The following is a 115,343-nucleotide window of genomic DNA, read 5'->3' on the forward strand; positions in this document are numbered from 1 at the left end:
GCTGCCGCACCTGAAGGACGCGATCATCCTCTCCACGCTGCTGCGCGCCGTGTGGGAGTTCAACAACGTCGACCTGCTCTACACCCTGACCGGCGGCGGGCCCGCGGGCGTCACCACCACGCTCCCGCTGTACGTCGCCAACACGGGCATCGAGGGCCACGACTTCGGGTACGCCTCCGCGCTGACCACCGTGGCCTTCGTGATCCTCCTGTTCTGCTCCATCCTCTACCTGCGTCTGAGCAAGTTCGGAGGCGACTCCCGGTGACCGCCGCACTCGCCGAGACGGGCGACCGCCGCACGGCGCCCCCGGCCGGCACCCCCGTGACCCCGCAGGCCCCGCGCCGCCGCCGGCGCACCCGCGCCTTCGACGAGGTGCCGCGCTGGCAGATCTACCTGCCGCTCGGGCTCTACCTGCTCTTCACCCTGGTGCCGTTCTACTGGATGCTGCTCTTCGCGCTGCGGCCCGCCGGATCGACCTCGCTGGTGCCCTGGCCGGTCACCTTCGAGCACTTCGAGAAGGTCTGGAACGAGCGCAGCTTCGGCGTCTTCTTCCAGAACAGCATGCTGGTCGGCCTGGCCACCCTGGTCACCACCACCGTGATCGCCCTCTCCGGCGGCTACGCGCTGGCCCGGTTCGACTTCCGGGTGAAGAACGCCTTCATGCTCGCGCTGCTGTGCTCGCAGTTCATCCCGGGCGCGCTCATGCTGGTCCCGCTCTTCGAGATCTTCCGCAACCTCCGGATGATCAACTCGCTGGAGAGCGTGATCATCGCCGAGACGGTCTTCCAGCTCCCGCTGTCGATCATCCTGATCAGCGGCTTCATCAAGAACGTGCCGGTCTCCCTGGAGGAGGCCGCCTGGGTCGACGGCTGCTCACGGCTGCGGGCCTTCCGCGCCGTCGTCCTGCCGCTGCTGAGGCCGGGGCTGATCGCGGTCGGGTCCTTCGCCTTCGTGCACAGCTGGAACCACTTCCTGTTCGCGCTGATGTTCCTGAGCGAGCAGGACAAGCAGACGATCCCGGTCGGCCTCAACACCCTGATCGGCGCCGACAGCGTGGACCTCGGCGCACTCGCCGCCGGCGGAGTGATCGCCGCCGTCCCCGTCGTCATCGTCTTCGCCTTCATCCAGAAATGGCTGATCACCGGCTTCAGCGCGGGCGCGGTCAAGGGCTGACCCGCCGCCACCCCGCGCCGCCCCGCCCCCCTTCACCGTCCGTGCGTACGCCCGAGGAGGCCCGCACCATGAGCGCCCCGCACCCGACCCCGCCGCCCCTTCCCCTGGTGCTCGCCGGGGCGCGCGGCCACGGCCGCCGGCACCTGGACAACATCCGCCGCCTGGAGGGCGCCGGACGGGTGCGGCTGGCCGGAATCTGCGACCTCACCCCGCTCACCGGCGCCGAGCTGGCCGGCTTCGCGTCGCCGCCCGAGCAGTCGGCCGACTTCGCGGCCCTGCTGGAGGCCACCGGCGCCCGCGCCGCCGTCGTCTGCACCCCGCTGCAGACGCACGCCGACCTCGCCACCGCCGCCGCCGCGCGCGGGGTGCACCTGCTTCTGGAGAAGCCGCCCGCCGCCTCCTGGGCCGCCCACCGGCGGGTCGAGGACGCGGTGCGCGAGGCGGGCACCGTCTGCCAGATCGGCTTCCAGACCCTCGGCTCGCACGCCGTGCCCGCCGTCCGTGAGCTGATCTCCTCCGGCGCGATCGGCCGGGTCAAGGGCGTCGCCGCGGCCGGTGCCTGGGTACGCGACAGCGCCTACTGGGCCCGCGCCCCCTGGGCCGGCCGGCGCCGCCTCGGCTCCGTCGACGTCGTCGACGGCGTGCTCACCAACCCGCTGGCCCACGCCGTCTCCACCGCCCTCGCCCTCGCGGACGCCGAACGCGCCGAGGACGTCACCGGCATCGAGACGGAACTGCTGCGCGCCAACGACATCGAGGCCGACGACACCTCCTGCGTCCGCGTCACCACCACGCGCGGGACGGACGTCGTCGTCGCCGCGACGCTGTGCGCGGAGCGGGCCGGCGAACCGTACGTCCTTGTGCACGGCGAGAGCGGCCGGATCACCTTCTGGTACAAGGAGGACCGGGTGCTCCTGCAGCGCGCCGGACACGGTCCCGAGGAGCACGTCCACGGCCGCACGGACCTGCTGGAGAACCTCCTCGACCACCTCGCGGACGGCACGGAGGTGCTCGCCCCGCCCGCCCGCTCCGGCGCCTTCATGCGCGTCCTCGAAGCGGTCCGCACCGCCCCCGAGCCCCTCCCGCTGCCGCCGGACGCCTGGCGCACCGCGCACGACACCCCCGCACCGCGACGCGTGGTCCCCGGCGTCGACGGCCTGGTCGCCGCCTGCGCCGACACCCTGCGCCTGTTCTCCGAGACCGGCGCCGAACCCTGGGCGGCACCGGCCGCCTCCGCCGGAACGAGGACCTCATGACCGCGCCCCGGGACGTCCCCGCCGTGGAGGTCCTCGCCGACCTCCGCTGCGCCGGGCGGAGGGTCGCCCGCTACCTGGTCCGCCCGGACCTGGACCCGCGGCTGTCGCCCCGCCCCTACCTCCACCCGGTGACCACCCTCGCCGGCGTCGTGGTCACCGAGGAACTGCCCCCCGACCACCTGCACCACCTCGGCGCGGGCGTGGCCGTGCCCGACGTCGACGGCCGCAGCTTCTGGGGCGGACGCACCTTCGTCCGCGACCGCGGTCCGGTGCTGCTCGACAACCACGGCGTCCAGCGGCACACGGGCTGGCGCCGCAAGGACGACGGCCGCATCGAGGAGGACCTGGTCTGGGAGGCCGGCGGCGCCGTGCTGCTGCGTGAGCGGCGCACGGTCACGGCCACCGCGCTCGCCGACCGCGCCTGGGCGCTGGGCCTGACCTTCGCGCTCACCCCCGCGGGCGGGCCCGTCACCATCGGCAGCCCCGCCACCAACGGCCGCCCCGGCGCGGGCTACGGAGGCTTCTTCTGGCGCGCCCCCAAGGAGGCCGGCGCCCCCGCCGCCTTCACCGCGGACGCCGACGGCGAGGAGGCCGTGCACGGCCGGTGCGCCGACTGGCTCGCCCTCGCCGGTGACGGCTGGACCCTCATCCTCGCCGGTGCGGACGAGGCCACCCGCCGTGACCCCTGGTTCGTGCGGACCGCCGAGTACCCGGGCGTCGGCTCGTCCCTGGCCTGGTCGCACCCGGTCGCCCTCTCGGCCGGGCAGACCCTCGCCCGCAGGGTGGTCACCGTCGTCGCCGACGGCCGCCTCGACCGGGGCGCGGCCGGCGACCTCGCGGAGCTCGCGAAGGAGGCGACGGCGGAGTGAACGCCCCCGCACCGAACCGGCCGTGGACCGCCGACCTCGGCGACGGCTCCTACCGCAACCCGGTCCTGAACGCGGACTGGTCCGACCCCGACGTGATCCGCGTGGGCGACGACTACTACCTCACCGCCTCCAGCTTCGGCCGCGTCCCCGGCCTTCCCCTGCTGCACTCCCGCGACCTGGTCAACTGGACCCTCGTCGGCCACGCACTCGAAAGGCTCACGCCGCACGAGGACTTCGCCGTGCCCCGCCCGGACCGCGGCGTGTGGGCCCCGGCGCTGCGGCACCACGCGGGCCGCTTCTGGATCTTCTGGGGCGACCCCGACCAGGGCGTCTTCCAGGTCAACGCGCCAGACATCGACGGCCCTTGGAGCGCCCCGCACCTGCTGAAGCCGGGCAAGGGGCTGATCGACGCCTGCCCGCTGTGGGACGAGGAGACCGGCGAGGCCTACCTGGTGCACGGCTGGGCCAGGTCCCGCGCCGGGGTGAAGAACCGTCTCACCGGCCACCGGATGAGCCCCGACGGCCTCACCCTCCTCGACGAGGGCGCGCTCCTGGTCGACGGAGACCTGCTGCCCGGCTGGTTCACCCTGGAGGGCCCCAAGCTCTACCGGCACGACGGCTGGTTCTGGATCCTCGCCCCCGCCGGATCGGTCGGGACCGGCTGGCAGGGCGCCTTCCGCGCGCGGTCCTTCCTCGGACCGTACGAGGAGAAGGTCGTCCTGGAGCAGGGCGGCACCGACGTCAACGGCCCCCACCAGGGCGGCTGGGTGCGTACCCCGCAGGGCGAGGACTGGTTCCTGCACTTCCAGTCCCGCGGCGCGCACGGCCGGGTCGTCCACCTGCAGCCGATGCGCTGGACCACCGACGAACAGGGGCTGCCCTGGCCCGTGCTGGGCGACGACGGCACGCCCGTCGCCGTGCACCGCAAGCCGCAGGGGCCGCCGCAGCCGACGGCCGCGCCCGCCACCGACGACGACTTCGCGGGCGGCCGGTTCGGCCTCCAGTGGCAGTGGGCGGCCAACCCGGGACAGGGGTGGACGACCGCGCACGACGGCGACGGGCTGCGGCTGACCTGCGTCCGCACCGGCCACGTCGACGACCTGCGCTCGCTGGCCCACCTGCTGACCCAGCGGATGCCCGCCGAGACCTTCACCGCCGAGGTGGACCTCCGCCTCGACGCGGCCGCGGCGGGCGCCCGGGCCGGCCTCGCGGTCGTCGGCGAGGCGTACGCCTGGATCGGTCTGGAGCGGGACGGCGACGGCCGCGTCCGCCTCGTCCACCGGTTCGCCGAGGACACCGCCACCCCGGAGCGCGACGCCGCGCACGCGAGGGACGCGCCCGGTGGACGGGCCCGGCTGCGCGTCGAGGTGTCCCCGGGCGCCCGGTGCCGTTTCCTCGCAGACACCGGCGACGGGACCGGGCTTTGGCCCTCCGGCCAGGTGTTCGCCGCGGCGCCCTGGGGCTGGACCGGGGCCCTGCTCGGCCTGTTCGCCGCCGCCCCGCCCGGGACGGACGCCGCGGGGACCGGCGTCTTCACCCGTTACCGCACGACCGCCTGACGCACCCACGGCACGACCCGGCCCCGCCCGGCGGACCAGGCACCCCCGCCTCCGCCACCACCGCACCGGGCACCACCCGCACCACCCGCGTCACCCGCACCACCCGCACCACCAAGGAACCCCTTCCACGAGAGAAGAGCCGACCATGAGAGCGACGATCCACCGGAACCGCAGAACGACGGCAGCCGTGGCGCTGGCCGCGGTGTTCGCCCTGACCGCCACCGCCTGCGGCGACGACGGCAGCGCGGGCGGCGGCGACGAGGGCTCCGGCAAGGGCGAGATCACCTTCTGGGACAACAACGGCGGTGTCCGCACCCCGGTCTGGGAGAAGATCATCGCCGAGTTCGAGAAGAAGAACCCGGACATCGACGTCACGTACGTGCCGATCCCGATCACCGACGTGCAGTCGAAGTACGACACGGCCATCGCCGGCGGCGGCCTCCCCGACGTGGGCGGCGTCGGCACCGCGTACCTGGCGAACATGGTCGCGCAGGACGCCCTGGAGCCGGTCGGCGACCGGATCGAGGGCAGCGCGCTCAAGGGCAAGCTCTCCGAGCAGATGGCGGAGAGCGTCAGGTCGGCGGGCGGGCGCGGCGACGAGATGTACTCCGTGCCGACCAGCGCCAACCAGGGCACCCTCTGGTACCGCACCGACCTGTTCGAGGCGGCCGGCGCCGAACCGCCCACCAGCTGGGACCGGTTCTACGAGGCCGCCGAGAAGCTCACCGACGCGAAGAAGAACGAGTTCGGCTTCACCATCCGCGGCGGCGCCGGCTCGGTCGCCCAGGCGCTCGACATGATGTACGCCCAGTCCGGCATCGACACCTTCTGGAAGGGCGACCGGACCACCGTCAACGACCCGAAGAACGTCGAGGCGCTCGAGAAGTACGTCGGCCTCTACAAGAAGGCCACGCCCGAGGCCGACCTGAACAACGACTTCGCCAAGATGGTCGCCCAGTTCACCCAGGGCGACATCGGCATGCTGCAGCACAACCTGGGCTCCTACACCGACCACGTGAAGGCGTTCGGCAAGGACAAGGTCGAGGGCATCCCGCTGCCCCCGTCCGCCGAGGGCAGCCCGCGCACCATCGTCTCCAACCCGGTCGACGGGCTCGGCCTGTTCAAGAGCAGCAAGAACAAGACGGCCGCCTGGAAGTTCATCGAGTTCGCCGCGTCCCACGAGATGAACAGCCTCTGGAACCAGGAGGCCGGCTCCATCCCCGCCAACACCGAGGCGTCCGGCGACGCCTGGATCAGCGAGGTCGAGCCGGTCAAGGCGGCCATGGAGTCCCTCAACGACCCCGGCACCAAGGTCGTCCAGCTGCCGTACTACCTGCCCGACTGGAACAACATCAGCAAGGCCGACAGCGAGCCGGACTTCCAGAAGCTGCTGCTCGGCGAGATCAGCGCGAAGCAGTTCGCGGACAAGCTCGCCGGAGCGCTCAACGACGCCCAGGCGGAGTGGAAGCAGCAGCAGTGACACCGCGGCGGGCGGGGGCATGACCGCACCCCCGCCCCGCCGCCGCTCCTGCCCCCACCTGCCGAACGGACCACCACGCCTCGCACCACTCCCCAACACCCCGCCTCAGGAGCCGCAATGCGCAGTCAGTCACGTCCCGCACGTCCCGCACGCCTCGCCAGAGCGGCCGTCGTCGGCTGCACCGCGCTGACCCTGGCGGTGACGTCGGCCGGGACCGCCGGCGCCGCCCCGGGCGACCCCGCCCGCCAGGTCCTCCCGCACAACGACGGCTGGGCCGCCGCCGACGGCGGCACCACCGGCGGCGCCGCAGCCGACCGCGCGCACGTGTACACCGTCGACACCTGGGCCGAGCTCAAGGCCGCCGTCGGCAACGGGGACGGCACCCCCAGGATCATCCGGGTCGTCGGCACCCTCGACGCCAACAGCGACGCCTCGGGCAGGCCGCTGAGCTGCGCCGACTACGCGACGGACGGCTACTCCCTGGAGGGCTACCTCGCCGCCTACGACCCCGCCACCTGGGGGAAGGCCGACCCCTCGGGCCCGCAGGAGGAGGCGCGCCTGGCCTCCGCCGCGCGCCAGGCGTCGCAGATCCGGCTGAACGTCGGGTCGAACACCACCCTGGTGGGCGTCGGCGACCACGCCAGGCTGCTGGGCGCCAACGTCCAGGTGCGCGGCGTGGACAACGTCATCGTCCGCAACCTCACCTTCGAGGACACCTTCGACTGCTTCCCGCAGTGGGACCCCACCGACGGGGCCGAGGGCGCCTGGAACTCCGAGTACGACAGCCTGGTGGTGTACGGCTCCACCCACGTGTGGGCCGACCACAACACCTTCACCGACGGCCGCCGCCCCGACGCGGCGCAACCCCGGTACTACGGGCGCGAGTTCCAGCAGCACGACGGGCAGCTCGACGTGGTGCGGGGCGCCGACCTCGTCACCGTCTCCTGGAACGTCTTCGCCGACCACAGCAAGACCATCCTGATCGGCAACAGCGACAGCGCGACCGCCACCGACCGCGGCAGGCTGCGCGTCACCCTGCACCACAACCTGTTCCGGGACACCGGGGAGCGCACCCCGCGCGTGCGGTTCGGGCAGGTCGACGTCTACGACAACCACCACCTGGTCAAGGACCCCGCGTCCTTCGGCTACGCCTACGGCGTCGGCAAGGAGTCGGCGATCCACGCGGAGAAGAACCACTTCACCCTCCCCGCGTCCGTCCCGGCCGGCGACGTCCTGCACAAGTGGAGCGAGGCGCCGATCACGGCGGAGGACAACTTCGTCAACGGCGCGGAGGTCGACCTGATCGCGCGGTACAACGCCGAGCACCCGGACGCCGTCCTGCGGCGCGACGCGGGCTGGAGCCCGGAACTGCGGGCCCGGGTGGACGAGACCGGTGACGTGCCGGGGTTCGTCGCCCGGTGGGCCGGGGCGGGGCAGCTCGACGAGTGCGAGCCGCACGAACTCTGACCGCGCGCGGGCCCGGTGCACCCCGCGGTCGCCGGGCGGCCCGCCCCGCGCGCGTCGGTCCCGATCCCGGCCCCCACCGGACCCCGGCGCCCACCGGACCCCGGCCCGCCACCCCGGCGGGCCGGGCCCCCGGTCGGCCCGACGGCACGAGACCCCCGCGGCTCCGCGTCACGCCGACGGGCGCGCCGTGCGCGATGCCCTTGCGGGGCCCGGCTCCGGCCGGACGGGAGGGCCGGTCCCGCGCCGACCCCCGCGCGCAACCGCAACCGCGACCGTGGACGGGCCCGTGCGCATGCCGCCTGCGGACCCGACCCGACACGACCCCGGTCCCGCCGCAGCGGCGGACCGGGGTCCGACACCTCAGGAGGCACCCCTTGACCGCACCGGACGTTCCCGCTCGCCGTACTCCCGCCGCTCCCCGCACTCCCGGCGTCGCCCGCCGCAGCGCCCTGCTCGCCGGGGTCGGCGCGGGCGTCGCCTCGGTGCTCGGGGCCGCCGCTCCGCCCGCCCGCGCCGCCGCCGGGCACGGGCCGGGCCGCGCCCGCACCCTGCGCGTCGCGCCGGACGGCACCGGTGACCTCACCACCGTCCAGGCCGCCGTCGACGCCACCCCCGACCACCCGGACCGGCCCTGGACGGTGCTCCTCGCCCCCGGCACGTACCGCGAGACCGTCACCGTGCCGGAGGCCAAGACGGGCCTCACCCTGCTGGGCGGCACGGGCGACCCCCGCGACACCGTGATCGTGTACGACAACGCCTCCGGCACGTCGAAACCCGACGGCTCCGGCACGTACGGCACCTCGGGCAGCGCCACCTTCACCGCCGCGCCCGACGGGTTCACCGCCCGCCGCCTCACCTTCGCCAACGACTTCCTGCGCGCGGACCACCCGGAGATCACCGCCCAGCAGGCCGTCGCGCTGCGGGTGCTCGGCGACCGCAGCCTCTTCGACCGCTGCCGGTTCCTCGGTCACCAGGACACCCTGCTGACCGACACCCGCCACCGCACCCTCGCCGCCCGGCAGTACTTCCACCACTGCCGCACCGAGGGCGACGTGGACTTCGTCTTCGGGCGCGCCACCGCCGTGCACGCCGGCGGCGAGTTCCGCATGCTCGACCGTCCCGTGGACTTCACGCCCTACGGCTTCGTCTTCGCGCCCAGCACCGCGGCCGGGACGGCGCACGGTTTCCTCGCCGTGCGCTGCCGCTTCACCAGCTCGGCACCGGTCGGCGCCTACAAGCTCGCCCGGCCCTGGGTGCCGAGCAGCGACCCCACCGCGTGGCCCCGCCTCGTCGTGCGCGACAGCTTCCTGGACGCCGGGATCGACACCGCCCAGCCGTACGCGAACATGCGCGAGCAGTACCCCTGGCAGAGCTTCCTGTTCCGCGAGCACGCCAACCGCGGCCCCGGCGCCAGGATCCCCGACCCCGCGACGCGGCCGCAGCTGGACGCCGCCGAGGCCCTGGCGCACACCGCCGCGGCGTACCTGGGCGACTGGGACGTGCGCACCGCCCTCCGGGGAGCCGTCTGAGGCACCCCGCCTCCGTCCAGGGCGGGCGGCCGGGCTCAGAGCCGGCGGGTGGCCAGGGTGAGCCGGTCGCGGGCGTCGAACAGGGCGTCCACGATGGCCTGTTCGTGGGTGCCGGTGAGCCGGGCCACCGGCACCGAGCAGCTGATCGCGTCGCGGGCCGGGGTGCGCTGGGGGACCGCCACGCCGAAGCAGCGCAGCCCCAGCGTGTTCTCCTCCCGGTCCACCGCGAACCCGCGCTCGCGCACTTGGTGCAGCTCCTCGATGAGCTGCTCCCGGTCGGTGATGGTGTGCTCGGTCAGCGCGGGCAGGGTCTGCGGCAGCAGCTCGCGCACCTGCTCGTCGGTGCGGGTGGCCAGCAGCGCCTTGCCGAGCGAGGTGGAGTGCGCCGGCAGACGACGGCCGACCCGGGTGAACGGCCGGAGGTAGTGCTGTGACTGACGGGTGGCCAGGTAGACCACGTTGGTGCCGTCCAGACGGGCGAGGTGGATGGTCTCGGTGGTGTCGTCGGAGAGCCGGTCCAGGGTCGGCCGGGCCGCCGCCACCACCTCGTCCCCGTCGATGTACGAGGTGCCGACCAGCAGCGCCCGCACGCCGATGCCGTACCGCGTGCCGGTGGCGTCCGTCTCCACCCAGCCGAGCTCCACCAGGGTGCGCAGCAGCATGTACAGGCTGGACTTCGGATACCCGACCGCCTCCTGCACGGCGGCCAGGCTGTGCATGCCGGGGAGCTGGGCGAAGTACTCCAGCAACTCCACGGTCCGCACAGCGGACTTGACCTGTGCGCCACCCGTCTCGGCAGTCGACATGCCTCTTGACCCCTTCGAACGCCCGCAAATAGAGTTCCTGCATTCACACACAGGAATGGTGTTCAGAATACCGAACGCACACCGGTCGGCCCCGGCCGTCGCGGCGGACCGGGGCACCGGCAGGAACCGGAGGACCCCCACCGTGACCGCAGCACCAGTCTGGAGCGTCGATCCCCGAACCGGGAAGCGCCGGGAGCAGGTCGCCCAGGAAGCCTCGCCCGAGGACGTGGACCGCGCCGTACGCGCCGCCCACGGCACCCGCGCGGCGCTGGCCGAACGCCCCGCACGGGCCTCCCTGCTGCGCACCGCCGCCCGCCTCCTCGACGAGGCCCGCGAGGAGGTGGTCGAGACCGCCGACGCCGAGACCGCCCTCGGCGCTCCCCGCCTCACCGGCGAACTGGCACGCACGACAGCGCAGTTGCGCGCCTTCGCCGACATCGTCGAGGAGGGCGGCTTCCTCGACGTGCACATCGACCACGCGGACGCCACCCGCACCCCTCCGTGGCCCGACCTGCGGCGCTGGAAGGTGCCGCTCGGCGTCGTCGCCGTCTACAGCGCGAGCAACTTCCCGCTCGCCTTCTCGGTGCCCGGCGGCGACACCGCCAGCGCCCTCGCCGCGGGCTGCCCCGTCGTCGTCAAGGCCCACCCGGACCACCCGGCGACCTCCGAACTGTGCGCCTCGCTGCTGCGCCGGGCCGCCGCGGAGGAAGGGCTGCCGGAGGACGTCGTCGTCCTCGTCCACGGCTTCGACGCCGGCGTCGCGCTCGTCGGGCATCCGCTGGTGGCCGCCGCCGGGTTCACCGGTTCGGTGCGCGGCGGCCGGGCGCTGTACGACGCCGCGGCCGCCCGCGCGACCCCCATCCCCTTCCACGGCGAGCTCGGCAGTCTCAACCCGGTCCTGGTCACCGAGGCGGCCGCGGCCGAGCGGGGCGAGGAGATCGGGGCCGGGCTCGCCGCGTCGATGACCCTGGGGACGGGCCAGTTCTGCACCAAGCCGGGCTTCGCCCTGGTCCCCGAGGGGGCGGCAGGCGACGGCCTGGTCAAGGCGCTCACCGAGGCGGTGGCCGGCGCTCCGGGCGGCGTGATGCTCGACCACCGGATGCGCGAGGCGTTCCTCGCGGGGGCCGCCGAGCGCGCCGCGCTGCCCGGCGTCGAGGCGCCGGTGGCACCCGGCCCGGACGGCGACCACGCGGTCGCGGCGGGCTTCCTGACCGTCCCCGCGAGCCGGCTGGCCTCGGGGAACACCCACGAGGCGCTCCTCGAGGAGTGCTTCGGCCCGGTCACCGTCGTCGCCCGCTACGGAAGCGAGGACGAGGCGGTCACCGTCCTGCGCGGCCTGCCCGGGAACCTCACCGCGACCCTCCACCTCGGCGCCGACGAGGCCACCGGCGCGGACGGCCGGGGCGCCGCCCTGCTCGCGCTGCTGACGCCGCTGGCCGGCCGCGTGCTGGTCGACGGCTGGCCCACCGGCGTCGCCGTCGCCCCCGCCCAGCACCACGGCGGCCCCTACCCGGCCACCACCTCCACCTCCACCTCGGTCGGCGCCACGGCGGTCGAGCGCTGGCTGCGGCCGGTCACCTACCAGTCCACGCCGCAGGCGCTGCTTCCGCCGGAGCTCCACGACGACAACCCCCTCGGCCTGCCGCGCCGGGTGGACGGCCGCCCGGAGACCGGCGGTTCGCGCCCCGCGCCCGGTGCCGACACGGGCCCCGGCGCCGACGCGACCGTCGACGGCGCCGCGGGCGCCTGACGGCCACCCGGGCGCCTGACGGCCACCCGGGCCCGCGCCCCGACGCCGCCATGGTCCGGCTCCGCACCGGAGCCGGACCACGGCGGCGTTCCGGTGCCCGCTTCGCCCCGGGCTCCGCCTCCCGGCCGGTCCCCGGTCCTGCACGCGGTGTGCCGCCGGCCGCCCCCGCGAGGGGACGGCCGGCGGCACGGGCGGGCGGGTCAGCGGGTGACGACCGTGCCCGCGACCGCGTCGCCGTCGGACGCGGGCGGCTCGCCGTCGAGCTTCGCCTCCAGCGCCAGACGTTCGGCCTCGGTCGGGTCGCTGTCCAGGGAGTCGATCAGCGCGTCGCGCGCCGCGCTGCCCTGCGGGTGGACGAACCCGACGACCACGTACAGGGTCAGCGAGGTGAGCACCGGCAGGCCGACGTTCATGGTCTGCGTGGCGTCCTCCACGCCCCAGTACAGGAACGCCCAGACCGCCAGGCCGCCCGCCCAGGAGGAGATCGCGGCGACCGGACCGTGCCGGCGAAACCACGGCAGCAGACCGAGCATCAGCGGGATGGAGATCGGCCCCATCGTGGCGGCGACGATGCTGACCACCACCGTCATGATGAAGCCCTTCGGGTCGGCGAAGAGCGCGAAGGTCATGCTGACCGTCACGAAGGCGACCGTGGTGATCCGGGCGAACGTCAGCTGCCCCGCCTGGGTGAGGCGCCGCACCCGCGGGACCAGCACCGGCGCGAGGTCGCGGGTGATCACGGCCGTGATGACGTTGGAGTCGGAGGCCACCATGGCCATCGTGTGCGAGAAGAACCCGGCCAGCAGCAGCCCGATGACGCCCGTCGGCAGCAGCGCCTGGGCGAGCATGATGTAGGACTGCTCGCCGTTCTCGATGCCGGGCACCACCAGCGGCGCCGCGATCATCGGCACGAAGAGGATGAACGGCCACACGATCCACAGCGCGCTCGAGAGCAGGGCCGAGCGCCTCGCCCGCGAGCCCGAGGGGGCCGCCATGTAGCGCTGCGCCAGGTTCCACATGCCGCCGTTGTACTCGAAGGTCTTGACCAGCAGGAACGCCATGATCAGCCCGGAGGTGACCGGCCCGGCCACCGGGTCGCCGTGCCCCTTCGGCAGGTCGCCCCACATCGTCCAGAGGGTCGCCACGCCGTCCAGGTGCGCGAAGAGCGCGAACAGCATCGCGAACCCGGCCACGGCCTGGATGACGAACTGGCCGAAGTCGGTGAGGACGTCGGCCCACAGCCCGCCGAAGGCCATGTAGAACATGGTGCAGACGCCCGTCAGCGTGATGCCCCAGCCCAGCGGGATGTCCGCGAACCCCTGCAGCAGCACGGCGATGGCGACCCACTTGGCGGCGATGTCGACCACCTTCAGGGCGGCGCCGCTGTAGGCGAGGACCTGCTGGGTGGGGAGGTTGTAGCGGACGGCGAGGTAGGCCAGCGGCGAGTTGACGCCGTGCTTGGCCCGCAGCCGGTTCCAGCGCGCGGCGAAGACGAAGGCGCCGATGCCGATGCCCACGCCGATGGTGAGCGGCCACCAGAAGTAGACGGTGACGCCGTGGTCGTACGCGACCGCCGCGAAGGTGACGAACATGATCGCGCTGTAGCCGGACATGTGGTGCGAGATTCCGGAGAGCCACCACGGAATGCGGCCACGGGCCGTGAAGAAGTCGGCGATCGTGTGGATGCGTTTCCTCGACCACAGGCCGATGCCGACCATCACGAAGAAGTACGCGCCCAGTACGACCCAGTCCAGTGCGGCCATCTCGGCTCCTCGCGTTCATGGACATGAATAAGGGACATGCTCTTGAATGGGTGTCGTCACCGTAGGAGCGTCGTGATGGAGCGTCAATACGATGAGCAGAGCGACTTTTCCGCGAGTGCCGAGGGTGGTCGACGGGCGGAGCGTTCAGCTGCCTGAACGCTCCGCCCGGGGGTGAGCCCGGGGGCCGGGCCGGGTGGCTGGGCACGCCTGCCGGAGGCGCCTGCCGCGTTCGGCGCCGTCGCCGTCGGGTTACGAGGCCTCGCGGTAGACGTGCGGCGCCATGCCCGTCACCTTGCGGAAGACCCGGCTGAAGTACGCGCGGTCCTGGAAGCCGACCGCGCGGGCCACCGCCTGCACGCTCTCGTCCCCGCTCCGGAGCCGCTCCTTCGCGTGGTTGACGCGGACCCGGATCAGGTAGTCCCACAGGGTCAGCCCGAGTTTGCGGTGGAACAGCCGCCCGAGGTGGTGCTCGCTGACCCCGGCGGCCCGCGCGATCTGCCGCCGTGACAGCGGCTGCCGGTAGTGCTGCTCGATGAACGCGACCGCGCTGCGCACCGGGAGGTGGCCGCGCAGGGCGCCGGGTTCCGGGCGCCGCGCCGCCGACGACGCGAGCAGGGCGGTCAGTTCACCGTCGGTCAGGACGTCGCGCCCGAGCAGCGTCAGCGCCGGATGGGGCTCGGCCCGGCGCAGGTCGTCCCGGGTGAAGCCCCGGGCGCCGAGCATCAGCACCGGCACCGGCGGCTGCCCCGCGCCGCCCGCCTCGCACATGCGGTCCACCACGTCGAAGCCGCTCACGTCCGGCAGGTCCCGCGCCACGACGAGCAGGCACGGCGGCCCCGCGGCCAGCAGCGCGGCGGCCGACGCCCCGTCCGCGGCGCCCCGCACCGCCCGGCCCGGCAGGGCCCCGGCCAGCAGCCGGCGCAGTCTGCGCCGCTGGGCGGGGTCGGCGTCGGCGACGACCACCGGATGCTCGAGGGCGGCGGGCCGCAGCGCGTCCAGGGCCTGATCCAGGTCCCGCCCGGAGACGGGGCCGTACAGCAGGAACGGCGTGCGGCGGCACGCGGGGTGGTCGTGCAGCGCCCGGACGCTCGCCCACGCGTGCGGATGACCGTCGGCGGTGTCCCAGGCGACGGCGGCCGGGGGCCGCGCGGTCGCCAGCGCGGCGAGGTCCTCGTCGGGGTGCGGCCGGTGGACGCGCCAACCGTGCCGTCGCGCCAGGCCGTCGGCCTCCGGGGGGCCCGGGGGGCCTGGAGGGCCTGGAGGGCCCGGGGAGGGCGGGTGGGCCCGGGGCTCGCCGGCCTCGCGGGGACGGGCGCCGGCGCCGGCGCCGGCGCCGGGGGCGCGGGCGCTGCGGGTGCCGGGGTCGCCAGGGTCGGGGTCGGGGTCGGGGTCGCGGGCGCTGCGAGCACTGCGGGTGCCGGGGGTGCCGGGGGTGCCAGAGTGGCCGAGGTTGCCGGGGTCGCCAGGGCCGTCGGGGTCGCCCAGGGGGTCGGTGTCGTGCAGCGCGGCGGAGGAGGCGACGTACAGGGTGCGCCGGGGCGGGCCGTCCGCGAGACCGGGCACCGGGCAGGGGGCGTCCGCCGGGGTCGGCAGCGGGAGTTCCAGCCGGAACCCGCTCCGCCCGGACGCCTCGCACAACGACACCGACCCGCCGTGCAGCACCGCCAGCCGGCGTGCGACGGCGGGCCCCAGCCGGGTGCCCGGGGCGGCGGAGGCGAAGGGCTCCAGCAGCCGTTCCGCGTCCTCCCGCGACACCGCGAGACCGGGTCCCTCGACGCGGACGCGGAGCACCGGCGGCCGCACCTGGGCCGACAGCGCGACACCGGCCGCGCCGCCCGGAGGCCCGGCCGCCGCCGTCAGCAGGGCGACCAGGATCTGCCGCAGCCGTGCCGGGTCGGCGCAGATCGCCGGCAGCCGCCGGGGCAGGCGCAGCCCGGCCGGCGGCGGGACGGCGGTGCGGGCCGCGTGGGCGGTGCGGACCGGCGTCCGTGAGGGTCCCGGGCCCCCGCCCGCGACCTCCGCGAACGCCTCGGCGAGCAGCGGCCGGGGGTCGAGGAGTTGCCGGGAGAGGTCCAGCGCGTCGATCTCCGAGCGGGACAGGTCGAGCAGGTCGTCGACGATGCCCAGCAGACGGTCCGCGTCCGCGTGCACCGTCCGCAGGACCTCCGACGGATCCGCCCCCGCCGGAGCGCCGGCGGCCGTGCGGCGGAGTATCTCCTCGACCGGGGTGCGCAGTTCGTCCGTCGCGTTGTCCAGCAGCCGCGTCTTCAGACGGCTGGCCCGCTCGGCGGCGTCCCGGGCGCGCTGCACCTCGTCGAGCAGCCGGATGCCCTTCAGCGCCGCGCTCACCTGGTCGCCGAGGGCCCGGTAGAGGGCGCCGCGGGTCGCCGCGCCCTCCCGCGACCCGGCGTCGAACAGGGCGAAGCCGAGGCGTTCCGCCCCGAGGTGCAGGGGTTCCGCGACGAGGGTGAAGCGCCGGTCCTCCCCGGGTGGGGGCACGGGCGCGTACCGGAGGGCGCCCGCGGCGGGTCCGGGCGCCGCGACCGCCACCTCGTCGCCCTGCCCGCCCCCGCCGCACGGCTCCCCGGAGCGGGCCTCCCCGGTGCCAGGACCCGCCCCGTACCGCTCCCCGGCCTGCGGCACACCGGTGGCGCCCTCCCGGGTGCGGGTGTCCCCGGCGGGCGGTTCCTCGCTGCGCTGTCCGCGGCCCGACCGCCCCCCGGTGCCGGGCTCCCCGGCGGGCGGTCCCCCGCGACGGGGCTCCGCGGCAGGCGCGTTCGCGGTGTGCGGGACCTGAGCGTGTGGCTCCCCGACGCCTGCCTGCGCGGTGTGGTCCTCCGCGGTGCGCGGGGCCCTGGTGAATGCCTGCGCGGTGTCCGGCTCCGTGACGGAGGGCTCTCCGGCGTTCCGCTCCCCGGGGGGTGTGGCCCCCGAACGGGGCTGCTCGGCGTGCGCCCGCGCCCTCTGGGAGGCCTCGGTGCGGGGCCTCGCGGCGTGCGAGGCCCCGGCGTAGGGCGCCCCGGTGTGCGGCCCCGCGGTGCGCGAGGTCCCGACGGGCGTCCCAGTGTGCGGCCCTCCGGTGTCCGAGGCCGCGGTGCGCGGCTCCGCGGTGTCCGAGGCCGCGGTGTGTGGCTCCGCGGCGTGCGAGGAGGTCCCGGTGTGGGGCGGCCCGGTGTGCGGCTCCGCGGTGTGCGAGGCTCCGGCGTGGGACGCCCGGGTGCGTGGCTCCGCGGTGCCCGAGGCCCCGGTGTGTGGCTCCGCGGCGTGCGAGGCCCCGGTGTGTGAGGCGGCGCCGGTGGGCGGCTCGCCGGGGTGCGGGCCCGTGCTCGGTGGGCGTCCGGTGACGGTCGCCGCGCGTTCCTCCCGGGTCGGGACGGGCCGCACCGCCCCCGTCCCGTCGCCGTTCTCGTACAGCACCAGCCGGCAGCCGCGCACCCCCATCGCCGGCAGGCGTTCGGCGAGGACACCGGTGAGCGCGTCGGTGTCCGTGGCCGTGGTGAGCGCCGTGCCGAGCTCCCGCAGCCGCCGGGCCTCCTGCTCGTCCGCCCAGCGCGCGTACTCCAGCAGGCGGCGGGACTTGTCGGCGACCATCAGCCGCGCCTGCCCCAGCAGCCGCTCCCCGCACCCGCGGGCGTCGTCCGGGAGCCGCGGGAGGGCCAGCCGCCGGGCCCGCAGCAGCGCCGCGTCCCAGGCACGTGCGTCGTCGGCGTCCCCGACCGCCCGGGCGAGGACGGCCTCCAGCAGCGGCAGGAAGGCGCCCGGGGCCTCGAAGCCGGGCGTCGCCGCCACGTCCGCGTGGAACGCGGCGTCCAGTTCCGCCGCGTTCCCGGGGCAGTCTCCGAACGGATCCCCTGACACCCCGGCACCGGGAGGACCCTCCGCGGCCGCCGCGGCCGCCGTGGCCGCCGCGTCCACCGCGCCCTGCACCACCAGCGGTGAGTGGCAGCCGCAGGACCGCCGGGTGACGAGCGCGCCCGGCACGGCGGTGCGCACCGGCGGGGGAGTGCCGCGCAGCCGGGCCAGCAGCGTCTCCACGGCGAGCGACCCCAGTTCGGTGAACGGCAGCGACACCGAGGTCAGCGGCGGATCGGTGAGCCGCGCCTCGACGGAGTCGTTGAAACCGACCACCGCCACGTCCTCCGGCACGCGGATCCCCCGCCCGGTCAGGCACCGCAGCACGTCCGCCGCCAGCACGTCGCTGCAGGCGACCACCGCGTCGAAGTCCCGGCCCGGCCGCAGCCGCCGGATGTCGAGCAGCACCCGCATCGCCCGCGCCCCCGCACCGCCGCCGAAGTCGGCGGCCTCGGTGACCAGGGCGTGGTCGAGCGGGATGCGGTGCCGGGCGAGGGCATGGGTGTAGGCGCGGTACCGGTCGAACGAGACGGGATTGGTGAGCGGCCCGCGCACGCAGGCGGGCCGGCGGCGCCCGTGGTCCTCGACGAGGTGGCCGACGGCCTCACGCATCCCCGCGTCCCCGTCGAGCAGCAGGGCCTCGTGGCCCTCCAGGCCCTGGTTGAGGCTGACGACGGGCAGCGGCCGCAGGCGCCGCAGCAGCCACCGGGCGCCCTCGCCCACGGCGGGCAGATTGAGGGTCGAGGTCCAGCAGACCACGCCGTCCAGCCGGTCCGGTGCGATCAGGTCGTAGAGGGCGTTGCGCGGGGACCCGGGCCGCAGCGCACCGCCGGGCAGGGCGACCAGGTTGGCGTCGCCCCGCTCGGCCGCCGCCACCGCCCCGGCCCACAGGGTGGCGCCGACCCCCAGGTGGATGTTGTCGGTGACCAGCGCCAGCGTGGGGCGGCGCGCCCGCTCCCGTCGGGGCGGCCCGTCCGGACCGGAGCGGCCCCGCGGTCTTGTCGCGGCGTCGGAGGGCGCCGGCGTGCGCGCAGGGCCGGGCGCGATTAAGGGTCCGGGTTCCGCCATGAGCAGCCTCGCTCGTCGTCCGGGGGCGCGGTCCGGGCCTCGGCCGACCGCCGGGCCCCGGAGGATAGTGGCGGGTGCGCACCCGGACAAGACATGTGACCGCCGGGCCGGGCGGGACGGAACGCGAGGGCGGGGTGCCGGGGCCCGGTGGGGACCCCGGCACCCCGCCGGGTCACGCGGTGCTCGCCGTCGCCGGAGGACCGGCGGGCGTCAGATCTTCCCCACGCCCGCCCCCGCGGTCACGATCGACTTGACGCTCGAGGCGCTGTCCGCGGAGTAGGAGTACGGGATGCCCGCCACGCTTCCGCCGGCCTCGCCGCTGCCGGAGTTGACGAAGTGGTTGTTGCGCGCGACCAGGGCGCCGTCGCCGGAGTCGCCCTCCCCGCGGTGGTACGGGTCGTCGGTGTCCTCGAAGTAGTTGCCCTCGACGAGCACGCCCGCGTTCTGGGTGGACGCGACGCCGTAGGAACCGATGTCGCTGAAGTAGTTGTTCAGCACGTGCACCGGGTTGCCGAAGCGGACCCGCGGGTTGCGCTGGTTGGTGCCGTCGAACCAGTTGTGCACGTACGTCACGCGCAGCTTGCCGATGTCCTCCGAGCCGTTGTCGTCGTCGTGCCCGAGCAGCATGTTCTTGTTCTGGTTGTGGGTGCGGTTCCACGACACGGTGACCTTGTCGGAGGCCCGCTTGATGTCGACGGCGCCGTCGTAGGCGTTCGAGATGTCGTTGTGGTCGATCCACACGTTCGTCGAGTACTGGACGTTGATCGCGTCGTCCTTCGACCCGGTGAACGTCAGGTTCTGCACGATGACGTTGTTGGCGTTGCTGATGTTCAGGCCGTAGCCGGTGATCCGGCCGGCCGTGCCGACGCCGACGATCGTCTTGTTCGACGCCACCTTGGTCATCGAGCTCAGCGCGATGGACCCGTTGACCCGCACGATCGTCGGTGCGCTGCTCTGCACGGCGGCGACGAAGGCCGAGGTGGTGGTGACGGTGACGGTGGTGCCGCCCGCGCCGCCCGTGGTGGCGGCGCCGAACCCGACGGGACCGGCGGCGGCCGCGGCGGCGGCGCCCTCCGTCCCGGCGTTCTCGGCCGCGCCGCTGCTGGTGGCCGTCGTCGCGGCGAACAGCATCGCCGTGGCCGCCGCGGCGGCTATGCCCGCAGAGCTGTACCGCGCGCTCGTCCTGCGCATGGGAGTTCTCCGTTCGGTGGGGGATCCGGGGGATCTGGACTGGAACAGGAACAGGGGCGCTCCCCACCCGCAGAGTGAGCTGCGGGACGGGAGCACCGGTGCCGCGCGGCCGGCTCGTGGACGATGCTAGGGCGGACGCCGTGGACGATCGGGAGCCCCGTGTGGACTATCGCGCGCGGGCCGCCACGGCCGGACCGCCTTGCGGCCGCCCCTCGCGAGGACGCACGCAGCGCCCCCGGGCGGCGCGGGCCGAGGGCGCGTGGTGCGGGAGCCGCCGACCGGCGTGCGGTTGTGGCGGGTCACGGTTGTAGGTCCGACGGCCGAGTCGGTCCCCGTCCTCGGTACGGCGCGTGCCCCGGCGTCGGGCGTCTAGCGTGCCGGGCATGACGACCGGTGAGCCGCCCCGCGGCACGGAGCGACGCACGCGTGACGTCCTCGCGCGGTTCGCGGAGGAGACGGACGTGTGGGTGGCGACCGCGGACGCCCACGGGACGCCGTACCTGGTGCCGCTGTGGTTCGTCCGGCACGACGATTCCTTCTGGCTCGCCACCCGGCCCGCCACGCCGACCGCACGCAATGTCGGTGCCGTCCGCCGCGCGAGGATGGCGCTGGGGGACACGCTGGACGTGGTCCTGGTGGACGGGGACGCCGAGGTGCTCACGTCCTCGCAGGCACCCGAGGCTGCGGCGGACGCGTTCACCGCCAAGACCGGCTGGGACCCGCGGAAGGACGCCAGGGAGTACGTGTGGATCCGGGTGCGGCCCCTTTCGATCGAGGCCCGCAACGGTGAGCACGAGATGCGCGGGCGCTGGGTGATGCGGGACGGCGTGTGGGCGGTGACCTCGGGGAGGACCGATGCACGGGAGGCGGGGCCGCCCGTACCGCGACCGGCATGAGGCCGGAGCGGCTGCACCCCGCGGCTCGACGACCGGACCCCCGCCGACCGCACCCTCGACGGGATCCGTCATCCGGTGTGGGACAACGGCAGCAACCGTGACGGCTGGGCCCCTACCTGGACGCGAAGCCCGGCCGCCCCCGAGACCCCGCGCTACGCGGTGCCCGCCCGGCGGGAGGACCTCACCGGGCTGCCTCCGGCCTGGACCGGTGCCGGGGACGCCGACCTCTTCCACGAACCCGTGACTACGCCGCACGCCTGCGGGCAGCCGGTGTCGACACGGTCAGCCGGCGAAGGACTCCGCGTAGGCGGCGAAGGCGTACGTCGCCTCGAGGGAACCCGGCCGCGGCGGGTCGGCCGGGTTCCAGCCGCGCCCGCGGTCCTCCCTCACCTGGGTGAGCAACGGCCGCCACCGGGGCGCCAGTTCGGCCGCGCCCCAGGCCAGCGCGCCCGGCTTCGACGCCACCTCGCCGGTCCTCAGCGAGTACAGCACCCGGCAGTACGTCGTCACCGTGTACCGCTGGGTCCAGGCCAGTTCGAAGGACGCCCAGGTGCGGACGGAGTCGAGCAGCCCCGGCAGCTCGGCCCGTGCCTCGGCGCGCACCGCCTCGGGCGGGACCACGTCGACCACCTCGGTGACCGGAGGGCCGGCCAGGGTGATGCCGTGGTGGCGCAGGATCCACCGGGCGTGCGCGCTGTTGCAGTGGGTGTCCCAGGTCAGCTCCCGGTGGCCGTGGTCGTTGAACAGCCACGGCGTGCCGAGGCCCGTGACGTCGCCCAGGGAGGCGGTGTCGGCGTAGGAGCCCTCCAGGTGCCGCGCCCAGTGGCCGGGGCGCAGCGGAATGCCGTCGTGGAGCCGGCGCAGCGTCGCCTCCGTGGCGCCGGACGGCAGGCGGGTGGCGGCGACGACGAAGTCGCAGTCGCTGTGCCGGTCCCCGGCGCCGAGGGCGAAGGAGCCCTGCAGGTAGGCGCCGACGAAGGTGTCGCCGAGGATGTCGCGGACCGAGCGGGTCAGGTCGCCGAGGAGCGCGTCGAGCTCCTCGAAGGGGGTGAAGCGGGGGGAACGCATGCGGAATCTCCGTGCCCGTGAGGGTGCCGATGGTCGGTTCGCGGGCGCGGCGAAGGAGAAGACGTCACCCGGTCCGGGTGACCGGCCGGGGCGGGATCGCCGCGCTCAGAGGGCGCGGCGGGTGCGGTACGCGGCGAAGCAGCAGGAGGCCATGGGGGAAGGATAGCTCCGCGCGCCCTCTCAGCGGCGCCGCCGTCCGGGGCCGGGACCGTCCGGCGACGGACGGGGCGGCGTGCGCTCCGTCTGTACCCGTACCTCTTGGTGGGCCTCGTGGGAGGTGATCCGGAACGCCTCCTCCCAGGACGCGAGCGCGGCCGAGGCCGCGGCGGTGCCCCGGCGACGCACCCGGCGGGCCAGGCGGGCGAACGCGGCGACGGCGGCGGCCAGGCCGCCGAGCACCATCAGGGGCGGAAGGAGAACGTCCATGCGCGGGTGAGCGTAGCCGGGTGCCGGGGCCGGGCAGTAGCCCTAGGGTGGAGGCGGACGACCGATCCGGACGACCGATCCCGGACGACCGATCCCGGACGACGGGGGAGCGATGGGGACGCAGGTCATCGAGCACACCGAACACACCACGGCGGCCCCCGGCGTGGTGCACGCGCTGCTGCGGGACGGGGCCGGGTGGCCCGTGTGGTCGCCGCTGGACTCCTTCACCCTCGAGTCGCCGGCGCCGGGCGGCGGCGAGGGCGTCGGCGCGGTGCGGGTCTTCCGCACCGGGCGGCACGTCTCCCGGGAGCGGATCGTGGCGAGCGTGCCGGACCGGCACTTCGCCTACGTGCTGCTCTCGGGGCTCCCGCTGAGGGACTACCGGGCGGACGTGGTGCTGACGCCGGGGGGCGGGGGCACGGAGATCCGGTGGCGCTCGGTCTTCCGGGCGAAGGTGCCGGGGACCGGGTGGGTCTATCGGTGGGCGCTGGGACGCTTCGTGCGGGATGTCGTCCGCGGGCTGGCCCGCTACGCGGCGCAGAACGGCTGACCGACGCGGGCCGGCTGACCGCCGTAGACCCGCTGGCCGCCGTGGACCCGCTGGCCGCCGCGGACCGGCTGGCCGCCGCAGCCCCGCCGGCCGCCGTGGACCCGCTGGCCGCCGTGGACCGGCTGACCGCCGCGGCGACGGGCGGGCCGCGTCGCGGGACTCCTGTGCGATCATCCGCCGATGACCTCCCTGCCACCGCACCCCGTCGTCACCGCCGAGGCGTCCGGCACCTGGACCCTCGGCGACCTGCCCGTGCGCCGGATCGGCTTCGGCGCGATGCGGCTGCCCCAGACCGGGACCGCCCTGATACCCGACGCCGTGCCCCGCGACCGCGGCGAGGCGATCACCGTGCTGCGCCGCGCGATCGACCTCGGCGTCAACCACATCGACACCGCCGACTTCTACTTCTCCCCGCTCCGCTCCGCCAACGAGCTCGTCAACAGCGCGCTCGGCGGCCCGTATCCCAGTGACCTGGTGATCGCGACCAAGGTCGGCCCGCGGCGCGCCGCCGACGGCTCCTGGGCGGCCGCCGCCACGCCGTCGGAACTGCGGGGCCAGGTCGAGGAGAACCTGCGCCAACTCGGGCGCGACCACCTGGACCTGGTGTACCTGCGGATGATGGGCCAGGACTCGGCCGCCGAACACTTCGGGGCGCTCGCGCAGTTGCGCGAGGCGGGCCTGATCCGCCACCTCGGACTCTCCAACGTCCGGCCGCGGCACCTCGACGAGGCCCGCGACATCGCGCCCGTGGTGAGCGTCCAGAACCCCTACGGGCTCGGATTCAACACCCGCCAGGCGGAGTTGGCGGCCCGCTGCGGTGAACTGGGCATCGCCTTCGTGCCGTTCTACAGCCTCGCCGGCGCGGCCAGGGAGGACGGGCGCGGCGACGGCGAACTGCCGGAGGTCTCCGCGGTCGCCCGCGCGCACGGGGCCACCCCCGCCCAGGTCCGCATCGCCTGGACCCTGGCGCAGGGACCGCAGATGCTGACCATCGCCGGCACCGGCGACCCGGACCACCTGGCGGACAACGTGGCGGCGGGGGCGCTCCGCCTGTCGGACGAGGAGCTCGCCTCCCTCGACGAGGCGCACCGCCGCGGTGACGGGCCGTCGGCGGAACGCGGCTGACGGCCCACGGCACCGCTTGCCCTCCGGCCGCACGGGCGCGGAACGGGACGGCGCCGGACGGCACCGGACGGCGCCCGGCGCTGGCGGGGCGGTGGCCGGGCGAGGGCCGGGCACCATGGGGGAATGAGCGAAACCGAACCCTTCCCGCCCGAGCCGTGGGACCTGCGGGGCCGGATGCACGTCGGTCTCCGGCAGGTCCGTCCGAGCCGGCTGCCGAGGTGGCCGCTGCCCGACGGGGTCCGCCCGCTGGCCGTGGGCGGGCGCCGCCTCCTGCTGACCTTCTGCGTCGACTACTCGTCCGAAGGGACCCTCGCCTACCGGGAGTTGCTGGTGGCGCTCGCCGTCCGGCAGGGGCGGCGGATCGGGTGCACGGCGGTGGCGGTCTGGGTGGACAGCGAGCAGTCCAAGGCCGGCGGCCGCACCCTGTGGGGCATCCCCAAGGAGATCGGGGAGTTCGCCTGGGAGCCCGGGGCGGGGCCGCCGGGGACGGAGCACGTGAGGCTCCGGGCCCCGGGGACGGGCGAGGTCCGTGCCGCGTTCCGGCCGGGACGGACCCTGCCCGGCCGGCTGCCGATCCGCACCCGTCTCCTGCAGGAGGTGGACGGGGAGGTGCTGGCCGTCCCCGCCCACCTCACCGGCAGGCCGGCGCCGGCCAGGGCGTCCTTCCGCCCCGACCCCGCCGGGGAGCTGGCCTTCCTGGGGGAGGGCCGCCCCCTGCTGTCGTTCACCCTGGAGGACTTCCGGTTCCGGGTCGGGTTCCGGCCCCCGCGCGAGCGGCTCGGCTGAGGCGGGCGCCCCACTCACGCGCCTTCTCCACCATCTCGGGCGGTCCGACGACCTGGAAGTCCGCCTCCGCCATGCCCACGGCGGTCACCGCCCAGTTCAGGTCGTCCGTGGTCAGCTCCACCCGGCAGCGGGCGCCGTCCAGCTCCTCCACCCGGCACCAACGGCCGATCCGCTGCCGGACGGTGTCCGCCGGGGCGTCGACCAGCACCTCCACCAGGTGCGGGCGCGGCAGGTTCTCCAGCCCCGCGCTGACGAAGGCCGCGGCGTCGGCGGCGGGCAGCTCCCGGGGGCGGAACCGGTCGCCGGTCGCCTCCGGGGAGCTGAGCCGGTCCAGCCGGAAACTGCGCCAGTCCGCCCGGTCCAGGTCGTAGGCGACCAGGTACCAGCGCCGGCCCAGCGGCACCAGGCGGTGCGGCTCGGCGTGCCGCTCGCTGCGGGTGCCGTCGGCGGCGCGGTAGCCGAACCGGAGCCGCTCCTCGTTCCGGCAGGCCAGCGCCACCGTGGTCAGCGCCGAGGGATCCACCGCCGGGCCCTCGCCGTCGCCCCACCGGACCGGCACCGTCACCTCGTGCAGCGCCTCCACCCGGCGGCGCAGACGGGCCGGCATCACCCGCACCACCTTCGCCAGCGCCCGCACGGACGACTCGGCCATCCCCTCCACCGCGTTCTGCGCCGCCGCCTGGAGCCCCAGCACCAGGGCGACCGCCTCCTCGTCGTCGATCACCAGCGGGGGCAGCGCGGCACCGGCCGCCAGCTGGTAGCCGCCGTCCACCCCGCGGTTCGCCTCCACCGGGTAGCCCAGCTCGCGGAGCCGGTCGACGTCGCGGCGCAGCGTCCGCGGGGAGACGCCCAGCCGGTCGGCCAGCTCGGTCCCCGGCCAGTAACGGTGGGTCTGCAGCAGGGAGAGCAGCCGCAGGGTGCGTGCACTGGTGTTCGCCATGTCATCCAGTGTGGCGGCGATTGCGGACAGGAACCGGCCGCAATGCGATCTAGCGTGGAACGTGTCCGAGGACGAGGGGGACGGCCGGCGTGCGACGCCCCGTGCCCCTGCAAGACGAACGAAGGCGATACCGAGATGAGCGTCGAAGAAATGATCACGTCGGCAGACACCACCGGAACCCTCGACGGCGAGCGCGCCGACATCCTGGAGATGCTGGTCCGCCATCGCGAGTTCCTGCGCATGACCGTGCGTGACATCACCGACGAGCAGGCCCGGTTGCGGCCCACCGTGAGCGAGCTGAGCCTCGGCGGGCTGATCAAGCACGTGGCCTCGGTGGAGACGGCCTGGGTGGACTTCATCCTCCAAGGGCCCTCCGCGCTCGGCGACTTCGAGAACATGACGGAGGCGGACTGGGAGAAGCGCGCCGCGGACTTCCAGATGCTGCCCGACGAGACGCTGGCCGGGCTGCTCGAGGCCTACGACCGGGTGGCGGCCCGCACCGACGGCCTGGTCGCCACGCTGCCCGACCTGGACGCGAGCCACCCGCTGCCCAAGGCTCCCTGGTTCGAGGGGGACCGCAGTTGGTCCGCCCGGCGGGCCCTGCTCCACATCGTCGCGGAGACCTCGCAGCACGCCGGGCACGCGGACATCATCCGCGAGACCCTGGACGGCGCGAAGACGATGGGATGACACCCGGCGGCGGGCCCGCGCCCGCCGCCGCGCCGGCCCGCGGCTCCGGACCCCGCCGCTCATCGTGAAGGGTCAACGGGTCGCGCCCACAGGGGAGTCGGCGGCCGGGGAGAGGCACCAGTCGAGGAGGGCCGACCACGGGCCGTAGCCGGAGTCCGGGTTCAGGTGGGCGGTGCCGGGCAGCACGTCCGCCGGAACCGCGTGCGGCCGGGCGTAGGCCGCGTCCGCGCCCTCCACGCAGTACGGGTCGTCGTCGCCGCAGACCACCCGGATGTGCCGGGCGGCGGCGCCCAGCCGCTCGCGGGTGACCGGCGGGGCCGTGAAGGCGGCGATCTCGGGGGTGTCGCGCAGGAAGGCGGGCCCCGGCGGCGCGATCAGCAGGACCCGGTCCACGGGGTCGCCGACCGAGCCGCGGGCGACGGCGTGCAGCCAGGTGCAGCAGGCGAGGCTGTGGCACAGGACGGTGCGGCGCCGGGCCCGCAACGAGGCCAGGTGCTTCTCGTACTCCGCCAGCCAGACCTCCGGGCGCGGCTCGTCGGGGTCGGGCAGCTGGGGGTACACCACCTCGTGCCCCAGACCGGTGAGCCGGTCGGCCAGCCAGTGCTGCCAGTGGCCGGCCGGCCGGCGGTTCTGCCAGCCGTGCAGGATGAGGAAGCCCTTCTCGGGCGTGCTGTCGTCGCTCATCGGCCCATGATCGGCAGCCGTCGGACCAGGCGTCCAGCGCGGTCCGGCAGACGGACGACGGACGTCCGGCGGTGCCACGACGTCCGTCGACCGGACGGCCCGGGCGCCGGCCCGCACGGCCCCGACCGCGTGGACCGGCGCCTGGGCCCCATCAGGGACGGACGTACGGACGGGTCATGATCTCCATGTTGTGGCCGTCCGGGTCGGCGAAGTACGCGCCGCGTCCGCCGAAGAGCCGGTTGACGCGACCCGGCTCGGTGTGGCGCGGGTCGGCGAAGTAGGTCACGCCCAGGACCTCCAGGCGGTCGATCATCGCGTCGAACTGTTCCTCGGGGACCAGGAACGCGTAGTGCTGGCCCTGGACCGGCTCGTCGCGCTTCTCGTAGTAGTCGAGCGTGACGCCGTTGCCGAGGTCGACCGGCAGGAAGGGGCCGAACGGGACCCCGACCCGCAGGCCGAGGACGGCGGCGAGGAACTCGGCGGACAGTTCGCGGTCCCTGGCGTGGACGACGACGTGGTCGAGCTGGACTGCGGTGACGGACATGCGGGTGACGCTCCAGTGTCGGTTCCGGAAGGTGCAGGTGCGGGGATCCGGAACCGGGGGCGGGCCACGGGCCCGCGCCGACGTCACGCCGAGGCCGGGCGCCTCACTCGTGCGTGGCCCGCGGCCGACCCGGCAGTCATGGCAGCAGTTTAGGGCCTGTCCGGCGGATCTTGCCGTTCCTGCTGCCGGGTGCCCTTGTCACCGCCCTGAGCGGGGTCTCGTGCGTGCCAAACCCCGCGACCCACATGCACCGCAGGACAGCCCTAGGCGGACGGCGTCCTCTCCGCGGCGCCCACCGGAAGTCCGGCCGCCCGCAGTTCGGCCGCGCTCAGCGGCGGGCCGTCCAGCAGGGGTTTCCGGCGGCCGAGCAGGAGCAGGGCGAGCATGTCCGGCCGCATCAGCCGGGTGGCCGGTCGCTCCATGCTCATGACGTCCAGCAGGATGCGCAGCGCCCGCGGATTGCGGGCTCCGGCGTCGACGGCACGGTCCACGTACCCGGCCAGCAGCCGCTCCGCGCGGCTCGGCGGACGGTCGGCGGCCCCCGGGTAGAACACGTCCTGGCCGACCGCCAGGTTCCACGCGTTCTCCACCGGCCGCGCCGCGGCCCGCTGGACCCGCCGGGCGGTCAGCGGGTCGGCGAGGTCGTGCCGGCGCAGCACCTCGCGCAGCGCGACGACGCTCTGCGCGGCGGCGCTCAGCCCGTGGCCGTACACCGGGTTGTAGCCGGCGATCGCGTCGCCCAGCACGACGAAGCCGGCCGGCAGACGCCTGGCCCGCTCGTAGTAGCGGCGCCGGTTCGCGGTGCTGCGGGTGGTGACCACCGGCCCCAACGGCTCGGCGTCGGCGATCAGTTCACCGATCACCGGGTGAGGGAGGGAGCGCGCGAACGACACGAAGGCGTCGGGGTCGCCGGTCGGGCGTCCGTCACGGCTGCCGGCCACGGTGACCAGCCACCGGCCGCCCTCGATCGGGTTGAGGATGCCGCCCCGTCCCACCTTGGCGTGCGGATCGGCCTGGACGTTGACGACCGGGAACCGCTCCGCCCCCGCCGGTGCTCGGTAGAGGCGGCTGGCGTAGCCCATGCCCGAGTCCACGGTGCGCTCCGGCACCGGGGGCAGGCCGAGTTCCGCCAGCCAGACCGGGGCGCGGCCCGCACGTCCGCTCGCGTCCACCACCAGGTCCGCGGTCAGCCTCTCGCGCGCGCCGCCCTCACCGGTCACCACGTCGACGCCGACGACCCGGTCCGGCGCGCCCGCCAGGCCGACCGCCTCGGCGCCGGCCCGCAGCGTCACCCGGTCGTCGCGCAGCACCCGGGCGCGGACCACGGCGTCGAGCAGGTCCCGGCCGCACACCACGTTGGTGTGCCGGGAGTGGGTGAAGCGGCGGAACCACTGCCCCGAGGGAGCCTTGGAGACCAGGTCCGCCATGATCCGGGCGCGCCAGGCGCCCCTCGCCGTCAACTCCTCGGTCAGGCCTGGCAGCAGCGACTCCATGGCCTTCACCCCGCCGGACCACAGCACGTGGGCGTGCCGGGCCTGTGGCAGGCCCCGGCGCGGCTCGGGCCCCTCGGGGAGCCGGTCACGCTCGACGACGGTGACGTCGGCGTACTCGGCCAGGACGGCGGCGGCCAGCATTCCGGTGATGCTGCCGCCGACGACGACGGCGGTGCGGCGGGACATGGGCGGACTCTTTCGCAGGGGACCAGGGCGGGACGGGCGGATTCGGCAACGGGAGCGGTGAGCGGGGGACGGGATCAGGGAGCGGGGGCCGGGCACCGCCGCGACAGCCCGCCGGGCGGCCCGGCCGCCTCGGGCGCGCCGGTCACCTCGAGCGCGCCGGTCGCGAGCGCGCCGGTCCCCTCGGCCTCGGCGGCCTCGGCGTGACCCGCGTGCAGGTCCTGGTAGGTCAGGGAGGGCACCGCTGTTCCCCCGTCAGCCACTGGGTCCGGAGTGGAACATGATTCGAACATCGTTGATCCGTGCGAGGCCAGAGCAAGATTCGGCCAGGTCGTCCGATTGACGCCGGACGCGAGGCCCGCGGCGCCCTGCCGACGACGGTACGGCGGGCGGGAGTTCCCGTTCGCCCCGGTTTCACGCGAAGGGGTGGAGCCGGGGCGGGCGGCGGATGGCGGGGCGCGGGCCGGGGCAGGACCCGGCCATGACGCAGCCGTTCGAACTCCCGCAGTTCTACATGCCGTATCCCGCGCGGCTGAACCCGCACCTCGACGAGGCCCGCGCCCACTCCACGCGGTGGGCCCGGGACATGGGGATGCTGGAGGGGTCCGGCGTCTGGGAGCAGTCCGACCTCGACGCGCACGACTACGGCCTGCTGTGCGCCTACACCCACCCGGACTGCGACGGGCCCGCACTCTCCCTGATCACCGACTGGTACGTGTGGGTCTTCTTCTTCGACGACCACTTCCTGGAGATGTTCAAGCGCGGCCTGGACCGCGCCGGCGGCCGCGCCCACCTGGAGCGGCTCCCGCAGTTCATGCCGCCCGACCCCGCGACACCCGTGCCCGAACCGCGCAACCCGGTGGAGGCCGGTCTCGCCGACCTGTGGGCGCGCACCGTCCCCGCGATGTCCGAGCACTGGCGCCGCCGCTTCGCCCTGGCCACCGAACACCTGCTGAACGAGTCCCTGTGGGAGCTCTCCAACATCGGCGAGGGCCGGATCGCCAACCCCGTCGAATACATCGAGATGCGCCGCAAGGTCGGCGGCGCCCCCTGGTCGGCCGGCCTGGTCGAGTACGCCACCGCCGAGGTCCCGCACCGCGTCGCCCGGTCCCGGCCGCTGCGGGTGCTGATGGAGACCTTCTCCGACGGCGTCCACCTGCGCAACGACCTGTTCTCCTACCAGCGCGAGGTCGAGGAGGAGGGCGAACTCAGCAACGGCGTCCTGGTCCTGGAGAACTTCTTCGGCTGCCCGCCGCAGCAGGCCGCCGAGATCGTCAACGACGTGCTCACCTCCCGCCTCCACCAGTTCGAGCACACCGCCCTGACCGAGGTGCCCGCCGTCGCCCTGGAGGCCGGCCTCACCCCCGACGAGGTGGCAGCCGTCGCCGCCTACACCCGCGGCCTGCAGGACTGGCAGTCCGGCGGCCACGAGTGGCACCTGCGCTCCAGCCGCTACATGAACGAAGGCGCGCTCGCCGCCCGCACCGACCCGCTCCGCGGCCCGACCGGACCGGGCGCCTCCGCCGCCGACGTGCGCGCGCTGCTCGCCGGGGCCGGGGCGGCGCGGCTGCGCAACCACACGCACGTGCCGTTCCAACGGGTCGGCCCGGCCCGGATCCCCGACCTGCCGATGCCGTTCGAGCTCACCCTCAGCCCGCACCTGGAAGGCGCCCGCACCCGGTTGCGGGACTGGGTGCAGGACATGGGGATCTTCGCCGAGGGGGTGTGGGACGAGGACAAGCTGCGCGCCTACGACCTGCCGCTCTGCGCCGCCGGGATCCACCCCTCGGGCACCAGGGAAGGACTCGACCTGGCCTCCGCCTGGCTGGCCTGGGGCACCTACGGCGACGACTACTACCCGCTGGTCTTCGGACACCGCCGCGACCTGGCGGCGGCCCGCCTCACCACCGCCCGCCTCTCCGCCTGCATGCCCCTGGAGGGCGAGGCCGCCGCGGCCCCGGCCAACGCCATGGAGCGCGGCCTCGCCGACCTGTGGGCGCGCACCACCGCGGCGATGGCGCCCGACCAGCGGAAGGTCCTCCGCAAGGCCGTCGACGACATGACCGAGAGCTGGGTCTGGGAGCTCGCCAACCAGCTCCAGCACCGCGTCCCGGACCCGGTGGACTACCTGGAGATGCGGCGGGCCACCTTCGGGGCCGACCTCACGATGAGCCTGTGCCGCCTCGGCCACGGTCCCGCCGTACCGGCCGAGGTCTACCGCAGCGGCCCCGTCCGGTCCCTGGAGAACGCGGCCGTCGACTACGCCTGCCTGGTCAACGACATCTTCTCGTACCAGAAGGAGATCGAGTTCGAGGGCGAGATCCACAACGCCGTACTGGTGGTGCAGAACTTCTTCGGCTGCGACTACCCGGACGCCCTCCGCGTCGTGCAGGACCTGACGGCCCGGCGCATGGAGCAGTTCCAGCACGTCGTCGCCCACGAGCTCCCCGCCCTGTACGACGACCTCGCGCTCGGCGCGGAGGCCCGCCGGGCCGTCGACGGCTACGTCGCCGACCTGCGGAACTGGATGGCGGGCATCCTGAACTGGCACCGCGAGGTCGACCGGTACAAGGACGCGTGGCTCTCCCGGCGGGCCCACCGGTTCGTGCCGGGCGCGCTGCCCGCCCCGCCGGTTCCGCCGTCCCCGTCCGGCCCGGGGCCGTCCGGTCCGTCACTGTCGGGTCGGAGGGGCGGGTCCTGGGCGGTGCCCGGCGTTCCGGGGCCCGGGGTCGGGACCGTCCTCGGCGATCACGCGACGCCGACGCCCATGACCGTCCGGTAGCCGCACCCGGCGCCCGCCCGGCGGTGTGCCCCGTGTGTCCCCGTGTGCTCCCTGTGTCCCCCGGGCGCGGGCGCGGTACGGGGGCCACGGCCGGGCCCACCAGGCCCGCAAACAGGGCGGGAACACGTCAATGCGGCACCGCCGCAGGTGCGGATGGGGGACACTTGAGGCCTGGGGCACCCCCGGTGCCCGTGCCCCACCGCGCCCTTCACCTTCCACGGAGGCCCCCGGATGACCGGCCCGTTCGAACCCTTCAGCGCCGACGACCACCGGGTGCGGATGGAGCGCGCCGCGCGGGAGGCCGAGGCCGCCGGACTGGCCGGTCTGCTGATCGCGCCGGGCCCCGACATGGTCTGGCTCACCGGCTACACCCCGCCCGCCGCCACCGAACGGCTCACCCTGCTGGCCCTGGTGCCCGGCCGGGAACCCGTCCTGGTGGTGCCCACCCTGGAGGCCCCCGACGCCGCGAAGGCGGCCGGCGCCCCCGCCCTCACCCTGCGGGACTGGACGGACGGCACGGACCCCTACGCCGTCGCCTCCCTCGGCCTCGACCTCAGCGGCCGCTACGCCGTCAGCGACAACACCTGGGCGCTCCACCTCCTCGGGATGCGGCGCGCCCTCCCCGACAGCTCCCACGTCGCCCTCAGCGAGGCGCTGCCGATGCTGCGGGCGGTCAAGGACGCCGTCGAGCTCGAGCGCATGGCGGCCGCCGGGGCCGCCGCCGACGCCGCCTTCGCGGGGATCCGCCAGGTCCGCTTCGCCGGCCGCCGGGAGGAGGAGATCGCCGCCGACCTCGCCGGCCTGCTGCGCGGCTTCGGCCACGAACAGGTCGACTTCACCGTCGTCGGGTCCGGGCCCAACGGGGCGAACCCGCACCACGAGGCGGGGGAGCGGGTCGTCGAGGAGGGCGACATGGTGGTCCTCGACTTCGGCGGCCTGATGCACGGCTACGGCTCCGACATCTCCCGCACCGTCCACGTCGGCGAGCCGACGGACGAGGAGCACCGCGTCCACGAGACCGTCCGCGAGGCCCAGGAGGCCGGCTTCCGGGCGGTGCGGCCCGGCGCCGCGTGCCAGGACGTCGACCCGGCCGCCCGTGCCGTGATCGCCGAGGCGGGGTACGGGGAGTTCTTCATCCACCGGACCGGCCACGGCATCGGCGTCACCACCCACGAGCCGCCCTACATGATCGAGGGCGAGCGGCAGCCGCTGGTGCCCGGCATGTGCTTCTCCGTGGAGCCCGGGATCTACCTGCCGGGCCGCTTCGGCGTCCGGATCGAGGACATCGTGACGGTCACCGAGGGAGGGGGACGGCGGCTCAACGACGCCCCTCGTGAGATCGTGACGGTCGGCTGATGCGCGTCGCGGACCGGCCCACCCCCACCCGAACCCCCTCCGGCACGAACAAAACGGCACCACCATCATGAATCAGGCACCTCACCCGCCTTCCGAGGACGAGCTGCGCGAGCTGGTCCGCACCCTCCTTCCGTCCGAGTCCGGCGACGGATCCCCCGGCGAGCCCGCGATCCGTCCCGTGGTGGACGAGAAGACGCCGGAGCCCGAGCGCGCCCACAGCACCTGGTGGGTCGGCGACCGGCACGTGCTGCGGCTCGCCCACGACCGCGAGCAGTCGGCGCGGCGACTGCGGGAGCTCCGGCTGCGGGACCTGGTCAGGCCGCACGTGGGGGTCCCGGTCCCGGTCAGCCGGGGGCACGGCGAGTGGCGGCAGGGGCTGGTCTACACCCTGGACACCGCACTCCAGGGCGGCGCGGGGGCCCGGCACAAGGTGACCGCCCTCGGCGAGGCGGACCTCGCCGGGCTGCTCACCGGGCTGCACGCGGTGCCGCTGCGGCAGGCGGAGGCCGTGGGGGTGCCCAAGGCGGCGCCCCGGTCGCTGGAGACGCTGCGGCGGGAGGCCCGGCAGGCCGCCAAGGAGCTCGTCGCCGCCGACGAGATCGACGCGGGGTGGCTGCGGCCGCTGAGCGAGGCGGGGGCGGCGCAGCTGGAGGTGCGGCCCGGGACGGCGGCGCTGGTGCACCGGACACTGAGCGCCGAGCACCTGGTGATCAGCGCGGACGGACGGGTGCGGGGGGTGCTGGACTGGACCGACGCGGTGCTGGGGGACCCGGCGGAGGACATCGCCGGCCTCGCCCGCGCCATCGGATCGCCGGCGGCGGTCCGGGCGGCGACGCTGGCGGGGTACGGGCCCCGGCCGTGTCTGCGGGGGCTCTGGCTCGCCCGGTGCGACGCGGTGCTGCGGCTGGCGGCGCTGGTGCAGCGGTTCGGGCCCGGGGAGTCGGAGCGGCACACCTTGCTGCGGACGGAACTCGCGCAGGCGTGGGAGCCGATCCTGCTCGAACGGCTCTCCGACCTCCGCGACGAGCCGTACTGACCCGGGGGCCCCGCCCCCTGCGGGGCCCCCGGAGGCCCTCTGCCCGCCGCCCGCGGGCGCCCGCCCTCCGGCCGCCCCGGTCCCGCACGCGCCTCGCCGGGGGAGGGCGGGCGAGGTCAGGACTGGCGGAGGACGGCGCAGGAGTGCGGGGGGAGGTGGAGGCGGCCGTCCGGGGCGGGAGCCTCGAGGGGGGTCCAGGAGGCGAGGACCTCGACCGGCCGGGTGCCGAGCGGGACCTCCGCGGCGGCGTCGCCCAGGTTGAGGACCACGCGCAGGTCCCCGCGACGGAAGGCGAACCACCGGGCCTCCGCGTCGTAGGCGACCCGCACGTCCGCGAGGTCGGGATCCGTGAGGTCCCCCTGCTCGTGCCGCAACGCGATCAGCATCCGGTACCACGCCAGCAGCCGCGCGTGCGGCTCCTTCGACGGCTCGGTCCAGTCCAGGCACGACCGGTCCCGCGTCGCCGGGTCCTGCGGGTCGGGAACGTCCTCCTCGGCCCACCCGTGCGCGGCGAACTCCCGCCGCCGGCCCCGCCGGACCGCCTCCGCGAGCTCCGGGTCGGTGTGGTCGGTGAAGAACTGCCAGGGCGTGGAGGCGCCCCACTCCTCGCCCATGAAGAGCATGGGGGTATACGGCGAGGTGAGCGTGAGGGTCGCCGCGCAGGCCAGCAGCCCCGGCGGCAGCGTCGCCGAGAGCCGGTCGCCCTGCGCCCGGTTGCCGATCTGGTCGTGGGTCTGGGAGTACCCCAGCAGCCGGTGCGCCGCGAACCGGCTGCGGTCCAGCGGCCGCCCGTGCTGCCGCCCGCGGAAGCCGGAGTACGTGCCGTCGTGGAAGAACCCGGCGGTCAGCGTCTTGGCCAGCGCGGCGAACGGGTCCCGGGCGAAATCCTCGTAGTAGCCCTGCGACTCGCCGGTCAGCGCGGTGTGCACCGCGTGGTGGAAGTCGTCGTTCCACTGGGCGTGCAGCCCCAGGCCGCCCGTCTCGCGGGGGGCGACCAGGCGCGGGTCGTTCAGGTCGGACTCGGCGATCAGGAACAGCGGACGGCCCAGCCCCACCGCCAGCCGGTCCACCGCCGTGGAGAGCTCCTCCAGGAAGTGGTACGCCCGGGTGTCGCACAGCGCGTGCACCGCGTCCAGCCGCAGCCCGTCCAGCCGGTAGTCCCGCAGCCAGGACAGGGCGCTGTCCACCAGGAACTCGCGGACCTCGTCCGAACCGGCGGCGTCCAGGTTCACCGCGGCGCCCCACGGCGTGTGGTGCGTGTCGGTGAAGTACGGGCCGAACGCGGGCAGGTGGTTGCCCGACGGACCGAGGTGGTTGTGGACCACGTCGAGCACGACGCCCAGGCCCAGCTCGTGCGCCCGGTCCACGAACCGCTGGAGGGCCTGAGGACCCCCGTACGGCTCGTGCACCGCCCAGAGGGAGACGCCCTCGTAGCCCCAGCCGTGCCGGCCGGGGAACGGGCAGAGCGGCATCAGCTCCACGTGGGTGACGCCCAGATCCGCCAGGTGCTCCAGCCGCGCCGCGGCCGCGTCCAGGGTGCCCTCGGGCGTGAACGTGCCGACGTGCAGCTCGTAGAGGACCGCGCCCGGCAGCGGCCGCCCCGGCCAGTCCACCCGCCACCGGTGGCGCCCGTGGTCGACGACGGCGCTCAGCCCGTCCGGGCCGTCCGGCTGCCGCCGCGAGCGCGGGTCCGGCAGCACCGGCCCGTCGTCCACCGCGAACCCGTACCGCGACCCGTCCCCGGCCTCGGCCTGCGCCGTCCACCACCCCCGGCGCAGCGCGTCGGGTTCCATCGCGTGCTCGCTCCCGTCGCAATGGAGCGTCACCCGGCCTGCCTGCGGCGCCCACACCTCGAACTCCACGAACGGCTCCCCTTCGTTCCAGCGATTGGCCAGATTCCCTGGTTGCAGCGGGTCCATCCTGCGTCACCGAGGGATCATCGCGCTCCGGATCAGACCTTTCCCTCCCGTGCGCCGCCTCACGCCCTACTCCCTTCAGGTGACTTCGGGTGTGGCAGACCCCCGCGCATGCCGATGCATGGGCTATGAGACTGATCCCCTACGCCCCGGCCCTCCGGGGCCTTCCGGTGCGCGGCGCCCTGCTGACCACGGCCGCGCTGCTGCTGACGACGCCCACGGCCCCCGCGCAGGCGGCCCCCGAGCCCTACCAGGGCAACTGGGTCTACGTGTCGGTGACCGCCGCGGACGCCCGTTCCGGGGCGCCGGCCACGGCCCGCGGGACGCTGCTGTTGTGCGACCCGCCGCAGGCCGTGGGCCACCGCGAGGCGGTCCGCGCCTGCGCCGAGCTCGCCGACGTGCGCGGTGACCTCCAGGCGCTCCCGGCGCGGCCCGACGCCGTCTGCCCCATGCGGTACGCGCCGGTGACCGCCCGTGCCCGCGGCGAATGGGGCGGCAAGCTGGTCCAGTACACGGAGACCTTCCCCAACGAGTGCGTGATGGCCGCCCGCACGGGTGCGGTCTTCACGCTCGCGGAGACGGCGCCGGCCGAGGTCCCCGGCCCGGAGTGACGGACCGGTCCGCCGGGCCGTCCGGCGCGGACGGGGCGCGGACGGGGCGCGGACGGGGCGCGGCTCTCGGGCCGTGCCCCGCCCGCCCCGCCCGGGCCGACGTGCGCGGGCCGCGACGCGGAGGCCGACGGTCGCGGGACCGGACGGCCGGCGTCAGTCGTCCTCCGCGCGCTCCAGCAGGGCGACCGGCAGCGGACCGAGGAGGTCGGCGAGGAGGACCCGTCCCTCGAAGACCCGTCCCGGGGCGCACAGGTCGCTCCAGCGGCCGGGCGGCAGCGGCAGTTCGGTCCCGCCCCAGCCGCCGGACTCCGCCAGGCGCAGCGACAGCCGGGTGACGACGGTCAGCACCCGGCCGGAGCGCGTGAAGGCCAGGCAGTGCCCGGCCGCTTCCCCCTCCGCGGCCAGCGGGCGGTACGAGGCGTCCGCTCCGAAGAGCTCGGGCCGGCGGCGGCGCAGGGTGAGGGCGGCGGCCGTGAGCATGCCCTTGACGCCCGGGTCCGGGTGGGGGAGGACGGCGGGGTCCCGGTTGTCGGGGTCGACCAGGGCGCGGTACTCGCCCTCGCCGCCCTGGTAGACGTCCGGGACGCCGGGCATCGTCAGGTGCAGCAGCGTCGCGGCCAGCACGTTGGCCCGGATGTGCGGCTCCAGCGACCGGCGCAGCTCCGTGACCCGTTCACCGGGCGACCCGCACAGCGCCGTGGTGACGAAGGTGGTGACCGTCTCCTCGTAGCGGGCGTCCTGCTCGGTCCAGGTGGTGTGCAGGCCGCTTTCGCGGGCGTGCTTCAGGAGGGCGCCCGACAGCCGCTCCTCGGAGGGCTCGCCGAGCCCGAACAGCGTCTGCCAGCCCGCCCAGGCCAGCTGCCGGTCGGGGCCGCCGCCGCTCGCGGTGCTCGCGGCGGTCGCCTCCCCGACGATGTCGGCCCAGCGGTCCGGGCACTGGCTCAGCACCGCGATCGCCGCCCGGACGTCGGCGCTGCGCTTGGTGTCGTGGGTGGAGAGCACCGTGCCGGTCAGTGGCCGTTCCCGCTGCACGCGGGCGCACCAGGCGTGGAACTCCTCGGGGGTGACGGCGGGACGGTCGGGGGAGCCGCCCACCTCGTTGGCCGACAGGAGGGGGACGTGCCGGTAGAAGGCGCTGTCCTCCACCGACTTGGCGCGCAGCGCCGACGAGGTCTGGGCGAAGCGGGTGCACAGCTCGACCTGTTCCGGCCACTCCCCGTACCGGCCGACGAGCAGTCCGCGGACGACGTCGACCGCCTCGGCCTCCTCGGGCACCGCGAACGCCGCGCGGGCCTCTGCGGCGGCCTCCTCGGTGAGCACCGTGACGGCGTCCCGCGGCGTGTACGGGCGGTAGACCTCCATGCGCACCAGCAGTTCCCGCAGCGCGGTGCGCAGTGCCCACGGGGCGCGGTCGCGCAGCTCCGGGTCGGCGGAGGAGGCGCAGGCGGCGGTCGCCGCTCGGGTCAGCCGGGTCGTCTCCGCGGCGAGCTCGTGGTCGACCACCCGCTCGGCGCTGCGGCGCCGGGTGGCTTCCCAGTCGCCGCCGAGGTCGTCGGGCGCCGCGGTGTGCCGGCGGTGGTGGTCCAGCAGGCCGCGGGCGCCGTCCGGGTCGGTGAGGACCGCGTCCAGGCGGCGCAGGGCGTCGTAGCCGGTGGTGCCGGCCACCGGCCAGGACTCGGGGAGCCGTTCGTCCTCGGCGAGGATCTTCTCCACCACCGTCCAGCGGCCGCCGGTCGCCTTCTCCAGCCGCCGCAGGTAGGCCCCCGGGTCGGCCAGGCCGTCGGGGTGGTCGATGCGCAGGCCGTCGATCACGCCCTCGTCGAGCAGCTCCAGGATCTTGCCGTGGGTGGCGTCGAAGACCCCGGGGTCCTCCACCCGCACGCCGATCAGCTCGGAGACGGTGAAGAAGCGCCGGTAGTTCAGTTCGGTGCGGGCCAGCCGCCACCAGCCGAGGCGGTACCACTGGGCGTCGAGGAGCTCGGGAAGCGGCAGGTCCTCGGTACCGGGGCGGAGCGGGAAGGCCTGGTCGTGGTGGCGCAGCACGTCCCCGTCCACGCGCAGGTGGGGGAGCTCCGCGCCGAGCGGAGCGCCGAGGACCGGCAGCAGCACGCGGCCGCCGCCGGCCTCCCAGTCGATGTCGAACCAGGCGGCGTACGGGGAGCCGGGGCCCTTGCGTAGCACCTCCCACAGCGGGCGGTTGTACAGCGGGGCCATCGCCATGTGGTTCGGCACGATGTCGACGACCAGCCCGAGGCCCAGGGAGCGGGCGGTGCGGGACAGGGAACGCAGGGCGTCCTCCCCGCCCAGTTCCTCACGGATCGCGGTCGGGTCGGTGACGTCGTAGCCGTGCGTGGAGCCCGGCACGGCCTCCAGGACCGGGGAGAGGTGCAGGTGCGAGACGCCTAGGGCGGCGAGGTGCGGGGCGGCGGCCTCGGCCGCGGCGAACGGGAAGCCCGGCTGGAGCTGCAGCCGGTACGTGGCGGTGGGCGCGCGGGAGTCCATGCAAGGGGTGTACCCCGAGTCGGGGCGGGCGTTGCCGCGTTCCGCCGGACGAGTGACGCGAGGGGCCGGCGGGGCGTCGGTGGCAGCCGACGGGGCGGGGCCCGGTCCGGCGGCGCGGGGCCGGTCCGGTGGCGCGGGGCAGTTCGGCGGGACGGGAAGGGACGGTTCCGTGGCGGGGGCGCACGGCACCGGACCGCCCCGGCGCGGGAACGGGCCGGGGCGGTGATGCGGTGCGGGTGGTGCCGTGCCTGGTGCTGGTGCTGGTGCTGGTGCTGGTGGTGCGGTGCGGCGGTGGCCGGTGCGGGCCGTGGCCGGTCGGCCGAGGGCCCGCCGCAGGGCTCAGGCCGGGCGCTGCAGCACGGTCAGCGAACGGTCCGTCAGCGTCAGCCGCTCACCCGCGCGCAGCTTGGCTCCGCCGCCCTCCGGCACGCCCTCGGCGAGGGCCGTGTCGACGACCACCTGCCAGTGCTGGCCGTGGTCGTCCGGCAGGGTGAACTCCATCGGCTCGGGCGAGGCGTTGAACAGCAGCAGGAACGAGTCGTCCGCGACCCGCTCGCCGCGCGGCCCCGGCTCGGAGATGGCGTTGCCGTTGAGGAACACGGTCAGCGCCCCGGCCGTCGCCGACTCCCAGTCCTGCGGCGTCATCTCGGCGCCCTCCGGGGTGAACCAGGCGATGTCGGAGAGCTCGTCGTGGGTGCCCTCGACGGGGCGTCCGTGGAAGAAGCGGCGGCGGCGGAAGACCGGGTGCTCGCGCCGCAGCCACACCATGGAGCGGGTGAACTCGCGGATCCGCAGCGTCTCCTCGTCGAGGTCCCCGTCGTCCTCCCCGGAGGGCCAGGCCACCCAGGCCAGTTCGTTGTCCTGGCAGTAGGCGTTGTTGTTGCCCTGCTGGGTGCGGGCGAACTCGTCGCCGTGGCTGATCATCGGCACGCCCTGGGAGAGCATCAGGGTGGCGATGAAGTTGCGGATCTGCCGGCCGCGCAGCTCCCGCACGCCCGGGTCGTCGGTCTCGCCCTCCGCCCCGCAGTTCCAGGAGCGGTTGTGGCTCTCGCCGTCCCGGTTCTCCTCGCCGTTGGCCTCGTTGTGCTTGTCGTTGTAGGAGACCAGGTCACGCAGGGTGAAACCGTCGTGGCAGGTCACGAAGTTGACCGAGGCGAGCGGGCGGCGGCCGTCGTCCTGGTACAGGTCGGAGGAGCCGGTCAGCCGCGAGGCGAACTCGGCCAGGGTGCGCGGTTCGCCCCGCCACAGGTCGCGCACGGTGTCGCGGTACTTGCCGTTCCACTCCGTCCACAGGGGAGGGAAGTTGCCGACCTGGTAGCCGCCCTCGCCGACGTCCCAGGGCTCGGCGATCAGCTTCACCTGGGAGACCACCGGGTCCTGCTGCACCAGGTCGAAGAAGGACGACAGCCGGTCCACCTCGTGGAACTGGCGGGCCAGCGTGGCCGCCAGGTCGAAGCGGAAGCCGTCCACGTGCATCTCGGTGACCCAGTACCGCAGCGAGTCCATGATCATCTGCAGGACGTGCGGGGAGCGCATCAGCAGGCTGTTTCCGGTGCCCGTGGTGTCCATGTAGTACCGCGGGTCGTCCGTCAGTCGGTAGTAGGAGCAGTTGTCCAGGCCGCGGAAGGACAGGGTGGGGCCCAGGTGGTTGCCCTCGGCGGTGTGGTTGTAGACCACGTCGAGGATGACCTCGATGCCCGCCTCGTGCAGCGCCCGCACCGCCGACTTGAACTCCAGCACCTGCTGCCCGCGGTCGCCCCAGGAGGCGTAGGCGTTGTGCGGCGCGAAGAAGCCGATGGTGTTGTAGCCCCAGTAGTTGCTCAGGCCCAGGTCGGCCAGGCGGTGGTCGTTCACGAACTGGTGGACCGGCATCATCTCCAGCGCCGTCACGCCCAGATCGGTCAGGTGCTCCAGGATCGCCGGATGGGCCAGCGCCGCGTAGGTGCCGCGCAGCTCCTCGGGCAGCCCCGGATGCCGCATGGTCAGGCCCTTGACGTGGGCCTCGTAGATCACCGTCTCGTGGTACGGGGTGCGCGGGGGCCGGTCGTCGCCCCAGTCGAAGTAGGGGTTCACCACCACCGAGGTCATGGTGTGCGGCGCCGAGTCCATGTCGTTGCGGCTGTCCGGCGCGCCGAAGCGGTAGCCGTAGACCTCCTCGCCCCAGCGGACGGACCCGGAGACCGCCTTCGCGTACGGATCCAGCAGCAGCTTGGCCGAGTTGGTCCGCAGCCCGCGCTCCGGGGCGTACGGGCCGTGCACCCGGAAGCCGTACCGCTGACCGGGCATCACCCCCGGCAGGTAGGCGTGCCGGACGAAGGCGTCGCTCTCCTTGAGCTCCACCGCCGTCTCCGAGCCGTCGTCGTGGAGCAGACACAGCTCGACACGCTCGGCGGTCTCCGTGAAGACCGCGAAGTTGGTGCCGGCGCCGTCGTAGGTGGCGCCCAGTGGATACGCCTCTCCCGGCCAGACCTGCATGGACTCGACTCTCCCAGGTAGGTACGGATCGGCGGCTCCTCTGCGCCTCTTCCGGTTCCTGCCGATTCTTCCCGAAAGACGGCGAAGCACGCACCGATGGTCCTGATCAGGTACCCCGGGTCAACGGAGTTGGTCGCAACCTCACCCGGAAAGGGGACGCGGATTCACGGAAGTCCGGAGGAGGGCCCGCGCGAAGTGGCAGCGGCCCTTGCGGCGGGACGCCGGTCCCGAGGGTGTCCGGCACCCCTCCGACCACCGCTGATGCAGTATGAAAAGACTCACTCCGTCTCCCTGGCCCTGCTGGAACAGGCGTGCCGCATGCGGTAGTTGGGGAACGAGCCTGTGCATCCGGCTGCACCGCCCGCCAACCCGGAGTAATCTTTCTTGATCATTGAAGAGGACGGCTCCAGGGGAGCGGAAGGCGGTGCGCGGGTGGGCTCGGGAGGCCTGGAGTTGCCCCCTGGCGACGACGGTCGTGAGGGAAACTCGGCAGACGCCCCGCCCGGCGCGGTGTCGCTCGCCCGGCCGATGGAGGCCGCCATCGGACCGGAGCTGGAATGGGGCGCCGAGGCATGGAGCGAGGTGCGCACCCGGGCCCAGCGGGCCGGCCGGGCCTACATCTGGCTGAATCTCGTCGAGCAGCGGATGCGCGCGGTGGTGGCCGCGGTGCTGCGCCCGGTGTACGAACCGGTGCACGGCGAGGACTGGGTGGTCGCCGCCGCCGGGCCTGCCGGCCAGGAGTGGGTGCAGCGCGCCGTCGCCGTCCGCGAGGTCAGTCGCCGCAAGGGGTACCTGCTCGACCCGGCGGACGACAACGTGCTCAGCTTCCTGACGCTCCCGCAGCTACGCGAGTTGACGGTCCAGCACTGGCCCTGTTTCGAGCCCTACTTCGACGACCGCCGGGACCTCGAACTGGCGCTGGACGAGCTCGAGGTGGCCCGCAACGTGGTCACCCGCAACCGCGCCCTGTCCGCGGCGGTCCTCGCCCAGGCCGAGCGGGCCTCCGCCCGGCTGCTGGACATGCTCGGCGCCGGCGGGGACGTGCCCTCCGCCCGGCGCCTGCCGGTCGACGCCGTCGAGGACCTGGTCGGCGACCGGTACGCCGACGTGGTCGCCGTCCACCCCGACCGGGTGCGGATGCTGCGCCACTTCCCCGCCGAGGACATCTTCGGCGGCGCGCGCCGGCTGGACGCCATCGGCATCGGCCTCAACCTGCTGGTGCAGAACTTCTCCGGCCGGCGGCTGGTCCGGCTGGCCGAGTCGGGCACCCGGGTGCGGCTGCTCTTCCTCAACCCCGCCTCCAGCGCCGTCCGCCGGCGTGAGCGCGAACTCGGCATCAAGCGGGGCGAGCTGGCCCGCGCGGTGGAGATGAACATCCTCCACATGCGCCGGGTGCGCGCCCGGCTGCGCGACCCGGGCGCCTTCGAGATCCAGGTCTACGACGAGACGCCCCGCTTCACGGCCTACCTGGTCGACGGGGACGGAGCCGACGGCATCGCAGTCGTCCAGTCGTACCTGCGGCGCACCCGGGGCATGGAGGCCCCGGTGATGCTGCTGCGCAACGGCGGCCGGGTGGTCAGATCGGGGGAGGCCGAGGAGGGCGCCCTGTTCCCCACCTACCGCGAGGAGTTCGAGGTGGCCTGGGCGGATTCGCGCCCGGTGTCCTGATGTCCCGATATCCGCCGAGCCGATTTCGGCCGTAACGGGGCGGGACGGGACGGAACGCGGCCCCGGCGTTGTCAGTGGTGCGTGCGAAGGTGAGGAACACCTGGGGGAACGCATCACCACGAGAAGGGGGCCGCCATGGGCTGGCACCACGCACCGCTGATCGGCTTCGACCTGGAGACCACCGGCACCGACCCGCACGAGGCCCGCATCGTCACCGCCGCCGTGCTCGAGGTCAGGGAGGGCGAGGTCGCCGGGCGCCGGGAATGGCTGGCCGATCCCGGCATGGAGATCCCCGCCGAGGCGGTCGCCGTCCACGGCATCACCAACGAGCGGGTCACGGCCTCGGGCCTGCCCGCCGACCGGGTGGCCGACGAGGTGGCGGGCGTGCTCACCGGCTACTGGCAGTCCGGCATACCCGTGGTCGTCTACAACGCCGCGTTCGACCTCACGCTCCTGTCCGCCGAGCTGCGCCGCCACGGCCTGCCCTCGCTGCGCGAGCGGATGGGCGGCCAGGACCCCGCGCCGGTGATCGACCCGTACACCGTCGACCGGGAGGTCGACCGCTACCGCCGGGGCAAGCGGACCCTGGAGGCGGTCTGCGCCGAGTACGGCGTCCCGCTGGACGGCGCCCACGACGCCTCCGCCGACGCCCTGGCCGCGGCCCGGCTGGCCCGCGCGATAGCCGAGCGCCACGCCAAGGTGGCCGGCCTGGGCGTGGCCGAACTGCACCGGCTGCAGATCGGATGGCGGGCCGAGTGGGCGGCCGGCCTGCAGGACTTCCTGCGTTCCAAGGGGGAGGCGGAAGCGGTGGTCGACGGGGCGTGGCCGCTGCGGGAGGCGGCGTGAGGGCCGCCGCGGTGGAGGACGCCGCGGTGGAGGCATCCTGGGCGCGGGACTCCGAGGCGGGGGGCACCGGAGCGCGGGACACGGAGGCCGGCACCGAGGCGCGGGGCTCCGCGGGGGACACCGGAGCGCGGGGCGGGGGCCGGTTCCTGGTCTGTCACGACTACGGCATGGGACAGCTGTGGTGGTGGGTGCGGGCGCCCTCGGCCCGGGCTGTCGTCGAAGCGGTCGCCGAGGTCGAGGTGGTCGACGACCCGGACACCGCGCGCTGCGCGCGGGGCTGGAACCTCGCGGAGGTGGGCCTGGACGACCCGCACCCCAATCCGCTGACGAGTCTGCGCCGGCAGCGCGACGAGCAGCGCTCCCGCCCCGGCTTCGGGGCGCTCGCCGGCCGCGGGCGGGTGTGGCTGCGGGAGGTCTGGGACGAGGAGGAGGGCGAACCGGTCGTGTTCTTCGTCGAGCTCGGCCCCGACGGGCGACGGCTGCGGCAGGTCGAGGTCGCCGCGGACGGCACGGGCGTGCGCACCGGGCCCAGGGACTGGTCGTTCGACCCGCCGGTGGACCTGTGGGACCCGGACCTGGCCGCCCGCCGGGCGACCCGGCAGGAGTTCGAGGCCGCCTGGGAGCGGGCCCGCCAGGCGTGAACGGTCCCGCCGGGGTGCCGCGTCCCGCGGAGGCAGCGTCTCAGAAGGGGTACCACCGGACCGTCGGGTCGCCGTCGCGCAGCGACGCCACCCGGCGCCCGAACTCGGCGAGGGCCTTCGGGTTGGTGGGCGCGTGCTGGGCGACCCAGGCGCAGCTCGCGGTCTCCCGGGCGCCGCGCAGGACCGCGCAGCCCTCCCACTCGCGCACGTCCCAGGCGTACGCCGCGGTGAAGGCGTCGTACGCCTCGGCGGGCAGGCCGTAGCGGTCGTGGGAGAGGGCCATGACCACCAGGTCGTGCTCACGCAGGTCGTGGGAGAAGGTCTCCAGGTCCATCAGGACCGGGCCGTCGGGGCCGATCAGGACGTTGCGGGGGAGTGCGTCGCCGTGGATCGTCCCCGGCGGCAGGTGCGGGGTGAGGGCGGCCGCCTCGGCGGCGAAGCCGTCCCGGCGGGCGCGGAGGTAGGCGGCGTCCGCGGGGTCGATCGCGTCGCCCGCCAGCGTCAGCCAGCGCTCGACGCCGCCGAGCAGCTCCCGGCGGGGGAGCGGGACGGGCGGGGCGGGCAGCGCGTGCACCACCCGCAGCAGTTCGGCCAGGTCGCGGGCCTCGGCCGGGCGGACCGGGTCGGGGAGGCGACGCCACAGGGTCAGCGGGTGACCGTCGACCAGCTCGGGCTCCCCGGCGGCGGCGCGCACCGCGGGGACCCCCTGCTCCTCCAGCCAGCGCGCGACGGCCACCTCGTGGCGGGCGCGGTCCAGCAGCTCCGGGGTGCGGGCGATCTTGGCGACGAGGTCGCCGACGGCGAACACGGCGTTGTCGCCCAGCGACAGCAGCGGCGCCGCTCCGGCGTCGACGCCGCGGAGTTCCGGGAGCGCCTGCGCGGCGGCGGCGGTGGCCAGGACGGCGCGGGCCGATGCCTCGTCCATGAGGGTCCTTCTGACGTGCGGACTGTGCGGCCCCAGTCTCCCACCACCCCGGCGTGAGACGTCCGGCGAGTCCTCCCGGGCCGCCGCCGGCCGCCGGTGGGCCCGGCCACCCGTGCCCGGGCGGCTCCGCACCGGGGCCCGTCGACCGCGGGCGACCACGCGTTCGGTGGCGCCCCGACGGGGCGACGGTCCTGCGCGCGCGGCGGGCCTGGGCCCGGGCGGTGGCCGCCACGCGGCGGCCCTGGCCGGGACGCTGGCCGCCAGGTGGTGGCCTTGGCTGAGACGCCGGCCGCTGCGCGGGGGCCGGCCGTGGCCGTGGCGGGGGCCGCCGCGCGGGGGCCCTGGCCGGGCCGCTGGTTAGCGTCCGGTGGCGCCCCGAGGGGTGGCGGTCTTGTCCGCGCTGCGGTCCCGGGCCGGGACGCTGGCCGCCAGGTGGTGGCCTTGGCTGGGACGCCGGCCGCTGCGCGGGGGCCGGCCGTGGTCGTGGCGGGGGCCGCCGGGCGGGGGCCCTGGCTGGGACGCTGGCTAGCGTCCGGTGGCGCCCCGACGGGGCGACGGTCCTGCGCGCGCGGCGGCCCCGGGCCCGGGCGGTGGCCGCCAGGCGGCGGCCCTGGCCGGGACGACGGCCGTCAGGTGGTGGCCTTGGCCGGGACACCGGCCGCCGCGCGGGGGGCCGGCCGTGGTCGTGGCGGGGGCCGCCGCGCGGGGGCGGGCGTCAGATGCCCGGGATTCCGCGTGCCCGGAAGGCCGCGCGGACGGCGTCGGCCGCCTTCGCGCCGTACATCTCCTCCGCCGTGGCGACGGTCGCCCGCGCCGCGTCGCCGAATCCGGTGTCCGGGGCGAAGTCGAACTGGGCGTTCACGATGATCCGGTCGGCCGTCCGCGCGCCGAGCGCTCCGCGGATGTCGAACAGGGCGCGCGACCAGATCTGGCCGTCCGCGTGGACCTGGCCCACCCGGTCCGCGTAGGTCTTGGACCCGTCGACTCTCCGCAGGCAGTGCGGGGTCCCCGTGTAGGGGACCGAGTCCCAGTCCGCGACGCAGGCCAGGTCGGCGTCGCGGGTCCACCCGTACCGCCGCACCGCGTGGTCCCCGACGGTCACCGCGAGGTAGTCGCCGAACGCCTCGCCGATCGCGCCGGCCTCCACGGAGGTGCCGTACCCCGGCACCTGTGCGTGGTGCACCGCGTGCCCGTACTCGTGGACGATCACCTCCGCGTCCTCGGCGTCGTCCACCCCGCCCTTGCCCAGCCGTATCTCCGCCTTCTTGTCGGTGAAATAGGAGTTGTCCGCGCCCCACTGGTTCAGCCGGACCGGCTGGACCCGGTCGTTGACACCCGGCAGTTCGCTGCCGAAGCCGAGGCCCTGCAGGTACTCCTGGGCCTCGTTGATCCAGAAGTACGCCATCACCTGCTCGAACTCGTCGTCGTGCCGGTCGTAGCCGGCCGCCCGCGCGACCTCCGCGGCCTTGCCGGTCTCGGACCGGACGGTCACCCACCGGCCGGAGAGCGCGCCGCTGCCGTCGAGGTTGCGCAGCGTCGCCAGGGCGTATGCGGAGTCGGGGACGGCGGACGCGGCATCCTTGGCGTCCACCAGGGTCTGGTCGCCCGAGGACTGGACCGGGTTGACCATGAAGACACGCCCGGCCGGGGCGTCCTGCGCCGCGACGGCGGGTCCGGCGGTGGCCAGACCGGCCAGCGCCGCCACGGCGACGGCCGCAGCGGTGGCTCGGCGAGGAGTGTGACGGATCATGTGTGGATCCTCCGGTGTCCGTGGGTAGGGAACGGGGGGTGGGTGGCGGCGATCCTTCCCCATGCGCCAGGGTGTTGACCAGGCTCGGCCACAACTGCCGTACCATCCACGGACAACTCCTCAGGACCGGCGGTGGACACGACTCCGTTGCCGCGGAACGGTGTTACGGCGAGGACACGGGAGGAACCCCATGGCACGGGGCAGACATCGCAGGCGCAGAAGGGGTGTTGCGCTGCGTGCCCTGCTGGGTGGGACGGCGCTCGCCCTCACCGGAGCGGCGACCGTCATCAGCGTGTCGCAGGCGACCGACGACACCCCGGGCGGCCTGCAGCGACTCCCCGCCGCGGCAGGGCCGGTGCTCCGCGAGGAGGCCGTTCCGTGGCCGCGCCTCGACGCCCTCGCCGACCGGCTGGGCGGCGCCGTCCCGTTGCGCACGGTGCTGCGCGAGGCCGAGCACGAGATGCCGGCCGGGGGCGACTGCGCGGGCGAGGGAGCGCTGCCCGCGGAGCCGGAGGCGGCGCGCTCCTACTGCTGGGACAAGGCCGACGCGCTGGACGAGGACTGGACCCCGGTGTCGGTGACCGCGCCCGCCGACTCCGACCGGCGGTGGGGCGAGGACCCGGTGATCGTGTCCGCGTGGACGCGGACCGGTGACGCGGACGGGGCCGGGTCCGCGCGGGTCGCCTTCGTCGACGCCGGCGACCCCGACCGGCTCACCTACACCTGGGGGCTGCTGGCCCTGCCCACCCCGCAGGCCGCGGGCGTGCGGGACGAGGGGTACCGGCCGCTCGGCGCCGAACTGCGCGGCATGGTGTGGTACCAGGACAAGCTGCTGGCCACCGTGGGCAGGCCCGGCGGCGGCGAGACCCTGCACGTCTTCTCGCTGGACCGGGTGCACCGCGCGTCGGGCACCCGGGCGGACGACGGGAGCAGGTTCGTCCTGCCGGCCGTCGCCTCGTACCGGCTGCGCGGTGACGCGTGCTCCGAGGGGGACGACGGCTCGGCCTGTCTCGGCGCCCTCTCGGTGGACCGGTCCACCTCCCCCGACACCCTGGTCGCCGCCGAGCGGCGGGACGAGGGGCGCTCGCGGCTGTGGCGCTACAGCTTCAGCAGCTACCAGGACAGGGCAGGGCTGCTCTCCGTGGACGGCAGCGGCTTCGCGCGGCCGGTGGAGAGCTACCGGACGGAGGCCACCGGCATCCGGGGCGTGGTGGCGCACCGGCCCGAGGGCGCCGCGGAGGACCGGTGGTACCTGGCGGCCGACCCCCGGGAGGCCCAGGGCGGCCGCGGTGCGCTGTGGGCGCAGTCGGCGGGGGAGCGGACCGCGAGCGCCGCACGGTGCGGGGACTACGACCTGCCGTTCTGCTGGGCCGCGGGAGCGCGCGGGCTGGCGTACCGCTCGGGCACCGGTGAGCTCTGGGGCGTCGCCGACGCCCCGGGGGACGGGGAGCGCACCCTGTTCGCCGTGCCGCTGCGCGCGGTCGACGCCTCGCTGGAGTGACCCGGACCGCACCTGCCCGGCGGGTGGGGTGTGAGGTGACCGGCGGTTCCTCGACAGGGCACCTGCCCGGATGATTGTCTGGCCGCATGAGCAGCACCTCCGCCACCACGGTCACCATGGTCACCACCTGGTCCCTCGAGCAGACCTCCGCCGTCGACCTGCGTCCCGCCGCCGTGCCGGAGGGCGACGTCCGCGTGGTCCGGGCCGAGGTGCCCTCGCCGGAGTTCAGCCGGTTCCTGTACGCCTCGGTGGGCGGCGACGTCACCTGGACCGACCGGCTCGGCTGGTCCCACGCCCGGTGGCGGGAGCACCTGGAGCGGCCCGGCGTGGAGACCTGGGTGGCGTACGACCGGGGCACGCCCGCCGGGTACGTGGAGCTGGAGGCGCAGGACGAGGGCGTGGTGGAGATCGTGTACTTCGGCCTGCTGCCGGACTTCCGGGGCCGGCGCATCGGCGGGCACCTGCTCTCCCAGGGCGCCGCCCGGGCCTGGGACCTGGCCGACCGCCTGCCGGGGCGCACGCCGACCACGCGGGTCTGGCTGCACACCTGCAGCCTGGACGGCGAGCACGCCATGGACAACTACCTGCGCCGCGGCTTCCGCCTCTTCCGCACCGAGACCGCCGAGGAGCACGTCCCCGCCGCCCCCGGCCCCTGGCCCGGCGCCTTCCCCGCCTGACCCCGGCGGCCCCGTCCACCCCGGCTTGCCCCACCCGCCCCTGCGGCCCCACCCACCCCGAGGGCCCCACCCGCCCTTGCGGCTCCACCCGCCCCGCGGGCCCCACCCGCCGCGCGCGGCTCCCGGCTCGCCCGGGATCTTCACCTGCCTCAGGACCTCTCCCTCCGGCGGTGTCCGCGGACGCCGCTGAGCAGGGCGTACGCCGCTGACGTGCACTGATGTGCATGACACGCCCATATCGCATAGCGAGACGCAGATGTCCAGATCATGGACGTCAGTGGACGCTCGCCAGGACCCCGTGACACGCTTCCGCCATGTTCGGAACTGGAATCGCCCTGGTGAGTCGACGACACGTCGACCTCGGTCGCATGTCCAGCGCCATCTGTCCGGCCTGCTGACCCGCCCTCAGCCGCCCGACACCCCCTCCCTCCCCGTACCGCGCCCGATGACGCCGCGGGACGTCTCCTTGCCCCTGCGCTGATCCGCCCAGGTCAGAGCCGTATGCCCGTCTGTCCCGAAGGACTGTGAACCATGGCAGCCACGCCCCAGAATCCCGCCGCCTCCCGCCGCAAGGTGAGCCGACACCGCGGCGAGGGTCAGTGGGCCGCCGGACACTTCACCCCGCTCAACGGGAACGAGCAGTTCAAGAAGGACGACGACGGTCTCAATGTGCGGACACGCATTGAGACGATCTACTCGAAGCGTGGATTCGACTCGATCGACCCCAACGACCTCCGGGGACGCATGCGTTGGTGGGGTCTGTACACCCAGCGCCGTCCCGGGATCGACGGCGGCAAGACCGCGGTCCTGGAGCCGGAGGAGCTGGACGACAGCTACTTCATGCTCCGCGTCCGCATCGACGGCGGCCGGCTCACCACCGAGCAGCTGCGCGTCATCGGCGAGATCTCCCAGGAGTTCGCCCGCGGCACCGCGGACATCACGGACCGGCAGAACATCCAGCTGCACTGGATCCGCATCGAGGACGTCCCCGAGATCTGGAACCGCCTGGAGGCGGTGGGCCTGTCCACCACCGAGGCCTGCGGCGACACCCCCCGCGCCTTCCTCGGCTCCCCGGTCGCCGGCATCGCCGAGGACGAGATCATCGACGGCACCCCGGCCCTGGAGGAGGCGCACCGCCGCGTCGTCGGCAACCCCGCCTACTCCAACCTGCCGCGCAAGTTCAAGACCGCGATCTCCGGCTCGCCCCTCCTGGACGTGGCGCACGAGATCAACGACGTCGCCTTCGTCGGCGTGCGCCACCCGGAGCTCGGCCCCGGCTTCGACCTCTGGGTCGGCGGCGGCCTCTCCACCAACCCCAAGCTGGGCGTCCGGCTGGGCGCCTGGGTGCCGCTGGAGGACGTGCCGGACGTCCTCGAGGGCGTCATCTCGATCTTCCGTGACTACGGCTACCGTCGGCTGCGCAACCGCGCCCGCCTGAAGTTCCTGGTCGCCGACTGGGGCCCGGAGAAGTTCCGCCAGGTGCTGCAGGACGAGTACCTCAAGCGCGAGCTGGCCGACGGCCCGGCCCCCGCCGAGCCGGTGGAGCGCTGGCGCGACCACGTCGGCGTGCACCGGCAGAAGGACGGCCGCTACTACGTCGGCTTCGCCCCGCGCGTCGGCCGCGTGGACGGCGCCACCCTCACCAAGATCGCCGACCTGGCCGCGGAACACGGCTCGGGCCGGCTGCGCACCACGGTCGAGCAGAAGATGATCGTGCTGGACGTGGCCGAGGAGCAGGTCGCCTCGCTGACCGAGGGGCTGCGCGCGCTCGACCTGATCGTCGAACCCTCCTCGTTCCGCCGCGGCACCATGGCCTGCACCGGCATCGAGTTCTGCAAGCTCGCCATCGTCGAGACCAAGGCGCGCGGCGCCGCGCTGATCGACGAACTCGAGCGCCGCCTGCCTGAGTTCGACGAGCCGCTGACCATCAACCTCAACGGCTGCCCCAACGCCTGCGCCCGCATCCAGGTCGCCGACATCGGCCTCAAGGGCCAGCTGGTGCTCGACGAGGACGGACAGCAGGTGGAGGGCTACCAGGTCCACCTCGGCGGCGCCCTCGGCCTGGAGGCCGGGTTCGGCCGCAAGGTCCGCGGCCTGAAGGTCACCTCCGCCGAACTCCCCGACTACATCGAGCGGGTGCTGCGCCGGTACCTGGAGCAGCGCGAGAGCGGCGAGCGGTTCGCCGCCTGGACGGCCCGCGCCGCCGAGGGAGACCTGTCGTGAGCGAGCGGGCGGCGCCCTTCCACTGCCCCTACTGCGGGGACGAGGACCTGCGGCCGGGCGAGGAGGGATACGGCAGTTGGGAATGCGGGGCGTGCAACCGCGCATTCCACCTGAAGTTCCTCGGGCTGCTCGCCCGCGGTTTCCAGCAGGGCACGGCCCACGACGGCGTCACGCAGCGGGAGGGTTCATGACCACGGCACAGGAGCAGCGCACCGCCGAGGAGCTCAAGGCGCTCGCCGAGCGGGCCGGCCGCGAGCTGGAGGACGCCTCGGCCCTGGACGTCATGCGGTGGGCCGTCGAGACCTTCGGCGACCGCTTCTGCGTGACCTCCTCCATGGAGGACGCGGTGGTGGCCCACCTCGCCTCCCGGGTGAAGCCCGGGGTGGACGTGGTCTTCCTGGACACCGGCTACCACTTCGAGGAGACCATCGGCACCCGGGACGCCGTCGAGGCCGTGATGAACGTCAACGTCCTCACCCTCACCCCGCGGCAGACCGTCGCCGAGCAGGACGCCGAGTACGGGCCGAAGCTGCACGACCGCGACCCCGACCTGTGCTGCAAGCTGCGCAAGGTCCAGCCGCTGGAGGAAGGCCTCAAGGGCTACCAGGCCTGGGCGACCGGGCTGCGCCGCGACGAGTCCCCCACCCGGGCGAACACGCCCGTCGTCGGCTGGGACGAGAAGCGCGGCAAGGTGAAGATCTCGCCCATCGCCCGCTGGACCCAGGACGACGTCGACGCCTACGTCGCCCAGCACGGCGTGCTCACCAACCCGCTGCTGATGGACGGTTACGCCTCCGTCGGCTGCGCGCCCTGCACCCGCAGGGTGCTGGAGGGCGAGGACGCCCGGGCCGGCCGCTGGGCCGGGCGCGGCAAGACCGAGTGCGGGCTGCACGGATGACCGGCGGCACCCGACCGGGGGAAGCGACGACCAAGGAGAACGAGCACGTGAGCGGAGCCACCGTCTGGCTGACGGGTCTGCCGAGCGCCGGCAAGACCACGATCGCCCTGGAGCTGGCCCGGCGCCTGCGCGCGGAGGGACACCGCGTGGAGGTCCTCGACGGCGACGAGATCCGCGAGTTCCTCTCGGCGGGCCTCGGCTTCAGCCGCGAGGACCGCCACACCAACGTCCAGCGCATCGGCTTCCTCGCCGAGCTGCTCTCCCGCAACGGCGTGACCACGCTGGTGCCGGTGATCGCGCCCTACGCCGACAGCCGGGACGCCGTCCGCAAGCGCCACGAGGCGGGCGGCACCCCCTACCTGGAGGTGCACGTCGCCACCCCGCTCGACGTCTGCTCGGTACGCGACGTGAAGGGCCTGTACGCCAAGCAGGCCGCCGGCGAGATATCCGGGCTCACCGGCGTCGACGACCCCTACGAGGCGCCCGAGACACCGGACCTGCGCATCGAGTCGCAGGACCAGACCGTCGCCGAGTCCGCCGCCGCCGTCCACGCTCTGCTCACCGAAAGGGGCCTGGCATGACCACCGTCGCCGCACTCCGCGACACCGCCGCGGGCCAGGGCCCGCTCGGCCACCTCGACGTGCTCGAGTCCGAGGCCGTGCACATCTTCCGTGAGGTCGCGGGCGAGTTCGAGCGGCCGGTGATCCTCTTCTCCGGCGGCAAGGACTCCATCGTGATGCTGCACCTGGCGCTCAAGGCGTTCGCGCCCGCGCCGGTGCCCTTCGCGCTGCTCCACGTGGACACCGGGCACAACTTCCCCGAGGTCCTCGACTACCGCGACCGTGTGGTGGCCGAACATGGGCTGCGCCTCCATGTGGCCTCCGTCCAGGACTACATCGACCGCGGTGTGCTCCGCGAACGCCCCGACGGCACCCGCAACCCGCTCCAGACGGTTCCGCTGACCGAGACCATCCAGAGCGAGAAGTTCGACGCGGTCTTCGGCGGCGGCCGCCGCGACGAGGAGAAGGCCCGCGCCAAGGAGCGCGTCTTCTCCCTGCGCGACGAGTTCTCCCAGTGGGACCCGCGCCGCCAGCGCCCCGAGCTGTGGAACCTGTACAACGGCCGGCACGCCCCCGGCGAGCACGTCCGGGTCTTCCCGCTCTCCAACTGGACCGAGCTGGACGTCTGGCAGTACATCAAGCGCGAGGCGATCGAGCTGCCGGCCATCTACTTCGCCCACGAGCGCGAGGTCTTCGCGCGCAACGGCATGTGGCTGACGGCCGGCGACTGGGGCGGCCCCAAGGACGGCGAGCCCCTCGAGACCCGCCAGGTCCGCTACCGGACCGTCGGCGACATGTCCTGCACCGGCGCCGTCGACTCCGACGCCGCCACGCTGGACCAGGTGATCGCCGAGATCGCGGCCTCCCGCCTCACCGAGCGCGGAGCCACCCGCGCCGACGACAAGCTCTCCGAGGCAGCGATGGAAGACCGCAAGCGCGAGGGGTACTTCTAACCATGACGACCACCACCGAACAGGCCGCCGAACCCACCACGCTGCTGCGGTTCGCCACCGCCGGGTCCGTCGACGACGGCAAGTCCACCCTGGTGGGCCGGCTGCTGCACGACTCCAAGTCGGTGCTCGCCGACCAGCTCGAGGCCGTCGAGCGGGCCTCCGCGAGCCGCGGCCAGGACACCCCCGACCTGGCCCTGCTCACCGACGGCCTGCGCGCCGAGCGCGAGCAGGGCATCACGATCGACGTGGCGTACCGTTACTTCGCCACGCCCAGGCGGCGGTTCATCCTCGCCGACACCCCCGGCCACGTGCAGTACACCCGCAACATGGTCACCGGCGCCTCCACCGCCGAGCTCACGGTGATCCTCGTCGACGCCCGCAACGGCGTCGTCGAGCAGACCCGCCGGCACGCCGCCATCGCCGCCCTGCTGCGCGTCCCGCACGTCGTGCTGGCCGTCAACAAGATGGACCTGGTCGACTACGCGGAGCCGGTGTTCGCGGCCATCGCCGAGGAGTTCACCGCCTACGCCACCGAGCTGGGCGTGCCCGAGGTGACCACCGTCCCCATCTCGGCGCTGGCCGGCGACAACGTCGTCGAGCCCTCCGCCCACATGGACTGGTACGGCGGCCCCACCGTGCTCGAGCACCTGGAGACGGTGCCTGTCGTCGGCGGTGCCGAGGGCACCCTCGACACGCTCCCGGCCCGGCTGCCCGTGCAGTACGTGATCCGCCCGCAGACCGCCGAGCACCCCGACTACCGCGGCTACGCGGGGCAGATCGCCGCCGGCTCGTTCCGCGTCGGCCAGGAGGTCACCGTGCTGTCCTCCGGCCGCACCACCCGGATCTCGGGCATCGACCTGCTCGGCGTGCCCGTGGAGAGCGCCCGCGCGCCCCAGTCGGTCACCCTGCTGCTCGAGGACGACCTGGACATCTCCCGCGGCGACCTGATCGCCCCGAGCCAGGACGCCCCCGCCGCCACCCAGGACGTCGAGGCCACCGTCTGCCACGTCGCCGACCGGCCGCTCACCGAGGGCCACCGGGTGCTGCTCAAGCACGGCACCCGCACCGTGAAGGCCGTGGTCAAGGAGATCCCGTCCCGGCTCACCCTGGACGACCTCTCCCTGCACCCCAGGCCCGGGCAGCTCGCCGCCAACGACATCGGCCGCGTCGTCCTGCGCACCGCCGAGCCGCTGCCGCTGGACGCCTACGAGGTGTCCCGCACCACCGGGGCGTTCATCCTGATCGACCCGGCCGACGGCTCCACGCTCACCGCGGGCATGGCCGGCGACTCCTTCGCCTCCGCCAAGCAGGTCGCCGAGGCTGCCACGGCACAGGCGGACGAGGACGGCTGGGACTTCTGACCATGAACACCCCAGGATTCTTCGGCACGTTCGCCAAGGAGGGCGGCCGCGTCGGCAGCGGCACCCTCGGCAGCGGGCAGGGCGGAGTCGCCCGATGTGCGGGCGGTACCCGGCACGTCCGGCACCACCGACTCCGCACCGAACGAAGACCCCACCGCCTCCCGGCCACCGCCTGACACGACGACAGGCGGTGACCGCCGGGCCATCGAGAGGAACCCCTCCCGTGCCTGCCAACCGCTCCCCGTTCCGCCAGGGCCTCGCCGTGGCCGCCGTGCTGCCGCTGCTGGCGCTCGCCGCCTGCGGCTACGGCTCGCAGGCGAAGGACGACGCGGAGACCGTCGTCCCGGCCGGGGAGAAGACCGACGGCCTGGACACCGTGCGGATCGGCTACTTCGGCAACCTCACGCACGCCACCCCGCTGGTCGCCCACCGCATGGGCTTCCTCCAGCGGGAACTGGGCGGCACCGAGGCCGCCTACCAGGTCTTCAACGCCGGCCCGTCCGAGATCGAGGCGCTCAACTCGGGTTCCGTGGACATCGGCTGGATCGGCCCCTCCCCGGCGATCAACGGCTACACCAGGTCCCTGGGCAAGAACCTGCGGATCATCGGCGGGTCCGCGTCCGGCGGCGTCAAGCTGGTGGTCGATCCCGAGAAGATCACCTCCCTCAAGGACGTCAAGGGCAAGCGGATCGCCACCCCGCAGCTCGGCAACACCCAGGACGTGGCGTTCCTCCACTGGATCTCCGAGCAGGGCTGGAAGGTCGACGCCGAGAGCGGCAAGGGCGACGTCTCCGTCGTCCGCTCCGACAACAAGGTGACCCCGGGCGCCTTCGCCGCCGGCTCGGTCGACGGCGCCTGGGTGCCCGAGCCGACCGCCTCCAAGCTGGTCGCCGAGGGCGGCAAGGTGCTGCTCGACGAGAGCAGCCTGTGGCCGGACGAGAAGTTCGTGATCACCAACATCGTCGTCTCCCAGAAGTTCCTGGCCGAGCACCCGAAGGCCGTCGAGGCGGTGCTGAGGGCGTCCGTGAAGACCAACGCGTGGATCGGCGCCCACCCCGCCGAGGCGAAGGAAGCCGCCAACGCCCAGCTGGAGGAGGACTCCGGCAAGGCGCTGCCCGCCGAGATCCTCGACCCCGCCTGGGAGTCGATTACGGTCACCGACGACCCGCTGGCCGCCACCCTCGAGAGCCAGGCGGCCCACGCCGTGGACGCCGGTCTGCTCGAGAGCCCGGAGCTCGACGGCATCTACGACCTGCGCCCGCTCAACGCGGTCCTGAAGAAGGCCGGGAAGCCCGCCGTCGACGACGCGGGCCTCGGTGCCGGCTGACCGCGGCGCCGGCCGCGCCGAACGACCACACCCACCCGTGAGCTCCCACCAGGAGGTGACCATGGCGACCATCACCCTCGCCACGGCCGAGGACAACCGGACCGACGTCCGCAGTGCCGCGCGCATCGAGCACGTCTCGAAGTCCTTCGCCGGGCCCGCCGGAACCCAGCTCGTACTGGACGACATCACCCTCGACGTCGCCCCCGGCGAGTTCGTCACCCTCCTGGGGGCGTCCGGCTGCGGCAAGTCGACCCTGCTCAACCTGGTGGCCGGCCTCGACCGGCCCACCGCGGGCGACATCACCACCGACGGACGCCCCGCCCTGATGTTCCAGGAACACGCCCTGTTCCCCTGGCTGACCGCCGGGAAGAACATCGAACTCGCCCTCAAGCTCAGGGGCGTCGAGAAGAACCTGCGCCGCGAGCGGGCCGAGGAGCTCCTCGAGCTGGTCCGGCTGAAGGGCGCCTACGGCAAGCGCGTGCACGAGCTGTCCGGCGGCATGCGCCAGCGCGTCGCCCTGGCCCGTGCCATCGCCCAGGACAGCCGGCTGCTGCTGATGGACGAGCCGTTCGCCGCGCTCGACGCCATCACCCGCGACGTGCTGCACGACGAACTCACCCGCATCTGGCGGGAGACCAACCTGTCGGTCCTCTTCGTGACCCACAACGTGCGCGAGGCGGTGCGGCTCGCCCAGCGGGTCGTGCTGCTCTCCTCCCGGCCCGGCCGGATCGCCCGCGAATGGCAGGTCGACATCCCGCACCCGCGCCGCATCGAGGACGCCGCGGTCGCGGAGCTGTCACTGGAGATCACCGAACAACTCCGTGGGGAGATCCGCCGACATGGCCAGCACTGACACCACCGCCGCCGTCACCAAGGAAGACCGGCAGGCGGACGACACCGCCGGTCTCGAAGCCGGCCTCGACGCACTGGAGTCGGTGGAGACCGGACGCACCCCGCTGCGCCAGACGCTGCTGCAGAAGGTCCTTCCGCCGGTCGTCGCCGTCCTGCTGGTCGTCGTGGTCTGGCAGCTCCTGGTCTCGCTGAAGATCGTCGACGACCCCACCAAGCTGCCCGCGCCCTCCGACGTGTGGGCCGAGATCGAGGAGTCCTGGCTCGAGGGCGAACTGCTCGGCTACATCTGGACCAGCGTCTCCCGCGGCCTGCTCGGCTTCCTGCTCGCACTGGTCATCGGCACGCCGCTCGGCCTGCTCGTCGCCCGGGTCAGGTTCGTCCGCGCGGCCATCGGACCGATCCTCTCCGGCCTGCAGTCGCTGCCCTCGGTCGCCTGGGTGCCGCCGGCCGTCATCTGGCTGGGCCTGAACAACTCCATGATGTACGCGGTGATCCTGCTCGGCGCGGTGCCGTCCATCGCCAACGGGCTGGTCTCCGGCGTCGACCAGGTGCCCCCGCTGTACCTGCGGGCCGGCCGGACCATGGGCGCCACCGGCCTCAGGGGCGCCTGGCACATCGTGATGCCGGCCGCGCTGCCCGGCTACGTGGCCGGCATGAAGCAGGGCTGGGCGTTCTCCTGGCGCTCCCTGATGGCCGCCGAGATCATCGCCTCCTCGCCCGATCTCGGCGTCGGACTCGGCCAGTTGCTGGAGAACGGCCGCAACGCCTCCTCCATGTCCCTGGTCTTCCTCGCCATCATCCTGATCCTGGTCGTCGGCATCGCCATCGACCTGCTGATTTTCAGTCCCCTGGAGCGGCGGATCCTGCGCGGCCGCGGCCTCCTCGTCAAGAGCTGAGCGGTCCTCCCATGCACCACGCCCCCGCCCGCCCCGTCCTGCTGGTCGTAGCCCACGGAAGCCGCGACCCGCGCCACGCCGCCAGCGTCCACGCGCTGGTGGAGCGGGTGCGGGAACAACGGCCCGGCCTGCGGGTGGAGACCGCCTTCCTCGACTTCAACCTCCCCACCGTCGACGGGGTGCTGGAGTCGCTGGCCGCCGAGGGGGTGAAGGACGTGGTCGCCCAGCCGCTGCTGCTCACCCGCGCCTTCCACGCCAAGGCCGACATCCCCGCCGTGCTGTGCCGGGCCCCGGCCCGGCTGCGGGTCACCGCCGCCGAGGTGCTGGGCCCGGACCCGCTGCTGCTCGCGGCGCTGGAGCGGCGGCTGCACGAGGCGGGGCTCACCCCCGCCGACCGGTCCGCCACGGGGGTCGTCCTCGCGTCGGCGGGCTCCACGGACCCGGAGGCGATCGCGGTGATCGCTGAAATCGCGCGGGAGCTGCGGCACACCGGTTGGTGCGCCGTGCGACCCGCGTTCGCCTCCGCGGCATCTCCCGGGGGCTTCCCCCGCACCGAGGACGCGGTACGGGAGCTGCGCGCCGCGGGCTGCGAACGGGTGGCCGTCGCGCCGTACGTCCTGGCGCCCGGCCGCCTCCCGGACCGCATCGCGGCCGGCGCCGCGTCCGCCGGGGCCGACGTCCTCGCCGGTGTCCTCGGCCCGTCACCCGAGGTCGCCCGGGTGCTCCTCGCCCGCTACGACGCGGCCCGGTTCCCCGCGGCGACGGCACTGGGGGCGTGAGGCCTCCTCAGGGCGCCGACGTCAGCTCGTCGAGCTTGAGGACCGTGTTCCAGTTGCGGGTGGTGGCGATCAGGCCCTTCACCAGACGGGGCCCGGACAGCCGGTCGGCGAGCTTGGAGCGGCCCATGCCGTCCGGGAGGTACAGGTAGACGGCCCGGTCGCCGATGCGGAACTCCTCCGGCAGGAACGCCTCGCGGTCCACGTCCGCGTACCGGTCCTCGTCCACGGAGCGGTCGAGGAAGGTGACGTGCAGCTGCCTGCCCTCCAGCTCGGCGGCCGGGAACGGACAGCCGGCCACGACGCCGGCCAGGTAGGCGTGGTCGCGGACCAGCACCTCGCAGGTGTAGGCGAACCGCTTCCCGAGCGCGGCCCCCAGCTCCGCGGCCAGCGCCTCCTCGTCGCCGTCCTCGGCGGTGAACACCGCCTGGCCGCTCTGCAGGTACGTCCGCACGTCCCGGTGCCCGAGCTCCTCGAGCACGGCCCGCAGTTCGGCCATCGGCATCTTCCGGCCGCCACCCACGTTGACCCCGCGCAGCAGGGCCGCATACCTCGTCATGCGGCCACCCTACGGCGAGGGCCGTTGTTCTTGCGGTGAGTTGCGGACCCGGTGTGGACGGCGCGGGGTGACCACGACGAGGACGCTGCACGTGTGTAGGTCGACCCGGGTGTGGACTCGAGCCGGGGTTACGGCATCGGCCTTGAACTCCTCCGAGTGGTCCTTCATCGCCACCGGCGGTCTTCTCGTTCCCTCCGGATCAAGCAGATCCGGTATCAGCGTGTCCACCACTCAGGGGGTCTCCGTTCGCGTGGCGATACGACGATGTTCCTGATCGGCCAGTTCGGACAGGGACGTCGCCCCGCATCTGGTGAACAACGTTCTTGCCTGTTCGATCTGAGTACGGCCTTCGCCATGGCGGTCGACGACGGACAGTGCGATGCCTGCCGTCAGCCGGGCTGTGGCCTCGTAGAGCGGCATGCGAGCCGAGCGGAACGCGTCAGCCGCTTCGCACGCGGCCTCTGCCGCAGCCGGGTCCCCCTTGGCGAGGTGGATCTCAGCGCGGGCCAGCACAGCGAAACCGAACTCTCCCGGCGGCCGGTCGGGGCTCACCGCTGCCGCTGCGCGGTCGGCCCACGACTCAGCAGCCGCCACATCGCCCCGGACCAGTTCCGCACCAGCCAGCAGCCGCATCCACAAAGGGCGCACGGGTGCTTCGAACGCCGGCATCCCGGGGCCGCCGCCTGCTTCGGTCACCCTGCGGACACAGCCCACCGGATCACCGTCGAGCAGCAAGACATTGCCGAGCATCCCGAGGATGGCCGATCGGTGCCGGGCAGGTTCAAGACCGGCCTGCGTAAGCGACTCCTCGCAGATCTTCCGTGCTCCGGCGAAGTCGCCCCGCCACATCGAGACCGCCGCGTGGACCGCCTCGGCCAGTGAGCGCGGCTCGTCGCTGCCGACGAGGCACGCCGCCTCCAGCGCGTCGTTGGCGTACCTCACTGCCTCGTCCAGATGCCCGCGCCACATCAAGACGTACGCGGAGGCGGCCAGGAGATCCGCAAGCATGAGGCTCTGACCGGTACGTCGGGAAAGATCTATGCCCTGACGGAGGTGGCGCAGCGCCGGGTCGTAATGGCCCAGGAACATCTCCGTCCAGCCGACCGTGACAAGAGTGTCGATCCGGTCGGCCGGGTGTTGGTCATCGGCTTCGTCGATTGCCTCCCGGACCAGGCCCAGGCATTCGGTCGCTCGAGCGGCGTCCCCGGCCAGGGTATGCGCCAGTGCCAGGAGTCCCCGGACCCTGGTAATCTGTGACGGATCACCGAAGGCCGTTGCCGAGTGCAGCGAGCGTTCGCCCCAAGCGACGGCCGTGGAGAAGTCCGCTGTGCGAAGCGCGACTGTCGCCACCCCCACCTGCAGGGCTGCGATCGTGGATCCCGGCAGGCCGGCAGTGCCATCCAGCTCCCGGGTCAGCAGCGACATCGCCGCCTCGTACCGGCCGAGCTTCCACTCCATCGTGGCTCGAGAGACGGTCAGCCGGGCCCGCTCGTCCCGTGCCTGCGCAGGCCAGAGAGAAGCAGCCGTGCGCAGCACGTCGCGGCTTTCCACCAGGCGTCCGGCCATGCCCAGCGCATCAGCCTGCTGGACCCACAGTTCGGGCCGGAGCCGACTCTGCTCGCCGAGCAGGCGCAAGCCCTCCTGTGTCCAGTGCGCGGCAGCGGCCGGCGCGATCATCATCACCTCTCGGGCAGCCCGCACGAGTACGTCGACGGCGTGTGCGTCTCCTACGCGCGCCGAACGCTGAACGTGCGACGCCTGCGCGGTCAGTGGTGCGTCGTGCAGTGCGAGGAAGTCCGCGGCACGGGCGTGCGCCTCGATCCGCCAGCCGGCGCCGGTTCCCTGGTACACCGCTGTCCGCACCAGCGGATGACGGAACCGGAATCGGCGTGTGGAGCCGACCTGGCGTACGAGGTCCCGTTCCGCAGCCTCGTCCAGGGCCGCGAGGGCCTGTGCCTCACCTGTGCCGGCCACAACTGCCACCACCTCGGCCTCGAACGAGTCGCCGAGCACCGCGGCCGCCTTCGTACAGACCCGTGCGGTGGCCGACAGACCTCCCAGCTCCTCCAGCAGCGCGGCTTGCACCGGCTGCGGCAGGTCGCCGGAAACGGGCACGGAGTCGACGGGAACCGCCGGCGGGTTTCTGCTCCCCATGCTCCGGGTCAGCGCCTCCAGGTAGAACGGGTTGCCGCCACTGGCCTCGTACTGCCGTCGGAAACGCCAGTGATCCGGCCTGACCCCGCACAATTCCGCTCCCTCGGCCGGGGACAGCGGACCCAGCTCCACCCTGACGATCCTTCCCTCCCTGCCTGCGCGGGCCAGTGCCGCGGCCAACCGCTGCGGGGTCTGTCTCGGGCGGTGGGCGAGGGCCAGGAGCAGGGGAGCCCTGGGCGGGTGCCGCACCAGATGGTCGATCAGCTCCGCCGTACCGTCATCCGCCCACTGCAGGTCGTCCAGGCAGAGGACGAGCCCGCCGTCGGAACTCAGCGTCTCCAGTAACGTCCGCACCGCCCGATGGAACCAGTACCGCTCGACCGCCACGGGCTCCGACCCGGTCGGGAGCCGGTCACAGAGTGCGGGGAAGACCGTACTCAGCAGGGCGAACCCGCCGAACGATGATCCCTCCTGCGGGGGCCGGAGTAACTCCACCTGGCCGAGGTGATCGTCCAACGCGTCCACGAACACGCTGTACGGAGCCCGGTCGAACTCCGCACTGCGGCCGATCAACGACACGAGACCGCGCTGCCTCGCGCGCCCGCACAGTTCGTTCAGCAACCGTGTCTTTCCGATACCCGGATCACCAACCACCTCGAGCACACCTGGTGTACCGGCCAGGACGTCCTCGATCGCACCGTCGAGGACCGTCAACTCCACTGTTCGCCCGACCAGGTGGCCCTGTGGCTGGGAACGCCGCGGCGTCGGCGGGGGAGGAAGGCCGACGCCGTCCCGCGGGGAGCGCACCGGGCCGGGCCTGGAGGGCCGAAGCGGTACGAGGGCGGGTGCGGAGCCCGGGAAGCGCCCGCCGGGCGGGTGCACGGCAGGGTCGGCGGCTCGGACGTCCAGTGCCGGATCGCTGGTCAGGATCTGCTGATGCAGTTGCTGCAGTGGGAGGCTCGGGTCACAGCCGAATTCCTCGGCCAGCAGCAACCGCGTCCGCTCGTAGTGGCCGAGGGCATCGGCTGGACGACCACCACGGTAGAGAGCGAGGATGAACTGGCCGGCTAGCCGTTCGTCCAACGGGCGTTCCTCCACCTGACCGGACAACTCGGCCAACAGGCCGCTGTGGTGCCCCCGGCGGAGCCGAGCATCGGTGTGGTCCAGCTCGGCCGCGACCCGTTCCCGATCCACGGCGGCACGAGTGACGTTGATCCACGGCGTGTCCAGTCCCGCGAAGGGATCTCCCCGCCAGAGGCCGAGTCCCTGCCCGAACAGGTCCGCCGCCAGCTCATCCTGCCCGCTCCGCGCGGCCGCCCGAGCACGCGTGACAAGGTCGTGGAAGCGGTGCAGATCCACTGCCGCCGCTTCGACGTCGAGGACGTACCCTCCGGATCGCCGGACGATGTGCGCCCCGTCTGCGACGGCCAAAGCCTGCCGGAGACGGGAGACATAACCGTAGAGCGTGTTCCGGACCCGCTGCGGAGAACGGTCCGCCCAGACGCGCTCGACGAGTTGGTCCACCGAAACCACCCGGTTCGCGTCCACCAACATGACCGCGAGCACACACCGCTGCCGGGCGTGACCGAGATCGATGATCCGTCCGCCCACACGCGCCTCGACGCTGCCGAGTACAGCGAACTCCATCGTCACCGCACGCCCCCAAGTCTTTGGCTCCCCGTCCTGGCATAACACCTTCGACCAGCCGATTCAATGTTTGTCCAAGGTTCGCCGACAGTCGGCCGAGCAGCTTGGTCCAGGACAGAAACAGGACGACAAGGGCCCCGCGGTGGAATGCGGGCAGCTCCGTGCCACCGCCCACTCAGACGGTCCGTTCCCGCTCGCACCATCGACATCCAGGAGGACTGCCATGGCCAATGGCATCACGTTCAAGGGCATTCGGCGGAATCTGGTGGTTGTAGCCGTCGCCGCCGGACTCAGCTTTTCCTTCGCCGGCTCGGCCCACGCGGCCCAGGGGTACGACTTGACTCCCACCACGGGGGACGTCGCAGGAGCCTGGGCACACGGCACCTGGTGGCAGGCGGCGAACGGCCGCTACCACCTCAAGGGCGAGCTGAAGGACACCGGAAACAACGACGGCAAGGGTGCCGCATTCAGGATCAAGGCGGTGTACAAGGACGGGGGGGTGCGCCACGAGGAGGTGTGGAACACTCTCGGCTACGGAAAGATCGTGCCGATAGGCGAGTACAACTTCGCCTCCAACCTGCAGTACTGGGAACTCCAGGAGTGCATCCTGGTCCAGGACGGCAACTACATCCGCGTCGGATACTGCGCGCCGGGCGTTTTCACGCAGTACGTCTACTAGGACGGTCTAGGTCGTGCGGGCGGCCGACCTCGTGGTGAGGCCGCCCGCACGACGGCTCCCGCATCCCGGCCCCCTCGGGCGACGTCGACTCCAGCTGAGTGAAGACAACCCGCTCGGCCGCAACGGCCATGGGCCCGGGAGCACCACGGCAAATGGCTAACTCATGTGCGTGTTGCGAACTCATCGCGGAATTGGCGTGACTCTGCTCAATCAATCATCAGGGGATAAAAATGGAGAACAGGTTAACGGTTCGAGCGGCTGTAGTGACTGCTGCCATGGCCCTGGCAGTCTCGGTGGGCAGCGCGGGCTCGGCCCAAGCCGCTGAGATCGAGTACTGGCCGGGCAAAGATGCCACGGTCGGATCCTGCAAGGGCTGGCTCAACAAGCGCGCATCTGACGGCTACGTGCAGGCCGTAGCCCAGTCCTGGGGAGATGATTGCGCTTACTGGCTCGAGCGAAAGCGTCTGGGAACCGGTGGTTACGACTGGACACGAGTGTCCGACTATGTCGTGATCCACGTGGCGCAGAGCAAGACTGGATTCCACTGGAATGGAACGGACGCGGGATCCCGGGTCTGCGTATCGCAGAACCACACCGATACCACCGTCTGCGGCGCCGGCGCCTGGTGAAGGAGAGAGGGGGCGTGCCGCGATCAGGGCACCGCCGGTCAGGGTAGAGGCTGGGGCGTAGGCGGCCGTCATGGTGAGTGGCTCCTCGGGAGCCGGGGAAGCTGTCGGCATGCGGTCCGGTTGCTGTGTCCTGTTAGTCATGCCGCGCACCATGACCCGTCCGGTGCCCTACGTCGGAGACCGGGCAGCCGCCGTGCCGGAGCTGGAGTCGCCGGCCGAGCCGACCGGCCGTCAACCCTCAAGGACGAGGTCGTACGACGGTGGGGTGCCCTGGACCTCCTGGGCGTGCTGAAGAACTCCGACTGTGTCCTTCGACGGGGCGGCGTTCTCCGGCGGGACGGCGGACTTCGGTGGCGCGACATCGGAAGACGGCGTGGTGGCCTGCAACGCCCGCCGCGCGGCAGTGGGCCGGGGCCGGCTCACCGGCCAGCTGGGCGACAGCCGGGCACTGCTCGCGCTCACCGAGGGCCTGGGGCGCGGGTTGTCCGCCGTCGCGCCGCCGCACCGACGGCCCCGGCGGCCGGGGCGCGGCCGCCGGAGTGCCTCGCCCGCGGCCCCGCCCGGCGTCGACGACGGGCTTCAGGGCCGGGGCAGTTCGGCCTCGATCAGGTCGGCGGCGCGCCGGGTGCCGCCCTCCTGCGCCATCCGGTCGCGGATCGCGGACAGCCGGGCGCCCACCTCGGGGTCGTCGACCAGGGCGAGCGCCGCCGTGCGCAGGACGTCGGCGGTGGCCTCCTCGGCCGGGACGTGCCGGGCGACGCCCAGGGACGCCAGCGTCTCCGCGTTGCCGAACTGGTCCGCCGCCTGCGGCACCGCGATCATCGGGGTCGCGCTCGCCAGGCCCTCCTGGCTGCCGCCCGCGCCCGCGTGGGTGACGAACAGGTCGGCCTCGGCGAGGATCGCCCGCTGCGGCACCCAGTCGCGGACCTCGACGTGGGAGGGGACCGTGCCGAGCTCGGCGGGATCGACGTGCTTGCCGATCTGCAGCACCGTGTGCCACCCGGGCAGGTCGCCGAAGGCCTCCACGCACGCCCGGTAGAAGGCGGGCTGCCGGGTGAACGCCGAACCGAGCGAGACCAGGACGACCTTGTCGGCGCCGGCCGGACGGGTCCAGCCGCCCCCGGCGGTCGGAGCACCCTGACACGCCCCGACGAAGGTGTACACGTCCTCGTTCACCCGGTCGGCGTTCGGCTGCAGGGCGCGGGGGATGAGGACCAGGGCGCGGTCGGGCCGCCCGCCGAAGGTGTCCGGGTCCAGCGGCACGCCGTTGTCGTCCAGCCACTTCTGGAACCGGGCGTAGTAGGCCTGCCCGCGCGGCGTGCTGCGCGGCTCCTCCCACATCGGCTCGCCGACCTCCTTCTCGTACCCCTCCCAGGCGACCATGGCGGGGGAGAGGCAGATCGCGGGGACGCCCCAGCGGTGGGCGAGGACGCGGGCGGGGTAGGCCGCGATGTCGTACAGCACCAGGTCGGGGCGGTCGCCCTCGTAGGCGGCCTCCAGCTGCGGCAGGGCCTGGATCGCGTCGTCGAGGAAGGGCTCGACGTTGTCCAGCAGGGTCGAACCCCAGGCCTCCGGCGGGTCCTCCGGGGAGGGCAGGGTGGAGTTCCACGGCCTGACCTGCGCACCCGTGACGGCGACCTTCTCCGCGAAGACCGGAGGGACGGCGTAGGTGACGCGATGCCCACGCGCCACCAGCTCCCGGACCACCTCCAGGCTGGGGTTCACGTGGCCGTGGGCGGCGATGGAGAACATGGCGATGTGCGCGGGGCGGGAGGTGGTCATGTCCCGAACCTAACGGGAGTTCGCGCGCGGCTCTCCCCATTTTCGGCCCCGACGACCTCGGCCGGACGCGGCACGCGGTCGTGGCCGGGTGTCCTGGCGATTCGCGCCAGGCGGGGCGTCCCGGCCCGGGGCGCGGGCTGCTCGTGATGATAGGGGGCCGGCCCTCGGGCCCGGCCGGTGCGTGACGTCCGTGGTCGACGCGTCCGCCGGTCGGTGCGGGCATCGTGCCTGACGTACGTCCTCCCGAACGGCCACCACAGGTGCGGGGCCACGGCGACGGCGGCTCGCCGGGGAGGGGCGGAGTACCGCTGCGGGCCTAGTCCCAGCCGGTGGTGTCCTTGCCGGAGGCGGTGCCGTCGGTCGTGCCCGCGCCGGTCGCCCCTTCGTCGGTCGTGCCGTCGCTCGCCCGGACGACGGTGGCGGTGGAGCCCGCGTCGTGCGCCACGGCGACGGCCGCGCCGGTGGCGGGGAGCGCGACGAGGGCGAGCGTCACACCGAGGCGGCGGACCGTGCGGACGAGGGACTGCGACATGAAATCTCCCGATTGCTCGAGGCGGGGTGGCGGTGGCCCTTCGGCGTGCGGCCCGCGGTCACCTGCTGACACCGACAAGCTTCGCCGCGCCGGACGAGGTCCACTAGGCATCCGGGGTGGCCGTATCCGTCCTTCGCCTATTCCGTCCAGACTCCGGCGCCGGCCGCAGCATCCGGTCGAAGGCCTCGGGCACCAGGGCGGTGGAGCAGCTGACGATCGCGGCCCGGCGCAGGGTGGGTTCGGCGCTCAGCGCGCGGCGCGCGACGGTGTTCGCGGTGTCCTCGCCGGTGACGACGGAGGCGGCGCTCATCCAGAAGCCCACCGTGAGGTCGCCGTCCCCCTCGAGGTGGATGCTGATGTGCTCGACGCCCTCCCCGAGGAGCGCGCGGGAGTGGAAGACCTGCTTCAGCCACTCGCGGTCGTCCACGGGCCCGTCGAGCCGGATCCGCACATGTACCAGATTCACCTCGGTCACACTTCCGCACTTCACAGGTGGACGACAGGGACATTCCTGGACCATTTATGCAGGGGCCGGAAGCGGCCACCTGGCGTCCTTGATCAAATTTCTGCCAAGGTGACCTGATCACCTGTGTCCGGAGTCCCGATCGGGTAAGACTGGAACGAAGACGCATGTCTTTTGTCGCGGGGGAGGCGACCGTTGCTCGAAGTCCTGGGTCTGGACGAGGTCTGCGAAACCGTGTACCGGACGATCCTGGCGCACCCGGAGAGCGAGTTCACCGACCTGCGGGAGAAGGTGGGGCTCCCCGAGGAGCGGCTGCGTCAGGCGCTGGACCAGCTCAGCGAACTGGCGCTCGTGCGCCCCGCCGCCGACCGGCCCGCCGGCTTCCGCGCGGTGAACCCCGAGCTCGGCATCCAGGCGGTCATCGCCCGCCGGCAGGAACGGGTGACCGCGGAGCAGCGCCGCATCGAACAACTGCGCGACGCGGCGGCCCAGTTGTCGGCCGAGTTCGCCACCTCCCGGCTCAGCAGGCAGACCGAGGGCGTCGAACGCCTGGAGGGCATCGAGGAGATACGGGAACGGATCGCGGTGCTGGTCCGCGACGTCGCGTCCGAAGTCATGACCTTCGCGCCCGGCGGTGGGCAGAGCGAGGCGAGCATGGCCACCGCCAAGCCCCAGGACCAGGCCCTGCTGGAGCGCGGGGTGGTCATGCGGACGCTGTACCTCGACAGCGTCCGCAACAGCCCTCCGACGGTGGCGTACGCCAAGTGGCTGGCGGAACTGGACAGTCAGGTCCGCACCACCCCCTCGCTGCCCGTCCGGCTGATGATCCTGGACCGCCGGACCGCCATCGTCCCGGTCGACGAGGGCGACAGCTCCGCCGGCGCCCTGGTGCTGAGCGGCAGCGGCACCGTCACCGCCCTGTGCGCCCTCTTCGAGAGCATCTGGGACAGCGCCGTCCCCCTCGGCGACACCACGAGCCGGGAGCGGGACGAGCGCGGACTCAGCGCCCAGGAGGCCGAGACGCTGCGCCTGCTCGGCCAGGGACTGACGGACGAGGCGGTCGCCAAACGGCTCGGCGTCTCTCCCCGCACCGCCCGCCGCATCGCGGCCGACCTGCTGGAGAAGCTCGACGCCCGCAGCCGCTTCCAGGCGGGGGCGAAGGCCGTGGCCAAGGGCTGGCTGACCGCCGGGGAGTGAACCCGGCCCGTCGTGCGCGGCCGTTGGACGGCTTATGACATTGCAGGATTAGGACGTCCGGAGAGGGCTGACAACGGCCCGGGCCCAGGGAAAAGTGCTGATCACCGCTGTGGCAGGGAGAGCGCCGACTGCTCTCCCTCCCGCTCCGCACCGCCTGCCCTTGAGGAGTCGTCCGTGCTCCACGCACGATCCGCCACCGCAGCCGACGTGTCCGATCGTCCGTCCAGCGCGCTCCGGGCCACTGCCCAGCGGTAGTTCTGCGTCGCCGCACACCTCGGGTGATCCCCGAGGCGATCCGCCGAGGAGCTGACAGAAGTGACCATCGACAACCAATCCCCCGCCGATCCGCCCCCCACCGGACTGCCCCGCGCCTTCGGGCGCAGCTTCGCCCGCGGACACCACCAGGACGGCCCGCTCGGCCGGCTGCTCGACCTGCCCGCGGCGGCGTCGGTGATCGAGATCCGCGGTGAGCGCTGGTCGGGCAAGAGCACCCTCCTGGCCGACCTCTGCCGGCAGGCGGCCGACGGAGGCTGGACCGTCGCCGCCGGCAGCGGAGCGGCCCCGTCCCTCCACGGAGTGCCCTTCGGGCTCTTCGTCGACGCCCTCGACGACGTGCTCACCGCGTCGGACGACTCCGACGAGGCCGGCGGATGGCCCGAGGAGCGCAGCACGCTGCTCTCCGGCGTGTTCCCCACGCCGGAGCAGCCGCTGCCCCAGGGCCTGTCCGGTGATCCGGTCGGCCGGTACCGCACGTTCCGGGCCACCCGGCAGCTGCTCGGGTCGCTGGGATCGTCCGGCGGCCTGCTGCTCGTCCTCGACGACGTGCACCGGGCGGACGAGGCGTCGGTGGAGCTGCTGTCGTACCTGCTGGTGAACCCGCCCGCCGGATCCGTCGTCATCGCGCTCGCGCACCGTCCGCGCCAGGCCGACCACACCCTGCAGAGCCTGCTGAACCAGGCGGTCGCCGACGGCCGGGCGCACCGGCTCGGCCCGCCGCGCCTCACGGAGGAGGCGGCGCTCGCCCTGCTGCCGGAGGACATCAGCCGCGTCCAGTGCGAGCTGATGCTCGCCGAGTCCGGGCACAACCCGGGCCTGCTCAAGGCGTTCGCCGCCACCCGGACGGTGCACGGCGGGGACCGGGCCCCCGTCCCGCTGCCGCTCGACGTGCTCACCGACTGCCTGCGGGACTTCCGGACGCTGTCGCCCCTCGGGCGGCTGGTCGTCCAGGCGGCCTCGGTGCTCGGGGACACCGTCGACCCGGACGTGCTCAAGGACGTCGCGCAGATCGACGACGAGCAACTGCGCACGGCGATCGACGAACTGATACGCGAGGACCTGCTGCACACCGGCCGTCTCTCCCGCCGGCTGCGGTTCAGCAGCCCCTTGCTGCGCGCGGCCGCCTACCAGTCGGCGGGACCCGGATGGCGGCTGGGAGCCCACGACCGGGCGGGCCGGCGGCTCGCGCGGCGCGACAGCGGGCCCGTCGAACAGGCCCGGCACCTGGGGCACAGCGCCGTCATGGGTGACGACGACGGAGTGGACGTGCTGCGGGCCGCGGCGGCCGAGATCCTGTGGGCCGACCCCGGTCAGGCCGCGACCTGGGCCCGCACCGCTCTGGACCTGTGCGGGCGCACCCGCGACACGGGGCGCGAACGCCTCCTGCTCGCCGCGGCGCTCATCGCGTGCGGGCGGCTGCGCGACGGGCTCGCGATGCTGGAGTCGCTGCCGCAGGCCCTCACCGCGACCTGCGCGGCACGGACCGAGACGGCGGTGCTGGAGCACACGGCGCTGAGGTTCCTCGGCGGCCACGAGGAGGCGGGCGACCGGCTCGAGGCGGCGCTGGAGGCGGCCGGCGACGGGTGCGCGGAGCACCGTGCCCTGCTGCTGGGCACCGCGCTGGCCGGGGCCCTGTGGACGGGACGGACGTGGCCGGACAGCAGGACCGCCGCCCTGCTCGACGCGGCCGGCGCGCTGCCGGACACCGCCCGGGGACGGGTGTGCGCCCTGGCGGCGGCCGCCGCCGTGAGGGCGGGAGCCGTCGAGCGGGCCCGCACGCTCGCGGCCGAGGCCGCCGCCCTGCTCGACGAGGCCACCGACGACGAGGCCGCCCGGCACCTGGACGGCCTCCTGCACCTGGCCCGGACGGAAAGCCGGCTCGGCTCCCCGGAGGCCGCCCGGGCACACCGGGAGCGGGGGCTGCGCCTCGCGGAGAGCCGCCGGCTCGCCCTGTTCGTGGCCCAGTTCGCGATGGACGTCGCCGTGGCGCAGGAACGGCGGGGGGAGCGGCGCGACGCCGCCCGGCACGCCGCGGCCGCCGCCTGGGCCGCCGCCACGACCGACAGCGCGCCGCTCCTGGAGGACGCCCGCGCCCTGTGCGAACGCCTCGGTCCGGCCGGTGACCGCGGCCCGCTGCGCGCCCTGCCCACGGGCCCCGCCGGTGGCACGCAGGAGCGGAAGGCGGAGGCTGCGGCGCCCGTGGCGGCCGGCCCGCCGCGCAGCGAACTCGGCTCGCTCAGCAAGCGCGAGCTGGAGATCGCCGTACTGGTCAGCAGCGGCCGCACCAACCAGCAGATCGCCCGGGCCCTCGCCGTCAGCCACAAGACGGTCGAGACGCACCTCGGCCGCATCTTCAAGAAGCTGATCGTCTCCTCGCGGGCGGAGGTGGCCGCCATGGTCGGCCGCTCCAGCGGAGCCCGTCAGCGCTTCTCCGCCGACCGGCTCCACGGCCCCGCGCTCCAGGCGGGCTGAGAGCCACGCCCCCGCACCCCGGACGGCAGGACCGCCGCGGCCCCGCTCACAGGGCCGCGGCGGCGGCCGTCCGGGCGGCGGCCGGGCGGGTCGCGCAGGCGGTGACGAACCGGGCGAACAGGGAGTCGTCGCCGGACACCTCGGGATGCCACTGGACGCCCACGACGAACCGCCGCGAGGGGTCCTCGACGGCCTCGGCCAGACCGTCCTCGCTGCGACCGGTGACCCGCAGGGCGCCGGGGTCGTCGATCCCCTGGTGGTGGTGCGAGTTGACGCGCGCGCGAGGACCGTACACCTCGGCCACCACGCTGCCGGCGGCGAAGGACACCGGATGCTCGCCGAACACCCCCTCGGCGGGGCAGTGCCCGGTGTGCCCGAGCACGTCGGGCAGGTGCTGGTGCAGGCTGCCGCCGTACTCCAGGGCCAGCAGCTGCAGCCCGCGGCAGACGCCGAGGACGGGCAGGCCCCGTTCCAGGGCGCCGCGCAGCAGGAGCATCTCGGCGGCGTCCCGCAGGGGCTGGGCGCGGTCCGTCTCCGGGTGGCGGGCCTGGCCGAGGAGCACCGGGTCGATGTCCACGCCGCCGGGCAGCAGCAGCCCGTCGACCCGGTCCAGCACGTCGGCGTCCAGGTCGTCCGGCGGCAGGACGACCGCGCGGCCCCCGTTCGCGGTGACGCCCCGCACGTAACTCTCGTGGATGACCGCGGCCCGCGCGTCCCAGATGTTCCAGCGCGCCTGCTCCAGGTAGGAGGCGATCGCGACGACGGGGCGGCTCACGAGGCCACGGCCTGGGCGTGACGCGAGGTGGCGGGCGTCGTGCGCAGGGCGTCCGCGCACAGGGCGAGCGCCGTCTCCAGCAGGGGAGAGGTGCTGTCGACGGTCGCGCCGAAGCGGCTGCGCAGGCGCAGCGCGGCGACCCGGTCGGCGAGCTCCCGCGACGGCTCGGTGTCGTGGACGGCCGCGGCGAAGACGTCGGCGAGCTCGACCAGGTCGTCGCCGGCCAGCCCCTGATAGGTGGGCTCGTTCAGGCCGATGCGCACACCCTGCCCCGCGAAGCCGGGGAGACCCGCCATGAAGTTGACCCGCAGGCCCGCGGCGAAGAGGCGGTCGCTGGCAATCTTCGGGGCGACGCCGTCCGCCTCGGTGTCCAGCCACAGCTGGTGCCCGGCCGAGTAGCCGCGGTCCTTCGCCGCCACCGTGATCCCGCGTTCGTCCAGGAGCCGCCCGAAACGCCGGGTGTGGGCGACGATCGCCCGCGCGTACGCGGGCCCGCCGCAGTCGCGGAACTCCAGCAGCGCGATGCCCAGGCCGATCGTCGAGGCGAAGTGGTGGCTGCTGATCAGGTAGTCCTGCGTCTCCCGCACCCGCTGGTCGATCGCGGCGTCACGGGTCAGCACCACGGCCTTCTGCGGGCCGGGGAAGGTCTTGTGGGTCGAGCCGCTGAGACTGTCCGCGCCCTCGTCCAGCGGGTTGCGGAAGGCGCCGCCGAGCACGAGCCCGAACCAGTGACTGGCGTCGACGTGCACCAGGGTGCCGGGGGACGACGCGCGGACGGTGGCCACCAGGGACGCCACGTCCACCGGGAAGAGACAGTGCGACTGGTCGACGTAGACCAGCGTCGGACGGACCCGCGCCAGCAGGTCCGCCGCGTGCTCCAGGTCGAGTTCGTGGGGACCCGCCCCGCGCAGGAACTCCACCCGCAGGCCCAGCCGGCGCGCGAGGCTCGCGGTGGCGAAGTGGCCGCCGTTCTCCGGGGCGATGGTCACGACGGTCGAGCCGGGGCCGCCGCCCAGCGCGGCGAGCACCAGCGCCATCGCGTTGAGCCCGCTCAGCGGCCGGACCGAGACGTGCTCGGCGCGCCCCAGCTCCCGCAGCAGCGGCACGGTGAGGTTCATCTCCAGGTCGCGCAGGCGCTGCCCGCCGCGGAAGTGCCAGCGGTCCGGGTGGTCCGACTCGTTGAAGAAGTACCGGTGGTACGGGTCGAGCAGCAGCGGGAGCTTGGAGATCCCCGACATGGCGTTCTCGGACGGCACCATGCTCAGGCCGCGGCGGGCCTCGCTCTCGTTCTCCGCGAGGAGCCGTACGACATCGTCCAGCGTCACGGGGGTGTTCATGAGGGGTGACTCCTGTCTGAGGGGGTTCACGCGGATCCACGGGCCGTGGCGCGCATCCGGGCGCCGGCCACCATCACCTGGCCGAGGGCGATGCCGCCGTCGTTGGTGGGCACCAGCCGGTGCGACCGGGCGTCGAAGCCCGCACGACGGAGTTCCACGAGGCAGTTGACGAGCAGGAACTCGTTGAGGAAGACGCCCCCGGAGAGGGCGACCTGGGTCACGCCGTGCCGGGCGCGCAGGTCCTCGCAGCGCTCGACGACCATGGCCACCACCGCGGAGTGGAAGCGGCGGCTGACCGTCGCCGTGTCGACGCCCAGGGCCAGGTCGGCGGCGATCTCCCGGATCACGGGATCCGGGTCGACGACCGTGGGCAGGCCCTCGCCGGCGGGCTCCTCGGCGCCGAAGCGGTACGGGCGGTCGGCGGGCGTCATGTCCCGCCCCAGCAGGCCCTCCAGCTCGATCGGCCCCTGGGCCTCGTACTCGGCGTGGGAACAGACGCCCAGCAGCGCCGCGACGCCGTCGAAGAGGCGGCCCATGCTGGAGACCGGCGGGGCGTTGAGGCCGCGCCGCACCATGGTGGTGTACACGTGGCGCTCCTGGTCGCCGAGGGCGCGCAGCGCGGGGAAGGACTCCTGGGCGGCCTCGGGGGAGCCGAGCGCGGTCAGGGCGAGCGCGAAGCCGGTGCGGACGGGCTGGTGCACCGCCATGTCGCCGCCGATCAGCGGGATCGGGCGCAGGTGCGCGACCCGCTCGGTCTCCTCGAAGCCGCCGAGCAGGAACTCGCCGCCCCAGATGGTGCCGTCCAGGCCGTAGCCCGCGCCGTCGAAGACCACGCCGAGCGTGGTCCCGGTCATCCGGTTCTCCGCCATGCACGACGCCATGTGCGCGTGGTGGTGCTGGACCTCGACGACGGCCCCCGGGCGCTCGTCCCCCGCCAGGACGTGGGAGCGGAACGAGGGGTGCATGTCGACGGCGACGTGCCGGGGATCGAGTTCGTACAGCTCCGACAGGTGCGCGGCGGTCTGCTTGTGGGAGGCGAAGGTCTCGTCGTTCTTCAGGTCGCCGATGTGCTGGCTGACGTAGACCTTCGAGCCGGTGCCGAGGGCCACCGTGGTCTTGAGCTCGGCCCCGTAGGCGAGGACCGGCTCGGGCACCTCGTCGACCTCGACGGGGTACGGGGCGTAGCCACGCGAGCGGCGCACGAAGGTGACCAGCGGCTCCGCCAGCCGCGGATGCTCCGAGCAGCGCACCACGGAGTCGTCGACGCGGACGTGGATGTCCCGGTCGTGGTGCAGGACGAGGTCCGCGACCTCGAACAGCTGGCCGAGTGCGTCCTCGTTGCGGTGGGCGATGGGATAGCCGGACACGTTGCCGCTGGTCATCACCAGGACGTCGAGGCCGGGACGGTCCAGCAGCAGGTGGTGCAGCGGAGCCGAGGGGAGCATGATGCCGAGGCTCGGATTGCGCGGGGCGATCTCCTCGGGAAGCGGGCAGTCCCGCCTCCTGCGCAGCAGCACGATCGGGCGTGCCGGGGACTCCAGCAGCTCCGCCTCGGCCGCGCCGCACTCGGCGACCGCGGCCGCGCCGGCCAGGTCGGCCACCATCAGCGCGAAGGGCTTGGAGTCACGCTTCTTGCGGGCACGCAGCCGGGCGACGGCCGCCGCGTTCCTGGCGTCGACCACCAGGTGGAAGCCGCCGACGCTCTTGACCGCGACGATCCGCCCGGCCGCCAGCGCCTCCGTCGTCCCGCCCAGCGCGTCCTCGCCGCCGGCGAGGGCCCCCGAGGGGCCGGACAGGGTCAGTCGCGGGCCGCACACCGGACAGGCGTTGGGCTGCGCGTGGTACCTGCGGTCGCCCGGGTCCTCGTACTCGCCGCGGCAGTCGCCGCACATGGTGAAGGACGCCATGGTCGTCTGCTCGCGGTCGTAGGGCAGGTCCTTGACGATGGAGTAACGAGGCCCGCAGTGCGTGCAGTTGGTGAAGGGATAGCGGTAGCGGCGGTCCGCGGGGTCGCGCACCTCCCGCAGGCAGTCGTCGCAGACGTGCGAGTCGGGCGCCACGATGGTGTCGGAGCGGCCGGTCCTGGCGCTCTGCCGGATCTCGAAACCCTCCGGCAGGCGGGCCGGGGCGGAGGCGCGGGCCTCCACCCGCACCTCCACGACCCGTGAGAGCAGCGGCGCGTCGTCGTGCAGCGCCGTGGTGAAGGCCGACAGCTGGGGGAGCGGGCCGTTGACCTCGGTGAGCACCCCCTGGGTGTCGTTCAGCACCCAGCCGGTCAGCCCCAGGGACTTCGCCAGGGTGTAGACGAAGGGACGGTAACCCACCCCCTGCACCACACCGCACACCCGGACGAGCCACTGTTCGGCGGGCGGGGCTTCGGCGGGCGGGGCGGGAGCCGGCCCGTCCGCGGGGCCGTCACTCGTGATGGTGATCCGCTGCACGATGCGCTCCGATCAGCAGAGACGCGGAAGTTCCGCGCCCTGCAGCTCTTCGATCTCGCTGACCTTGCCGTCCTTGCCGACCATCTCGACCGCCTTCGCGGGCCGGTCGGTGACCTCGCCGATCACCACGGCCTTTCGGCCGTACGGATGGGCGTGCAGGGTCTTCAGGACGGCGTCCACCGCGCCCGGCTCGACGAAGAGGGCGAGACAGCCCTCGTTCGCCGCGTTGATCGGGTTGATGCCGAGCATGTCCGAGGCCATGCGCGTCTCGAAGTCGATGGGCAGGGCCTCCTCCTCCACGCGCACCGCACGGCCGAGGGCGGCGGAGTACTCGTGCAGGACCGCGGAGAGCCCGCCGCGCGTGACGTCGCGCATGGAGTGCACGGCGTCGTCGGGCACCGCCTTGTCGACGGACTCGATCAGGCCGTTGAGCGGCGCGCAGTCGCTGAGCACGTTCTTCTCGAAGCCCAGGCCCTCGCGCACGGACAGGAGATGGACGGTGTGGTTGCCGATCGGCCCGCTCAGGACGATCTTGTCACCGGGGCGGACGTCGGTCATCCGCTTCGGCGGGCGGTGGAAGACGCCGATGCCGGTGGTGTTGAGGAAGATGCCGTCCGCCTCACCGGGGCCGACGACCTTCGTGTCGCCGGCCACGATCTTCACCCCTGCCTCGAGCGCGGTCTCCCGCAGCGAGACGAGCGCCCGGTGGAGCAGGCGGATCGGGAAGCCGGTCTCCAGGATCATCGCGAGCGTGAGGTACCGCGGTTCGGCGCCGACCACGGCGAGGTCGTTGACCGTGCCGCAGACGGCGATCTTGCCGATGTCGCCGTTGCCGAAGAAGGGCGGGTCGACGACGAAGGAGTCGGTGGTCATCGCGATGTTGCCGGCCGGAACCGGCAGCATCGCGCTGTCCTCCATCTCGCCGACATAGACGTCGCCCAGCACGCCCACCATGAACTCGACGAGTTCCCGGCTCAGCCGGGCGCCGGTGCCGTGGTCAAGGACGATCTGCTGGTCCAGAAAAGATTCCGTGGCCGTCTGCAACGGTGCTCCCTGTCGGGTCGGGGTGGGATGGGACGGGCGAGGAGGAGCGGGCCGGGCCGGCCCGCTGCCGGGCGGAGCGGTCAGGGGGTGCGGAACACCTTGCGGGGCAGCTCGCCCGTCTCGTCGATCAGCCGGATGATCTCCGAGGACGGCTGGACCGTGGCGCAGTAGCCGTCCAGCCAGTCGAGGGCGCGGATCTTGTCGTGGTCGCGGGCGGAGACGACGCAGTCGCTCGGGACCCAGACGTTGTAGCCGCGGAAGAACGCGTCGGCGGCGGTGGTCTGGACGCAGATCTGGCCCTGCATGCCGGTCACGATGACCGTCTCGACGCCGAGGTCCTGCAGGCGCTCGTGCAGGTCGGTCTCGTAGAAGCCGCTGTCCTTGTTCTTCTCCACGAGGATGTCGGAGTCCTCCAGGAAGACCGGGAGGATCTCGGCGCCCTTCGTGCCCTTCTGCGCCGGGAGCCGGCCGCCCTCGTAGCGCTCGGCCACCGGGTCGTCCTCACGGTTGATCAGCTGCAGGTGGAAGACGTGGTGGCCGCGCTCGCGGATGTCCTTGAGGAAGCCGGAAAAGCTCGGGGTGGCCTCCGCCACCGCGTCGATCCGCTCCTGGTTCTTGTTGACGAGGTCGTACTGCAGGTCGTTGGTCAGTACCGCGATCTTGCTCATGCCTGGCTGCTCCTCGGCATCGGGGAAGTCGTGGCGAGCTGTCCGCCACTCGTCGTGATTAGAAGATCTCCGTGGGGCGGCGGAGCCGGTAGTCGGGGGATCCCCTGACCGGCTCCTCCCGGTCGCGGCCGGCGGCGTCCTCAGCCGAGGACGCGGTGCCCGCCGTGCCGCGTCATCTCGTCCAGCACCGCGTGGTAGTCCTCGACGAACCGCAGGACGCGCCCGGGGGAGAACACGTCGGTGCTGTAGATCGCGAGGCTGCGCGCACCGTCCCCGTCGTGCCGCAGCCGCAGGCTCAGCGGCCGCGCGACGTACGGCATCGGGGGCATCACCCGCTCGACGGCCAGCTCGCCCAGCCGGTCCGCCACGGCGATGTCGTTCTCCGCGGTGAACTGCACGTGGAAGAGCCGGTCCAGCAGGCCGGGCTCGTCGAGGTGGGGCTCCAGCAGGTGCGCCGGCACGTCGTGGTGCATGAGGTCGCGGTTGCTCTCCTCGGCGACCGTGGCGACCAGCTCGGTGAACGTGGGGTTGCCGGACAGGTCGGTCCTGACGACCACGTCGTTGGAGAAGTCCGCGACGAGGTCCTGGACCTCGGTGCTGTCACGGTAGGAGACGGGCGCGCGCACGCAGATGTCCCGCTGTCCCGAGGCACGGGCCAGCGTCACCTGGAAGGCGGCGAGACCGAGGGTGTAGACGGTGGTGCGGGCCCGCCGCGCCATCGCCGTGAGCCCCCGGAACACCTCCTGCGGGACCGGCACGTCCAGCAGCGCGCCGTAGGGCGTCGGCTCGGCCGGCGCCGGCAGGTCCGTGGGCAGTTCGGCCGGCCGGGCGCCGCGCAGCCGCCGCGACCAGTAGGCCGTGACCTCGGCGGCGCGCGGACCCTCGACCAGGGCGCGATGCGCCGCGGCGAAGTCCCCGTGGCGCAGGGGAGGCGGGGGCAGTTCCGGCCGCACGCCCGCCGCGCGTGCGAGGTAACAGGCGCCGAGGTCGCGGACCAGGACCTCCAGCGCGCGCCCGTCGGCGATGATGTGGTGCAGCATCAGGAATGCGATGTGCTCGTCCGGCGCGGTCCGCAGCAGCCGCAGGCGGGCCGGCGGCCCGGCCGACAGGTCGAAGGAGAGATCGACCTCCTCGCGGGTGAACTGCTCCAGTCCGCCCGGCGGAAGGTCGAGGACGGGCACGGACACCCGCAGCGACGAGGCGACGACCTGCGTGAGCTGCCCGTCCTCCAGGCGCAGGGAGCTGCGCAAATTGTCGTGGCGGGCCACCACGTCGTTCCACGCCTCCTCGAGCGCCGCGGTGTCCAGCCGGCCGGACAGCCGCAGGCCGCCGGCGATCAGGGGCGGGGTGGACCCGGGACCCCCGCGCAGGGACTGCCACATGCCTTCCTGCGCCACCGAGGCACGGAAACGCGTCTCCGTGCTGGTGGCGCTGGTGTTGGTGCTGTCGCTGCCGGTGCGGTCGCCGCTGTCGGCGGCGCCGGGCGCGGGCCCGGCCGCCGGGGGGCGGCCGCCCCCCGGCGCGACGGCACGGCGCGTCCGCAGCAGCGCCTCCTCCACCCGCCGCCTGGTCTCGAAGTCCGTCTGGGACAGTCGTGTTCCGGTCATCGGTCGCCTCCTGGGGTCAGGACCAGACGACCAGCTCCCCGGCGGGGGCGGCAGTCGGGGCTTTCCCCGGCGGGCGACGCGCGTCACTGGGCCGTGCGGGCGTCCGGCTCAGCCGTGCGGGCCGTCCGGGGCACCGCCGGACCGGCACGCGGGCGCCTCGGGGTGGAGCCGCCCCGCGATCAGCCACTCGACCACCATGTGCCGGGTGGTGGGGTTGCGGACGCGTCGCCGCGCGACCGCCCCGCACCGCACGCACACGTCCTGGTGACGGCCGTCGGCCACCATCTCGTGCGCGCTCATACCCGCACCCTCGACGCCGTCAGCCGGCCGACCCACTCGTCGGTCACGTTCTGGCAGAAGTCCGTGACGAAGTCCTCGAAGTGCGTGAGGGACCGCGCGTGGAAGAGCGTGGGCTGGTACCGGTCGTAGGTGTAGTCGACGGTCACCATCTCCCGGGCGTCCATCGGCCGTATCTCCACGCCCCTGAACTCGGCGAGCTCCCCGTACGAGGAGAGCAGGCTGGCCCCGAAGGCCATCATCTCGCCGTTCTCCTCGACGACTCCGTACTCCATCGAGAACCAGAAGAACCGCGAGACCGCGTTGACCGCCTCCTTGGTCCCCAGACGGCGCACGGTCCGCCCCACGAGCCGGTACAGCTCGGCGAACCGGGCGTCGGCCAGCGCCGTTCCGTGCCCGACGATCTCGTGGACCATGTCCGGCTCGGGGGAGAACAACGGCATGGAGGAGTGGCGGATGAACTGCGTCGCCTGGAACGTGCCGTCCGCCAGCGTCCCGTAGAAGTCCTCCACGGGCACGATCCCCGCCGCCGGGGCGAAGCCGAAGCCGGTCAGCTCGCCGAGCCGCCGGGAGACGTCCCGCAGCTGCGGCGCGTGGTCGTAGGGGAGTCCCAGCGCCTCGCCCGCCTCGTTCACCGCGGCGCACGCATAGGTCCGGTGACGGATGCCGAGTTCCTTGCGGATGACGCGCCAGCACGCGTGGTCGTCCGCGGCGTACTCGACCTCGGGAGCCGGATCCCCCGGGGTGTGCGCCAGCGCCGCCGCCAGGATGGCGTTCCTCCTGCGCCCGTAGTCGTGGTCGTCCGAGCCGGGATGGTCGCGGCCGAGGCACACCCTCGGCGTGCCGTCGTCGCCCGGCGCCGACGGTACGTCCCGTTGGCCTTCCTGGAACATGGAAACGCGCTCCTTCGCATGTGCGTGTCGTCGTGACGGGGCGCCCCCGGCGCCCCGGCGGCCCGTCAGGGGGTCGCCTCGGCCCGTGGGGCCCGGTCGACCAGGGCGCAGAACTCCGCGAGATCGGCGGCGCCCAGGACGTCGCGCAGCGACACCGTGACGCCGAACCGCCCGGTGATCCGCGTGATCATCCGGACGACGGTGAGGGAGTCCCCGCCCAGGTCGAAGTAGTTGTCGTGGCGGCCCACGCCGGGCAGGCCGAGGTTCTCCGCCCACAGGGCGGCAACGGTCCGCTCGGTCGCCGTGCGCGGCGGCGGCCCCGCGGGCGGGTGGGCCGGCCCGTCCGCCTCCGTGGTCAGGTAGGGGTCGGGCAGGGCCTCGCGGTCGAGCTTGCCGTGGTGGTTGAGCGGCAGCCGGGGCAGCTCGAGGATCAGCGACGGCCGCAGGTGGTCCGGCAGCCGCTCGGCCGCGTACGCCTTGAGGGCGTCCGGGAGGGAGGCCGCCCCGGGGTCCGCCGAGGCGTGCCGCTCCCCGGCGATCGCGGCCGCCACGTAGGCGACGAGGCGGGTGGCGCCGGTCCTGTCGGTACGCGCGACGACCGCGGCCTGCCCCACCCGCGGATGGCGGGCCAGCACGTCGGCGACCTCGCCCGGCTCCACGCGGAAGCCGCGGATCTTGACCTGGTCGTCCACGCGGCCGAGGAACTCCAGCCCGCCGTCCGGGAGCCGGCGCACCCGGTCGCCGGTCCGGTAGACCCGGCCGCGGCCCTCGAACGGGTCGTCCAGGAACCGCTCGGCCGTCAGGTCGGGACGGTTCCAGTACCCCCGTGCCACACCCGGGCCGCCCAGCCACAGTTCGCCGTCCGCCCCGTCCGGGACCCGGCGCCCCTCCGCGTCGACCACGTGGGCCAGCGTGTCGACGACCGGCCGGCCGATGCTCGGCACGTCGCCGGCGCTGCCCAGCGGCTGGGCGGTGGCGTACACGGTGGCCTCGGTGGGGCCGTACAGGTTCAGGAAGCGCGTGCCCGGCAGGGCGCGCAGCGCCTTCCACAGGACCGGCCCGGTGGCCTCGCCCGCCACGATCGCCAGGGCGGGACGGCTGCCCTCCCCCTCGAAGAGGCCCAGCTCCATCAGGACGGTCAACAGGGTCGGCGTGACGTCGATGACGTCGATGCGGTTCCTGCGGACGTAGTCGACGAGGGCCACCGCGTCGCGGCGCGTCTCGTCGTCCACGATCCACAGCGAGTCGCCGCGCAGCAGCCACAGCATCTGGTTCAGCGAGGCGTCGAAGCTGAACGCCGCCGTCAGGGCGGAGCGCGCGGGCCGCTCCCCGAGGAAGGGGAAGAGGTGCTGCTGGTGGCCCCGGGCGAGATGGGCCAGCGAACCTCGTTCGACCTGCACCCCCTTGGGCTTCCCGGTGGAGCCGGAGGTGTAGATGACGTAGGCGAGCGTGCCCGGGTCGCGGGGCGGCCCGGCCTCGGCGGGCAGGTCCGCCCCGGCCGCCCCGGGGGCGTCACCGTCCTCGTCCAGGAGCAGCGTGGGGTGCTGCGTCCGCAGACCGCCGGAGTCGGTCAGCACGACGTCGGGACGGCAGTCGTCGAGGATCGCCTCGATCCGTGCCGGCGGGTAGGAGGGGTCCAGCGGCACGTAGGCCCCCGCGGCCTTCCACACGGCGAGGATCGCCACCACCGGCCCGGCCCCCCGGCGCAGGCACAGGGCGACGCGTGACTCGCGGGTGACGCCGGCGGCCCTCAGACGGTCCGCGAGGGCGTTCGCCCGGGCGTCCAGCTGGGCGAAGGTGAGGTCGCCGTCGGCGGCCGACACCGCGAGACGGCCGGGGGCGGCACGGACCTGCCGCTCGAAGAGGGTGACGACGTCCTCGTACGGTGGTCCTGCCTCCGTCCGGCTCGTCGGAAGGGCCCGGGAGGGCGCGGCGCAGGCCGCGGAAGGGGCGGGCAGCAGGGACAAGCGACTCAGCTCCAAGTGGGGTGCTCCGGGGGCGCGGGGCCCTGGCCGGCGTGGTGGCGGACGGGCCTGCCGGGCCCGCGGACGGTCTCAGCGGGCCGCACGGGCGGGGTGCGTCTCCTCGGCGATCAGCTGGAGGAGGGCGTCCGTCCGGTCGGTCAGGTACATGTGGCCGCCGTCGATCTCGGCGAGCCGGAAGCGGCCCGTCGTGACGGAGCGCCAGGTTCCGGCGTCCTTCGCGGACACCCTGTCGTCCTCGCTGCCCCGCACGGCGAGCACCGGCAGGGACAGGGGCCGGGAGGTGGGGAAGGCATGGCTCTCGTGCATCGCCACGTCGGTCCGCAGCGGCGGCAGCACCAGCGGGTGCAACGCGGGGTCGGCGAGGGCGGGGTGGCTGTAGCCGGAGATCTCCTGGACCCGGGCCGCGAACTCGTCGTCGGGCAGCCCGGTGACCCGGCGCTCCCGGGCGGCGGCCTGATCGGCCGATCCGGGCCCGCCGGAGCCGCTGACGACCAGGGTGAGATCGAGGCCGGGCCTTCTGCGGGCCATCGCCCGCACTGCGCGGTGGGCGACGACCGCCCCGAAGCAGTGGCCGAGCACCACGACCCGCTCCGAGGTGGCGGAGGCCTCCAGCATCTCGGGAACGAGCACCTCCAGCAGGCCGTCCAGGTCGGTGCGCTCGGGCTCGGTGAAGCGCTTCCCCCGGCCCGGGAACTCCACCGGGACGACGAGCAGGCCGGGGTGACGGCCGACCCAGGGCCGGAAGAACGCGGCCCCGGCCCCGGCGGGCGGAAGACAGAACAGGGTGGTGCTCGGCATGGGTCTCCTCTTTCCTCGGGTCAGCGGGTCCCGGCCGGTTCCGTGCCGGCCACGGCACCCATCTGCACGTCCGCGCCGGCGGGTTCCTCGACCAGGCGCTGCAGCACCTTCCAGGCCACCTCGGCCACGGTGAAGTCCGCGTACAGGTCACGCATCGCCAGGTCGACGCCGAGGTCGTCGCGGATCCGGGAGGCGAGGCGCACGGCCGTCAGCGAATGACCGCCGAGATCGAAGAAGTTGTCACTCGCGCCGACGTCCTCCACCTCGAGGATCTCCTCCCACATCCGGGCGATCTCCGTCTCCAGCGGGGTGCGAGGGGCGATGTGCCCGGCGGCCCCGCCGGCCGGAGCCGCCTCCGGCAGCGGAAGGGCGGCCACGTCGAGGTCGCCCGCCGCGGTGCGGGGAAGGGCGTCCAGCGCGACGATCCCGGCCGGCACGCACGCCGCGGGCAGCTCCTCGGCCAGGGCGTCGAGCAGGGCCGGCGGGTCCAGCTGCTCACCGGGCGCGGCGACCACGTAGGCCACCGGCCGGAAGCCGCCCGAGGCCACGGGCCGTGGGAGCACGGCGCAGGCGGCGACGCCCGGCAGCGCGCCCAGGACGGTCTCCGCCTCCCGCGGATCGAGGCGCAGACCGTCGGCGAGCCACAGCCCGTCGGTGCGCCCCAGCAGCTCCAGCGTGCCGTCGGGCCGCCGGCGCGCCCGCTCACCCGTGCGCAGCAGCAGGGCGCCGGGCCGGGACGCGTGGGGGTCCGGGACGCGGCACGGGCCGGCCGGCCGGGAGCGGTCGGCGGGGGCGGGGCGGTCGCCGGAGCCGGAGCCGGGGCGGTCGTCGGAGCCGGGGCCGGGGCCGATCGGGGGACCGGCCACGCACAGCTCACCCGTCACGCCGAGGGGCACGGGCTCCAGATGCTCGTCCAGCACGTGGAGGTCGTGCCCCGGCAGCCGCCGCCACGACGTCGGGCCCGCGGCGGACCCGGCATCGCCCCACGCGACGGGGCCGGCCGTCTCGGGCAGGTCCAGCAGGCGCACCACCCGGGCCGGTCCGTCGCCGACGAGTTCGACGGCGCGCCGGACGGTCTCCGGGGCGTCGCCCACCACCACCCGGGTGGCCGTGGCGGGCGGGACCGGAAGGTCCGCGGGCGCCGTCCCGGCCAGGGACAGCACGGACGCCGTGGCAAACTCCTCGCCGGGAGCGCCGGGGAGCAGCAGCGTCGCGCCGCGGAGCAGGACCGGGAACATCTGCCGCAGCACGTGCTCGGAGCGCCGGGACCCGCACCACCACCGGTCCGAGGGGACCAGGGACAGGTGGGCGGCGACGTCCCGGGCGGCGGTCAGCACGGCGCCGTGGCCCAGGTCCGCGAGCGTGACCGCGCCGTCCCGGGACGGCGCCCAGGACCACAGCGCGACCTCCCCGGCCCCGTGTCCGGCTTCCCCGGCGCCGTGCGCACCGTGCCCGGCCTCCTCGGCGCCGTGCGCACCGTGCCCGGCTTCCCCGGCGCCGTGCGCACCGTACCCGGCCGCGTCACCGGAGGCGTCCGCGGGCCGCGGGCCGTCCTCGGTCAGCACCACGGGCGCCCCGGAGCGGGCCACCACCCGCCGGACCGTCTCGCCGGGCAGCGAGGGGTCCACGGCGAGCGGGGCGCCCCCGGCCTTCAGGACGGCCAGGGCCCCCACGACCAGGGCGCAGGAGGGCGCCATGACCAAGGCCACCGGGGTCCCGGCCCGCACCCCGGACCGCTCCAGCACGCGCGCCAGCTCACCGGCCCGCCGGTCCAGTCCGGCGTGGTCCAGCACGCCGTCGCCCGCCACCACGGCCGGCGCGTCCGGCGTCCGGAGCGCCCACTCGGCGACCGCCTCGGACACCCGCCCCTCCACCGGGTCGGCCCCGGGTGCGTTCCACGCGGTCAGCAGGGTGTCGCGCTCCTCCGCCGACAGCAGGGCCAGCTCCGAGACGGCGCGCTCGGGGCGGTCGGCGACGGCCTCGAGCACCGACACGAAGTGGGCGCCGATGCGCTCCGCGGTGCTCGCGTCGAACAGGTCGGCGCTGTACTGCAGGACCACGTGGTGGCCGGCGTCGCCCGGCCGCACGTCGAGGGCGAGATCGGCCTTGGCCGTGCCGGTGTCGATGTGCGTCATCTCGAACTCCAGGCCGGCCGACTCCCACCGCAGGGGCGCCTTGGCCTGCAGGACCAGCATCACCTGCGCGCCCGGCGGCCGTGCCGAGGCGCCCTGCCGGCGGATCAGGTCCGTCGCCTGCTCGAAGGGCAGCTCCTGGTGCCGGTAGGCGCCGAGGCAGACGTCCCGCACCCGGTCGAGCAGTTCGGAGAACGCCGGATCGCCGGACATGTCGGTGCGCAGCATCAGCGGATTGACGAAGTAGCCGATGAGGCCCTCGAGTTCGGGGCGGGTGCGGCCGGACATGGGGGAGGTCACGGTGATGTCGTGCTGCCCGCTGTAGCGCGCGAGCAGCACGTCGAACGCCGCCAGCAGCACCATGAACGGCGTCGCGTTCCGGCGGCGCGCCAACGCCTCCAGCCGGCGCACCAGCGGATCGGGGACCGTGAAGTGATGCGTGCCCCCACGGTCGGACAGGACGGCCGGGCGCGGCCGGTCGGTCGGCAGCTCGCAGGCCACCGCGCCCGCCAGCGCCCCGGACCAGTAGCCGGTGAGCTCCCGCAGCCTGTCCCCGCTCAGGTGCTCGCGTTGCCACACCGCGAAGTCCGCGTACTGGATGGGCAGTTCCGCGAACCGGGGTTCGGCTCCCGCCAGATGCGCCTGGTAGGCGGCCGTCAGCTCCTGGAAGAAGATGCCCGAGGAGGCGCCGTCGGTGACGATGTGGTGCATCACCAGCAGCGCCAGGTGGTCGCGCTCGCCCAGCCGCAGCAGCCGCAGCCGGACCAGCGGCCCCTCCCGCAGGTCGAACGGGGCCGCCAGCTCCTCCCGCGCGGTCTCCTCGAGGTCCTCGGGCGAGCAGTCGGTCACCGTCACCCGCAGCGGGGCCGTCGGCCCGATCACCTGGACGGGTTCGCCCTCGTCGAGGTCGAAGACGGTGCGGAGCACCTCGTGCCGCGCCACCACCGTGTTGAGGGCGCGCTCGAGCGCCCCGACGTCCAGCGGGCCCCGCAGCCGCACCGCGGCCGTCACGTTGTACGCCGCCTGACCCGGATCGATCCTGTTCTGCAACCAGAGGCTCTGCTGCGAGAACGAGGTGTCGACCACCAGGGTTTCCTCGGTCATCGTTGTGGATCCTCCTCGCTCGCGCCGGCCGCACCGGGCCGGTGCCCGTCCCGGCGTCCCAATGGCTCGTGCCTGTGACGGATGCTCCGCCAGGACGCCCCGCGCCCAGTAGTCGGGCAACTCCCCGACGCGGCTCCCGACGGCGCCGTCGCCGGGCGGCGTGGGGCATTCCCCCGACTGATGCGCGGCGCGGCCCGTTGCCACGCTGGAGGCCCTTGCCCGTGCCACGCAGAAAGGGGGCACCGACGTGTCCGAGCCGAACACCGCAACGCCCACCGGCACCATCCACCCGGCGACGTCCGCCGCGGTGCGGGAGCTGTCCGCCTGGGGCGGGTACCTGCAGCCGGCGGCCGAGCAGAGCGACCTCATCGGGGCGACACCGCAGGACTGGGCGCGCTTCGCCCGGCACTGGGACGACCTGACCGTCGACACCTACATGCGCGACGGCGGCGTCTACCGCTACCGCCGCTACGGCCACTTCAGGCTCGACGCGGCCACCGGGGAGCTCACCGCCCTGCCGCACGGACCGTACCGGCAGGAGAGCAGCGTCAACCCGCTCAACGGCGGCATCGAGCGCCACTTCGACCCGCTGACGGACGCCTTCCTCGCGGACCCGCTGACCCGGTCCGTCGTGCTGTCCCTCGGGGAGATCTTCTCCGGTGTGGAGGGGACCACCGACTGGGACGTCAAGCTGCACCCGTTCCGCATCGTCACCAGCTCCGCCGAGACCGGCCGGCCCGCCCCGCAGGGCCGCCACCGCGACGGATCGACGTTCGTCACCTCGCTGCTCGTCGGCCGGACCAACGTGACGGGCGGTGAGAGCTCCCTGTACACGCCCGAGGGCGAACAGCTGCTCGCCGCCACCCTGACCGCGCCGGGCGACCAGCTGCTGGTCGACGACCGCGTCGTGCTGCACGACGTCACCCCGGTCACCCCGGTCGACCCCTCGGCCCCCGCCCACCGTGACGTCCTGATCGTCGACTTCGACCGGCTGTGAAACCCTCGACGGCCGACAACCGCCGCTTCGGCCCGGGCTTCTGGCGGCTCTGGACGGCGACCACCGTCTCCGGGCTGGGCGACGGCATCCGCATCTTCGCCCTGTCGGTGTACGCGGCCACCCTGACCAGCGACCCGGTCCACGTCTCGCTGGTGGCCGTGGCGGGCCAGCTCCCGTGGGTCCTCGTCGGACCCTTCAGCGGGACGCTCGTCGACATGGTCGACCGCTGGCGGATGCTGTGGATCTGCGACGCGGCCCGCTCCGCCGTGCTCGGCTGCTTCGTCCTGGCGATCCTCACCGGCCGGGCCGACATCGCCGTGGTCGTCGTCACCGCCTTCCTGCTGAGCGCCGTCGAGACGATGGCCGACAACCTGTCCCAGGCCGTCGTGCCGGACGTCGCCGGCTCGCGCAGCCTCGACTCCGCCAACAGCAAGCTGCTGACCGGGCGGCTGGTCACCATGGAGTTCCTCGGCGCGCCCGTCGGGACCGCGCTGTTCGTGGTCGCGCACCTGCTTCCCTTCGGCCTGGCGACCTTCTGCTTCGCCGCGTCCACGGTCCTGATCCTCGGCGCCCGGCCCGGCGGCGCGACGGTCCCGCGGGCCCGCGTCACCCTGCGCGGCGTCGGCTCGCGGACCGCGGAAGGCGTCGCCTGGCTGTGGCGCCACCGCGTGCTGCGCTCGGTGTGCGCCATGGTCGCCCTGCTCAACGCCGCGGTGCTGGCCGTCCTCGCCGTCGCGGTGCTCTACGCCCTGCACGTCCTGCACGTCAGCGAGACCGTCTACGGACTGCTGCTCCTGGTCATCGCCGTGGGCGGCCTGCTCGGACTGCTGGTCTCCGAGCGCCTCGTCGTGAAGCTCGGCCGGGGCCGGACCCTCCAGCTGGCCCTCGCCCTGTGCCCGCCGGCCTTCGTCGTCGGCGGGCTCGCCTCCCACCCCCTGGCCGCCGCGGTCGCCCTGGCCCTCGTCGGCACCGGTGTCGCGCTGGTCAACGTCGTCACGACCACGCTGCGGCAGGTGCTCGTGCCGCCGGAGCGGTTCGGACAGGTGAGCGGCGCCTACCGGCTCGTCGTCAACGGCCTCTCCCCGCTGGGCGGCCTCGGCGGCGGACTGCTCGCCGACCGGCTGGGTCTGCGCGCCCCCTTCTTCGCGGCCGCCGTGCTGCTCGCCGTGTGTGCCGTCGCCTCGCTGACCCTCCTGTCCGACCGGGCCCTCGACGCGTCGCCGCAGGAGGCCGACGAACCCGGACCCCACGGCCCCTCGGGCCTCCCCGCAGCAGAAACGGCCTCCCCGTGAACCTTCGAACGATCCCGCCCGCACCGGTCGCGCCGACCGGCCCGGACGCCCGCGGGCCCGGGCCCGCGGGCCCGCGGCCACGCCGGCTGCCCGCCGTGGCACTGCTCCTCGCCGTCGTCCTGGCCGCCCTCCTCCCGGTGTTCCACCTGGAGCGCACCCCCGCCCCGGCGCCCGCGGACGCGTCGGCCACCGCGTTCTCCGCGACCCGCGCCCAGGAGCACGTGGAGCGCATCGCCTCCGCCCCCCGGCCGGTCGGCTCGGCCGCCCACGCCCGTGTGCGCGACAACCTCCTGCGGGAGCTGAGGGAACTGGGACTGAAGCCGGTGGTCCACCGGGGGGTCGGGTTCGACACCACCTCAGGCGCGGCCATGGCGGCGCCGGTCGAGAACATCGAGGCCACGCTGCCCGGCGCGGACCCGACCGGCCGGGTGCTGCTCGTGGCGCACTACGACTCCGTCGAGACCGGCCCCGGAGCCACCGACGACGGACACGGGGTCGCGTCCCTGCTGGAGATCGCCCGGGCGCTGCGCGCCGGGCCCGCCCCGCGCAACGACGTCACCCTCCTCCTCACCGACGGTGAGGAGCTGGGCATGATCGGCGCCCACGCCTACACGGACGCCGGCCGGCTCGGCGACGCGGACCGCACCGTCGTCCTCAACCTCGAGGGGCGGGGCTCCGCGGGACGCGTGGTGATGTTCGAGACCGGGGCGCACAGCGCCGGCCTCGTCCCGGCGCTCACCGACCGCGTGCCCGTCACCACGTCGCTCGCCTACGAGGTGTACCGGCTGCTCCCCAACAACACCGACTTCAGCGTCTTCCGCGAGGCGGGCGCGACCGGCATGAACTTCGCGACCGTCGACGGCTCGGCGAACTACGACAACCCCACCGACGACCTCGCCCACGCGAGCGAGGCCTCGCTGCAGGACATGGGCGACACGGCCCTCGCCGCGACCCGCCGGCTCGGCGCCGCCGACATCCCGGCGATCCGCAAGGCCGACGCCGCCACCTACTTCACCCTGGGCGGGACGCTGGTGCGCTACCCCGCCGGCCTGGTCCTGCCGCTGGCGGCCGGCGCCCTGGCCGCCTGCGCCGCGGCCACGCTGTTCGCCGCGCGGCGCCGCCGGGTGCGCGTCCGCGCGGTGCTGACCGGCGCCGCCACCGTCCCGGTGCCGCTGCTCGCCGCCGCCGCGGTCGGCTGGGCCGGCTGGCACCTGCTCGGGCTGCTCCGCCCGGACCTCACCGGCTTCAGCTTCGGCGACAGCTACCGGTCCGAGCTCACCGCCACCGGACTCGCGGCGCTCACCGCCGCGGCGGTGTGGACGTGGGCCGCGGTCGTGCGCCGCCGGCGCGGCGCCCTGGAACTCGGCGCGGCGGTCACCCTCTGGCTGACCCTGCTGACGCTGCTCACCGCCGTGTTCCTGCCCGGCGCCTCCTACCTCTTCCTGTGGCCCGCGCTGACCGGGGCGGCCGGCCTCGCCCTGGGCGCCCGTCTCCCCGAGGAGTCCCCGTGGCGCGGCCCCTGCTCCGCGCTGGCCGCCGTCCCCGCCGCCGCGCTGCTGGCCCCCGTCGCCCTCCTGCTGTTCCGGACGGTGGGGCTGGCGCTCGTCCTGGTCCCGCTGGTGCTGCTCGCACTGCTCGCGCTCACCGCGGTGGCGCCGTTCACCGGCCGGGCCCGCGGCCGTTCCCTGGCCCTGCGGGCAGGCCTCGCCTCGCTGGTCGCCGTGGCCGTCACCGCCGCCGGAGCGGTCCGCGACGGCGTCGACGCCAGGCACCCCGCGCAGGTCAGCCTGCTGTACACGGTGGACGACGGCGGCCGGGCCCGCTGGGTGAGCAGCGGGCGCGGCGCCCACGAGTGGGCCGACGCCCACGTCCCGGACGGACCGAGGGTGCTGGAGGACGAGTTCCCCGAGCTGCGCGACCCCGTGGAGTGGCGGACCGGCACCGCGCCCGCCGCCACGGTGGCCACGCCCACCCTGAAGGTCCTGGGCACCCGCCGGATTGGTGACGACCGCGAGGTCACGATGGTCCTGGGCGCCACCGGCGGCACCGCCACCCAGCTCATGCTGTACGCGGACACCCGCAGCGCCACGGTGGAGGGCGCCACGGTCGGCGGCCGGACCCTGCCGGGCGGCGACAACCGGATCTCCGCCGACGGCCGGTGGACCTGGGGCTTCCTCCACGCGGCGCCCCCCGCGGAAGGGGTCCGGCTCACCCTGAGGATCTCCGGGGACGGCCCGCTGGCGCTGCGGCTGCTGGCCAGGTCTCCCGGTTTCCCCGCCGGCACCCTCGCCGGGGACAAGCCGCGCACCGTCACCTGGGCGGCCCGTTCCTCCGGCTACACGCTCGCCGCCAAGGCCTTCACGATCTGACCCCGCGCCCGGGCAGCACCGCCCCGGCGCCCCCAACCCGTGCCGCACGGCACCGTCACCCCGTCAGAGGAGAGGTTCACCATGCAGGAGAAGCAGGACTACCAGGTCGTCGTCAACGTCGAGGAGCAGTACTCGATCTGGCGGGACGGCAGGGAACTGCCGGCCGGCTGGCGCGGCGCGGGCTTCGCCGGGACCAAGGAGGAGTGCCTCGCCCACATCGACGAGGTGTGGACGGACATGCGGCCCCTCAGCGCCCGCTGACCCGGCCGACGACGGGACCGTACGGAGGAGGGAGCGGCCGCGGCACCGGAATCGCATCCGGTGCCGCGGCCGCTCCCTCCCGGCGTGCGGCGGCCCCGCCCGTCAGCGCACCGTGGCGAGGTCGACGGCGATCCACAGGGCGGACGCCTTGGCGAGCAGGGTGCCGGTGCGGCCGTCGTACAGGGCGGTGGTGTTGAGCGCCGTCCGCTCCTCCGTCCGCTCCAGCTCGGCCACGACCACACAGGTTTGCCCGGCCGGCGGGAGGGCGCGGATCTCGGCGGTCATCCGGCCGAGCAGCCGTGGCCGCCGCACCGGATCCGTCGTCCAGCCGCCCGGGCAGTCCAGGGCGCTCCACACGATCTCCGGAGGCACCAGGCCGTCGGACCCGGCCGACCACGGCGCGGGCGTCCAGGTGCAGGCCACGGTGTACGGCCGCCCCTCCACCGGGCCCGGCCGCAGGCCCAGCCCCGTCCCCGGGCGCTGCGTACCGCAGGCGAAACAGGTGGGGAACGGGTGGCCGGATCCGTCGAACGCGGCCTGCGCCCGCCCGGCCTGTTCGACCGTCACCGGCGCCGGGTCGGGGATCTCCCCGTGGGCTGACGCCACCGAGGCGACCACGTCCTCGCCGTGCCACGCGTGGCCGCGCCGCCCCGCGACCCGGTACTCCAGCGGGGTGTCCAGCGGCACGGGCAGGTGCAGCGTCACCGCGGCGGGACCGGTGAGGTGCCCGGCAGCCTCCGCGAGGCCGGCCAGGGTGCCGCACGCGTAACCCCCGTTGGCGCTGGCCGGCGGACCGTGGAACACCGGGTCGATGCTGAACGTGGACATCACGGACACAGGACATCTCCTCGACGACGCTCGGATGCTGCCCCGACCCTAGGGTCGCCTCCGCCCGCGGCCACCCCCCGACATGGGTCCACCGACTGTCAGGAGTGCTCCCGACTACTGGCTGACCTGGCGTGTTGCCAGGCTGTCGGATTGTTCACGGGCGTGCCTGCGCTGAGCGCCCGGCAGCCGGAGGTTCGGACGACAGAGGTGCTGATGACCGAGATTCGCCCCACGCCGGGCAGCTGGATCGACCTGCTCGCCGACACCGCGGCGCGCGCCCCCGACCGGGTGGCGTTCCGTTACCTGGCCGACGGCGAGACGCCGGCCGGTGAGCTGACGTACGCCGGGCTGGACGCCGGAGCGCGAGCCGTCGCGGCGCGCCTGCAGGCCCTCGGCCTGGCGGGCCGTGAGGTGGTGCTCCTCTACCCGTCCGGCCTCGACTACGTCACCGCCTTCTTCGGCTGCCTCTACGCCGGCGCCGTCGCGGTCCCCGCCTATCCGCCCACCCGGCAGCCGCGCTCCCTGGCGCGGATCGTCGGAATCGTGCGGGACTGCGGGGCCGGCACCGTGCTGACGACGACCGCCTTCGCGGCGAAGCTCGGCTCCCGGATGCCCGCGGCGGCGGAGCTGCGCGTCGTCACCACGGACGACGTGCCGTCGGACGAGGCGGAGCTGTGGAGCCGGCCCGGAGCCGGCGCCGACACCCTGGCGTTCATCCAGTACACCTCCGGCTCCACCAGCAGCCCGCGCGGCGTCCTGCTCACGCACGGCAACCTGCTGTCCAACGCCGCCGTCACCCAGCGCCTGTTCCGCACCGGCGAGGACACCCGGATCGTGTCCTGGCTGCCCATGTACCACGACATGGGACTGATCGGTTCGGTCCTCGGCACGGTCCACAGCGGCGGCAGCTGCGTCCTGATGTCGCCCTCGGCGTTCGCCCAGCGGCCCGGGCGCTGGCTGGAGGCGATCAGCCGGTTCGGCGCGACCGCGAGCGGCGCGCCCAACTTCGCCTACGACCTGTGCGTCGACCGGACGGGCCCCGAGGAGCGGGCCCTGCTCGACCTCGGCTCCTGGGAGGTCGCCTTCAACGGCGCGGAGCCGCTGCGGCCGTCCACGCTGCGGCGGTTCGCCGACGCGTTCGCCGGCAGCGGCTTCCGGGCCGAGGCGTTCACCCCGTGCTACGGCCTGGCCGAGGCGACGCTGCTGGTGACGGGCAAGCGGTGGGGCACCGCCGCGGCCGTGGACGGTGCGCCGCCCTCGGGCGGCGCACCGGTGGTGTCCAGCGGGATCCCCGCCGACGACGTCCGCGTCGAGATCGTCGACGCGGCCACCCGCCGCCCCGCGGACCCCGGCGCCGTCGGGGAGATCTGGGTCGGCTCACCGGGCGCGGCCCGGGGCTACCTGGGGCACCCCGAGCTGAGCGAGGCCACGTTCGGCGCCACCCTCGACGGGACTTCCGGGCCGCGGTTCCTGCGCACCGGCGACCTCGGATACCTCGCCGACGGCGAACTCCACGTGGTGGGCCGCCTGAAGGACCTGGTCATCGTCCGCGGACGCAACCACTACCCGCAGGACGTCGAGCAGACGGTCGAGCTGAGCCACGAGGCGTTCCGTCCCGGCGGCGGAGCGGTCTTCTCCGTCACCGTCGGCGCGACGGAACACCTCGCCCTGGTGCACGAGATCGACCGCGGCTTCGAGGGCGATCTGGCCGAGGTGGTGACGGCGGCACGCGCCGCCGTCGCGGCCGAGCACCGGGTGCGGCCGCACACGGTGGTGCTGATCCGCGCGGGCTCGCTGCCCCGCACGTCCAGCGGCAAGGTCCAGCGCGGGGCGTGCCGGGCGGAACTCCTGGCCGGCTCGCTCAAGGTCCTGCTGGCCGACCACGACGACGACCGCGCTCCGGACACCGGCCACGCCGAGGCACCGGGCCGGCCGGACACCGGGCCCGCGGACCCCGGAGCGCCGGTCGCGGTGCCGCCGGACGTCACGGCGCCGACGGGGTCCGGTGCGGCGGCGGACGCCGGGGAGGAGGCGCGGATCCTGGGCTTCCTGCGCGAGCAGGTCGCCCTGATCCTCCGGCGGGAGGACGTCGTACCCGACCGGCCCCTCCTCGAACTGGGGCTGGACTCCCTCGGCACGGTCGACCTCCAGCACCGCATCGCGGGAGAACTGGGCCTCGCCGTCGACCTGGAGGAGGAACTGACCTCCACCCTGACCGAACTCGCCGCCTCGCTCGCCGCCCGCCCGCGGGTGACGGCGGGGCAGTCCCGCCCGTCGCGCGCCGACGGCCCCGCGGCCACCGGCGACCGGTCCCCGACCCCCGCCCAGCAGGCCCAGTGGCTCGGCCACCGTCTCGCCCCCGACAGCACGGCCCAGGTGATCGCGGCCGCCGTCGCGGTCCGGGGAGCCCTCGACGCCGACGCGCTGCACCGGGCACTGGACGCCGCGGCGGCCCGCCACCCCGGCCTGCGCACCACCTTCCACGCCACCGCCGAGGGCCCCGTCGCCCGCGTCCACGAGCAGCTGCGCCCGGAATTCGCCCGGCACGACGCGACGACCACGGACCCGGCGTCCCTGGACCGGGAACTCGCCCGGGCCGCCTACCGCCCCTTCGACCTCGAACACGGCCCCCTGCTGCGCGCGGCCGTGTTCACCCTCGCCGAGGACGACCACCGGCTGGTCCTCGCGGTGCACCACGCCGCCGCCGACCTGTGGTCCCTCGAGGTGCTCCTCGCCGACCTCGACCGGCTCTACCCGGCCGCCCTCGCGGGGCGGGCACTCGACGCCGGCGTCGTCGACGAGGCCCCCCGCACGCCGGAGGGGGCCGAATGCGAACGCCTGCTGGAGTACTGGAAGGGGCAGCTCGCCGGCGCGCCCACCCTGCTGCCGCTGCCGGCGGACCTGCCCCGGACGGACCGGCGGCGCCTGCGCGGCGCGGCCGAACCGTTCCGCCTCGGCCCGCGGACGACCGCCCGGATCACCGCCCTCGCCGCCGCCCGGGGCACGACGCGCTACACCGTGCTGCTCGCCGCGTACCAGGTGCTCCTGGCCCGGCTCACCGGCCGGCGCGACCTGCTGGTCGCCACGCCCGTCCACGGCCGCGCCGGCCCGCGCCAGGCGGCCTCCGTCGCCCTGTACGCCGACATGATCCCGCTGCGCGGGCGGATCCGCGACGACGAGGACTTCGCCGCCCTGCTGCGGCGCACCCACGAGACCGTCCGCTCCGGGATCGCCCACGCGGGGCTCGGGATCTCCTCGATCGCCGGGCAGCTCGCGCCGGAACGCGCCCCGGGCCGCCCCGCCCTCGCGCAGGCGGTGTTCACCCTGCACCGGCCGGTCGGCCGGCACGGCGCCCTCCTCGCCGCCTGCGCGCTCGGACTGCCCGGCCCCGGCGGCGCGCTCGGAGAGCTGGCCCTGGAGCCGGTGCCCTTCACCCCGCCGGCCGGCCAGTTCGAGACCGGCGTGACCCTGGCCGAGATCGACGGCGAGCTGCACGGCGCACTGCACTACGACACCGACCTGTTCCTGCCCGGGACCGCCCGGGACTGGGCCGACCGGTTCGTGGCCCTGCTGGAGCAGGTGACCGCCGACCCCGCCACCCCGCAGGCCGACCTGCTCGGCGACCGGCCCGCGCCGGCGCCGGCCCCGGCCGCCGAGGAGCCCCGGCGACTGCGCCCGGTGCACGAGATGTTCGCCGAGCGGGCGGCCGTCGCGCCGCACCGCACCGCGGTGGTCTGGGAGGGCGGGGAGCTCACCTACCGCGAACTCGACGTCCGCGCCAACCGGCTGGCCCACCGGCTGATCGCCGAGGGCGTCGGACCGGAGAGCATGGTCGGCATCTGCCTGCCGAGGTCCCCGGAACTGGTGGTCGCCGTGCTCGCGGTCGCCAAGGCGGGCGGCGCCTACGTGCCCCTCGACCCCGCCCACCCGGCCGAACGGATCCGTCACGTCCTCGACGACACCGCACCGCGGGTCCTGGTGAGCACCGCGACCGCCGCCACCCGGCTCCCCGCGTTCGACGCCGCCCTGGTCGACCTCGACGCGGAGGCCGACGCCCTGGCGGGGATGCCGGAGGACGACCCGGGCGTTCCGGGCGACCTCGACCGGCTGGCGTACGTCATCCACACCTCCGGCTCCAGCGGCCGCCCCAAGGGCGTCCTCGTCCCGTGCCGCGGGGTGGCCAACCTCTTCGCCGGCGGTGACTTCCGGTTCGACCACACCGACGTGTGGACGCTCTTCCACTCGTACACCTTCGACTTCTCGGTGTGGGAGCTCTGGGGCCCGCTGGTGCACGGCGGCCGCCTGGTCGTCGTGCCGACGGAGGCGACCCTGTCGCCACCCGCCTTCTGGGACCTGGTCAAGGAGCGGCGGGTCACCGTCCTGAACCAGACCCCCGCCGTGTTCGCCGAACTGACCGCGGCGGCACCGGAGCGGCTCGCCGGCCTCGACCTGCGGCACGTCGTCTTCGGCGGGGAGAAGCTCGAGGCCGGACAGCTCGCCGTGTGGCGGGCCCACGGCGACCCCGCGACCCGCCTGGTGAACATGTACGGCATCACCGAGATCACCGTGCACGCCACCTACGGCCCGCTCACCGGGCACGACCCCGACGCGCAGCCGCCGCTCGGCGGCCCGCTGCCCGGATGCGACCTGCACCTCCTCGACGAGGAGGGCCGGCCCGTCGGGACGGGGGAGCCGGGCGAGATCTGCGTGGGCGGCCACGGGGTCGCCCGCGGCTACCTCGGACGGCCGGCCCTCACCGCCGAACGCTTCGTCCCGCACCCGCACCGCCCGGGGCAGCGCCTGTACCGCTCCGGCGACCTGGGAAGGCTCGGCCCGGACGGAACCCTGGAGTACCTCGGCCGGGCCGACGACCAGGTGAAGATCCGCGGCCACCGGATCGAGCCCGGCGAGATCACCGCCGTCCTGCGGACGCACCCCGGCCTGCGCGACGCCTGCGTGCTCGCGGACCGTGACGCCCGCGGGCAGGTCCGGCTGACCGGGTACGTCGTGCCGGACGGCCCCCGGGTGCCGGTGGCGGACCTGCGCTCCCACCTGCGCGACCGGCTCCCCGAGTACCTCGTGCCGGGCGCGTTCCGCTCGCTGGAGGCCCTGCCGCTGACCGGGAACGGCAAGATCGACCGCCGGGCGCTGCTCGCCCTCGACGTGGGGCCGGCCCGCGGCGACGCACCGGCCACCCCGACGGAGCTGGAGGTCGGCCGGATGGTCGACGAGCTGATCGGCGCCACCGGGACCGGGCGCGACGACGACCTCTTCGCGCTCGGCTGGCACTCGCTGCTGATGGCCCGGCTCTCGCTGCGCGTCGAGGAGCGTTTCGGGGTCAGGATCCCGCTCCAGGAACTGTTCACCGCGCCCACCGTCGCGCGGATCGCCGCGGCGGCCGACGAGGCCCTCGCCCGCCGGGCCGCGCCCGCCGCGCCGGCCGGCGGCATCGCCCGGGCGGACCGGTCACGCTACGCGGCCCCCGCTTCGCCGTCCGGCCGCCTGCGACTGCCCGACTCCTTCCGCTGAACGCCCGAGCGCCCGAGTGCCCGAGTGCCCGAGCGCCCGAGTGCTGAGCGCCCCGCGCCCACCCCCGTCGGACGACGGGCTTCCGAGACACCGACCGCAACACCAACGTGTGGAGACGGCCATGCAGACCTCACAACCCACCATCTTCCCCATGGCCTCCGCCCAGGAGCGCCTGTGGATCGTCGAGCGGCTCACCCCGGGTACGGCCGCCTACCACATCCCCCTCGCGATCCGGCTGACCGGGACGCTCGACCGGGCCGCGCTGCACGCGGCCGTCCAGGCGGTCGTCGACCGGCACGAGGCCCTGCGCACGTCCTTCACCCAGCTCGACGGAGTGCCCGTCCAGGTGGTGGCCGACGACGTGCGGATCGACCTGCCGGTCGTCGACGTGAGCGAGGCCGGGCTCGAGGCGGCGCTCGCCGAGGAGGCCGCCCGCCCCTTCGACCTGTCGGCCCGGCCGCTGCTGCGGACCTCGCTGCTGCGCCTCGCCGACGACGACCACGTGTGGACCGTCACCCTGCACCACCTGGTGTCCGACATGTGGTCCTGCGGCATCCTCCTCGACGAGGTCGCCGCCGGGTACGCCGCCCGCCTCGCCGGACAGGAGCCCGCCCTGCCCGAGTTGGCCCTGCACTACCCCGACTTCACCATCTGGCAGCGCGAGCGCCTGACCGGCCCGTACCGTGACCGGCTGCTGGACCACTGGCGGGACAGGCTGGAGGGCGCCCCGCGGATCACCGAACTGCCGCTCGACCGTCCGCGCCCCGCCGCCCAGTCCTTCCGGGGACGGCAGGTGCCGGTGACCCTCGCACCCGAACTCTCCGCCGCGGTCCGCGACCTGTCGCGCCGCTCGGGGGTCACTCCGTTCATGACGCTGCTGGCGGCCTTCCAGCTGCTGCTGAGCCGCTGCAGCGGCCAGGAGGACATCGTGGTCGCCACCGGGGCGGCCACCCGCACCCCGGAGACCGAGCGGGTCGTCGGGTGCTTCATCAACACCGTGCTGCTGCGGACCTCCCTGGCGGGCGACCCGTCCTTCGCCGAACTGCTGGAGCGGGTACGGGTCACCACGCTCGACGCGCTCGACCACCAGGACCTCCCGTTCGAGCAACTGGTCGGCGAACTCCAGCCGCAGCGCGACCTGAGCGTCAACCCGCTCGCCCAGGTGATGTTCATCCTGCAGAACGCGCCGGTCCCCACCGTCGCCCTGCCCGGCCTCCAGGCGTCCGTCGTGGCCGCCGAGCGCGGCGGTGCCCAGCTCGACCTGGATGTGCAACTGCGCGAGGTCGACGGGGTGTTCACCGGCTTCGTGGAGTACGCGCAGGACCTCTTCGACGAGTCGACCGTGCGGCGCCTGTGGCAGCACTACGAGGTGCTGCTGGGCGCCGCCCTCGCCGACCCCGGGCAGGCGGCGGGCGACCTGCCGCTGCTCACGCCCGAGGAGCTCGAGCGCACCGTCGTCGAGTGGAACGACACGGCGGCGCCCATGCCCGACCGGTGCCTCCACCAGCTCTTCGAGGAGCGGGCGGCGGCGCACCCCGACGCGCCGGCGCTGGCCTGGACCGGCGGCGGCCTCACCTACGGCGAACTCGACGCCCGGGCCGACCGGGCGGCCGGGCGGCTGCGCGCCGCCGGCGTCGGCCCGGACGTGCGGGTCGCCGTCTGCCTGGACCGCTCGGCCGCCATGGCCGTCACCCTGCTCGGCGTGCTCAAGGCCGGCGGCGCCTACGTGCCCCTGGACGCCGCCTATCCCGCCGACCGGCTCGCCTTCATGCTCCAGGACGCCCGCCCGGCCGCCCTCGTCACCGACGCCACGCTCCTGGACCGCCTGCCGGTCGACCCGGAGACCGGACGGGTGACCGGCGCGGACGACGGATTCGCGGTCCCGGTGCTGCTCACCGGCTCCCTCGAGGACGCCGACGGGCCGGCCGGCGCCCCGCAGGAGTCCGGAGCCGGACAGCAACCCGGAGCCGGGCAGGCGCCCGTGCGGCCCGGTCATCTCGCCTACGTCATCTACACCTCCGGGTCCACCGGCCGGCCCAAGGGCGTCGCCGTCACCCACCGCGGCGTGGTCAACAACATCGCCGACCTCAACCGGGGGCCGTCCATCGGCCCCGGCGACTCGGTGCTCGCCCTGTCGTCGCCGAGCTTCGACATGTCCGTGTACGAACTGTTCGGCATGCTCGCCGCGGGCGGCACGACGGTGCTCCCGGACGCCGACGCGGCGAAGGACCCGCGCCACTGGGCCGAACTGGTCGAGCGGCACTCCGTCACCGTGTGGAACTCCGCGCCCACCCTGCTGGAGGCCCTGGTCGCCGCCTACGGCGACGGCCGCCCCGCCCGCCCGACGCTGCGGGTCGCGTTCCTCGGCGGCGACTGGGTGCCCGTGCCGCTGCCCGACCGGGCCAGGGCCCTGTTCCCCGCCCTCGACGTCGTCGTGATGGGCGGCGCCACCGAGGCGTCCATCCACTCGATCGTGCAGCCGGTGGGGGAGACCGGCGCCGACTGGACGCACATCCCCTACGGCCGCCCCATGGCCAACCAGCAGGCCCTCGTCGTCGACGCGCACCTGCGGGCCGTCCCGGTCGGCGTCCCCGGTGAACTCTGCCTGGCCGGTGTCGGACTGGCGCGCGGCTACCTCGACCGGCCCGCGCTGACCGCCGAACGCTTCGTGCCGCACCCGTACGCGGGGACCGGCCCGGACCTGGCGCCCGGAGCCCGGCTGTACCGCACGGGCGACCTCGCCCGCCAGGCGGCCGACGGCACCATCCACCTGATCGGCCGGCTCGACCACCAGGTCAAGGTCCGCGGCCACCGCATCGAACTGGGCGAGGTCGACGCGGCCCTGGCACGCCACCCGATGGTCGGGGAGGCGGTCACCGTCGTCCGCCTCGACGAACAGGGCCACGGCGTCGGACTCACCGCTCACGTGGTGCCGTCCGGGGACGCCGAGCCCACCGCGGGTCTGCTGCGCGACCACCTGCGGGCCACTCTGCCCGACCACATGGTCCCGGACGCCTACGTCGCGCTGGACGCGCTGCCGCTGTCGGCCAACGGAAAGGTCGACCGCCGCGCCCTCCCCGACGCCTCCACCGCCAGGCCCCTCGCGCCGTCGACGGCGTTCGTGGCGCCGGCCACCGCGCTGGAGCGGGCGGTCGCCGACATCTGGTCCACCGTCCTCGACGTCGAACGGATCGGCGTGCACGACGACTTCTTCGAACTGCGCGGCAACTCCCTCAAGGTCACCCAGGTCGCGGCCGCGCTCAGCAGCGACCTGCGCGTGGACGTGCCGCTGCGCGCCCTGTTCGAGACGCCCACGGTGGCCGGCCAGGCCGCCCTCACCGAAGCCGCCGGGCTCCGGACCGGTGTGGACGCGGCGGCCGTCGCCGACATCTACCTGCGGGTCCGGGCCATGGACGGCGCACAGACCCAGGACCTTCTGCACTCTCTCGAGGAGACGAACCGATGACGGCCGGAATCTTCAGCCGCACCCTGACCGACGGCGCGGCCCGGCTCGCCGCCGAGGACCCGACGCTCCACGGCCTCCTGGAACGCGAGCAGCTGCGCCAGCACGAGACCCTGGCCATGGTCGCGGCCGCCTCCACGGCCGACCCGTCCGTCCTGGTCTGCGAGGCGAGCTCGGCCGGCAACGTCACCACGGAGGGCTACCCCGGGGCCCGCTACCACGCGGGGTGCGAGGTCGTCGACGAGGTCGAGCGCCTCGCCGTGGAGCGCGCGAAGGAGGCCTTCGGCGCGCGCTACGCCAACGTCCAGCCGCACTCGGGATCCACCGCGAACCAGGTGGTGCTCTGCAGCCTGCTCTCCCCCGGGGACGTGGTCCTCGGCATGGACCTCAAGGCCGGGGGACACCTCACCCACGGCGCCCCCGCGTCGATGAGCGGGCGCTTCTTCACCGCGGTCGCCTACGGACTGGGCGAGGACGGCCTGATCGACTACGACGCCGTGGCCGCGCTCGCCCGCCGGCACCGGCCCCGGCTGATCTTCTGCGGCGCCAGCGCGTACCCGCGCACGGTCGACTTCCGGCGCTTCAGGGCCGTGGCCGACGAGGTGGGCGCCTACCTCGTCGCCGACATCTCCCACATCGCGGGCCTGGTCGCCGCCGGGCTGCACCCCAGCCCCGTCGACGTCGCGCACGTGACGACCACCAGCACCTACAAGCAGCTGTACGGGCCGCGGGGCGGGCTGATCCTGCTGGGACGGGACGCGGACCTGCGCACCGCGTCGGGGAAGACCCTCGCGGCCACCCTGCAGGACGCCGTCTTCCCCTACCTCCAGGGCACGCCGCGGCTGAACACCGTGGCGGCCAAGGCCCGTGCCCTGGCCCAGGTGGCGACCCCGGAGTTCCGCCGGCTGGCCCGGCGGGTCGTCGACGCGTCCGCGGCGCTCGCCAAGGAACTCGACAGCCGGGGCCACCACGTGCTGACCGGCGGCACCGACACCCACATGGTGCTGCTCGACGTCGGCCGCCGCGGCCTGACCGGCCGGATCGCCGAACGGGCGCTGGAGAGCTGCGGCATCGTCGTCAACAAGAACAGCATCCCGGGTGATCCGCACGGACCCCGCGTCACCAGCGGCGTGCGCCTCGGCACGAACGTGCTGGCACTGCGCGGCATGGGACCGGCGGAGATGGCCGAGTGCGCGGAACTCCTCGACACCGTCCTCGCCGCCGTCGTCCCGGCCGGCGACCGGGACTACGTGCTCGACGAGGCCGTCAGGACCGAGGTCGCCACCCGCGCCGCGGCGCTGTGCCGCCGCTTCCCGCTGCCCGACCACCCGCTGCCCGCCCGTGCGCTCCCCGGCCCCACCGCGGCAGCTGCCTGACAGGAGCCCGCGGCGCGCCCCGGCGCGCCGCGGGCCGTGAGGAGTACCCATGACAACGACGTGGCCGACGAGCGCCCCGGCCCAGGGGCCGCCCGTCCCGCCCGACCTGCCCCCGGGCGTGGTCCACCTCTGGTACCTGGGACTGGACGACCTGGAACTCCCCGACGGCGGGGACTGCCTGGACGCCGGCGAACGGCAGCGGGCCCGCCGCATGCAGCGCGCCGTCGACCGCCGGCGCTACCGCGCCGCGCACTGTGCGCTGCGGCACCTGCTCGCCGCCTACACCGGCGAGGAACCCGCCGCGCTGACCTTCCACCGCTTCTGCCCGCGGTGCGGACCGGCCGTGCACGGCAAACCCGTGTGGGCCGCGTACTCCGGCCGGGTCGCGCTCGACGTCAGCCTGAGCCACAGCGAGGAGACCGCGATCGTCGCCCTGTGCCGCCCGCCGCTCGTCGTGGGAGTGGACGTGGAGCGCGTCCGGGAGGGGGTGAACTGGTCCGCGGTGCTCTCCGGGGCCGTCGACGGGACCGTCCGCACGGACCTCGAGGGCACCCAGGCGTGGACCCGCCTGGAGGCCGTCGGGAAGGCCGCCGGGACCGGCGTCGTCGATCCGCCCCGCCTGGGCGCCGAGGGGACCGGCGGGTGGGCGGAGGCCACGGTGCCCGGGGTGCAGGGCCTGTGGCTGGTCCGCGCCCTCCAGGCGCCCGAGGGGTTCGCCGCCTCGCTCGCCGTCAACGACCGGCCCGCCGGCGACGTCGCGGCACTGGCGTGGAGCTGCGAGCCGGGGTGCCCGGGGACGCCTGTCAGGAACTCCCCCGACTGCAACGAGCCGTCCTGATCACGAAGCTGGAGACAGGCGCCCGGCGAAGGTCCGGGCACCCGGCGACCGGGAGGGGAACTTGATGACGTGGCTGCGCGACTGGTCGCACGGCGAGGACGCGGTGGTGCGCGTGCTCTGCCTCCCGCCCGCCGGGGCGGCGGCTCACGTCTACCGCTCCTGGGCGGGGCTGCTGCCCCGGGAGATCGGCGTCGTCGCCGCCGAGCTGCCCGGGCACGGCTCCCGGCTCGGAGAGCCCCTGCTGACCACGATGGACGCGGTCCTCGGCCCGCTGTGCGAGGAGGCGGCCGCACTGATGGACCGGCCCCTGGTGGTCTTCGGACACAGCATGGGGGCGACCCTGGGGGCCGAACTGTGCCGGGCCCTGCGCCGGGAGACGGGCCGCACGCCGCAGATGCTGATCGCAGCGGCCTGCGAGGCCCCGCGCGCCGCCCCCCGCAAGGACTACACGCCGTGGCTCACCGAGCAGGGCGCGCTCGACTTCCTGACCCGCATGGGCGGCACCCCCCGGGAACTGCTCGCCAACGACGAGTACCTGGGCATGATCCTGCCCGTCCTGCGGGCCGACCTGACCCTGCTGGCCGGGCCCCGCCCGGAGGACGACCGGCCGCTCGACTGCCCGGTGCGGGTCTACCTGGGCGAGCACGACACCGGTGTGCAGCCGCACCGGGCCGTCGGCTGGAAGGCGGAGAGCAACGGGGACCACGCGGTCCACACGTTCCCCGCCGGCCACTTCTTCGTGCAGGAACGCACGCACGACGTGCTGGCCCGGCTGCGCGCCGACCTGACGCCCCTGCTGCACGGCCCGCCGGTCGCCGTCCCGCGGACGTGAACCACCGGCACCCGCTCCACCCACACCGCGACACCCGACCAGCCACCGAAGGGCGAGGCAACGCATGCGACCGGCAACGCTGACCGCAGAACAACGGGAACTGCTCGACCGCCTGATCAGCCGACAGGTGCCGGACGCCGGGGCCCACCGCATCACCGCCCACCGGGGCGACCGCACCGCGATGCCGCTGTCCCCGGCGCAGCAGCGCATCTGGTTCTTCAGCACGCTGCAGCCGCTGGCGACCGTCTACAACGTGGCCGGAGCCGCCCGGTTCCGGGGCCGGCTCGACGCGGAGCTGCTGCGGCGCTGCCTGGCCGAGACGGTCGAGCGGCACGAGATCCTGCGCACCACCTACCACCAGGCCGGCGGGCAGCCGGTGCAGCGGGTCGACCCGTTCACCGGCCTGGACCTGCCGCTCGTCGACCTGACCGGCCTGCCGGCCGGCGAACGCGAGGCGGAGGCCCGGCGGCGCTGCCAGGAGCAGACCGACCTGCCCTTCGACCTCGAACGCGACCTGATGCTGCGCCCCGTGCTGCTGCGCCTCGCCGACGACGAGCACCTGCTGCTGATCGTCCAGCACCACATCGCCACCGACGGCTGGTCGCTCAACATCCTCCTGCGCGAACTGGGCGACCGCTACGGCGCCCGCCTGCGGGGCGAGGAGCCGCGGCTGCCCGACCTGCCCGTCCAGTACGGGGACTTCGCCGTCTGGCAGCGCGACCACCTGGAGGAGACGGTCGTCCCGCGCCAGCTCGACTACTGGCGCGAGCGGCTCGCCGACACCCGCCTGGTGGACATCGCCACCGGCCTGCCCCGCCCCGCCGAACTCAGCTGGAACGGCGGGACCCTGCGGTACCGGATCGACCCGCAGACGGTACGGCGGATCACCGCACTGGCGGAGGCGGAGCAGGCCACCCCGTACATGGCGCTGATCGCCGCCCAGTCCGTCGTCCTGTCCCGCTGGAGCGGCCAGGACGACATCGTGATCGGCGGCGCGGTGGCCGGCCGCCGTCACGCCGAACTCGAGGACCTCGCGGGCTGCTTCGTCAACGAGCTGGTCATGCGCATGGACACCTCCGGTTCGCCGACCTACCGCGCACTGCTGCGGCAGGCCAAGGAGGTCTGCCTCGGCGCGTACGACCACCAGGACGTCCCCTTCGAGCGGATCGTCGAGGTGGTCGCACCGGAGCGGGACGCGCTCGCCCGCGTCCCGCTCGTCCGCCACCAGCTCGGCTTCCACAACGAGCCGCGGCGACACGTGACCCTGCCCGGGCTCACCTACACCATCGAGCCCCTCAGCACCGGCACCGCGCGCTTCGACCTGGAGGTCGACCTGTCGCCGGACGACGACGGCGGCATCAGCGGCGTCGTCTACTTCTCCACGGACGTCCTCACCGAGGAGATCGTGCTGGGGATGCTCGACTCGCTGCGGACCGTCCTGGACCGCGCCGGCCGGAACCCCGACGCCCCGGTGACCGAACTGCCCGTCGTCGGCACGCGCGCCCTCGCGACGCTGCGGGACGCGGACCCCGCCCCGGACCCCGGCGCGGAGCCCGCCGACGACGGCGCCGCGACGGTCACCGCCCTGTTCGAGGAGCGGGCCCGCAGCCAACCGGACTCCGTGGCCGTCCGGCACGGGGACACCGAGCTGACGTACCGCGAACTCGACCGGGCCGCCAACCGGCTCTCCTGGCGGCTGCGCGACCTCGCGGTGACCGCCGGGGCGCCCGTCGCCGTCTGCCTGCCGCCCTCCGGGGCACTGCTCACCGCCCTCCTCGGCGTCCTGAAGGCCGGCGGCGCGGCCGTGCCGCTGCACCCGGACCACCCGGTCGCGGAGATCAACGACGTCCTCCTGGACTGCAACGCCGACCTGGTGCTGACCCTCGGCGACGGGCCCGACGGACTCGACCCGATGGTGCGGTCCGTCGACGTGGGCGCCGACCTGACGCAGTGGCCCGCCGACCGGCCCGCGGCCGCCCCCGAGCCCGGACGTCCGGCGTTCGTCAACTACCCGTCCGCGGCCGACGGGCAGCCCCGCGGCATGGTCAACAGCCACCGGGCCGTGGCCCACCGGCTGGGCCTGGAGGCGCGGGCCCTCCTCGCGGCGCACGGCCAGGACGGCGCGGACGCCTCCGTGCTGGTGGTCCCCACCGCCTTCGACCTCTCCCCGTGGCACCTGCTGGGGCCCCTCGTCGCCGGCCTGCGCCTGGTGACCGCGCCCGGCGGCAGCACCCCGGCGGACCTCGCCGGCACCCTGACCGCCACCGCCGCCACCACCCTGTGCTGCACCCCCTCCGTCCTCTCCGGCATCCTCGCCGCCACCGCCGCCCTGCCGTCCCTGCGCCAGGTCCGCTGCGCCGGCGAGCACACCTGGCCCCACCTCGCCGCGCGGCTGCGGGCCGCCGCACCCGGGAGCCGGCTGCTGGCCGTGCACGGCCCGGCCCACGCGGCGCTCGACGTCGTCGTCCAGCCGGTGTCCGACCACTACCGGCCGGGCAGCTTCTCCTGCGCCGGACCGGACGACACAGCCGCCGTGGTGCGCGTCCTGGACGACCACGGGCTGCCGGTCCCGGGCGCGGTCCCCGGCGAACTGTGCCTGGGCGGGGCGCCCCTGCCCGAGGGCCACCTGGGCAGGCCGCACGAGAGGCGCGACCTGTTCACCGAGGACCCGCTGCGGCCCGGCGAGCGCCTGCTGCGCACCGGCCTGCGGGCCCGCCTGCTGCCCGACGGCGTCCTCGACCTCCTCGACGGCGAACTGCGCGTGCGCACGCACCGGGTGGAGACCACCGAGATCCGGTCGGTGCTGCAGGGCTGCTCCGACGTGGAGCGCGCGCTGGTGACCGCACGGCCCGCGGAGACCGACGGCGGCGACGGGGACCCCGGTCTCGTCGCCCACGTCCTGCCGCGCGGCACCGCCGACGGCGAGGACCAGGAGGACGAGCGGCGCCGGCAGTTCGCGGAGACCTACTCCTCGCGCACCGCGGAGGACGACCCCACGCTGAACGCGGGCGGCTGGAACAGCTCGCAGACGGGGGAGTACCTCACGGCCTCCGAGATGCGCGAATGGGCCGACCTCACCTTCCGCCGCGTCACGGCGCTGCGCCCCGCCCACGTCCTGGAGATCGGCTGCAAGACCGGCGCCCTCCTGTTCCGCCTCGCGCTGCGCTGCGAGACGTACACCGGCACCGACCTCTCCGCGCACGCCCTGCGGCACATCGAGGACCACCGGGACTGGCTCGCCAGCAAGGACGACGCGGTCACCCTCCTCGAGCGGGCCGCCGACGACTTCACCGGGCTGCCCGAGGGCGGCTTCGACACCGTCGTCCTCAACGCGCTCGTCCAGCACTTCCCCGACGAGCGGTACCTGGAGCGTGTCCTGGCGGGGGCGGTCCGCGCGGTCGGCCCCGGCGGTCACGTCTACGTCGGCTCGGTGCGCAGCCTGCCGCTGCTGCGGGCGCTGCACCTGATGCCGCAGCTGGACCTCCTCGACCCCGGCGACCCCGCCGCCCTGGTCCGCGACGGCGTCGCCGCACGCGTCGCCCGGGAGGAGGAACTCGCCCTCGACCCGGCCTGGTTCACCGCGCTGGCCGACCGGCTGCCCGGTGTGGGCGAGGTGTTCGTGCTTCCCCGGGTGGGCCGTCACCGCAACGAGCTCAGCGCCTACCGCTACGACGTCGTCCTGCGCGTCGGCGAGAGCGTCCCGCAGGACGCCGCAGCGACGGTCCTCGACTGGTCCGCCGACCGGCTCACCCCCGACGCCCTCGCCGGACACCTGCGCACCCACGCCCCGCAGCGCGTGCTGCTGCGCTCGGTGCCCGACGCGCGGATCCACGGCCGGCTGCGCGCGCTCGACGCGCTGGACGCGGGCGGGCCGGCTGACGTCGCCGAGGTCACCGCGGCGCTCGCCCCGCGCCCCGCCGAGGCCGGCGGCCCCGCCGACCCCGGCGCGCTGACCGCCGCCGCGGAGAAGGAGGGCTACACCGCCCTGGTGCGGTACGGGTCCGGCGGAACCGGGGGAGACATCGACATCCTCCTCAGCCGTGCCTCCGAGGACGCGCCCGCCGACGGGGGGACGGCCCGGGGAGGCGAGTTCCTGCCCGCGGGCTTCGGCCGCGGCCCCGGCGCGCCGGACGACGCGGACGGACGCGCCCTGGCCAACGACCCGCTGTCCGTCACCAGGGGCCGCCGCACCGTGGCCCGGCTGCGGAACCTGCTCCAGCAGCGGCTGCCCGCGCACGCCGTGCCCGCCCACCTGGTGCTGGTGCCCGGCTTCCCCGTCGGCCGGGACGGAACGGCCGACCCGGGCGCGCTGCCCGGCCCGGACCTCACCGCGGCCGCCGTCGAGGAGCAGCGGGCGCCCACCACCCCGACCGAGTCGAAGCTCGCCGACATCTGGTCCGTCGCCCTCGGGGTGGACGGCGTGGGCGTGCACGACGACTTCTTCGCACTCGGCGGGCACTCCCTGCTCGGCTCCGAGGTGATGGACCGGGTGCGCCAGGAGTACCAGGTCGACGTCCCGCTCGGACTGCTCTTCGAATCGCCGACCGTCGCCGCGGTCGCCGGCTACGTGGACGAACAACTGGCCAGGCCCCAGGAGACCGCCACGCCGATCACGCGGATCGACCGGTCCGCCCTGCGCCGGCGCCGCGCCGGGGAGACCGTCGCCGCCACCACCAAGGAGAACTCGTGACCTCACCGACCCACACCCCCGCCGTGGCCGGCGGCACCGGCGCCCCGGGGCCCGTACCCGCCCTCGCCGCCCTCGCCGCGGTCCTCCACCGCAGCTCCCTCCAAGCGACCGTGCGCCTCGCCTACCGGGACGCGGACAGCGAGGCACTGCTGACCCTCACGGTCTCCGAGGACACCACGATGGCCGAGCTGGCCGCCGACGTGGCCGGGCAGCTGGCCCTCGGAGCCGGGTACGACGGCGCCGTGCCGCAGGCGGACGCGTGGTTCGGCTGGAACACCGACCCGGCGGGCCCGCCCGGCGCCCTCGCCGTCGAGGCGGCACCGGAGGGCCTTCGGGTGCACGCGTCCGGCGGGCGGTCCGCCGAGCGCCTCACCGCGCTGCTGCGCACGGCGGCGGCCGGCGCCGCCACGGCCCCCGGGACACCCGTGCGCGTGCTGCCGCTGACCGACGCCGCGGCCCGCGCCGAGGTGTCCGCGCTGGCGGGCGACGGACGCGCCCCCCAGGCCGCCCGCCCGGTGCACGTCCTGGTCCAGGAACAGGCCGAACGCACCCCCGACGCGCCCGCCGCCGGCTGCGCCGGACGGTCCCTGACGTACCGGCAGCTCACCGCCGCCGCCGACCGCGTCGCGGTCCGGCTCCGGGCGCAGGGGGTGCGGCCCGGCCAGGTCGTCGGCGTGCTCGCCGAGCGGTCCCTCGACCTGGTCGCAGGCCTCCTCGGAGTGCTCAAGACCGGCGCGGCCTACGCCGCCTTCGAGCCGGACACCCCGCGTCAGCGGCTGCACCAGCTGCTGGCCGACACCGGCGCCCGCGTCGTGCTGGCGCAGGAGGGATTCGCGGAACGTCTGCCCGAGGCGACGCGCGTGCTGCCGCTCGCCTCCGGCGCACCGGCGGACACCGCGGCGGAGCGGGTGCTCGCCGACGTGCCGCCCACCGCCGCCGCCTACGTCAGCTTCACCTCCGGCTCGACCGGCGAGCCGAAGGGGGTCCGCGTCCCGCACGCGGCCGTCTCGCGGCTGGTGGTCAGGCCCGACTGGGCCGAGTTCCGCCCCTCGGACGCCTTCCTGCAGCTCGCGCCGGTGGCCTTCGACGCCTCCACCCTGGAGCTGTGGGCCCCCCTGGTCAACGGCGGCCGGCTGGTCGTGCACCCGGCGGGGCCGCTCTCCACCGAGCAGCTCGCCGCCACGCTGGTGGAGGAGAAGGTCACGGTCGCGTGGATGACCGCGGGCCTCTTCCACCAGATGGTCACCCAGCACCCGGAGGCCTTCGCCGGACTGCGCCACGTGCTGGCCGGCGGCGACGTCGTCTCCGCCACGCACGTGCGCAGCCTGCTCGAGGCCCACCCCGGGCTGCTCTTCACCAACGGCTACGGGCCCACCGAGAACACCACGTTCACCGCCTGCTGGACCTCCGGCGAGGCGCCGCGGGGCAACGCCGTTCCCCTCGGGCGGCCCATCGGCGGCACCCGCGCCGTGGTGCTGGACGCGGACGGTCAGCCGGTGCCCGTCGGCGTCCCCGGCGAGCTGTACGCCGGAGGCGAGGGACTGGCGCACGGGTACCTGAACCGCCCGTCCGCCACCGCGGACAGCTTCGTGCCGGACCCGGACGCGCCGGTCCCCGGCGCCCGCCTCTACCGCACCGGCGACCTGGTGCGCCGGCTCGAGGACGGCACCCTGGAGTTCCTCGGCCGCGCCGACCGGCAGGTGAAGATCCAGGGCTACCGGGTGGAGCCCGGCGAGATCGAGGAGACGCTGGGCGGACACGAGGACGTGCGGCAGGCCGTCGTGGTCGTCCAGGGAGACGGGGCGGGCGGCAAGCGCCTGCTGGCCTACGTCACCGCGGAACGGCCGGAGGACGACAACCCGGCCGCCCTCGGTCGGCGGCTGCGGGAATGGGTCCGCGGTGAGCTGCCCGCCTACATGGTGCCCTGGGCCATCCTCGCCCTGCCCGAACTGCCGCTGAACCGCAACGGGAAGGTGGACCGCTCCGAGCTCCCGGCCGCCCGCCGGGCGCCGCGCGCCCTCACCACCGAGTACGTCGCCCCCCGCACGGCCACCGAGGACGCCATGGCCGAGGAGTGGGCGGACCTGCTCGGCGTCGAACCCGTCGGCACCGACGACGACTTCTTCGAACTGGGCGGGCACTCGCTGATCGCGGCCGACCTGCTCTCCCGCCTCCAGGACCGCTTCTCGGTGGAGCTGTCCGCCCGCTCCCTGTACCTGCGGCCCACGGTCGCGGAACTGTCCGAGGAGCTCGACGGCCGCCAGGCCGCCTGAGACCGGACCACGCCCACAGGCCGGACCGCCCGCCGCCACGACGAGGAGAACCACCCGACATGAGGCTCACCCAGCCCGCGCCGCCCGAGAGCGTCGACCTCGACGCCGTCGACCTGACCGACCCCCTGCTGTACGCCCACGGGGATCCGCACTCGATCTGGAACGCCATGCGCCACCGCGACCCCGTGCGCTGGCAACAGGTCGACGAGACCCGCGGGTTCTGGTCCGTCACCAAGTTCGAGGACGCCGACCTGGTCCTGCGCGACCACACCCTCTTCACCTCCCAGCGCGGCACCATGCTCTTCCTCCTCGGCAAGGAGGACCCGGCGCGCGGCCGCCAGATGGCCGCCACCGACCCGCCGCGCCACACCCGGATGCGCGAACCCATGCAGCGCGCCCTCACCAACAAGCAGGTGGAGAAGTACCGGGAGGCGGTCACCACCGAGGTGCACCGGCTGCTCACGCCCGCCCTCGGCGGTGAGCCCTTCGACTTCGCCGAGGCCATGATGTCCCTGCCGATGGCGACGGCCGGCACCATGATGGGCCTGCCGCGCGAGGACTGGACCCGGCTCACCCGGCTGACCACGATGTCGATCGCCCCCGACGACCCGGAGTTCGCGGAGGCGGGCGGGGCGAACGCCACCCTGCAGCTGGCCCACCGCGAGCTGTTCGCCTACTTCCACGACATCCTGCGCGAGAGGCGCGACAACCTCGGCGACGACCTCATCAGCCTGCTCATGGGCATGGAGATCGACGGGCGCAGGCTCGAGACCGGCGCGATCCTGTCCAACTGCTACAGCCTGATCCTGGGCGCCAACGTCACCACCCCCTTCGTGCCGACCGGAGCCATGGCCGAGGTCGTGGGAACCCCCGTCCTCGACGCCTGGCGCAGCGACCCCAAGCTGCTCAACACCGGTGTCGACGAGGCCCTGCGCTGGTCCTCCCCGGCCAACCATTTCATGCGCTACGCGCTCCAGGACGTCGAACTGCGCGGCAGGAGGATCCGGGCCGGGGACGCCGTGGTCGTCTGGCTCGGCTCGGCCAACCGCGACGAGGAGGCCTTCGCCTCGCCGTTCACCTTCGACATCACGCGCAAGCCCAACCGGCACGTCGCCTTCGGCAGCGGAGCCCACTACTGCGTGGGTCACACCGTCGCGCGGATGAGCCTCAAGATCCTTTTCACCGAACTCTTCCAGAGCTTCGACGACTTCCAGCTCGCCGGCGAGATCGAGCACCTCCACTCCAACTTCGTCGCCGGCGTCAAGCACATGCCGATGGTCATGAAGATCCGTGACGCGGCGGTCGAGCGCTACGCGGAGCTGGCCCGATGAGCAACAACCGCTGGTTCCTGCGCGAGCCCTCCGCCGAGAGCGCCGTCCGCCTGTTCTGCCTGCCGTACTCCGGCTGCGGGGCGAGCATGTACCGCAAGTGGCCCCGCTTCCTCGGGGACGTGGAGATCGTCCCCGTCCAGCTGCCCGGCCGGGAGAACCGCTTCCGGGAGGAGTCCTACACCACCTACGAGGCCCTGGCCGACGACCTGGTGGAGGTGCTGCGCCCCTACCTGGACCGGCCCTTCGGGATCTTCGGCCACTGCGGCTCGGCGCTGCCGGGCTACGAGACGGCGGTCCGGCTCCTGGAACGCGGCTACCCCACCCCGGCGCGGCTGTTCGTCTCCTCGCAGATCGCCCCGCACGATGGTCCGCACGGCCGTTTCCTGCAGATGTCGGACGCCGAACTGGCCGAGGAGGTGCACACGCTGATCGTCGAACTCGGGGGGACACCGCGACCCGACCTGGTGGAGCTCAGCCTGGAGATCCTCCGCGCGGACGTGGAGACCAACAAGCGCTACCACCCGCAGAAGCCCGTCCGGCTGCCGTGCCCGATCACCGCGCTCGGCTGGGACGAGGACGTCGAGGTGGACCACCGCCTGATGGGCTCCTGGGCCGACTGCGGCGAGACCACCTTCCGGGTGCTGCACGGGCCGCACTACCGCTTCATGGAGGCGCCGGACGACCTGATGGACGCCTTCACCGCGGACCTGACCAGCTGACCGTCCCGGACACCGGGACCATCGCAACGAGGGAGAACAATGAAGCGTCTTGAGGGCCGTACCGCCGTGGTCACCGGGGCGGGCAGCGGCATCGGCCTGGCGGCCGTGCGCCGTCTGGCCGCGGAGGGCGCGCACGTGGTGTGCGGGGACGTCGACGCGAGTTCCGGCAAGGCCGCCGCGGACGAGGTGGGGGGCCTGTTCGTGCAGGTGGACGTCACCGATCCGGAGCAGGTGGAGGCGCTGTTCCGCACGGCGTTCGAGACGTACGGGTCGGTGGACGTGGCGTTCAACAACGCGGGCATCTCGCCGCCGGACGACGACTCCATCCTGGACACCGGCCTGGAGGCGTGGAAGCGGGTCCAGGAGGTCAACCTGACCTCGGTGTTCCTGTGCTGCAAGGCCGCCATCCCCTACATGCGGCGCCAGGGGAAGGGGTCGATCATCAACACGGCGTCCTTCGTCGCCCGGATGGGCGCGGCCACCTCGCAGATCTCCTACACCGCCTCCAAGGGCGGCGTGCTGGCGATGTCCCGGGAACTGGGCGTGCAGTTCGCCCGCGAGGGCATCCGCGTCAACGCCCTGTGCCCGGGGCCGGTCAACACCCCGCTCCTGCGGGAGCTGTTCGCCAAGGACCCCGAGCGGGCCGCGCGCCGGCTCGTGCACATCCCCGTCGGCCGGTTCGCGGAGCCCGAGGAGATCGCCGCCGCCGTGGCCTTCCTCGCCAGCGACGACTCCTCCTTCGTCAACGCCACCGACTTCCTCGTCGACGGCGGCCTCACCGGCGCGTACGTCACCCCCCTGTAGCCCGCCGCCCGCCCCCCCGTTCCTCCCCGGAGAACCGCACATGTCCCGTACCGACACCCCGCCCACCTTCGACGAGCGCGCCACCCTGGTGACGTTCCTCGACTACACCCGCGCCACCGTCCACGCCAAGTGCGAAGGCCTCGCGGACGAGGACGCCCGCAAGGCCCCGCTGCCCGGTTCCCCGCTGATGTCGGTGGCCGGCGTGGTCAGTCACGTGCGCTGGGTCGAGTACTACTGGCTCGACGTCATGTTCCTGGGAGGGGAGGACATCCTCCCGGGAACCGAGGAGGACCCCGACAAGGACTTCCGGGTCGACGAGGACATGCCGCTCACCCGGCTCCTCGCCCTCTACGAGGACCAGTGCGCCCGGCACCGGGAGCTGGTCGCCGGCCTCGACCTGGAGGCCACCGCCGCGCGGCCCATCAGCGACGGACGGCACGTCACCCTCCGCTGGGTCCTGCTGCACCTGATCGAGGAGATCGCCCGGCACAACGGGCACATCGACATCCTGCGTGAACTGGCGGACGGGGTCACCGGCGCCTGACAGGGACCGAACCGTTGCCGACCACCCCGGAACCCCCGCGAGGCCT

Annotated in this window: 86 protein-coding genes and 1 pseudogene (1 of these 87 only partly in view); 54 read left to right on the forward strand and 33 right to left on the reverse strand. The window is 74.3% G+C overall.

Features of this window, described 5'->3' with window-relative positions; genetic code table 11:
* The 8 genes from Sfr03f_RS04580 to Sfr03f_RS04620 all read left to right on the forward strand — a co-directional run.
* On the forward strand, positions 1-265 hold the 3' end of the coding sequence (locus Sfr03f_RS04580) for a carbohydrate ABC transporter permease (RefSeq protein ID WP_108952390.1). It extends 701 nt beyond the left edge of the window; only the last 265 of its 966 coding nucleotides appear in the window; its start codon lies off the left edge, out of view; the stop codon is at positions 263-265.
* Positions 262-1,173, forward strand: coding sequence for a carbohydrate ABC transporter permease (locus Sfr03f_RS04585; RefSeq protein ID WP_108952391.1), 912 nt, complete (start codon positions 262-264; stop codon positions 1,171-1,173). Before Sfr03f_RS04580 ends, Sfr03f_RS04585 begins: the two co-directional genes overlap by 4 nt.
* 68 nt (positions 1,174-1,241) lie before the next feature.
* Positions 1,242-2,429: a Gfo/Idh/MocA family protein gene (locus Sfr03f_RS04590; protein ID WP_108952392.1), complete on the forward strand. Its 1,188-nt coding sequence runs from the start codon at positions 1,242-1,244 to the stop codon at positions 2,427-2,429.
* Positions 2,426-3,298, forward strand: a complete 873-nt coding sequence (locus Sfr03f_RS04595) for a DUF6807 domain-containing protein (protein WP_108952393.1) — start codon at positions 2,426-2,428, stop codon at positions 3,296-3,298. The genes Sfr03f_RS04590 and Sfr03f_RS04595 overlap by 4 nt, the downstream gene beginning before the upstream one ends.
* Entirely contained in the window at positions 3,295-4,857 is a 1,563-nt protein-coding gene (locus tag Sfr03f_RS04600) for a glycoside hydrolase family 43 protein (protein WP_108952394.1), read from the forward strand. Before Sfr03f_RS04595 ends, Sfr03f_RS04600 begins: the two co-directional genes overlap by 4 nt.
* Positions 4,858-5,002: 145 nt before the next feature.
* On the forward strand, positions 5,003-6,337 hold the full coding sequence (locus Sfr03f_RS04610; RefSeq protein WP_108952395.1) for an ABC transporter substrate-binding protein: 1,335 nt from the start codon (positions 5,003-5,005) through the stop codon (positions 6,335-6,337).
* A gap of 117 nt (positions 6,338-6,454) precedes the next feature.
* Entirely contained in the window at positions 6,455-7,804 is a 1,350-nt protein-coding gene (locus Sfr03f_RS04615; protein ID WP_108952396.1) for a pectate lyase family protein, read from the forward strand.
* A gap of 374 nt (positions 7,805-8,178) precedes the next feature.
* A complete protein-coding gene (locus tag Sfr03f_RS04620; protein ID WP_245967393.1) occupies positions 8,179-9,333 on the forward strand; it encodes a pectinesterase family protein in 1,155 nt (384 codons plus the stop codon).
* Between the two features lie 35 nt (positions 9,334-9,368).
* On the opposite strand, the gene Sfr03f_RS04625 is transcribed toward Sfr03f_RS04620, so the two are convergent.
* A complete protein-coding gene (locus Sfr03f_RS04625) occupies positions 9,369-10,139 on the reverse strand; it encodes an IclR family transcriptional regulator (protein ID WP_108952398.1) in 771 nt (256 codons plus the stop codon).
* Positions 10,140-10,281: 142 nt separating this feature from the next.
* Between Sfr03f_RS04625 and Sfr03f_RS04630 the strand changes: the two are divergent.
* A pseudogene (locus tag Sfr03f_RS04630) lies at positions 10,282-11,805 on the forward strand (aldehyde dehydrogenase (NADP(+))); the annotation flags it as partial.
* Positions 11,806-12,089: 284 nt separating this feature from the next.
* Here the strand turns inward: Sfr03f_RS04630 and Sfr03f_RS04635 are convergent.
* From Sfr03f_RS04635 to Sfr03f_RS04645, 3 genes are all read right to left on the reverse strand, one after another.
* Positions 12,090-13,652, reverse strand: a complete 1,563-nt coding sequence (locus Sfr03f_RS04635; RefSeq protein ID WP_108952400.1) for a sodium:solute symporter family protein — start codon at positions 13,650-13,652, stop codon at positions 12,090-12,092.
* Between the two features lie 249 nt (positions 13,653-13,901).
* A complete protein-coding gene (locus Sfr03f_RS04640; protein WP_108952401.1) occupies positions 13,902-18,572 on the reverse strand; it encodes a substrate-binding domain-containing protein in 4,671 nt (1,556 codons plus the stop codon).
* Positions 18,573-18,782: 210 nt separating this feature from the next.
* A complete protein-coding gene (locus Sfr03f_RS04645; RefSeq protein ID WP_108952402.1) occupies positions 18,783-19,763 on the reverse strand; it encodes a pectate lyase family protein in 981 nt (326 codons plus the stop codon).
* A gap of 383 nt (positions 19,764-20,146) precedes the next feature.
* On the opposite strand from Sfr03f_RS04645, the gene Sfr03f_RS04650 reads away from it, so the two are divergent.
* Positions 20,147-20,659, forward strand: coding sequence for a pyridoxamine 5'-phosphate oxidase family protein (locus tag Sfr03f_RS04650; RefSeq protein ID WP_108952403.1), 513 nt, complete (start codon positions 20,147-20,149; stop codon positions 20,657-20,659).
* Positions 20,660-20,941: 282 nt separating this feature from the next.
* Here Sfr03f_RS04650 and Sfr03f_RS04655 read toward each other — a convergent pair whose 3' ends face one another.
* Positions 20,942-21,727, reverse strand: coding sequence for an aminoglycoside adenylyltransferase domain-containing protein (locus Sfr03f_RS04655; RefSeq protein ID WP_108952404.1), 786 nt, complete (start codon positions 21,725-21,727; stop codon positions 20,942-20,944).
* Between the two features lie 180 nt (positions 21,728-21,907).
* Entirely contained in the window at positions 21,908-22,153 is a 246-nt protein-coding gene (locus Sfr03f_RS04660) for a hypothetical protein (RefSeq protein ID WP_108952405.1), read from the reverse strand.
* A gap of 112 nt (positions 22,154-22,265) precedes the next feature.
* Between Sfr03f_RS04660 and Sfr03f_RS04665 the strand changes: the two genes are divergently transcribed.
* The 3 genes from Sfr03f_RS04665 (at position 22,266) to Sfr03f_RS04675 (ending at position 24,614) form a co-directional block, all read left to right on the forward strand.
* Complete coding sequence (locus Sfr03f_RS04665) at positions 22,266-22,703, forward strand: SRPBCC family protein (RefSeq protein WP_108952406.1); 438 nt, start codon at positions 22,266-22,268, stop codon at positions 22,701-22,703.
* 180 nt (positions 22,704-22,883) lie between these two features.
* A complete protein-coding gene (locus tag Sfr03f_RS04670; protein WP_108952407.1) occupies positions 22,884-23,828 on the forward strand; it encodes an aldo/keto reductase in 945 nt (314 codons plus the stop codon).
* Positions 23,829-23,951: 123 nt separating this feature from the next.
* On the forward strand, positions 23,952-24,614 hold the full coding sequence (locus Sfr03f_RS04675; protein ID WP_108952408.1) for an acetoacetate decarboxylase family protein: 663 nt from the start codon (positions 23,952-23,954) through the stop codon (positions 24,612-24,614).
* Here the strand turns inward: Sfr03f_RS04675 and Sfr03f_RS04680 are convergent.
* On the reverse strand, positions 24,553-25,554 hold the full coding sequence (locus Sfr03f_RS04680) for a helix-turn-helix transcriptional regulator (protein ID WP_108952409.1): 1,002 nt from the start codon (positions 25,552-25,554) through the stop codon (positions 24,553-24,555). The two genes, Sfr03f_RS04675 and Sfr03f_RS04680, sit on opposite strands and share 62 nt — an antisense overlap.
* 135 nt (positions 25,555-25,689) lie before the next feature.
* Here Sfr03f_RS04680 and Sfr03f_RS04685 point away from each other — a divergent pair, with 135 nt between their 5' ends.
* Complete coding sequence (locus Sfr03f_RS04685) at positions 25,690-26,244, forward strand: DinB family protein (RefSeq protein ID WP_108952410.1); 555 nt, start codon at positions 25,690-25,692, stop codon at positions 26,242-26,244.
* Between the two features lie 72 nt (positions 26,245-26,316).
* Here Sfr03f_RS04685 and Sfr03f_RS04690 read toward each other — a convergent pair whose 3' ends face one another.
* The 4 genes from Sfr03f_RS04690 to Sfr03f_RS30135 all read right to left on the reverse strand — a co-directional run bounded on the left by Sfr03f_RS04690 (position 26,317) and on the right by Sfr03f_RS30135 (position 29,390).
* Complete coding sequence (locus Sfr03f_RS04690) at positions 26,317-26,928, reverse strand: RBBP9/YdeN family alpha/beta hydrolase (RefSeq protein ID WP_108952411.1); 612 nt, start codon at positions 26,926-26,928, stop codon at positions 26,317-26,319.
* Positions 26,929-27,079: 151 nt separating this feature from the next.
* Positions 27,080-27,472, reverse strand: coding sequence for a VOC family protein (locus tag Sfr03f_RS04695; protein ID WP_108952412.1), 393 nt, complete (start codon positions 27,470-27,472; stop codon positions 27,080-27,082).
* Between the two features lie 263 nt (positions 27,473-27,735).
* Complete coding sequence (locus Sfr03f_RS04700; protein WP_108952413.1) at positions 27,736-29,151, reverse strand: FAD-dependent oxidoreductase; 1,416 nt, start codon at positions 29,149-29,151, stop codon at positions 27,736-27,738.
* A 74-nt stretch (positions 29,152-29,225) separates the two neighbouring features.
* Positions 29,226-29,390, reverse strand: coding sequence for a hypothetical protein (locus Sfr03f_RS30135; RefSeq protein WP_159105543.1), 165 nt, complete (start codon positions 29,388-29,390; stop codon positions 29,226-29,228).
* Positions 29,391-29,629: 239 nt separating this feature from the next.
* Here Sfr03f_RS30135 and cyc2 point away from each other — a divergent pair, with 239 nt between their 5' ends.
* The 3 genes from cyc2 to Sfr03f_RS04715 all read left to right on the forward strand — a co-directional run bounded on the left by cyc2 (position 29,630) and on the right by Sfr03f_RS04715 (position 34,322).
* Entirely contained in the window at positions 29,630-31,930 is a 2,301-nt protein-coding gene (cyc2, locus tag Sfr03f_RS04705) for a germacradienol/geosmin synthase Cyc2 (protein WP_170145032.1), read from the forward strand.
* Between the two features lie 231 nt (positions 31,931-32,161).
* The gene (locus Sfr03f_RS04710; RefSeq protein WP_108952414.1) at positions 32,162-33,286 is read left to right on the forward strand and encodes an aminopeptidase P family protein; all 1,125 of its coding nucleotides are present in this window, start codon (positions 32,162-32,164) and stop codon (positions 33,284-33,286) included.
* Between the two features lie 67 nt (positions 33,287-33,353).
* Positions 33,354-34,322: an aminoglycoside phosphotransferase family protein gene (locus Sfr03f_RS04715; protein ID WP_108952415.1), complete on the forward strand. Its 969-nt coding sequence runs from the start codon at positions 33,354-33,356 to the stop codon at positions 34,320-34,322.
* Between the two features lie 116 nt (positions 34,323-34,438).
* On the opposite strand, the gene treZ is transcribed toward Sfr03f_RS04715, so the two are convergent.
* Entirely contained in the window at positions 34,439-36,184 is a 1,746-nt protein-coding gene (gene treZ / locus Sfr03f_RS04720) for a malto-oligosyltrehalose trehalohydrolase (protein WP_108952416.1), read from the reverse strand.
* Positions 36,185-36,366: 182 nt separating this feature from the next.
* On the opposite strand from treZ, the gene Sfr03f_RS04725 reads away from it, so the two are divergent.
* The gene (locus Sfr03f_RS04725; RefSeq protein WP_108952417.1) at positions 36,367-36,849 is read left to right on the forward strand and encodes an SSI family serine proteinase inhibitor; all 483 of its coding nucleotides are present in this window, start codon (positions 36,367-36,369) and stop codon (positions 36,847-36,849) included.
* Positions 36,850-37,002: 153 nt separating this feature from the next.
* On the opposite strand, the gene treY is transcribed toward Sfr03f_RS04725, so the two are convergent.
* Positions 37,003-39,351, reverse strand: coding sequence for a malto-oligosyltrehalose synthase (gene treY / locus Sfr03f_RS04730; protein WP_108952418.1), 2,349 nt, complete (start codon positions 39,349-39,351; stop codon positions 37,003-37,005).
* A gap of 339 nt (positions 39,352-39,690) precedes the next feature.
* On the reverse strand, positions 39,691-41,826 hold the full coding sequence (gene glgX, locus Sfr03f_RS04735) for a glycogen debranching protein GlgX (RefSeq protein ID WP_108952419.1): 2,136 nt from the start codon (positions 41,824-41,826) through the stop codon (positions 39,691-39,693).
* Positions 41,827-42,258: 432 nt separating this feature from the next.
* On the opposite strand from glgX, the gene Sfr03f_RS04740 reads away from it, so the two are divergent.
* From Sfr03f_RS04740 to Sfr03f_RS04750, 3 genes are all read left to right on the forward strand, one after another.
* Positions 42,259-43,494 (forward strand): DUF5919 domain-containing protein, encoded by a 1,236-nt coding sequence (locus Sfr03f_RS04740; protein WP_108952420.1) that lies wholly within the window; start codon positions 42,259-42,261, stop codon positions 43,492-43,494.
* A 135-nt stretch (positions 43,495-43,629) separates the two neighbouring features.
* Positions 43,630-44,340, forward strand: coding sequence for a 3'-5' exonuclease (locus Sfr03f_RS04745; RefSeq protein ID WP_108952421.1), 711 nt, complete (start codon positions 43,630-43,632; stop codon positions 44,338-44,340).
* Positions 44,337-44,981 (forward strand): hypothetical protein, encoded by a 645-nt coding sequence (locus Sfr03f_RS04750; protein WP_245967395.1) that lies wholly within the window; start codon positions 44,337-44,339, stop codon positions 44,979-44,981. The genes Sfr03f_RS04745 and Sfr03f_RS04750 overlap by 4 nt, the downstream gene beginning before the upstream one ends.
* A gap of 40 nt (positions 44,982-45,021) precedes the next feature.
* Here Sfr03f_RS04750 and Sfr03f_RS04755 read toward each other — a convergent pair whose 3' ends face one another.
* On the reverse strand, positions 45,022-45,906 hold the full coding sequence (locus Sfr03f_RS04755; protein ID WP_108952422.1) for a phosphotransferase enzyme family protein: 885 nt from the start codon (positions 45,904-45,906) through the stop codon (positions 45,022-45,024).
* A gap of 715 nt (positions 45,907-46,621) precedes the next feature.
* A complete protein-coding gene (locus Sfr03f_RS04760) occupies positions 46,622-47,656 on the reverse strand; it encodes a M4 family metallopeptidase (protein ID WP_108952423.1) in 1,035 nt (344 codons plus the stop codon).
* A 292-nt stretch (positions 47,657-47,948) separates the two neighbouring features.
* Here Sfr03f_RS04760 and Sfr03f_RS04765 point away from each other — a divergent pair, with 292 nt between their 5' ends.
* From Sfr03f_RS04765 to Sfr03f_RS04820, 14 genes are all read left to right on the forward strand, one after another.
* Complete coding sequence (locus Sfr03f_RS04765; RefSeq protein ID WP_245967396.1) at positions 47,949-49,157, forward strand: hypothetical protein; 1,209 nt, start codon at positions 47,949-47,951, stop codon at positions 49,155-49,157.
* An 86-nt stretch (positions 49,158-49,243) separates the two neighbouring features.
* On the forward strand, positions 49,244-49,834 hold the full coding sequence (locus tag Sfr03f_RS04770) for a GNAT family N-acetyltransferase (protein WP_245967397.1): 591 nt from the start codon (positions 49,244-49,246) through the stop codon (positions 49,832-49,834).
* Between the two features lie 314 nt (positions 49,835-50,148).
* Positions 50,149-50,232, forward strand: a complete 84-nt coding sequence (locus Sfr03f_RS31635) for a putative leader peptide (protein WP_356135130.1) — start codon at positions 50,149-50,151, stop codon at positions 50,230-50,232.
* A gap of 133 nt (positions 50,233-50,365) precedes the next feature.
* Positions 50,366-52,057 carry a nitrite/sulfite reductase gene (locus tag Sfr03f_RS04775; RefSeq protein WP_108952425.1) on the forward strand — a complete coding sequence of 564 codons (1,692 nt, stop codon included), beginning with the start codon at positions 50,366-50,368 and terminating at the stop codon, positions 52,055-52,057.
* On the forward strand, positions 52,054-52,248 hold the full coding sequence (locus Sfr03f_RS04780) for a hypothetical protein (protein ID WP_108952426.1): 195 nt from the start codon (positions 52,054-52,056) through the stop codon (positions 52,246-52,248). Before Sfr03f_RS04775 ends, Sfr03f_RS04780 begins: the two co-directional genes overlap by 4 nt.
* The gene (locus Sfr03f_RS04785; protein ID WP_108952427.1) at positions 52,245-52,955 is read left to right on the forward strand and encodes a phosphoadenylyl-sulfate reductase; all 711 of its coding nucleotides are present in this window, start codon (positions 52,245-52,247) and stop codon (positions 52,953-52,955) included. The genes Sfr03f_RS04780 and Sfr03f_RS04785 overlap by 4 nt, the downstream gene beginning before the upstream one ends.
* A complete protein-coding gene (cysC, locus tag Sfr03f_RS04790) occupies positions 52,952-53,536 on the forward strand; it encodes an adenylyl-sulfate kinase (protein ID WP_108952428.1) in 585 nt (194 codons plus the stop codon). Before Sfr03f_RS04785 ends, cysC begins: the two co-directional genes overlap by 4 nt.
* Entirely contained in the window at positions 53,533-54,468 is a 936-nt protein-coding gene (gene cysD, locus Sfr03f_RS04795; RefSeq protein ID WP_108952429.1) for a sulfate adenylyltransferase subunit CysD, read from the forward strand. The genes cysC and cysD overlap by 4 nt, the downstream gene beginning before the upstream one ends.
* 2 nt (positions 54,469-54,470) lie before the next feature.
* A complete protein-coding gene (locus tag Sfr03f_RS04800) occupies positions 54,471-55,829 on the forward strand; it encodes a sulfate adenylyltransferase subunit 1 (protein WP_108952430.1) in 1,359 nt (452 codons plus the stop codon).
* Positions 55,830-55,831: 2 nt separating this feature from the next.
* The gene (locus tag Sfr03f_RS30140) at positions 55,832-56,005 is read left to right on the forward strand and encodes a hypothetical protein (RefSeq protein WP_159105544.1); all 174 of its coding nucleotides are present in this window, start codon (positions 55,832-55,834) and stop codon (positions 56,003-56,005) included.
* 47 nt (positions 56,006-56,052) lie between these two features.
* On the forward strand, positions 56,053-57,156 hold the full coding sequence (locus tag Sfr03f_RS04805; RefSeq protein WP_108952431.1) for an aliphatic sulfonate ABC transporter substrate-binding protein: 1,104 nt from the start codon (positions 56,053-56,055) through the stop codon (positions 57,154-57,156).
* A 61-nt stretch (positions 57,157-57,217) separates the two neighbouring features.
* A complete protein-coding gene (locus tag Sfr03f_RS04810; RefSeq protein WP_108952432.1) occupies positions 57,218-58,009 on the forward strand; it encodes an ABC transporter ATP-binding protein in 792 nt (263 codons plus the stop codon).
* On the forward strand, positions 57,996-58,904 hold the full coding sequence (locus tag Sfr03f_RS04815) for an ABC transporter permease (RefSeq protein ID WP_108952433.1): 909 nt from the start codon (positions 57,996-57,998) through the stop codon (positions 58,902-58,904). Before Sfr03f_RS04810 ends, Sfr03f_RS04815 begins: the two co-directional genes overlap by 14 nt.
* Positions 58,905-58,915: 11 nt before the next feature.
* On the forward strand, positions 58,916-59,683 hold the full coding sequence (locus tag Sfr03f_RS04820) for a sirohydrochlorin chelatase (protein WP_108952434.1): 768 nt from the start codon (positions 58,916-58,918) through the stop codon (positions 59,681-59,683).
* A 7-nt stretch (positions 59,684-59,690) separates the two neighbouring features.
* Here Sfr03f_RS04820 and Sfr03f_RS04825 read toward each other — a convergent pair whose 3' ends face one another.
* Together Sfr03f_RS04825 and Sfr03f_RS04830 are read right to left on the reverse strand one after the other, a co-directional pair.
* The gene (locus Sfr03f_RS04825) at positions 59,691-60,239 is read right to left on the reverse strand and encodes a DUF1697 domain-containing protein (RefSeq protein WP_108952435.1); all 549 of its coding nucleotides are present in this window, start codon (positions 60,237-60,239) and stop codon (positions 59,691-59,693) included.
* 231 nt (positions 60,240-60,470) lie between these two features.
* On the reverse strand, positions 60,471-64,040 hold the full coding sequence (locus tag Sfr03f_RS04830; RefSeq protein ID WP_245967493.1) for an ATP-binding protein: 3,570 nt from the start codon (positions 64,038-64,040) through the stop codon (positions 60,471-60,473).
* 337 nt (positions 64,041-64,377) lie between these two features.
* On the opposite strand from Sfr03f_RS04830, the gene Sfr03f_RS04835 reads away from it, so the two are divergent.
* A complete protein-coding gene (locus Sfr03f_RS04835) occupies positions 64,378-64,719 on the forward strand; it encodes a hypothetical protein (protein WP_159105545.1) in 342 nt (113 codons plus the stop codon).
* Between the two features lie 275 nt (positions 64,720-64,994).
* Positions 64,995-65,348: a hypothetical protein gene (locus Sfr03f_RS30145; RefSeq protein WP_159105546.1), complete on the forward strand. Its 354-nt coding sequence runs from the start codon at positions 64,995-64,997 to the stop codon at positions 65,346-65,348.
* Positions 65,349-65,927: 579 nt separating this feature from the next.
* Here the strand turns inward: Sfr03f_RS30145 and mgt are convergent.
* The 3 genes from mgt to Sfr03f_RS04850 all read right to left on the reverse strand — a co-directional run bounded on the left by mgt (position 65,928) and on the right by Sfr03f_RS04850 (position 68,128).
* Positions 65,928-67,130 (reverse strand): macrolide-inactivating glycosyltransferase, encoded by a 1,203-nt coding sequence (mgt, locus tag Sfr03f_RS04840; RefSeq protein ID WP_108952438.1) that lies wholly within the window; start codon positions 67,128-67,130, stop codon positions 65,928-65,930.
* Between the two features lie 316 nt (positions 67,131-67,446).
* Complete coding sequence (locus Sfr03f_RS04845; protein ID WP_108952439.1) at positions 67,447-67,662, reverse strand: hypothetical protein; 216 nt, start codon at positions 67,660-67,662, stop codon at positions 67,447-67,449.
* A 103-nt stretch (positions 67,663-67,765) separates the two neighbouring features.
* The gene (locus Sfr03f_RS04850; protein WP_159105547.1) at positions 67,766-68,128 is read right to left on the reverse strand and encodes a hypothetical protein; all 363 of its coding nucleotides are present in this window, start codon (positions 68,126-68,128) and stop codon (positions 67,766-67,768) included.
* A 192-nt stretch (positions 68,129-68,320) separates the two neighbouring features.
* On the opposite strand from Sfr03f_RS04850, the gene Sfr03f_RS04855 reads away from it, so the two are divergent.
* Together Sfr03f_RS04855 and Sfr03f_RS04860 are read left to right on the forward strand one after the other, a co-directional pair.
* Positions 68,321-69,322 (forward strand): helix-turn-helix transcriptional regulator, encoded by a 1,002-nt coding sequence (locus tag Sfr03f_RS04855; protein ID WP_108952441.1) that lies wholly within the window; start codon positions 68,321-68,323, stop codon positions 69,320-69,322.
* A 315-nt stretch (positions 69,323-69,637) separates the two neighbouring features.
* Positions 69,638-72,070, forward strand: a complete 2,433-nt coding sequence (locus tag Sfr03f_RS04860; RefSeq protein WP_108952442.1) for a LuxR C-terminal-related transcriptional regulator — start codon at positions 69,638-69,640, stop codon at positions 72,068-72,070.
* 46 nt (positions 72,071-72,116) lie between these two features.
* Here the strand turns inward: Sfr03f_RS04860 and Sfr03f_RS04865 are convergent, their stop codons facing one another.
* The 11 genes from Sfr03f_RS04865 to Sfr03f_RS04915 form a co-directional block, all read right to left on the reverse strand.
* Positions 72,117-72,845, reverse strand: a complete 729-nt coding sequence (locus Sfr03f_RS04865; protein ID WP_108952443.1) for a gamma-glutamyl-gamma-aminobutyrate hydrolase family protein — start codon at positions 72,843-72,845, stop codon at positions 72,117-72,119.
* Complete coding sequence (locus tag Sfr03f_RS04870; protein WP_108952444.1) at positions 72,842-74,182, reverse strand: PLP-dependent aminotransferase family protein; 1,341 nt, start codon at positions 74,180-74,182, stop codon at positions 72,842-72,844. Before Sfr03f_RS04870 ends, Sfr03f_RS04865 begins: the two co-directional genes overlap by 4 nt.
* Before the next feature lie 26 nt (positions 74,183-74,208).
* Positions 74,209-76,623, reverse strand: coding sequence for a carbamoyltransferase HypF (gene hypF / locus Sfr03f_RS04875; RefSeq protein ID WP_245967398.1), 2,415 nt, complete (start codon positions 76,621-76,623; stop codon positions 74,209-74,211).
* A gap of 12 nt (positions 76,624-76,635) precedes the next feature.
* Complete coding sequence (hypE, locus tag Sfr03f_RS04880) at positions 76,636-77,667, reverse strand: hydrogenase expression/formation protein HypE (RefSeq protein WP_245967399.1); 1,032 nt, start codon at positions 77,665-77,667, stop codon at positions 76,636-76,638.
* Positions 77,668-77,747: 80 nt separating this feature from the next.
* On the reverse strand, positions 77,748-78,335 hold the full coding sequence (locus tag Sfr03f_RS04885; RefSeq protein WP_108952445.1) for a cysteine hydrolase family protein: 588 nt from the start codon (positions 78,333-78,335) through the stop codon (positions 77,748-77,750).
* A gap of 140 nt (positions 78,336-78,475) precedes the next feature.
* Entirely contained in the window at positions 78,476-79,942 is a 1,467-nt protein-coding gene (locus tag Sfr03f_RS04890; RefSeq protein ID WP_108952446.1) for a condensation domain-containing protein, read from the reverse strand.
* Positions 79,943-80,050: 108 nt separating this feature from the next.
* Positions 80,051-80,242, reverse strand: a complete 192-nt coding sequence (locus Sfr03f_RS04895) for a hypothetical protein (protein ID WP_108952447.1) — start codon at positions 80,240-80,242, stop codon at positions 80,051-80,053.
* Positions 80,239-81,132 (reverse strand): phenylalanine 4-monooxygenase, encoded by an 894-nt coding sequence (locus tag Sfr03f_RS04900; RefSeq protein WP_108952448.1) that lies wholly within the window; start codon positions 81,130-81,132, stop codon positions 80,239-80,241. Before Sfr03f_RS04900 ends, Sfr03f_RS04895 begins: the two co-directional genes overlap by 4 nt.
* Positions 81,133-81,197: 65 nt before the next feature.
* On the reverse strand, positions 81,198-83,114 hold the full coding sequence (locus tag Sfr03f_RS04905; protein ID WP_108952449.1) for a non-ribosomal peptide synthetase: 1,917 nt from the start codon (positions 83,112-83,114) through the stop codon (positions 81,198-81,200).
* Between the two features lie 72 nt (positions 83,115-83,186).
* On the reverse strand, positions 83,187-83,915 hold the full coding sequence (locus Sfr03f_RS04910; RefSeq protein WP_108952450.1) for a thioesterase II family protein: 729 nt from the start codon (positions 83,913-83,915) through the stop codon (positions 83,187-83,189).
* Between the two features lie 20 nt (positions 83,916-83,935).
* A complete protein-coding gene (locus tag Sfr03f_RS04915) occupies positions 83,936-87,151 on the reverse strand; it encodes a condensation domain-containing protein (protein ID WP_159105548.1) in 3,216 nt (1,071 codons plus the stop codon).
* Between the two features lie 247 nt (positions 87,152-87,398).
* Here Sfr03f_RS04915 and Sfr03f_RS04920 point away from each other — a divergent pair, with 247 nt between their 5' ends.
* The 4 genes from Sfr03f_RS04920 to Sfr03f_RS04935 all read left to right on the forward strand — a co-directional run bounded on the left by Sfr03f_RS04920 (position 87,399) and on the right by Sfr03f_RS04935 (position 92,070).
* Positions 87,399-88,148, forward strand: coding sequence for a 2OG-Fe dioxygenase family protein (locus Sfr03f_RS04920; RefSeq protein ID WP_108953443.1), 750 nt, complete (start codon positions 87,399-87,401; stop codon positions 88,146-88,148).
* On the forward strand, positions 88,145-89,440 hold the full coding sequence (locus Sfr03f_RS04925) for an MFS transporter (protein ID WP_108952452.1): 1,296 nt from the start codon (positions 88,145-88,147) through the stop codon (positions 89,438-89,440). The genes Sfr03f_RS04920 and Sfr03f_RS04925 overlap by 4 nt, the downstream gene beginning before the upstream one ends.
* A gap of 95 nt (positions 89,441-89,535) precedes the next feature.
* Positions 89,536-91,809 carry a M20/M25/M40 family metallo-hydrolase gene (locus Sfr03f_RS04930; protein ID WP_159105549.1) on the forward strand — a complete coding sequence of 758 codons (2,274 nt, stop codon included), beginning with the start codon at positions 89,536-89,538 and terminating at the stop codon, positions 91,807-91,809.
* Positions 91,810-91,890: 81 nt separating this feature from the next.
* Positions 91,891-92,070 carry an MbtH family protein gene (locus tag Sfr03f_RS04935; RefSeq protein WP_108952454.1) on the forward strand — a complete coding sequence of 60 codons (180 nt, stop codon included), beginning with the start codon at positions 91,891-91,893 and terminating at the stop codon, positions 92,068-92,070.
* Between the two features lie 102 nt (positions 92,071-92,172).
* Here the strand turns inward: Sfr03f_RS04935 and Sfr03f_RS04940 are convergent, their stop codons facing one another.
* Positions 92,173-92,898, reverse strand: a complete 726-nt coding sequence (locus Sfr03f_RS04940; protein ID WP_245967400.1) for a hypothetical protein — start codon at positions 92,896-92,898, stop codon at positions 92,173-92,175.
* Between the two features lie 213 nt (positions 92,899-93,111).
* Here Sfr03f_RS04940 and Sfr03f_RS04945 point away from each other — a divergent pair, with 213 nt between their 5' ends.
* The 11 genes from Sfr03f_RS04945 to Sfr03f_RS04995 all read left to right on the forward strand — a co-directional run bounded on the left by Sfr03f_RS04945 (position 93,112) and on the right by Sfr03f_RS04995 (position 115,297).
* A complete protein-coding gene (locus Sfr03f_RS04945) occupies positions 93,112-98,427 on the forward strand; it encodes a non-ribosomal peptide synthetase (RefSeq protein ID WP_159105550.1) in 5,316 nt (1,771 codons plus the stop codon).
* Positions 98,428-98,548: 121 nt separating this feature from the next.
* Complete coding sequence (locus tag Sfr03f_RS04950; protein ID WP_108952456.1) at positions 98,549-101,893, forward strand: non-ribosomal peptide synthetase; 3,345 nt, start codon at positions 98,549-98,551, stop codon at positions 101,891-101,893.
* Positions 101,890-103,266 (forward strand): serine hydroxymethyltransferase, encoded by a 1,377-nt coding sequence (glyA, locus tag Sfr03f_RS04955; protein ID WP_108952457.1) that lies wholly within the window; start codon positions 101,890-101,892, stop codon positions 103,264-103,266. The genes Sfr03f_RS04950 and glyA overlap by 4 nt, the downstream gene beginning before the upstream one ends.
* A 49-nt stretch (positions 103,267-103,315) precedes the next feature.
* On the forward strand, positions 103,316-104,104 hold the full coding sequence (locus Sfr03f_RS04960) for a 4'-phosphopantetheinyl transferase family protein (protein ID WP_108952458.1): 789 nt from the start codon (positions 103,316-103,318) through the stop codon (positions 104,102-104,104).
* A gap of 64 nt (positions 104,105-104,168) precedes the next feature.
* A complete protein-coding gene (locus Sfr03f_RS04965) occupies positions 104,169-104,936 on the forward strand; it encodes a thioesterase II family protein (protein WP_108952459.1) in 768 nt (255 codons plus the stop codon).
* A gap of 64 nt (positions 104,937-105,000) precedes the next feature.
* Positions 105,001-109,626 (forward strand): non-ribosomal peptide synthetase, encoded by a 4,626-nt coding sequence (locus Sfr03f_RS04970; protein ID WP_108952460.1) that lies wholly within the window; start codon positions 105,001-105,003, stop codon positions 109,624-109,626.
* Positions 109,623-111,899, forward strand: a complete 2,277-nt coding sequence (locus Sfr03f_RS04975; RefSeq protein WP_281262820.1) for an amino acid adenylation domain-containing protein — start codon at positions 109,623-109,625, stop codon at positions 111,897-111,899. The genes Sfr03f_RS04970 and Sfr03f_RS04975 overlap by 4 nt, the downstream gene beginning before the upstream one ends.
* Before the next feature lie 59 nt (positions 111,900-111,958).
* Complete coding sequence (locus Sfr03f_RS04980) at positions 111,959-113,230, forward strand: cytochrome P450 (RefSeq protein ID WP_108952461.1); 1,272 nt, start codon at positions 111,959-111,961, stop codon at positions 113,228-113,230.
* Positions 113,227-113,949 carry a thioesterase II family protein gene (locus Sfr03f_RS04985; RefSeq protein WP_108952462.1) on the forward strand — a complete coding sequence of 241 codons (723 nt, stop codon included), beginning with the start codon at positions 113,227-113,229 and terminating at the stop codon, positions 113,947-113,949. Before Sfr03f_RS04980 ends, Sfr03f_RS04985 begins: the two co-directional genes overlap by 4 nt.
* Before the next feature lie 39 nt (positions 113,950-113,988).
* Complete coding sequence (locus Sfr03f_RS04990; protein ID WP_108952463.1) at positions 113,989-114,753, forward strand: 3-oxoacyl-ACP reductase; 765 nt, start codon at positions 113,989-113,991, stop codon at positions 114,751-114,753.
* 40 nt (positions 114,754-114,793) lie between these two features.
* Entirely contained in the window at positions 114,794-115,297 is a 504-nt protein-coding gene (locus Sfr03f_RS04995) for a DinB family protein (protein WP_108952464.1), read from the forward strand.
* Positions 115,298-115,343 lie beyond the last annotated feature (46 nt).

The organism is Streptomyces fragilis (assembly GCF_003112515.1).
Classification (GTDB): Bacteria; Actinomycetota; Actinomycetes; order Streptomycetales; family Streptomycetaceae; genus Streptomyces; species Streptomyces fragilis.

What these genes read in the sequence shown, in the direction of transcription:
- Sfr03f_RS04965 (WP_108952459.1), top strand. Translation starts at nt 104,169, where the DNA reads ATGACGTGGCTGCGCGACTGGTCGCACGGCGAGGACGCGGTGGTGCGC.
- Sfr03f_RS04845 (WP_108952439.1), bottom strand. Translation starts at nt 67,662, where the DNA reads ATGTCGCAGTCCCTCGTCCGCACGGTCCGCCGCCTCGGTGTGACGCTC.
- Sfr03f_RS04895 (WP_108952447.1), bottom strand. Translation starts at nt 80,242, where the DNA reads ATGAGCGCGCACGAGATGGTGGCCGACGGCCGTCACCAGGACGTGTGC.
- Sfr03f_RS04820 (WP_108952434.1), top strand. Translation starts at nt 58,916, where the DNA reads ATGCACCACGCCCCCGCCCGCCCCGTCCTGCTGGTCGTAGCCCACGGA.
- Sfr03f_RS04785 (WP_108952427.1), top strand. Translation starts at nt 52,245, where the DNA reads ATGACCACGGCACAGGAGCAGCGCACCGCCGAGGAGCTCAAGGCGCTC.
- cysD (WP_108952429.1), top strand. Translation starts at nt 53,533, where the DNA reads ATGACCACCGTCGCCGCACTCCGCGACACCGCCGCGGGCCAGGGCCCG.
- Sfr03f_RS04775 (WP_108952425.1), top strand. Translation starts at nt 50,366, where the DNA reads ATGGCAGCCACGCCCCAGAATCCCGCCGCCTCCCGCCGCAAGGTGAGC.
- cysC (WP_108952428.1), top strand. Translation starts at nt 52,952, where the DNA reads ATGACCGGCGGCACCCGACCGGGGGAAGCGACGACCAAGGAGAACGAG.
- Sfr03f_RS04755 (WP_108952422.1), bottom strand. Translation starts at nt 45,906, where the DNA reads ATGGACGAGGCATCGGCCCGCGCCGTCCTGGCCACCGCCGCCGCCGCG.
- Sfr03f_RS04590 (WP_108952392.1), top strand. Translation starts at nt 1,242, where the DNA reads ATGAGCGCCCCGCACCCGACCCCGCCGCCCCTTCCCCTGGTGCTCGCC.
- Sfr03f_RS04980 (WP_108952461.1), top strand. Translation starts at nt 111,959, where the DNA reads ATGAGGCTCACCCAGCCCGCGCCGCCCGAGAGCGTCGACCTCGACGCC.
- Sfr03f_RS04710 (WP_108952414.1), top strand. Translation starts at nt 32,162, where the DNA reads ATGACCGGCCCGTTCGAACCCTTCAGCGCCGACGACCACCGGGTGCGG.
- Sfr03f_RS04770 (WP_245967397.1), top strand. Translation starts at nt 49,244, where the DNA reads ATGAGCAGCACCTCCGCCACCACGGTCACCATGGTCACCACCTGGTCC.
- Sfr03f_RS04985 (WP_108952462.1), top strand. Translation starts at nt 113,227, where the DNA reads ATGAGCAACAACCGCTGGTTCCTGCGCGAGCCCTCCGCCGAGAGCGCC.
- Sfr03f_RS04950 (WP_108952456.1), top strand. Translation starts at nt 98,549, where the DNA reads ATGCAGACCTCACAACCCACCATCTTCCCCATGGCCTCCGCCCAGGAG.
- Sfr03f_RS30140 (WP_159105544.1), top strand. Translation starts at nt 55,832, where the DNA reads ATGAACACCCCAGGATTCTTCGGCACGTTCGCCAAGGAGGGCGGCCGC.
- Sfr03f_RS04665 (WP_108952406.1), top strand. Translation starts at nt 22,266, where the DNA reads ATGGGGACGCAGGTCATCGAGCACACCGAACACACCACGGCGGCCCCC.
- Sfr03f_RS04900 (WP_108952448.1), bottom strand. Translation starts at nt 81,132, where the DNA reads ATGTTCCAGGAAGGCCAACGGGACGTACCGTCGGCGCCGGGCGACGAC.
- Sfr03f_RS04595 (WP_108952393.1), top strand. Translation starts at nt 2,426, where the DNA reads ATGACCGCGCCCCGGGACGTCCCCGCCGTGGAGGTCCTCGCCGACCTC.
- Sfr03f_RS04945 (WP_159105550.1), top strand. Translation starts at nt 93,112, where the DNA reads ATGACCGAGATTCGCCCCACGCCGGGCAGCTGGATCGACCTGCTCGCC.
- Sfr03f_RS04725 (WP_108952417.1), top strand. Translation starts at nt 36,367, where the DNA reads ATGAGACTGATCCCCTACGCCCCGGCCCTCCGGGGCCTTCCGGTGCGC.
- Sfr03f_RS04660 (WP_108952405.1), bottom strand. Translation starts at nt 22,153, where the DNA reads ATGGACGTTCTCCTTCCGCCCCTGATGGTGCTCGGCGGCCTGGCCGCC.
- Sfr03f_RS04960 (WP_108952458.1), top strand. Translation starts at nt 103,316, where the DNA reads ATGACAACGACGTGGCCGACGAGCGCCCCGGCCCAGGGGCCGCCCGTC.
- Sfr03f_RS04815 (WP_108952433.1), top strand. Translation starts at nt 57,996, where the DNA reads ATGGCCAGCACTGACACCACCGCCGCCGTCACCAAGGAAGACCGGCAG.
- Sfr03f_RS04940 (WP_245967400.1), bottom strand. Translation starts at nt 92,898, where the DNA reads ATGTCCACGTTCAGCATCGACCCGGTGTTCCACGGTCCGCCGGCCAGC.
- Sfr03f_RS04690 (WP_108952411.1), bottom strand. Translation starts at nt 26,928, where the DNA reads ATGAGCGACGACAGCACGCCCGAGAAGGGCTTCCTCATCCTGCACGGC.
- Sfr03f_RS04615 (WP_108952396.1), top strand. Translation starts at nt 6,455, where the DNA reads ATGCGCAGTCAGTCACGTCCCGCACGTCCCGCACGCCTCGCCAGAGCG.
- Sfr03f_RS04970 (WP_108952460.1), top strand. Translation starts at nt 105,001, where the DNA reads ATGCGACCGGCAACGCTGACCGCAGAACAACGGGAACTGCTCGACCGC.
- mgt (WP_108952438.1), bottom strand. Translation starts at nt 67,130, where the DNA reads ATGACCACCTCCCGCCCCGCGCACATCGCCATGTTCTCCATCGCCGCC.
- Sfr03f_RS04640 (WP_108952401.1), bottom strand. Translation starts at nt 18,572, where the DNA reads ATGGCGGAACCCGGACCCTTAATCGCGCCCGGCCCTGCGCGCACGCCG.
- Sfr03f_RS04715 (WP_108952415.1), top strand. Translation starts at nt 33,354, where the DNA reads ATGAATCAGGCACCTCACCCGCCTTCCGAGGACGAGCTGCGCGAGCTG.
- Sfr03f_RS30145 (WP_159105546.1), top strand. Translation starts at nt 64,995, where the DNA reads ATGGCCCTGGCAGTCTCGGTGGGCAGCGCGGGCTCGGCCCAAGCCGCT.
- Sfr03f_RS04675 (WP_108952408.1), top strand. Translation starts at nt 23,952, where the DNA reads ATGAGCGAAACCGAACCCTTCCCGCCCGAGCCGTGGGACCTGCGGGGC.
- Sfr03f_RS04910 (WP_108952450.1), bottom strand. Translation starts at nt 83,915, where the DNA reads ATGCCGAGCACCACCCTGTTCTGTCTTCCGCCCGCCGGGGCCGGGGCC.
- Sfr03f_RS04745 (WP_108952421.1), top strand. Translation starts at nt 43,630, where the DNA reads ATGGGCTGGCACCACGCACCGCTGATCGGCTTCGACCTGGAGACCACC.
- glyA (WP_108952457.1), top strand. Translation starts at nt 101,890, where the DNA reads ATGACGGCCGGAATCTTCAGCCGCACCCTGACCGACGGCGCGGCCCGG.
- Sfr03f_RS04655 (WP_108952404.1), bottom strand. Translation starts at nt 21,727, where the DNA reads ATGCGTTCCCCCCGCTTCACCCCCTTCGAGGAGCTCGACGCGCTCCTC.
- Sfr03f_RS04685 (WP_108952410.1), top strand. Translation starts at nt 25,690, where the DNA reads ATGAGCGTCGAAGAAATGATCACGTCGGCAGACACCACCGGAACCCTC.
- Sfr03f_RS04680 (WP_108952409.1), bottom strand. Translation starts at nt 25,554, where the DNA reads ATGGCGAACACCAGTGCACGCACCCTGCGGCTGCTCTCCCTGCTGCAG.
- Sfr03f_RS04800 (WP_108952430.1), top strand. Translation starts at nt 54,471, where the DNA reads ATGACGACCACCACCGAACAGGCCGCCGAACCCACCACGCTGCTGCGG.
- Sfr03f_RS04635 (WP_108952400.1), bottom strand. Translation starts at nt 13,652, where the DNA reads ATGGCCGCACTGGACTGGGTCGTACTGGGCGCGTACTTCTTCGTGATG.
- Sfr03f_RS04625 (WP_108952398.1), bottom strand. Translation starts at nt 10,139, where the DNA reads ATGTCGACTGCCGAGACGGGTGGCGCACAGGTCAAGTCCGCTGTGCGG.
- Sfr03f_RS04700 (WP_108952413.1), bottom strand. Translation starts at nt 29,151, where the DNA reads ATGTCCCGCCGCACCGCCGTCGTCGTCGGCGGCAGCATCACCGGAATG.
- Sfr03f_RS31635 (WP_356135130.1), top strand. Translation starts at nt 50,149, where the DNA reads ATGTTCGGAACTGGAATCGCCCTGGTGAGTCGACGACACGTCGACCTC.
- Sfr03f_RS04935 (WP_108952454.1), top strand. Translation starts at nt 91,891, where the DNA reads ATGCAGGAGAAGCAGGACTACCAGGTCGTCGTCAACGTCGAGGAGCAG.
- Sfr03f_RS04650 (WP_108952403.1), top strand. Translation starts at nt 20,147, where the DNA reads ATGACGACCGGTGAGCCGCCCCGCGGCACGGAGCGACGCACGCGTGAC.
- Sfr03f_RS04995 (WP_108952464.1), top strand. Translation starts at nt 114,794, where the DNA reads ATGTCCCGTACCGACACCCCGCCCACCTTCGACGAGCGCGCCACCCTG.
- Sfr03f_RS04885 (WP_108952445.1), bottom strand. Translation starts at nt 78,335, where the DNA reads ATGAGCAAGATCGCGGTACTGACCAACGACCTGCAGTACGACCTCGTC.
- glgX (WP_108952419.1), bottom strand. Translation starts at nt 41,826, where the DNA reads ATGCAGGTCTGGCCGGGAGAGGCGTATCCACTGGGCGCCACCTACGAC.
- Sfr03f_RS04825 (WP_108952435.1), bottom strand. Translation starts at nt 60,239, where the DNA reads ATGACGAGGTATGCGGCCCTGCTGCGCGGGGTCAACGTGGGTGGCGGC.
- Sfr03f_RS04915 (WP_159105548.1), bottom strand. Translation starts at nt 87,151, where the DNA reads ATGACCGAGGAAACCCTGGTGGTCGACACCTCGTTCTCGCAGCAGAGC.
- Sfr03f_RS04870 (WP_108952444.1), bottom strand. Translation starts at nt 74,182, where the DNA reads ATGAACACCCCCGTGACGCTGGACGATGTCGTACGGCTCCTCGCGGAG.
- treY (WP_108952418.1), bottom strand. Translation starts at nt 39,351, where the DNA reads ATGGACTCCCGCGCGCCCACCGCCACGTACCGGCTGCAGCTCCAGCCG.
- Sfr03f_RS04810 (WP_108952432.1), top strand. Translation starts at nt 57,218, where the DNA reads ATGGCGACCATCACCCTCGCCACGGCCGAGGACAACCGGACCGACGTC.
- Sfr03f_RS04830 (WP_245967493.1), bottom strand. Translation starts at nt 64,040, where the DNA reads ATGGAGTTCGCTGTACTCGGCAGCGTCGAGGCGCGTGTGGGCGGACGG.
- Sfr03f_RS04645 (WP_108952402.1), bottom strand. Translation starts at nt 19,763, where the DNA reads ATGCGCAGGACGAGCGCGCGGTACAGCTCTGCGGGCATAGCCGCCGCG.
- Sfr03f_RS04695 (WP_108952412.1), bottom strand. Translation starts at nt 27,472, where the DNA reads ATGTCCGTCACCGCAGTCCAGCTCGACCACGTCGTCGTCCACGCCAGG.
- Sfr03f_RS04890 (WP_108952446.1), bottom strand. Translation starts at nt 79,942, where the DNA reads ATGACCGGAACACGACTGTCCCAGACGGACTTCGAGACCAGGCGGCGG.
- Sfr03f_RS04670 (WP_108952407.1), top strand. Translation starts at nt 22,884, where the DNA reads ATGACCTCCCTGCCACCGCACCCCGTCGTCACCGCCGAGGCGTCCGGC.
- Sfr03f_RS04610 (WP_108952395.1), top strand. Translation starts at nt 5,003, where the DNA reads ATGAGAGCGACGATCCACCGGAACCGCAGAACGACGGCAGCCGTGGCG.
- Sfr03f_RS04990 (WP_108952463.1), top strand. Translation starts at nt 113,989, where the DNA reads ATGAAGCGTCTTGAGGGCCGTACCGCCGTGGTCACCGGGGCGGGCAGC.
- cyc2 (WP_170145032.1), top strand. Translation starts at nt 29,630, where the DNA reads ATGACGCAGCCGTTCGAACTCCCGCAGTTCTACATGCCGTATCCCGCG.
- Sfr03f_RS04760 (WP_108952423.1), bottom strand. Translation starts at nt 47,656, where the DNA reads ATGATCCGTCACACTCCTCGCCGAGCCACCGCTGCGGCCGTCGCCGTG.